The sequence below is a fragment of the Streptomyces sp. NPDC026575 genome, assembly GCF_055567415.1.
Window position 1 is genome coordinate 1 of sequence record NZ_JBVHQM010000035.1, and the last position, 84,907, is coordinate 84,907.

Genomic DNA, 84,907 nt, shown 5'->3' on the forward strand with positions numbered 1-84,907 from the left:
GAAGCCGGAGGACCGTGTACCTCCCCCCACCCCACCCCACCCCACCCCGGAAGGTATGACCGAGTGGAGCCCACCAACGATCCGCCGGCCGCCGGCGACAACGCCCCACCACCGGCCGACCGCGGCGCGTCGCCGGCCACCGCCGACAGCGCCCCGCCGGCCTCCCCTGGCAGCGCCCCGGCCGACTCCGGCGGCGCCTGGCCAGAGTCCGGTCAGGCGTCCGAGTTGGAGCTGCATGTCAACAACCGGGCGCACCCGCTGACCCTGGATCACCGGACGACGCTCCTGGACGCGCTCCGTGAGCACCTCGGTCTCACCGGCGCCAAGAAGGGGTGCGACCACGGGCAGTGCGGCGCCTGCACGGTGCTCGTCGACGGGCGGCGCGCCAACAGCTGCCTGCTGCTGGCGGTGGCACAGGACGGCCGGCGGATCGTCACCGTCGAGGGCCTGGCCGAGGGGGAGCGGCTGCACCCGCTCCAGGAGGCGTTCCTGGAGCGGGACGCCCTGCAGTGCGGCTACTGCACCCCTGGCCAGATCTGCTCGGCCGTAGGGGTGCTGGCGGAGGCGGCCGACGGCTTTCCGTCCCACGTCACCCCGGCCACCGCGGGCCCCGGGGCTCCGGTGGAGCTCGGCGAGGACGAGATCCGCGAGCGGATGAGCGGAAATCTGTGCCGCTGCGGCGCCTACCCCCGGATCGTCGAGGCGGTCGGGGACGTCAGCGCCAAGGACGCCGCGGCCGGTCGGCCGGCCGGTCAGGGGGCGGCCTCGTGAAGCCCTTCGGATACGTCCGCGTGGCCAGCGTCGAGGAGGCCGTACGGGCGGCCGACGGCCGGCCCGGTACCCGCTTCCTCGGCGGGGGCACCAACCTCGTCGACCTGATGAAGCTGGGCGTGGAGACGCCGCGGCTGCTCATCGACGTCACCCGGTTGCCGCTCGACCGTATCGAGGAGCTTCCGGACGGCCGACTGCGCATCGGCGCGATGGTCCGCAACAGCGATCTCGCCGCGGCCGCCCCCGTACGCGACCGCTACCCGGTTCTGTCGCAGGCGCTGCTGGCAGGTGCCTCCGGGCAGTTGCGCAACACCGCGACGACCGGCGGAAATCTGCTGCAGCGCACCCGCTGCCTGTACTTCCAGGACGTCTCCAAGCCCTGCAACAAGCGCGCCCCGGGAAGCGGCTGCCCGGCCCGTGAGGGCGCGCATCGCGACCTCGCCGTACTGGGCCACTCCGAACACTGCGTCGCCACCCAGCCGTCGGACATGGCGGTCGCGCTGGCCGCCCTCGACGCGACCGTGCACCTGCACGGCCCCGACGGCGAACGCAGTGTGCCGGCCACCGACTTCCACCGGCTGCCCGGCGAACAGCCGGAGCAGGACACCGTGATCCGGCCCGGCGAGCTGATCACCGCCGTCGAGCTCCCCCCGGCGGGCCCCGGCGCGCGCTCGCGCTACCGCAAGGCCCGCGACCGTGCCTCGTTCGCCTTCGCGCTGGTCTCCGTCGGCGCCGTACTGGAGGTGCGCGACGGCGTCGTACGGCACGCGGCGCTGGCGTTCGGCGGGCTCGCGCACCGGCCGTGGCGCGCCCGGGCGGCCGAGGAGGTGCTGCGGGGCGCGCCGGCCACCGAGGTGACCTTCCAGCGCGCCGCCGACGCCGAACTCGGCGCTGCCCGGCCGCTGCGCGACAACGGCTTCAAGGTCCCCCTGGCCCGCCGTCTCGCCGTCGGAGTGCTGTCGGACCTGGCGGAGTCGGCAGACCCGGCGGACCCGCCGAACCCGCCCGCGGCCGGTTGACGGCACCGGCGGACCGGACGGCACCGTCACCCCCGAGGCCCTCCACCGCACTCCTCACCGCCCCCACCCCCCAAGGACGCCGCCATGACCCCCCAGTTCCCGTCAGGTCCTCCCCCCTACCCCCTGGGCGCGCCGCTCGTCCGTCGGGAGGGCCGGCTGAAGGTCACCGGCGCCGCCCGTTACGCGGCCGAACACACCCCGCCGGGCTGCGCCTACGCCTGGCCGGTGCCGGCGACCGTCGCCCGTGGCCGGGTCACCGCGGTGGACACCGCGCGGGCGCTCGCGCTACCGGGGGTGTGCGCGGTGCTGACGCATGAGAACGCGCCCCGTCTCGCGGCCGCCGACGATCCGACGCTGTCGGTGCTCCAGGAGGACCGGGTGCCGCACCGCGGCTGGTATGTCGCGCTGGCCGTCGCGGACAGCCTCGAAGCCGCCCGCGCCGCCGCCGAGGCGGTACGCGTCACCTACGAGTCCGACGCGCACGACGTGCAGCTGAGCGCCGGGCATCCGGGCCTGTACGCGGCGGAGACGGCCAACGGCGGCTATCCGGGGACCCGGGAGCGCGGCGACTTCGACGCGGCGTTCGCGGCCGCTCCGGTCACCGTCGACGCCACCTACACCGTGCCCCCGCTGCACAACCACCCCATGGAACCGCACGCCTCTACCGCCCACTGGAACGACGGCCGTCTGACGGTCCATGACTCCAGCCAGGGCTCCACCAGGGTGTGCGAGGACCTGGCCGCGCTGTTCGCACTGGACACGAGCGATGTCACCGTCGTCTCCGAGCACGTCGGCGGCGGCTTCGGCTCCAAGGGCACACCGCGCCCGCAGGTCGTACTCGCCGCGATGGCCGCCCGGCACACGGGGCGGCCGGTCAAACTGTCCCTGCCGCGCCGCCAGATGCCGGCCGTCGTCGGGCATCGCGCACCGACCGTCCAGCGGGTGCGCATCGGGGCCGGCGAGGACGGAGTCATCACCGCCCTCGCGCACGAGATCGCCACCCACACCTCCACCGTCAAGGAGTTCGTGGAGCAGGCCGCGGTCCCGGGGCGCGTCATGTACACCTCGCCCAACAGCCGCACCGTGCACCGTGTCGTCCCGCTCGACGTGCCGACTCCCTCGTGGATGCGCGCACCGGGCGAGGCCCCCGGCATGTACGCCCTGGAGTCGGCCGTCGACGAACTCGCCGTCCTCTTGGACATCGACCCCGTCGAACTGCGGATGCGCAACGAGCCGGACACCGAGCCGGACAGCGACCGCGCCTTCAGCAGCCGGCACCTCGTGGGCTGCCTTCGGGAGGGCGCCCGGCGCTTCGGTTGGCAGCCGCGCGATCCGCGGCCGGCCGTACGGCCGGAAGGCCGCCTGCTGCTGGGCACCGGCGTCGCCTCGGCCACCTACCCCGTCTTCCAGGCGGCCTCCGAGGCCGAGGCGCACGCGGCCGCCGACGGCGGTTTCCGCATCCGCGTGAACGCCACCGATATCGGCACCGGCGCCCGCACCGTCCTGGCGCAGGTCGCCGCCGCCGCGCTGGGCGTACCGGAGGACCGGGTCGGTATCGAGATCGGCAGCAGCGATCTGCCGCCCGCGCTGCTGGCCGGCGGCTCGGCGGGCACCGGATCGTGGGGCTGGGCCGTGCACAAGGCGTGTACGGGGCTGCGGGCCCGGCTGCGCGACCATGTCGGGCCGCTCCCGTCCGACGGGTTCACGGTCACCGCGGACACCCGTCAGGAGACGGCCGAGCGGTCCCCGTACGCCCGGCACTCCTTCGGCGCCACCTTCGCGGAGGTCCAGGTCGACACCGTCACCGGGGAGATCCGGGTGCGCCGGCTGCTGGGCGTGTTCGCGGCCGGGCGGATCCTCAACTCCCGTACGGCGCGCTCGCAGTTCATCGGCGGTATGACCATGGGGCTGGGGATGGCCCTCATGGAGGGCAGCGGTCTGGACCCCGCCTTCGGCGACTTCGCGGAGTGCGATCTGGCCTCGTACCACGTGCCGGCCTGCGCCGATGTCCCGCGGATCGAGGCGCACTGGCTGGACGAGGAGGATCCGCATCTCAACCCCATGGGCAGCAAGGGCATCGGGGAGATCGGCATCGTCGGCACCGCCGCGGCCGTCGCCAACGCCGTACGGCACGCCATCGGCGTCCGCTTGCGCGATCTGCCGCTCACGCCCGACAAGCTCCTGCCGCATCTGTGAGGCGGCGGGGGCGGACGAGGGCGGTGCGGGACTCCGGTGGCCCAAGATCTGTTGCGGAAGCCTCGCCGTCGGGACACCATGACAAATGACCCATACGTGATAAATGCTCACTCTTCGTGTTCGGGGTTCGTTGGTCCAACGAGGTGAGGGCGTGAGCCTCGCGGTGAGGAGCCACGACATGACACTTCCCAGCGACCGGCACTACACGGTCGAACTGCATGCCTCGGCGGAGCGTGTGCCGCAGATCCAGCGGATTCTGGCCGCGCACCTGCGGTACTGGAATCTTGAGCTGCATATTCCGCCCGTATGCCGGGGAGTGGCGGAACTCCTGACCAACGTCCATCGCCATATCGGCCCGGACGCCCGCTGCGTCGTCGAACTCCGCTGGTCCGGACGCCATCTGACGGCCTCCGTCGCGGACGAGGGCCCACGGTTGCCCAAGCTGCGCAGCGCCGGCGGTGGCGGACTGTCGACGGTGGCGGCGCTGAGCGACAGCTGGGGCACCTGTGGGACCGCGGACGGCAAGGTCATCTGGTTCACCCGACGGGTCGAGGAGACCCGCAAGGTCCGTCTGACGAGCCAGGCCCCGCTGCGCAGTGTGCCCGACGCGAAGGGGCAGCCGGCCGTCCCGGTGGAGCCGCTGGGCGAGCCGGCCGCCGGGGCCACGGCCGACGGGGCGGCACCGGCGGCCTCGCCCGCGGTGTCGTTCGCCTGATGCGCCCTCATCGGGGAGAGGGGCGTGTCCGCAGGGGCAGTGGGGCCGATGTGCCCCCGGCGAGACCGGTGAGCCCTCGGTGAGATGAGGTGGCGAGGCGTGGGCGGTCATCGCCGGCGCGCCTCGCCGGCAGGCCGATAACCGTCTGGCGGGCACCGGCCTACCGCCGGCGGCCGCCCGCCCCGGTTACGATCGTGGCATGGCAACGGCCCGTTGGTTCAACGGCAGGGTGCGGAACCGCGGTTCGGCGGTTCCGTTTCGTCTGCTGTGGCTGGCCGCGTTGCTGATCAGCGTGCTGGTCGCGCACGGTGCGCGGGCGGAGAGCGCCGAAGGGCATCTGGTGAGCGCGGTGCCGATCGCGGCCGCCCCGGCCGCCGCCGTGGAATCCGGCGGCTGGCTCGCATCCGAGGACGGCGGCCGCTCCGAGCACCCGGGCCACCCCGGAGACCCGGGTCAGCACTCCCACGAGCTGTGTGTGTCGGCGCCGCCGCAGCAGGGCACTTCGGTGGCGCCTCCCTGCGCCAAGCCCCTGGCGGGCTCCTCCTGGCACGCGCCGCCCCAGGGCCGCTCCGGTCCGCCCCCGCGTCCCGCCGCCGCGCCTCCACCCTTGAGCGGTGCCGCGGGCTCCGTCGTTCAGCAGGTCTAGAGCAGCAGGCCCGGTTTCCGGCCAATTCCGGTTCACGCCCTGCTGACTTCGCCTGCCCGCGTGCGCGTTCGCCTGCTCTGCTGCGACGCGGCGGCGGCAGCCTCTCGGAGGACCCGTGCCCGCCCCCACCCCGTATCGCGTTCGCCTGACGTCGACGTTCCGCCCCGCGCCCCGATCACCGGTTCGTTCCGCGCTGCGCCGCACCGTCCGGCCGACGTTCCCTCTCCTCCTCGCCGTCGGGCTGCTGTCCGTGCTGCTGCCGTGTGCCGACGGTGCGGACGGGCACCACCATGTGGCCGTACCGGCGGCCGTGGCGTCGGCGTGGTCCGAGCCCGCGGCCGCGGTGCCGGCCGCGACGGACGACGGGCACTCCGCCGCCGAGTGCGGACCCGGCGCGCCGGGCCATGTCACGCAGGGCCGGACGGCCCCGGAGCCGCAGGGCGCCGCCCCTGCGGTCCTGGGGGTGCCCGCATCCGCCATCGCCGTGCGGCGGCCGGCGCCCCGGAGCGCCGTCGGGTCCCGCAGACCGGTGTGCGACGGCCGGTCCACCCTCGCCGCCCTGTGCCGGTGCCGGATATAGGAGCCGCGGCCGCGTCCCGCCGCGCGGTGGCGCCGTCGGGCCCACCGCGGGCGACGCCAGACGAGCGTCCCTGTCACTCCCCACACCGTAGCGAGAGCGAATCATGCACTCTGTTTCCACGGCAGCCGGCTCCGGCCCCTTCGGGATCCCGGACCTCCCGCCCCTCGGCGTCACCACCGACCCGGGCGCCCCGGGTCCCGCCGCCGGCATCCCCGGCCTGGTCGGCAACACCCCCGTCCTGCACATCTCCGAGCCGCTCACCCCGCCCGGCCGCGGCTTCTGGGCGAAGCTGGAGGGCCGCAACCCGGGCGGCATCAAGGACCGGCCGGGCCTCCACATGGTCGAACGCGCCCGCGCCCGCGGTGAGCTGCGGCCCGGCGCCCGGATCATCGAATCCACCAGCGGCACCCTCGGGCTCGGCCTGGCGCTGGCCGGAATGGTCCACGGCCATCCGGTCAGCCTGGTCACCGACCCCGGCCTGGAGCCCTCGATGACCCGTCTGCTGACCGCCTACGGCGCCCAGGTCGAGCTGGTCCCCGAACCGCATCCCTCCGGCGGCTGGCAGCAGGCCCGCCGCGACCGGGTGAGCGAACTGCTCGCCGCGCACCCCGGGTCGTGGTGCCCCGACCAGTACAACAACCCCGACAACACCACCGCCTATCTGCCGCTGGCCCTCGAACTCGCCTCCCAGCTGGGCCATATCGACGTCCTGGTGTGCAGCGTGGGCACCGGCGGGCACTCCGCAGGGGTGTCGCGGGTGCTGCGCCAGCTCTACCCGGAGCTGCGGCTCGTCGGGGTCGACACCATCGGCTCGACGATCTTCGGCCAGCCCGCCCGCCCCCGGCTCATGCGCGGGCTGGGGTCGAGCATCTATCCGCGCAATGTCGCCTACGACCAGTTCAGCGAGGTGCACTGGGTCGCCCCGGGCGAAGCGGTGTGGACCTGCCGCCGGTTGGCCTCCTCGCACTACGCCACCGGCGGCTGGAGCGTCGGCGCGGTCGCGCTGGTCGCCGCCTGGCAAAGCCGCGTCCAGCCGGCCGGCACCCGTATCGCGGCGATCTTCCCGGACGGGCCGCAGCGCTATCTGAGCACGGTGTACGACGACGAGTACTGCGCCGCCAACGGCCTGCTGGACACCCCGCCGGCGGACGCGCCGCAGACGCTGGGGCGCGCGGACGAGCGTGAGGTCACCGTCTGGAGCCGGTGCGCCGACGTGGTGGATCCGCTCGCCCCGCCCGGACCGCCGGTGCCGGGGCGCACCGACGCCGCCGGTCGCCCGCCCGCCGACGCGCCGCGGGAGGTGGTCCGGTGACCGGCACGCTCGCGCAGGTGCGTTCCTACGACCGCAGCGTCCAGTTGCTGATGGTCAATCAGTTCACCATCAATCTCGGCTTCTACATGCTGATGCCGTATCTGGCCGGGCATCTGTCCGGCACCCTGGGCCTGGCCGGCTGGCTGGTCGGCCTGGTGCTGGGCGTACGCAACTTCAGCCAGCAGGGCATGTTCCTGGTCGGCGGCACCCTGGCCGACCGGTTCGGCTACAAGCCGCTGATCGTGGCCGGCTGTGTGCTGCGCACGGTCGGCTTCGCCACGCTCGGGCTGGTGGACTCGCTGACCGCGCTGCTGGCGGCGTCCGCGGCCACCGGCCTTGCCGGGGCGCTGTTCAACCCGGCGGTACGGGCGTATCTGGCCGCCGCGGCGGGGGAGCGCAGACTGGAGGCGTTCGCGCTGTTCAACGTCTTCTACCAGGCGGGGATCCTGCTCGGCCCGCTGGTGGGCATGGTGCTGACCGGCGTCGACTTCCGGGTCACCTGCCTGGTGTCGGCGGGGATCTTCGCGGTGCTGAGCGCGGTGCAGATCCGCGCGCTGCCGTCCTGGGACGGCGGGTCCGCGCAAACGGACGGCGCCGGCCGGCGCAGGGGCGTGCTGTCCCAGTGGCGCGGGGTGCTGGCCAACCGGCCGTTCCTGCTGTTCTCGGGAGCCATGATCGGCTCGTATGTGCTGTCGTTCCAGGTCTATCTGGCGCTTCCGCTGGAGGTGCGGCGGCTGGCCGGCGAGGGGGAGTCGGGGACGGCGGCGGTGGCCGTGCTGTTCGCGGTGTCGGGGCTGAGCACGATCCTGGGCCAGACCCGGGTGACCCGGTGGTGCAAGGCCCGGATGCCGGCCGGACGCGCCCTCGCCTGGGGGCTGCTGACCATGGGTCTGGCCTTCCTGCCGCTGCTGGCGGCCACCGCACTGCCGGTGCCGGCACCGGGTCCGGCCCGCTGGGCGCTGGCGGCCGTTCCGCCGGCGCTCTGCGCGCTGCTGCTCGCCCTCGGCACGATGATCACCTACCCGTTCGAGATGGACACCATCGTCCGGCTCTGCGGTGACCGCCTGGTCGCCACCCACTACGGGCTCTACAACACCATCTGCGGGATCGGCATCACCCTGGGCAATCTGCTCACCGGCGCCGCGTTGGACGCCTCCAGGTCGGCCGGGCTGCCCGCCCTGCCCTGGCTCGTCCTGCCCGCACTCGGGGCGGCCTGCGGCGCCGCGCTGTACGGACTGCACCGCACGGGCCGGCTGACCCGGGCCGTCGGGCTGGAGGTGGCGCCGGCCCGATGAGTGCGGGCGGTGGTGGCCCCGGTGCGCGACGGCACGGGGCCACCACCGCCGTACGGACCGTCGCGGCACGCTCGCGAGTTCGGCGCGCGTACCGCCGTCTGTCACATGTGCGACACCCCCCCTTCCCTGACACTCGGTCCTCTTGGAACACTCTGCTGGCCGTGGTTTCGCCACAGCCCCTCACAAGACGGCACAGCAGCGCCCCCAATATCGCCAGCTTCCCCACACACCCGAAGAGGTCCTCGGACTCATGCCTGAACTCAATCGGCGGCGTTTCCTCCAGATCGCCGGCGCCACCGCGGGTGCCTCCGCACTGTCGAGCAGCATCGCCCGCGCCGCCGCCATCCCCGCCAAGCGACTCTCCGGCTCCATCAACGACATCGAGCATGTCGTGGTGCTGATGCAGGAGAACCGTTCTTTCGACCACTACTTCGGCACCATGAAGGGCGTCCGCGGCTTCGGTGACCCGCGCCCGGTGACGCTGCCCAGCGGCAAGCCCGTCTGGAACCAGCCGGACGGCGGCAAGGAGGTGCTGCCCTTCCACCCGGACGCCGAGGACCTCGGCATGCAGTTCATCGCCGGCCTCGACCACGACTGGGCGGGCGGCCACAAGGCGTTCCACAACGGCGCCTACGACCAGTGGGTGCCGGCCAAGAGCGACCGCACCATGGCCTACCTCAAGCGGCAGGACATCCCGTTCCACTACGCGCTCGCCGACGCCTTCACGATCTGCGACGCCTACCACTGCTCGTTCATGGGCGCCACCGACCCCAACCGCTACTACATGCTCTCGGGGCACGTGGGCAACGACGGCAAGGGCGGCGGGCCGGTCCTGGGAAACCAGGAGCTGGGCTACGACTGGACGACCTACGCCGAGCGCCTGGAAGCGGCCGGGATCTCCTGGAAGGTCTACCAGGACATCGGTGACGGCCTGGACGCGGCCGGCAAGTGGGGCTGGATCGACGACGCCTACCGCGGCAACTACGGCGACAACTCGCTGCTGTTCTTCAACAAGTACCGCAACGCCAAGCCCGGCGAGCCGCTCTTCGACAAGGCGCGCACCGGAACCAACGCCAAGGCCGGCGACGGCTACTTCGACGTGCTCAAGGCCGATGTGAAGGCCGGGAAGCTGCCGCAGGTCTCCTACATAGCCGCCCCCGAGGCATTCTCGGAGCACCCCAACTGGCCGGTGAACTACGGCGCCTGGTACATCTCGCAGGTCCTGGACGCGCTGACGTCCAACCCCGAGGTGTGGAGCAAGACCGCCCTGTTCATCACCTACGACGAGAACGACGGCTACTTCGACCACATCGTTCCGCCGTACGTGCCGTCCTCCGCGGCGCAGGGCCTGTCCACCGTGGACACCGCCCTGGACTACTTCCCGGGCAACGCGTCGTACTCCGCCGGGCACTACGGCCTGGGCCAGCGCGTGCCGATGATCGTCGTCTCGCCGTGGAGCACCGGCGGCTTCGTGAACTCCGAGGTCTTCGACCACACGTCGATCATCCGGTTCATGGAGCGGCGGTTCGGCGTGCAGGAGCCGAACATCTCGCCGTGGCGGCGGGCCATCTGCGGCGACCTCACCTCCGCCTTCGACTTCGCCGGCAAGGACACCGACCCCAAGCGGCTCCCGGACACCGACGGCTACCAGCCGCCGGACCACGAGCGGCACCCCGACTACCTCCCCAAGCCGCCCGCCAACCCCGCCCTGCCCAAGCAGGAGGCCGGCTCGCGCCCCACCCGGCCGCTGCCCTACGCCCCGCTGGTGGACGGCGCCGCGGACCCGGCCGCCGGGAAGTTCACCCTCACCTTCAGCGCGGGTGACGCGGCCGGCGCGTGCTTCCACGTCCGGTCCGGCAACCGCACCGACGGACCCTGGACGTACACCACGGAGAAGGGCAAGAAGCTCTCCGACACCTGGAACACCAAGTACTCCAAGGGCGCCTACGACCTGTCGGTGTTCGGCCCGAACGGCTTCCTGCGGACCTTCCAGGGCCCCGGCAAGACCGCCGGCCCCGAGGTGACGGCGCGCCACGACAAGGCGAGCGGCAACCTCAAGCTGACCCTGAAGAACGCCGGCAGCGCCGACTGCAACCTCACCCTCACCCACGCGTACGGCGGCGCCAAGGAGACGTTCAAGGTGCGCGCCGGCGCCACCGTCGAGCACACCGTGGACCTGCGCGCGAGCAAGCGCTGGTACGACCTGACCGTGGTGTCCGACACCGACCGCACGTACCTGCGGCGCCTCGCGGGGCACGTGGAGACCGGCGCGGTCGGCGTGAGCGACCCGGCGATCATCACCGGCTGACGCACCGGAAGCTCCGGGCCCCGGGCCCGCTCCCCGAAGGAACGCCGCGCGCACGGCGTTCCCAGGGGTGCGGGGCCGGGGCCCGCCTGCTGCCCCGGCTCGCCCGCACTCGTGAACGGGCCCCCGCGGTCGCGCGCGACTTGCGTTCAAGCGCGCTCCAGCTCCTAGCGTGAAGCCACACGTCGAGCGAGGAGACGAGGGGAAAACCGTGCGCTACACACTGTTCGGCAGGACCGGTCTGCGGGTGAGCGAGCTGTGCCTGGGGACCATGACCTTCGGCGAGGAGGGGTGGGGCGCCGCCAAGGAGACCAGTCGCCGCATCCTGGACGCCTACGCGGACGCCGGCGGCAACTTCGTCGACACCGCCAACAACTACGCCGGCGGCTCGGCCGAGCGGATCGTGGGGGAGCTGCTCGAAGGCCGCCGGGACAGCTTCGTGCTGGCGTCCAAGTACACCTGCGCGACCCGCAAGGGCGAGGTCAACTCCGCGGGCAACCACCGCAAGAGCCTGGTCCGTTCGGTGGAGGAGAGCCTCGCCCGGCTGCGCACCGACCACCTCGACGTGCTGTGGGTGCACGCACGGGACAACTTCACCCCGGTCGAGGAGGTCATGCGGGCGCTCGACGACCTGGTGCGCGCCGGCAAGGTGAGCTACGTCGGCGTCTCCGACTGGCCGGCCTGGGAGATCGCGCAGGCCAACACCCTGGCCGAACTGCGCGGTTGGACCGCGTTCGCGGGCTCGCAGCTGCACTACAACCTGCTGGAGCGCACGCCGGAGCGGGAACTGCTGCCGCAGGCCCGCGCCTTCGACCTGGCCGTGCTGGCCTGGGCGCCGCTCGCGGCCGGCCGGCTCACCGGCAAGTACCGCAGCGGCCAGACGGGCCGGCTGGACACCGTCGAGAGCGCCGCGCCGGACCACCGCGCGGAGGAGACCGTCACCGCGGTGCTGGAGGTTGCCGAGCAGGGCGGCTGGAGCCCGGCGCAGGTGGCGCTGGCGTGGCTGCTCAGCCGTCCCGGCAACGTCGTCCCCCTCATCGGCGCCACCAAGGAGAGCCAGCTCGCCGACAACCTCGCGAGCGTCGACGTCGAGCTGGACGCCGACGCGCTGGCGCGGCTGGACGCGGTGAGCGCGGTGCCGCTGGGCTTCCCGCACGACTTCCTGCGGGCACCGGGCATCGTCGAGAACGTCTACGGCGACCGCTGGGCCGACATCGAGGACCGGCGCTCGACGTACCGCCGGACGACGACCGAGGTCCGCTGACCGCGGGCCGCGTCCCGTGTAGCGGGGGCCGCTCACGGCACACGCCGCCGCCCGGCGGTCCGGGCGGCGGCGTGTGCGGGGAGGGAGGCGGGGGCTACTTCAGCGCGCTGCGCTGCTGCCACTGCTGCCAGGTCTCCTGCCAGACCTCCAGGCCGTTGCCGACATCGGTCTTGTTGGGGTTGCTGGTGCCCTTCACCTCGACGGTGGAGCCGATCGACAGGAAGTCGTAGACCTTCTTGGCGTCCTCGGTGGTCATGCCGAAGCAGCCGTGGCTGTTGTTGACCACACCGATCTGCTTGTTCCACGGGGCGGAGTGCAGGAAGGTCCCGGAGGCGGTGAGGTGGGTGACCCACTTGGAGTCCAGCATCCACTCGTCGCCGTGGCCGATGGTGGAGGAGTCCATGGTCTCGGCCGCGTTCTTGCTGCGTACGGTGTGCACCCCGCCGCGGGTCGGGTCCTGCGGGGAGCCCGCGGAGCCGGAGATGGTGCCGACGTTCTTGCCGTTCTCGTACATCGTCAGGGTGTGCGAGGGAACGTCGATGACGGCCTTGTGGTCGGCGCCGATGGTGAATCCGAAGTCGTAGTCCCGGGCGAACCAGCCGCCGGCGCCGGAGTCGATACCGCCCAGCGCGCCCTTGACGGAGACCTTGGTGCCGGTCGGCCAGTAGTCCTTCGGGCGCCAGTCGATGCGGTTCTTGCCGCTCCAGTCCTTGACCCAGCCCCAGGAGCCCTCGACCTTCGGCTGGGTGGTGACCTTCAGCGCCTTCTCGATGTCGGCGCGCTTGTCCTCGGCCACCGGGTTGTCGAAGAGGATCGATATCGGCATTCCGGTGCCGACGGTCTGCCCGCCGCCCGGGGTGTTGGTGAGCTTGTTGACCTTGTCGGCCTGCTCGGTGGTGAAGACCGAGGTGGCGGCGGACTCCTTGCCCTCCGCCGACTTCGCCTTGGTCTTGACGGTGTAGGTGGTCTGCGGCCTGACCTTGCCGTCCGACGTCCATGACGCGCCGTCACCGGCCAGCCGCCCGGTGACCTCGCCGCCCTTGTCGTCCTTGACCTCGACCGAGGTGAGCTTTCCGCGGTCGGCCCGCACGGATATCGGCGAGCCGAGCTTGGCCGACTTGGTGCCCGCGGCCGGGGTGACGGTCACCTTGGCCTCCGGCGCGGACGCCTTCGACGAGTCGGCACCCGCCCCACACGCGGTCAGCAGGCCGGCCGCCGCTATCAGGGCGGGTATCAACCGAGCGGGGTGGCGACGGGGTGCGGCGTGCACGGGGGTCCCTCCAAAGCAGACGACGGGCGTCGGCGGGGCCCGGCCCTGTGAGGGCGTGACCGTCGAAGGCCGCCGATGCACCCGCCGCAAATGCAGAGGGTCTGTCCGCTGTGGTGGTTGTCCGGTGCACCGAATATTCAGGACACGGTTCGGTATCGAAGGTGTGCGGCGCGGGCGCCGGGCGGGGCGTCAGCTCGCCGGCGCCGTGCCCTCGGAGTGCGGAAGACTGCCGGGGGACCCGCTGCTGCCGGGAGTCCCGCCACCCGGTGGTTGCTCGACGCCGGGCGAGGAGTCCCCGGTGGTCCCGCCGGTGGGCGGCTCGGGCGTCCCGCCGGTGGTGCCGGGCCCGCCGGTGGTCCCGGGGGCGGTGCCGGTGTCCGACGTGCCGGGCCCCGATGTCGTGGTGCCGGTCTCCCCGGTGGGGCTCTCGCCGGTCGGGGGTGACGACCCCGTCGGCGGGGACTCGGTGGTGGGACCGCTGGGGGTCTCGGTGGGCGGGGCGGTCGGGCGGTCCTCGTTGGGGCCCTCGGCGCCCTTGGGGCGCTTGAACCAGTTGCCCGTCTTCGGGTCGCACAGGGTGAACGCGTGGACCGCCTTCTTCGAGGGCTTCACGACGACCGCGTTGGTGGGCCGGTAGCCGGGCCACGGGTGGCCGACCGTCTTCGCCCCGCTCAGCGCCCGGGGCTTGGTCAGCGGGTTCCCGCACTTGCAGCGCACCCGCGGTACCCCGTACGCGTCGACCAGGACCGCGGTGCCGGCCTGGAGCACCGACTGGAAGGGGTATGCCTTGCCGTCCTTGTAGCCGTAGTTGGTGACCCGGGTGTCGTAGCGCAGCTGTACGGGCGTCAGCGACCGCAGATAGGCCGGGACGTTCTCCGGGGCCTGGCCCACGACGGTGGCGAACGCCCGGTTCTTCGCGGGGACGCTGCCCAGGAATCGGATCTGCTTCTCGATGTCGCAGCTCGCGCTGTTCTGTGTACCGCCGTAGAGGCCGGGCATCGCACCGGAGATATTGCTGTTGGTGCCCTTCACCGGCTTTCGGGGGGTCGCGGACGGGGCGGGGGCGGACTCGGTCGCGGTGGAATCCGTCAGGGGGTCCCGACCGGTCGAGCCGGCCGGTTCGGCGAAGATCTCGGCCGCGCCGGCGCCGTTCGGACGGGTGAGGACGAAGGTGAGGATGACGGCCGCGACCACGGCGGCCGCGATGATCGCGACCCGTGGTGCGGACCGCCACCAGGGGCCGCCGCCCCCGGGCTCGCCACCGCCGCCACCGCCGCCGCCCCCCTTGCCGGGACCGCGGGGCGGGGGAGTCGGGCCCCCGGCCTCGGTCCGCGGCTGCGGTGTGTCGACCCGTGTCGGCTCGTGCGGGGTGCCGGACGGCTTGAGCGGGCCGGCCGGCGGCCCGGTCGGGCGACTGTCGGGCGACGGTGGCGATGTCACGGGTCCCTCTTCCGGCGCGTAAGGGCCACCGGGCCAAGCGGCCAAGTGAATTGCCCTGGTTTGTTGGTGTCTAGGACATTGTGTGCTCGGGTCCGGCACTCTCCGCAAGCGGGGCGGTACACGGCGTGCTTACGGTGGTGGGTGGCTGCGCCACACGCCGTGGCCGCGGCATCCGCAGCGAAAGGTCAGGAGACAGCGTGAGCCAGCCGAAAGGCCCCGCGTCCACCGTTCCCCCCGGCCCGGTGCACACCCCCGGCGTACCGCCCGCCGTACGCGTCTGGGGCGAGGCGCTCGGCGCGGCCGTCGCGGGCATCGCCGCCATGCTCCTGGTCGCCGCGCTCGGCCTGTGGGCGGCCGGCGCGGCGGACCTGCCCGGCGGGGCGTTCCCGTCGGTGGTCGCGGCCGCGGTCCTGAGCGCCGCCGGCGGCTCGGTCACCCTGGCCGGCGACGCCGGGATCATCGGCGAGGCGCAGGCCACCCTCGACGTCGTACCGCTGTCGGTCACCCTGGCCGGTGCGCTGGTGACCGGGGCCGTCTTCCTGCTGCCGCTGCGCCACCGAGCGGTCGCCGGCACCCGGGAGCTGCTCGGCCGGATCGCCCGCACGGCGGTGTGCTGGCTGGTGCTCCTGCTGCTGCTCGGCCTCGCCGCCCGGCACGACTTCCAGATCTCGGTGGGCAGCGACCTCGTCGACCAGATCGGTGCCGAGCTGGGCAGCACCCCCACCGTCGGCTTCTCCGCCGATGTGCCGGCGACGCTCGGCTTCGGGCTGCTGTGGGTGCTGGCGGTGCTGGCGGTGACCTTCCTCGTCTCGCGCCGGGCGCCGCTCTCCTCCCGGCTGCTGCACTTCCAGGACTCCGTACGGCCGCCGGCCTTCGCGATGCTGCTGACGCTGCTGATCTACGTGGCGATCGGGCTGGTCATCGGCATCGTCGAGCTGATCACCAAGGACCGTCCGGCCGAGACCCTCGCGGTGCTCCTCCTCGGGCTGCCGAACCTGACCTGGATGGCGCTGGGCCTGGGGACCGGCGGCGGCTGGGTGGGGCATGTCGACAAGGCCATCGGCCTGCCGGTGCCGCACGCCGTGGACCAGGTGCTGCGCGCCCGGGGGCAGCGCACCCTCGACGTCGGCACGCTCGCCCAGTACGACGGACGCGCCTGGCTGCTGGTGGCGCTGGCGGCCGTGGTGCTGCTGGCCGCCGCCTTCTCCGCGGCCGTCCGCTCCCCGGCCCGGCTGCCGGCCTGGCGGCACGCCGTCGAGCTGGCCGTGGCGCTGGCCCTGACCCTGCTCGTCGTCGGACTGCTCACCCGGATCGACGCCCACTACGGGCTCTCCCTGATCGGCGTCGGCGACCTCGGCGGCAACCTGGGCGGCGAGGTCACCGTGTATCCGCAACTCTGGCGGCTGATGGGGGTGGGCATCGCCTGGGGGCTGGTCACCGGCTTCCTCGGCAGCCTGCTGGCGCGGGGCGTACGGCACCCGGGCGAGGTGGGGCGGCGCTGAGGAACCGCCGACGGGCGGCTACGGCCTGCCGCCGCGGAACACCGGTGCCGCCCAGGCCGGAGGGCGCGGCGGGCCGGTCACCCGGGCGGCCTCCCGCAGCGCCGACACAAAGCCCCGGCAGGTCTCGTAGCGGTCCTCCGGAGCCTTGGCCAGGGACTTGGCGAACACCGCGTCGCAGGCCGGCGGCAGATCGGGGCGCCGGTCGGTCAGGGCCGGCGGCTGGCGGTTCTGATGCGCCCACAGCAGCGCCAGGATGTCGTCGCACCGGAACGGCGGCGACCCGGTCAGCATCTCGAACTGCACACAGGCCAGGCTGTAGATGTCGCAGCGGCCGTCCACCGGGCCGCCCGAGACCTGCTCGGGCGCCACATACTCCGGCGTGCCGACGACCTGCCCGATGGTGGTGACCCCGGACAGCGACATCGCCCGCTTCGTCAGCCCGAAGTCGGTCAGATAGGCGTGCTCGGGACTGTCGTAGTCGGTGCCCTGGGCGATCAGGATGTTGCCCGGCTTGACGTCGCGGTGGACCAGGCCGTGCGCATGGGCGGCGTCCAGCGCCGAGGCCACCTGGAGGGCGATCCGGCACGCGGTCTCCATGGACAGCGAGCCGTCGCGATCGAGCAGCGCCGCCAGATCCAGCCCCTCGACGTACCGCATCGCGATGAAGAGCAGCCCCTCGGCCTCCCCGGCGTCGAAGACCGGCACGATGTGCGGGTGCTCCAGGGAGGCGGCGACCTGCGACTCGCGCTCGAAGCGCTTGCGGAAGGTGTCGTCCCGGGCCCGCTCCGGCGCCAGCAGCTTGATCGCGACGATGCGCCCGAGCCGCAGGTCCTGCGCCCGGTAGACCACGCCCATCCCGCCCCGGCCGATCTCGTCCTGCAGCTGGTATCCGGCGATCTTGTGCCCGCGCAGCCCGGAGGAGTCCGGGGCGGTGGAGCGCTCCCGGTTGCGGTCGGCCGGCTCGCCGTTCACCGCGACTCCGGGTACTCCTGGGCGGATGCGGGCCCCGGCCGCTGACCGGAGTCCCTCGACGACGGTCGCGCACTCACCGCGCACGTCTGCATCGACACCCCGTCGCAGTAGCACCACCGCTCGTGCCGGGCGTCGTAGAGCCAGACCGCGTCGCCGTCCACGACCACGCCCAGCCGGGTGCCGCGGGTCCGCTCGGCGAAGGACTCGCGGTCGAGCTGCCCGGCGGCCAGCTCCTCGATCAGCCGCCGGTACCTGACCAGTTCGTCCTCGGCCGCGCCCAGCAGCGAGCGGGGGTCCGTGGTCCGGGCGGCGGGCTGTGCGGCGGTCGGCGGCTCGCGCGGCACGGTCAGCAGCAGCCGGCCGTCGACCCAGGCCGACCAGCCGTTGGAGCACAGCGCCAGCGCCCAGTCGCCGCGCCGGTCGACGACCTGGACGGGCAGCAGCGGGTCGAGCGGCGAGCTGGGCAGGGTCGAGTCCGGGGCGGACCAGGTCGCCATGCCCTCCGGCGGGACGACATGGCTGGGGAGGAACTCCGGTGAGGTCACAGGCCGCTCCTCGGCGCTATCTGCGCATGATCTCGGGCTCGTGCCGCCGCAGCAGCTTGGTCACCACGAAGCCGAGGACCAGCGAGAGCACGAGCATCATGCCCATGTTGAGCAGCCAGACCCCCGGCGTGTGTCGGAACAGCGGGTCCGAGGTCCCCTGCGGCATCAGGTGGTGCAGATCGATGGTGCCCGCCATGGCGCCGAGCGCCCACCGGGACGGCACCAGCCATGCCAGCTGCTCCAGCACCGGTACGCCGTTCAGCTCCAACAGCGCACCGCAGAACACGACCTGGATGATCGCGAGGAGGACCAGCAGCGGCATGGTGACCTCCTCCTTGCGCACCAGCGCGGACACGAACAGGCCGAGCATCATGGCGGTGAACGCCAACAGCGCCACCGCGAGGGTGATTTCGATCAGTGGCGGCAGCAACACGCCCTTGCCTCCGGGCGCGTTCAGCTTGACGCCGATCAGCGCCACCAAGGTCAGCACCACGGCCTGGACGACCGTGATCAGGCCCAGGACCAGCACCTTGGACATCAGATACGCCGAGCGGGACAGGCCGACGGCTCTCTCCCGCTGATAGATCGTCCGCTCCTTGACCAGCTCCCGCACCGCGTTGGCGGCGCCGGTCAGCACCGCTCCGACGCACAGGATCAGCAGGGCGTTGATCGCCGAATCGGCGGTGAGCGCGGACCCGGCCAGGGCGTGCGCCATCGCACCCATCACGAACGGCAGCGCGACCATGATGATCAGGAACGTCCGGTCGGCGGTCAGCGCCGCCGCGTACCTGCGGACCAGGGTGCTCAGCTGCGCGCCCCAGCTCTGCGCCTTGTGCGCCTCCACCGGGCCCTTCGGCGCTTCGGGGGCGCGCGGGGGCTGGTGGGAGTCCATGGCGATATAGCGCCGGTGCTGCGGCGAGGCGCGGTACTCGTCCGCCCAGGCCCGGCCCCGGTCGTTCTCGAAGGCTTCGAACGCCTCCGGCCACTGCGCGTAGCCGAAGTAGGGCAGCGCCTCTTCGGGGGGCCCGTAGTAGGCGATCGTCCCGCCCGGCGCCAGCACCAGCAGCCGGTCGCAGACGTCCAGGCTCAGCACGCTGTGGGTGACGACGATGACGGTGCGGCCGTCGTCCGCCAGGCCGCGCAGCATATGCATCACCGAGCGGTCCATACCGGGATCGAGGCCGGAGGTCGGTTCGTCGAGGAAGAGCAGCGAGGGCTTCGTCAGCAGTTCCAGCGCCACGCTCACCCGCTTGCGCTGGCCGCCGGAGAGGCTGTGGATGGGCTGGTCGACCCGCTGGTCGAGGCCCAGTTCGTGGATCACCTCGTCGACCCGCGCCTGCCGCTCGGCCTTCGCGGTGTCCTCCGGGAAGCGCAGCTGCGCGGCGTAGCCGAGGGCGCGCCGCACGGTGAGCTGCAGATGCAGGATGTCGTCCTGCGGTACGAGCCCGATGCGCTGGCGCAGCTCGGCGTAGTCGCGGTAGAGGTCGCGGCCGTCGTAGAGCACCGTGCCCTCGTCCGCGGGGCGCAGTCCGGTCAGCGCGTTGAGCAGCGTCGACTTGCCCGCGCCGCTGGGGCCGACCACGGCGAGCAGCGACTTCTCACCCACCGGGAAGGACACCCGGTTCAGCAGGGTCTTGTTGCCCTTGTCCACCCGGACGCTCAGGTCCTGCACGTCCAGTGACACCTCACCGGTGTCGATGAACTCCTGCAGCTCGTCGCCGACCAGGGCGAACGCGGAGTGGCCGATGCCGACGATGTCGCCGGGGGCCATCGGGGCCCGCTCCACCGGCTGGCCGTTGAGGTAGGTGCCGTTGTGGCTGCCCAGGTCGACGATCTCGAAGCCCTCGGGGCCCGCCCGAAGTTCGGCGTGCCGGCGGGAGACCGAGAGGTCGTCGATGACCAGGTCGTTGTCGGGCGAGCGGCCGATCCGGGTGGTCCGGGCGGCCGGGATCGGGCGGATGGAGGTGGGGTGGCGGAAGGTGTGGGTGCCGGCGGGGTGGGAGACGGCGGACGGCCGGTCGACCCGGCTCGGCCGCGGCACCCTGGAGAGCACCGCGCACGGCCCGTCGGCGGGGTTGCCGAAGCGGATCACGCTGCCCGGTCCGACCCCGGTCTCCTGGATGCGCCGCCCGTCGGCGAAGGTGCCGTTCGTGCTGCCTTCGTCCTGCACCATCCAGTGGCCGGCGTCGGCCCGCAGGACCGCGTGGTGCCAGGAGACCCTGGCGTCGTCCAGTACGACCTCGCTCCGCGGGTCCCGCCCCACGTGATAGACGCGCCCGGGGCTCATCACCTGGGTGCCGCCGTCGGACTCGACGACGAGTTCAGGCGCGGTGGACGCGTCCGGCCGCTCAGCCATACCAGGATTTTACGGCGGCCGGCCCCGCCTCGCCTGTTCGCGCACCCGCACCACCGGCCGCAAATTCCCTGCCCAAAACGGCATTTCAGGGTATGACCGCCCCTTATGCGAGCGAATACGACCGGTTACTCGCGAGAAAGGGCGCAGGTCAACTAAGGTGAGCAATTCGATTAGCCCAACCTGTAAATTCCATGGAAATGCCGGAATTTGCCGTGCTGATCGAAGGAAGTCCTGGCGAACCAGGACGCAGAGTGCAGAACAGGGCTACGTGGTGTCGGCGACACCGCCGAACGTCGGCTTTGTTAGGACCCAGCCGGCCCGTCCGTCACCCCGGACACGACGGTGCCGGTCCCTTCTTATTCACCTACCTCTAGAAGGCAAGGCAGAGATGGCACGAGTCTCCCGACAAGACCCCCCGCAGTTCCCCGGCCAGCGGGCGCACCCCGTCGACGAGGTGCTTCCCGTCGGCAAGCTCACGCTCTACGGCTTCCAGCACGTCCTCGCCTTCTACGCGGGTGCGGTGATCGTCCCGATCGTCCTCGGGAACGCCCTGGGCCTCTCCCGTGAGGAGCTCGTCTATCTGATCAATGCCGACCTGCTGACCTGCGGTATCGCCTCGATCATCCAGGCCCTCGGCGTCTGGAAGATCGGCGCCAGGCTGCCCCTGGTCCAGGGCGTGACCTTCACCGCGGTCTCGCCGATGATCGCCATCGGCCTGGGGGCGGGCGGCGGCACCGCCGGACTGCTCGTCGTCTACGGCGCGGTGATCACCGCGGGCATAGCGACCTTCCTCTTCGCGCCGTTCTTCAGCAAGCTGGTCAAGTACTTCCCGCCGATCGTCATCGGTACGATCCTCACCGTCATCGGCCTCACCCTCATTCCGCAGGGCCTGCAAGACGCGGCCGGCGGCGCGCAGTTGAAGGGCCACCCCGAGTACGGCGACACCAAGAACCTCCTGTACGCGCTGGGCACCCTGCTGTTCATCCTGCTCGTCGTCCGGCTCGGGAAGTCGTACCTGAGCAGCCTCGCCGTCCTGCTCGGCCTGGTCGTCGGCACCGGGGTCGCCTGGCTCCTCGGCGACGCGGACTTCAGCGGGGTGGGCAGCGCCGACTGGTTCGGCGTCAGCACGCCGTTCCACTACGGAATGCCCAAGTTCGAGGTGTTCCCGATCATCGCCATGGTCGTCGTCATGCTGATCACGATGGTGGAGACCACCGGAGACGTCTACGCCATCGGGGAGATCACGGGCAAGAAGGTCGACAACGCCACCGTCGCCAACGCGCTGCGCGCCGACGGTGTCGCCACCGTCCTCGGCGGTGTCTTCAACTCCTTCCCCTACGTGGCCTTCGCCGAGAACATCGGCCTGGTGCGGATGTCGAAGGTGATGAGCCGCTTCGTGGTGGTCGCGGCCGGCGGCTTCATGATCGTCATGGGGCTGCTGCCCAAGGCGGGCAGCGTGGTGGCCGCGATTCCGCATCCGGTGCTCGGCGGTGCCGCGATCGCGATGTTCGGCATGGTCGCCGCGGTCGGCATCCAGATCCTGGGCAAGGTGGACCTGCGCGAGGAGCGCAACGCCCTGATCCTGGCGGTCAGCCTCGCCGCCGCGCTGCTGCCGGGCGCGGTCGCGCCGTTCTTCGAGCGGATGCCGGAGGACGTCCGTGCGGTGCTCAACAGCGGGATCACGCTGGGCAGCCTGACCGCCGTCCTGCTGAACCTCTTCTTCAACGTCTTCACCGGCCGCAAGTCGATGGAGATCGACTGGGACGAGATCGAGGCCGACGAGCCGGCGGACGCGCACCAGGCGGCCGCCGCCCACGAGCCGGCGGACGCGTACGGCCGGCCGGGCCCGCAGCACCCGCAGGGCGCCTACAGCCCGCCGGCGCCGCAGCACCCGCAGGGCGGCGGCTACCACCCGCAGCACCCGCAGGGCATGCAGCCCCCGCACGACCCGCAGGGGCCGCCCTGGGGGACCCCCGCCCACTGAGTCCGCCAACGGCCGCGGGCGGGGAGGAAACCGGATTCCGGTCCCTCCCCGCCCGCCTGCCCGCCGCCGTCCCCGCGGGCGCGGTCAGTGCGTGGTCACGGTGTTGAACGGCGGCGCCTCGCCCGCCTCGCCGATCAGCTCCCAGAAGTGGTCGGCCAGCCTGCGCAGATACGCCGAGCGCTCGGCCGCGACCTCCTTGAGCCGGGAGTCGTCGTTGCGCGCCACCACGTGCCCCATGTAGCGCTCGGAGAACTCCGCGAACTCGGCGTGCATCGTGCGCAGCGCATCGCTCACCCGGGTCTTGTTCAGCGTGGTGATCTCGGTGACCGGCCCGACATGCGCCTTCCAGCGCCCGTCGATGGCCGACCGGATGTGCCCGGCCAGTTCGTCGTCCCGGCCCATCACCCCGATCAGCTTGCGCAGCGACAGCCCCAGAGCCTCCACCAGCGCCTTGGTCTGCCGGTAGTCACCGCTCCACTGCTGTGCCGACTCGGCGGCCCAGTACCGGGCCGGGTCCATGCCGATCAGCTGCGCCAGCCGCTCCACGCTCAGCTGGCGGGCCATCCGGTGCTCGGCGAGCGTCCGCGGCTCGACGCCCATCAGCGCGGTCGGCGGGCACCACAGGACGTCGGCGAGCACGAACAGCTGCGGCTCGGTCGGAATCTGGGAGCCGTACTCCCATGCCTCGATCAGCTCAGGACGGACCGGTGCGCCGCACGCCGTCATGGCCTGGGCGACCTGAGCCGTACTCAGGCCCACCCGGGCCCGCGCGGATCTGGCCTCGGCGGGAGAGAAGGGAGTGCTGTACACGTACGGGACACCTCGCTGCACCCTTCGATCGAGGGGCGCTTGGGGGGCGGGGGGGCTGGAGGAACCTCCAGGGGCGGGCAGATTAACAGATGGTCCATACGTACGAAGCTCCAGTTCCCTTGGAGTCGAAGGTTCCGGTGCCGACGGACGGACGGGCGCGAGAGATGTGCACTATCTGTCCGATTTCGCTCATCAACTCGCTTACTGGGTATAGCCGATGCCTCGGTGCTTACCGGGCGGTAGCCCGGCACGGGATCGACCGGACGGCGGTCTGTAATCAGAGCGTTACGTGGATGAGGGAGTGGTGTCACAGTGATCCCCGAGGCTGACGTTGCCGACCGACACCGTCCGCGGAGCCGGCCGGCAGCGCACCCGACATCCGGTCCTCCCCCCACAATCCGATCAGGATGGGACCCCCTCATATGCGATCAGTGCTGGAACGCACCTGCGCGTTCCCCTGCTCGGAGCCTGCCTCAGCGGCCCCGCGTCCCTGCTTCCCCGTCCGTCCCGCGGAGAGACGGACGCCGAGAGCGACCGGGGCGTCCCGCCCGCCACGCAGCTGACGGCCACGCGGCCGACGGCCGGCGGACGGCCGAAGGTCCGGAAAACGCCCCATACCCGGCGACCGGATCCGCTTTCGCATGTCTCCTTGCACGAAAGGACAATCCCAGGTGCTCACTTCGCACCACGGCAACTCCCAGGGCCCACCCCTGGCCCTGCTCGACGACGGGGACCGCGCCCCGCACGACACCGCCGACCACGCCCGCGACGGCGGGCACGTCCTGGTCGTCGGCGCTCCGGGACCGCGCCTGGAGCGGCTCACCCGGACCCTGCGCGCCACCGGCCACGAAGTCAGCCAGGCCCCGCCCGGCGAGGTCGACCGGCAGATGGGGCGGGCCCACCCGGACGCCGTCGTCGCCCTCGACGAGGACGGCGCACCCCACAACAGCGGGCTGGCGGTGATCCGTGAGGTCCGTACCGCGTCCGCGGGCCGGGCGCTGCCGCTGCTCATGGTCACCACCACCCCCGAGCCGTCCGGCGTGGCGGACCTGCTGCGCCACGGCGCCGACGACTGCATACCCGAGGCATTCGATCCGGGGGAGCTGTCCGCCCGTATCGAGGCCAAACTCCGCCGGGTGCCCGTACCGGTCGAGAGCCTGCCGCGCGATCCGCGGACCGGGCTCTACTCCCCTCCGCACTTCCTGGACGAGCTCGACCGCGAGCTGCGGCGCCCCGAAGCCGCCCGGCACGGCGGTGTGCTCGCCGTCGTCTCGGTGGCCGAGACGGCCGCGCTGGAGGCCCGGTTCGGGCAGCGGGTGCGCCGGGAGCTCGCCGAGCGGCTGGCCGGGGTGGCCAATGGGGTGCCCCCTGCTCACGAGGAGTCGAGAGCCGGGGGAGGGCTCGGCGGCTTCTGCGACCGGCTCGGCCGGGACGACGACGGCCGCCTTCTGATGCTGCTGCCCGGCGTCGACGAGGAGACCGCCCGCCGGGGCCTGGAGCGGTTCGCCGCCACCGTGGCCGGCACCCGCTTCATCGTCGCCGACGAGCACGTCCGCCTCACCCCGGCCGTCGGCTGGCTGCCGCTGACCGGATGCGCCGACGGCGCCGAGGCCGTCGAGCAGGCCCGGGACGCCGTACAGGAGGCGCTGCGCCACCGGGATCTGCGGCCGGTGCGCTACGCGCCCTGGATGCGCGGCGCACCGCACCGCCACCGCCGGCGGCCGCCCAGCGCGCTGCTGCGTCCCGCCCTCTCGGCGCTCTCCCCGGTCCTGGCGCTGCTGATCGGGGTCGCCGTGCCGTTCCTGCTCTACCGGCAGACCTACGCGCTGGGCTGGGACCTGGGCTCGGCCATGTACTGGGTGGTGGTGGCCGGGCTGGTGCTGTCCGCGCTGCTGATCGTGCTGGAGTGCCTCTTCTCGCTCGACGCCCGGGGCCGCCCCGAGCGCCCAGGGGCGCCGTACCCGCCGGCCAGCGCCGTCATCGCCGCCTATCTGCCCAATGAGGCGGCGACCATCGTCGACACCGTCGAGTCGTTCCTGCGGCTGGAGTACCCCGACGAGTTGGAGATCGTGCTGGCCTACAACACGCCGCATCCGCTGCCCGTCGAGGACACCCTGCGCGAGATCGCCGCCCGCGACCCGCGGCTGGTGCTGCTGCCGGTCGCCGGCTCCACCTCCAAGGCGCAGAACATCAACGCCGCGGTCACCCGCGTCCGCGGCGAGTTCGTCGGCATCTTCGACGCCGACCACCACCCCGCCCCGACCGCCTTCAAGGACGCCTGGCACTGGCTGTCCAACGGCTACGACGTCGTCCAGGGCCACTGCGTGATACGCAACGGCGAGAGCTCCCGGGTCGCCGAACTGGTCGCGGTGGAGTTCGAGGCGATCTACGCCGTCAGCCACCCGGGCCGCACCCGGCTCTACGGTTTCGGGGTCTTCGGCGGCTCGAACGGCTTCTGGCGCACCGACCTGCTCGCCCGCACCCGGATGCACGGCTCGATGCTGACCGAGGACATCGACTCCACGCTGCGCGCGCTGGGCGAGGGCGCCCGCTTCGCCGTCGACCGCACCCTGATCTCCCGCGAACTCGCGCCCACCACCCTGAAGGCCCTGTGGAACCAGCGCTCCCGCTGGGCACAGGGGTGGCTCCAGGTCTCCCTCAAGCACCTGTGGCGCGGTCTGCGCTCACCGGTGTTCACGGTGCGTCAGAAGCTCGGCCTGTTCGTCCTGCTGGGCTGGCGCGAGGTGCAGCCCTGGCTGACGCTGCAGATCCTGCCGATCCTGCTGTACTCGGCCTGGCGGGCCGGCGGTCTGCACCGGCTCGACTGGGCCGTGCCGGTGTGCGTACTGGCCGTGCTGTTCACCATGGCGGCCGGTCCCGTGCAGGCGCTCTTCGCCTGGCGGCTCGCGGTCCCCGAACTGCGCGCCCGCCGCCGGTGGTTCTGGTCGTACCTCCTCGTCTCGACGTTCTTCTACAGCCACTTCAAGAACATGGTGGCCCGGCAGGCCCATCTGAAGGAGGCGTTGGGCGACCGGCAGTGGCGGGTCACGCCCCGGGCCGCCACCAAGGCGGTGGCCCGCCGATGAGCGCCGAGGCCGCCCCCGCCCGCAACCGGGCGAGCGCCATCGACGGCTTCCGCGGGCTCGCCGCGCTGAGCACCGTCGTCTTCCATGTATGGCAGCAGTACTTCCGCTACGACGCCGAGGGCGCCCACCCGCCGGTCGACGACCCGGCGCTCGGCGCGGTGCTGTCCCTCGAAGTGATCGACCTGTTCTTCGTGCTGTCCGCGTATCTGCTGACGCTGTCGTACGCGCGGGCCGCGATCGACGGGCGCTCGACGAAGCCCGCCCGGCTGTTCCTCTTCCGGCGCACGATCCGGATCCTGCCGCTGTACGTCCTGGCGGTGCTGGTCGTCTGGGCGATGCGCAACCCGACCCTGCCGGGCGACTGGCGGGACCTGGTCGAGCACCTCACCTTCACCCATGTCTTCGACGGGCAGCGGATCTTCTACACCCTGGGCCCGACCTGGTCGCTCTCGCTGGAGGTGCTGTTCTACCTGCTGCTGGTGGCGCTGGGGCCGCTGGCGGTCCGGGCCTGCCGGCCGCTGCGGCGGCGCGGCAGCCGGGTCGCGGTGTGCGCGGCGGGGTGCGGGGTGCTGTTCGCCGCGCCGCTCGCCTGGATCGCCGTCGCCCACTACGCGTTCGGTGTGCCGCACACCGACTGGGTGGTGTACTTCGGCCCGCAGGCCCGGTTCGGCGGCTTCGCGGCGGGGATGGGGCTGGCCGTGGCGGTGGTCGCCCTCGGCGACCGGGGCCGGCTCGGCCCGCGCACCGCGCTGCCGTTGGCCGGGGTGGGGCTGGCCGGGCTGTTCGCCCTCTCCCTGGACTCCGGACCGGAGAACTTCACCTTCACCTTCTACCACCCGCTCGCCTCGCTGCTGTGGGCCGCACTGGTCTTCGGCACCGTCCACGTACGGCAACCGGCCTTCTGGCAGCGGATGCTGACGGCCCGTTGGCTCACCGCCGTCGGGCTGATCAGCTACTCCCTGTTCATCTGGCACGAGCCGGTGATGCTCCAGCTCCACAAGGCCGGGCTGCTGCCGGTCGGCCAACCGGGCTTCCCGTCGGCCCTGCTGATCGTCTTCGCGGCGGCGCTGCCCGTGGCGGCGGCGAGCTACTGGCTCATCGAATACCCGGCGAGCCTGCTCGGCCGCCTCAAGGACCACCGCGGCCGCCCGCGCGAGTTCTACCCGGAGGCCGCCACCCGCTGACCGTCCTCGCCCGCCCCTTCGCCGGGGACCCGCGCGGTGTCCGCCGGGTCCCCGGCGAAGATCTTGTCGAGGTGGTAGTCGAGGGTGCGGCGTACGTCGTCCAGTGTGCGGCGGTGGTGCAGCACATCGCCGCCCAGCCCGATCGCTCCGGAGACCAGCAGATCGGCCTCGTGCCAGGCGTCGAGGCCGGGCGCGGTCCGCCCGGCGGCCTGCGCCGCCCCGATGAGGTCCGCCACCAGCCGCTCCAGGGGCGCCTCGGCGGCGAGGAACACCTCGGCCAGCGCGGGATCGGTCAGGCTCCGGGCGTAGTAGGCGGCGAACACCCGTAGCGCGGTGGTGCGTTGGGCGTCCACGGGAAGGAACTCCTCCAGCACCGCGCGCAGCAGGGCGCGCGGGTCGGCGGGGTCGTGGGGGACCCGGGTGCGGGCGATGCGCTCGTTCTCCTCGTGGAGCATATGCAGCGCGGTGACCAGGAGTTGGTGCTTGCTCTCGAAGTGGTACTGCACCGCGCGCAGCGACACCCCGGCCTCGGCCGCCACCTCCCGCAGGCTCGCGGCGTGCAGGCCCCGCTCGGCGGCGATCCGCCACAGCGCCTCGGCCACCTGCCGGCGCCGGCGGGCCTGGGCGCCGGTCGTCGCCGGGCGCTCGGCGGCCGGAGCCGGCGTCTGCCTGCGCCGCCGGTATGCCTTCGCCTGGCAGCTGCGCGAGCAGTAGAGCGCCGGCCGGCCGCGCCGGGGAGGGGTGAGCACCGCACGGCACATGCGGCACACCGGCCCGGCCGCCGGCTCCTTTTCGTCACGCATATTTCCCCTTTCCGGCACCTGAAATTGTGTGACGAAAAGCGAATTCACCAGTGAATCGGCCGTAGGTCGTCACTTTCTCAATGATACGTTCGTAACGTCTCAAGGGTGCGTAATAACCGGCGCGCCAGGCGACAGGAAATCCGGCGCGCATCGCGGCGCGGAACTCTACGAGGGGACTTCGGGGACACCGATGAAGTACGACATCCTGCAGGGCATCGGCGCCGTGGTGATGGTGCTCTTCGCACAGGGCGCCATCCGGCTGCTCGTCGACCACGGCAACGCCGGCCTCCTCGGCTGGCTCGGCGGCGGCTTCGGCGTCGCGCTCACCGCCCATCTGGCGCTGGTCGCCGTGGGTGTGCTGCTGACCGGCTGGTCGCACGGCAGGGCCAAGGCGCTCGGCCGACGCGGCTGAACCCGCCCGGCGGGCCGGCCGGGCGGGTTCAGCGGGGGGTTCGGCCGTCAGCCGACGTGCACGCGCGGGCGCCGGGCCGGGTCGGGCTCGGCGCGGCGCAGGACCTCGCGGGTGACCGGCGCGACCTCGCCGTCGCCGAAGACCAGGAACCGCAGCAGATGGCTGAACGGGTGGCCCTCGGTCCAGTTGAAGTAGGCGTGCGGGACCTGACCGGTGTGCTCGCGCAGCTGCATCAGCACCGCGGCGATGGTGTTGGCCACACCGGCACCCTCCACGCGGAGGATCTGCGCCCCGTACCGCTCCTCGCCCTGGACGTGCAGATCGCTGGTGAAGTCCGAGGAATCCCGGACGGTCACTTCCAGGAACAGCACCGGGCGGCCGTCGGGGATATGGGTCTCCTCGCGCTGGCTGTACTCCTTCTCCCGGTACTCCGCCGCGTCCCGCTCGTCGGGCTCGTTGGCGATCACCCGCAGCGGTCCGGCCGCGGTCGCGGCGTCGATCAGCCGCACCGCCGTCTCGTCGAAGTCGACCTGGATGGCGCGCAGTTCGAAGGCGCGATGGACGCGGGAGGCGAAGGAGGTCAGCAGGATGCCGAGGATGAACAGCAGCGCGATCTTCAGACCGTCGGGCCGTTCGATGACATTGGTGATCAGGGTGTAGCCGAACACCAGGGTGATGGCGCCGAATCCGACGGTGGCCGCACGCAGCCGGCGGTGGCGGGCGGCGACGGTGGAGGCGAACGACGCCGAGAGCATCAGCACCAGCACACCGGTCGCATACGCCCCGCTCTGCTCGTCGACGCTGGCGTCGAAGACGAAGGTGACGCCGAAGGCGATGGCCAGGAAGATCAGCACCAGCGGGCGCACCGCCTGGGTCCACTCCGGAGCCATGCCGTAGCGCGGCAGATAGCGCGGTACGAGGTTCAGCAGGCCCGCCATCGCCGAGGCGCCGGCGAACCAGAGGATGGCGATGGTGGAGATGTCGTAGACGGTGCCGAACGCCTCGCCGAGGTGCTCGTGCGCCAGATAGGCCAACGCGCGGCCGTTGGCCGAGCCGCCGGTCTCGAACTCCTTCTGCGGTATCAGCAGGGTGGTGGCCAGGCTCGACAGCAGCAGGAAGCAGCTCATGATCAGGGCCGCGGTGGTCAGCAGCCGCCGTGTGCCGCGGATCCGGCCCGCCGGCCGCGCGTCGGTGTCGGTGGCCTCGCCGCGGACCTGCGGCATCACGGCGACACCGGTCTCGAAGCCGGACATGCCCAGCGCCAGCTTGGGGAAGACCAGCAGCGCCACCCCGACGATCGCCAGCGGCGAGGAGTGCTGGGCGCTCATCGCGCTCCACCAGTCGCCGACCACCACGGGGTGCGAGAGCACCTGCCAGGCCGAGGTGGCCAGCACCACGACGTTGAGCACCAGGTAGGTCCCGACGAGACCGACGGCGATGCCGATCGCCTCCCGGAAGCCCTTGAGGAAGACCGCGCCCAGGGCCGCCAGCAGCACCAGCGTGATCCACAGGTTCGCGCCGTGCAGCGCCTGCGGGGCGAACGGGTTCTCCACCACGTGCGCCGAGGCATCCGCGGCCGACAGCGTCATGGTGATCACGAAGTCCGTGGCGGCGAACCCGAGCAGCACCAGGACCAGCAGCTTCCCCGCCCACCAGGGCAGCAGCCGCTCCAGCATGGCGATCGAGCCCTCACCGTTGGGGCTCTCCTTGGCGACCCTGCGGTAGACGGGCAGGGCGCCGAGCAGGGTCAGCGCGATCAGTACCAGGGTGGCGAACGGCGAGAGCAGTCCGGCCGCCAGCGCCGCGATGCCCGGCTGGTAGCCCAGGGTCGAGAAGTAGTCGACGCCCGTGAGGCACATGACGCGCCACCACGAGTGCCCCTTGTGCTCGGCCGGCGGGGTGCCGTGCGGCCCGGGGTGACGGGCGGTGCGGCTGCTCAGCCCGTCCAGCAGCCAGCCGCGCCACCGCTGGGCTGCGGGGGCGGCGGGCGCGGGGTCCGCCTGTGTGGGGGTGGTCATGCGGATACGTCCTGCCGTTCGTCGGTCGAGGGTTCGGGCTGCTTTCGGCAACGAGGAGCGAGTATGCAACACCGTGCGCCCGGCGATCCGGCCCGCCCCGCGCCCGGCGACATCGGCCGCGCCGGGCCCCGGCGTCAAGGCAGTGTCAGAAACCGGCCGTAGTCCGTACGTACCGCGTCAACAGACGCCACCGCGGTGCCCGGGCACCGCTGGGGCGCGCAGACTGACGGCATGGGCCGAGGGCCCATGGCAGGAGGTGCTTCCCATGGCTGCGCTTCACCCCCCGACGCCGCTCCGGCGCCCGCGCATGGTGCATATCGCCCGTTTTCCGCGCGCCGTGCCGCGCCCGCCGCGTGTCGCCCACCGGGCGCCGCCCACCCGCACCCTTGCCGGCGACCTCGCCGTGCCGCTCGGCGGCGTCGGCGCGGCGCTGCTGGCGACCGCCCTGCTGCTGACCGGCCGGACTCCGCACACCGCCGTCGCGCTCACCGTCTTCACCGCGCTGACCGTGGCCGTCTCCGCGCTGGCCAGACCGCTGCTGGTGCCCGCCGTCGGCCTGGTGTGCTGGCTGTTCTACGACGGGTTCGTGCTCAACCAGCGCTCGGACCTGGCGTTTCGGCAGCCCGACCGGACGAGCCTGCTGGTGCTGCTGCTCGCCGGCCTCGCGGGCGCGGGCTGCGCGGCCGCCGTTCGCGCGCTCCGCCGGGCCGGCCCCGGCCGCAGCCGCTGAAGGAAGGAGGTCAGTGGCAGTGGCACCGGCACCGGTGGTGGTGCCGATGCCCGGCGGCGCAGCGCCGGCGGCGGGCCGCTCGGCGCGCTCTGCCCGGTGCGCTCAGGAACCCCAGCCCGATCCCCAGCATCCAGGTGTCCTTGGCCATCGGAACGCCGTCCGGGGTCGGTCGCAGACTGCCCGGCTCCCGCATCCCGGGGACCCGCAGATACAGGCCGACCAGCCCGCCGGCGAACCCGGTCAGCGCCAGCCCGGCCAGCCGGGTCGGCACGAACGGCGCGAGCAGCGCGCTCCCGACCGCGACCTCGGTGCACGCCAGCAGCCGGGTGAACCGCTCGGCCGGAATCCTCTCCAGGAACGGATACGCCGTACGGGCCATCGTGTGCAGGCCCTCGGCGGTGGCCTGGTCCGCCCGCAGCTTCATCAGCCCGGTGTTCAGGATGAACGCGCCGGTGGCCAGTCGCGGGGCCACATCACGGGCTTGGGGCAGCGGCACCATCGAGCCTCCAGATCTGCTTGTCGGCCCCTTCACCGAGGCTAGAGCCACCGCGCTGGATCCGCCCGGCCTGCTCCGCCGCGAGCGGCCCGGCCGCCGGCCCCGGTCCACCTCATATCGTGGGCACGTCGTCCCACTGGTCGAGGATGTCGTCCACCGACTCCGGGCCGGGTTCCGGCCCGCCGCCGTCCAGGGACTGCTCGGTCCAGATGACCTTGCCGCCCGGGGCGTAGCGGGTGCCCCAGCGCTGGGCGAACTGGGCGACGAGGAACAGGCCGCGGCCGCCCTCGTCGGTGGTCGCGGCCCGGCGCAGATGCGGCGAGGCGCTGGTGCCGTCGGAGACCTCGCAGATCAGGGCGCGGTCGTGCAGCAGCCGGACCCGGATGGGCTGGGCGCCGTAGCGGATGGCGTTGGTGATCAGCTCGCTGAGGATCAGCTCGGTGGTGAACGCGATCGCCTCCAGCCCCCAGGACTCCAGCTTTTCCAGGCAGGCGGACCGGATGGGGGCGACGGCCGCCGGGTCCGAGGGCACCTCCCATTCGGCGACCCGCGCGGGGTCCAGCAGCCGGGTGCGGGCCACCAGCAGGGCGATGTCGTCGCTGGGGTGCTCGGGCAGCATCGCGTCGAGGACCGCCGTACAGGTCTGCTCAGGGGTGCGCTCCGCGTCGGACGCCAGGGCGGTGCGCAGCAGCTCCAGACCGGTGTCGATATCGCGTTCGCGATCCTCGACCAGCCCGTTCGTGTACAGCACCAGCCGGGAGCCCTCGGCCAGGGTGAGTTCCGCGGTCTCCACCGGCACGCTGCCGCCCAGGCCCAGGGGCGGCGAGACCGGCACCTCGGGGAAGGTGACGGTCCCGTCGGGGCCGATCAGGGCCGGTCCCGGATGGCCCGCACGGGCCACGGTGGCCCGGCCCCCGACCGGGTCGTAGATGGCGTACAGGCAGGTCGCGCCGGTGATGCCGGTACGGCCGCCCTCCGGGCGGACGCCGTCGGCCTCGCTGCTGACGCCCGGCCAGACGGTCTCCTCGTCCGCCGGGCTGCCCTCGCCCGCGGCCCCGCCGGCCGCCCGCGCCTCGTCGGTGTCGATATGGCCGACCAGTTCGTCGAGGTGGTTGACCAGTTCGTCGGGCGGCAGGTCGAGCGCGGAGAAGTTGTGCACCGCGGTACGCAGACGGCCCATGGTGGCGGCGGCGTGCAGACCGTGTCCGACGACATCGCCGACGACCAGCGCGACCCGGGCACCGGGCAGCGGGATGACGTCGAACCAGTCGCCGCCGACGCCGGCCTGCGCCGGCAGATAGCGGTGCGCCACCTCCAGGGCGGACTGCGCGGGCAGGGTCTGCGGCAGCAGGCTGCGCTGGAGGGTGACGGCGAGGGTGTGCTCGCGGGTGTAGCGGCGGGCGTTGTCGATCGAGACCGCGGCCCGCGCGGCCAGTTCCTCGGCGAAGGACAGATCCTCCTGCGTGAAGCCACCGGAGGCCGCGGACCGCCAGAAGTTGGCCAGTCCCAGCACCACACCCCGCGCCTGCAGGGGGACGGCGATCACCGAGCGGATGCCGACGTCCAGGATCTGCCGGGTGGCCGTCGGGTCCTGCCCCCGCCACTCGTCCGAGCTGCTCATATCGTCCACGAGGACCGGGTAGCCGCTCTCCAGACTCGACGCCATCGGCGTGCCGGGCGGGAACCGCAGCACCTCGCCGACCTGGTAGACGGGCGAGTCCTCGGTGACGCCGCGGACCGCCATCCGCCGCAGATCGGTGCCCGCCCCGCTCTCCGGCTCGTCCCCGCGCAGCACCGGCTCCAGCAGCTCGACGGTGACGACGTCGGCGAACCGGGGGACCGCGACATCGGCCAGTTCCTGGGAGGTCTGCGACACGTCCAGCGTGGTGCCGATGCCCAGCCCCGCGTCGTAGATCAGTTTCAGCCGCTCCTGGGCCACCTCCGCCGCGCCGGAGACCGCCCGCAGTTCGGTGGTGTCCCGCAGCGTCACCGCGCACCCGGTCGGGCCGCCATGGGGGGCGGTCGGACGGACGTTGACGGCGAGCAGCCGGTCGCCCGCCAGATGCACCTCGTCGGTCACCTCCCCGCCGGCGGTCAGCAGCGCGGCCAGCCGCGGCTCCAGGCCGAGGTCGGCGACCGGGAGCCGGTCCGCCACCGCGCTGTCGGGCAGGTCGAGCAGCCGCCGCGCCTCGTCGTTGGCCAGCAGCAGCCGCCCGTCACTGCCGACGATCAGCACGCCCTCGCGCACCGCGTGCAGCACCGCGTCGTGGTGGTCGTACATCCGCCGCATCTCCGCCGGATACAGCCCGTGCGTCTGCCGCCGCAGCCGACGGTTGATCAGCACCGCGCCGACGGTGACCAGCAGCAGCGCCGCGACCGCGAAGCCGAGCAGCAGCGGCAGCTGGTCGACCACCCGCTCGTCGGTGCTCTGGATGCGGATGCCGACGGACACCAGCCCGGCGATCGAGTGGTCGCGGTCGACGACCGGGACGACGGTGTTCACCGCGGGGCCGAGGGCCGAGGGGAGGGTGGAGGTGTACGCCCTGCCGCGCAGGGCCGGCCCATAGGAGCCGCCGACGACACGCTTGCCGATCAGGTGCGGGTCCGGGTGGGTCCAGCGGATGCCGTCGGGACGGAACACGACGATGTAGTCCACGCCGGAGCCCTTCCGGGCCGCCTCGGCCTGGGGCTGCAGCACCGCGCTGGGGTCGGCGGACTTCATGGCGGCGAGGATGCCCGGCGCGTGCGCGAAGATCTCGGCCCCGACGACCGAGCGCTGACGGGCCTCCTGCGTGAGCGCGCCCCGCGCCTGGAAGACCAGGGCCAGCATGGCCGCGACGACCAGCAGCACCACCAGGGCGAGCTGCAGCACGAACACCTGGCCGGCGACGCTGTGCCCCTTCAGCAGCGAGCGGAGGGGTTGCCGGGGGGAGGGCGACGACCCCTTCGGGGCGTCACCCTCTCGCCGGAATTTTTCCGTCATGCCCCATATTTAGCATTCTGATCCACTGTGGGGTGATCAGCTGCCGCGGCGTTGTGCCGCCGCTCGGGGACGGCCGCCGGTCGATCGCCCGTGACTCCGGCCGGATTCCACCCCTTGTCCGGCATCCGGAGCTCTGGGCGGCGCAGGCCCTATTGAGCGATGCTTAGCGGCTCCCTATGCTCGGCAGCCCTCGATGCACCGTCCGTCGATGCACCGCGTGATACGAGCCGCAGCCCGCCAGGAGCCCGGATGAGCTTCAATCTCGCGACCGCACTGTGTGAATCCCGCCGATCCCACCCGGACAAGCCCCTGTGCCACATCGGGGAGCTGACCGTCACCTACGCCCAGGCCGACCGGGCGTCCGGCCGTATCGCGGCCACGCTGCGGGCCCTGGGCCTCGGGCCCGGCGCCAGGGTCGCCGTCCAGCTGCCCAATGTGCCGCAGTTCCTGTTCGCCTACTTCGGCATCCTCAAGGCCGGCTTGGTCATGGTCCCGCTCAACCCGCTGCTCAAGGCCCCCGAGATCGCCTACCAGCTCCACGACTCCGGCGCCCGACTCCTCGTCACCTTCGAGGAGTTCGCCGACCAGGCCGTCAAGGCAGCCGAGCTGGCCGACGGCGTCGCCACCTACGTCGTCCCGCTGCCCGGCAGCGACCGGACGTTCCCCGGCACCCGCCCCTACGAGGAGCTGTACGCCGCGGCCGACACCGGCGAGATCGCGCCGACCGGCTCCGACGACACCGCCGTCCTGCTCTACACCAGCGGGACCACCGGCCACCCCAAGGGCGCGGAGCTGACCCACTTCCAGCTCTATATGAACTGCACCCTCACCGGCGAGGTGTTCGGCTACCGCCCCGACGACGTCGCCCTCGCCGTCCTGCCGCTCTTCCATGTCTTCGGCCTCTCCGGCGTCCTCAACATGGCCGTACGCCACGGGGGGACCCTCGCCCTCGTACCGCGCTTCGAGACCGCCGCGGTCCTCGACGCCCTCGAACGGCACCGCTGCACGATCTTCGCCGGCGTCCCCACCATGTACACCGCCCTGCTCCAGGCCGATATCGCCGGCCGGGACCTCGGCGCCCTGCGGGTCGGCGTCTGCGGCGGTGCGCCGCTGCCCGGCGAGATCCTCCGCGCCTTCGAGGAGAAGTTCGCCGGCGTGGCCATCCTGGAGGGCTACGGCCTGTCGGAGACGGCCAGCACCACGACCTTCAACATCAGCACCGAACAGCGCAGGGTGCTCTCCATCGGCAAGCCGATCTGGGGCGTGGAGGTCCGCATCGTCGACGAAACCGGCGCCGTACTGCCGCCGGGCCCCGACCAGGTCGGCGAGATCCTCGTCCGCGGCCACAACGTCATGAAGGGCTACCACCGGCGGCCCGAGGAGACCGCCGAGGCGCTGCGCGGCGGCTGGCTGCACACCGGAGACCTCGGCCACCAGGACCACGACGGCTACTTCTTCGTCGTCGACCGCAAGAAGGACCTGGTCATCCGCGGCGGCTACAACGTCTACCCGCGCGAGGTCGAGGAGGTCCTGCACACCCACCCGGCCGTCGCCGAGGCAGCGGTCGTCGGCCGCCCCGACGACCGGCTCGGCGAGGAGGTCGTCGCCGTCGTCAGCCTCGCACCCGGCGCGCACACCACCCCCGAGGACCTCACCGCGCACTGCCGGCAGCAGCTGGCCGCCTACAAGTACCCGCGCGAGATCCGGATCGTCGACGAGCTGCCCAAGGGGCCCACGGGAAAGATCCTCAAGAAGGAGCTGCGCGCCGGGCTGTCGGGCCCCTGAGGGAGCGATCCGCGTCAGGCCGTCTGCGCCGGGCCGAGCTGGCGGTCGATACGGCCGATCAGTTCGGCCCGGCGGAGCCGCAGTTCGGCCGGGGCGCAGGTGACGGCGATGCGGTGCGCCTCGACCAGCGGGCCGAGCTCCGGGGGCGGCTCGACCACACCGGTGAAGAGCGGGGCCATCCAGGCCGCCGTCGGCGCCTGCACCGGCTCGTCGCCCGGGAGGGCCGGGGTCGGCGGCATCGGACCGGCCTGGCCGTGGAGCATACGGGCGGTGAGGATGGCCGCCTCCCAGACGCGCATGCTCTCCAACCGGACATGGGAGGCCAACTCGTCCCGCAGCGCGCACAGGTCGCTCCAGGCATGCTCGTGCTCCCGTAGAGCCCGGCCGGCCCGCCCCACCAGCCAGGCGTAGGTCATCCGGGCGCGCAGCAGACCGCGGCGGGCCTCGCGGGCGCTGTCCGCGTACGGGTTGTGCGCGACGACCTTCATGGCCACGGCGGTGATCGCGAGCACCAGCATCAGCACCGCGACCCAGCCGGGCGCGTACCGGGCGCCCTCGACCGCGCCCTCCTCCACCGCGGTGTCGCGGGCCCGCAGCACCGCCCACACGGTGACGGTGAAGAGCACGGCGGCCAGGTAGAGGGCGGGCAGCGCGAGCGAGCCGAGCAGTGCGAGGGCGGGGCGGCGTTCGCGGAGCGTGTGCAGCCCTTCGCGTATCCGGTGCAGCGGGGCCGCGATGGCGTGCCCGGACAGCATCAGGGCCAGGGCCAGCACGACACCCGGCAGGAAGGAGACCGTCTGCTCGATCAGCGAGACCGACTCCTCGCTGACGGTGAGGTACTGGAAGACCCGCATGAAGTACCACGCGTCGAACACGGCCATCGCGCCGATGACCGGCCAGCGCAGCACCCGGATCCACATCTCGCGGCGGCGCCGGTCGTGGGCCCCGTCCTCGACATGGCGGGCCGCGACCGCCTCCTGGGCCGTCCGGGCCGTCCGCAGGGAGTCGGCGGCCTCGAAGCGGGCCAGGGACTGGAGCGTCTCCTCGGTTCTGGCGTGGGTGGTGAGGGTGCGGGCGCGTGCGGCGGCGAGTTGGTCGCGGTTCTGGCCGACGAGTTCGGCGACCTCGCGGGCCGCGCGCAGCAGCATCCGCATCTCACCGTTGTCCAGGTGCTCGGGCTCCCGTTCGGGGCCCTGCTCGGCGCCCTTCACCAGGTGCCGGATGTCGCATCCGCACCCGTGGTGACAGGGGCTGCCTCGATGCTTGTGGGACATGGCGTGAGTCCTTTGCTTCAGAGCTGTGTGCGGAGGGGGGGTCGGGCGGCGGACCGGAGCCGGTCAGCGGCGCACCGTCACGGCGACCTCCACCCGGCGGTTGCAGGCCATGGCCGCGTAGTCCGGTGCGCCGTCGTGGTATTCGGGGGTGCAGCTGGGCCGGTCGTCGGAGTAGCCGCGCACCGTGGCGACGGCGATCCCGCGCTGGACGAGAGCGGACCGGACGGCCTTGGCGCGGGCCAGGGAGAGCCGTCGGCCGTGCTGTTCGCTGCCGCGCGAGTCGGTGTGACCGGAGACGGCGACGGAGAGGGGGTGCAGCTCGCCGACCCGGCGTGCGACGTCGTCGAGCGTGCCGCGGGCCGTCGCGGACAGCTCCGCGCTGTCGGTCGCGAACAGCACCGAGCCGGGGAGGGCCAGGGTGGTGATCCGGCCGGCCGGCCGCTCCGAGACGGCGGGGAAGGCCACCTCGGGTTCGGTCTTCCCGGCCTTCTTCCCGGACCCGGTGTGCTTGCCGGCCGCGTGGGACCGGGCGGTGGCGGCCACCTTGCAGCGCGCGGCCCCCGAGACCTCGCACAGCCGGGTCCACAGCGTGGTGAGCCAGGCGGTCTGCGGGGAGGAGGGGGCCCGGCCCCGGGCGGTGCGGCCGATGCCGACCAGGCTCACCTCGGCGCCCTTGAGATCGGGGAGTTCGCCCGCGGTGCGGCAGCGCCGCACGATGGCCTCGATCTCCGGTACGCCGTCGAATCCGGCGGAGCGCAGATCGGCGCAGCCGGTGTTCGCCAGTCCGTCGGTCGCCACGACGATCCGGCGGCGGCCCCTGCCCGGGGCGAGCTGTTCGGCCGCCGCGGCGAGGGCGCCGAGCACGTCCGTGCGGTCGGTGCTCGGCTCCGCGGCGGACAGCTGCCGCAGCCGCTTCTCCAGGCAGCCGCGCCGGGCCTCGCGCCGGTCCTGCCGGAGCGTCTCGTTGCCCTTCGCCGGTGTGACGGGTACCCGGTCCACCTGCCAGTCCACGGTGGACCGGGTGCCGTCGAATCCGGCGACGGAGAGCAGCCCGCCCTCCAGCTCCGGCAGTGCGAGCCCCGGGGCGGCCAGCAGGGTGGCCGGCCAGTCCGGTACCCGGGCCGTCGGCGCGGTGGCCTTGTCCGGCCGGGTGGAGGAACTGCGGTCCACGAGTACGACGGTCCGGTTGCGGGCGCCGCCCGCGCCGTCGGAGGCACCCGTCAGCCAGGTGCAGGGCCGGGCCGTGGGCATGTCGAAGGCGCCGCAGCCGCTGCCCGCCATGACGGCGGTCAGGGTCAGGGCCAGGGCGACGAGGCGGCGGGGGGATATGTGTGTCAGGGGCATCGCTGGGCTCTCCAAAGTGAGCGGAATCCGCATTTATGACTGTTGTCGGGCAACGCCAGGGGCGTTACTGGGAGCCGTCGACCACCCGGCGCCAGGAGGTTCTCCGTGTCCAGCTCCGTTCACCCAGCTCCCCGCAGCGCCGGAGGCTCCGGCGAGGGCGGGGGAGGCGCCGTCGGCCTCCGGTCGGGGCTGGCCGTCTACACCTCGCTCCAGGCGTCGGCCCAGTTCGCCGACACGAAGGTCGGCATCCTCGGGGCCGTCCAGGTGGCGCTCGCGGCCACCGCCGTCCCGCAGGGCGGCGTGGTACGCGAGGCATGGGGGCGCGGCGGCCTCGGGGCCGGGGTCGCCGTCGCCCTGCTCGTGCTGCACGTGGCCGCGTTCCTGCCGGCCGTGTACTGCGTCGTCCAGGCGCTCCGCCCCCGGCTGGGGCCGCCGCCCGCCCCGAACAGGTTCAGCCTGCCGCTGCTGGCCGCCGCCGACGGCAGCCCCCCGCCGCCGGACGAGGACCGCGAGCGGGCGGAGATCTGGCAGCTGATACCGGTACTGGCCCGGGTGGTGATGGCCAAGCACCGGTACATCGCCCGGGGGGTGGTCTGGACGGGGCTGATGGCCGTGGCCGCGGGGCTCTCCTTCCTCGCCGGCCCGCTGCTGGCCTGAGCCGCCCGGCGGCCGCTCAGGTCCGGGCCGGCCGCGGCAGCGGCTCGGCCGGCCCGTCGCCGGAGCCGTCCCCGCCCGGCAGGGACAGCCCGAAGAGCCGCATGGCATGGCCGAGTTGCTGCTCGTTCTTCGCGACGAACTCGAACAGATCGCGCGCCTCGTACTCCTTGTGCTGCCGCCCCAGGAGCTTGACGTACCGGTCGAACTGCTCCTGGCGCAGCCGGAACATGCTGCCGACCTCGGTGGCCGCCTTGTCCGGCTGCTCCGCCAGCAGCACCGCCCAGGGCGTGAGCCAGGAACTCGTCTCGTCGTCGTGCCGCACCCCGGCCAGACCGCCGGCCAGGAACTCCCGCCACTGCTCGGCGACCTCGCTCAGCAGCCGCACCTGAAGCGCGGACTTGGCGTAGCGGTGCTCGATCTCCTGCATCTCCAGCGCCGCCCTGCGCTGCTGCTCCAGCACCTCGGGCGCGGGCCGGAGAAACGCCGTGGTGCGGCACCTGACCAGCCCGTTCTCGAAGCACTCGCCCTCGCGCAGGGCGTCGTTGACGGCGCGCTCCGCCTCCTCCACGCGGAACGGCGCGTACCGGCCGGCGATCTCGCGGACCCGCTCGGTGAGCAGCTGCGGCATGGACGCGCGGTAGCCGTCGATGGCGCGCCTCAGCGAGCCCTGGTCCAGCCGCCCCTCGGCGCACCAGTCGCAGCGGATCTCGACCTGGAAGTCGAACCCCCCGCCGCGGGCCGGGGTTTCGAACGCCACGGTGGACTCCTGGTGCGCCGCCTGCAGCTCCGGAACGTTCACCTCCGGGGACTCGAAGAGCGGGGCGGCGGCCTGTGGCCCGCGCCCGAGGAGGGCGCGCAGCCAGGTGAGCGGGCCGCGATGTGTGGTGCCGGTCATTTCGACCACCTTTCGGTCACAAGAGAAGCGATCTGCGCGGCCGCGTCGACACCGACGCCCTGGTGCTCCCACAGCCGCAGATAGAACAGGAAGCGTTCGCGCAGGCGGTCCGACAACTCGCCCGCGTCGGGCGGCAGCTCGGCCATGAACTCCGCCAGCGCGGTGTCCAGCCCCGGCTCGTCCGCGGCCCGCTCCACCCACAGCCGCAGGGTGTCCCAGCCCCGCCGCCAGATGGCGAGGTCGCGGCTGAGCAGCACGTTCCGGGTCAGCCGCAGCAGATGCCCGCGCGGGACCGGCTCCTTGAGGAAGCCGGTGATCGCCGGCTCGCCGCGGAACCGGCTGAGCTGCTGAAGGCACATGGCGGCGTCCTCGCGCAGCCGGTAGTGCGGTGAGAGCGACCAGTCCGCCAGCCGCTCCAGGGTCTGGGTCCGCGACCCCGCGGCGTAGATCTCGTGGATGGCGGCCCGCACGCTCTTCTGCTGGGTCTGCGCGATCTTCTCCAGATTGCCCAGCGCCTCGGCGGGGAACAGCACACCGATCCGGGTGCCGTACGCCGCCTCGGCGCACGCCTGGTAGTCGCGCCTGCGGGACCAGTTCCGCAGCAGCCGCCGCACCCTGGGCGCGAGCATGTCGTCGTGCGCCGCCCGTTCCAGCGCCCAGGCCGCGGCGAACCGCCGCCGGGCGGCGTGCTCCCCCCTGTCGGTCGCCCAGCGGACCAGCGGCTCCTCCTGGATGTAGGTCCAGTCGAAGGTGGCCAGCAGGCCGACGGCCTGGGCCGCCGCGACCCGGATGTCCTCCTCGCCCCGGACCACCAGCCCGTCCAGCCACTCCAGCAGCGGCCCGCGCGCCCCGCTGTGGTCGTGCCACAGCACCTCCAGCACGGCCTCGCCGAGCCCGCGCTGACTGACCCGCACCCGGCACTCCGGGTGTCGGGCCCCGACGGGGTTGCCCTCACGGTCGGTGAACTCCACGTCGGAGTCGTCCAGCCAGTCCTTCAGGCTCTCCTGGAAGAGCGGCATCTCCGGTACGGAGGACGGCGAGCGCACACCGTGCAGCAGTTCCGCCAGCCGGTGGGACTCCCGGCTGACCCGGCTCAGGGGCGTCCCGTCGAGCACCACACAGGCCAGCAGGAACGCCCGGGACCACAAGGAGACCGGTACCCTCTCCGCCCCGCCGTCCCCCGCCGGAGCCGGCGGCCGCAGCAGCCGCTCCGCCCTGGCCCGCAGCCGGGCCTTCAGCCCCTGGACGATCCGGTCGGTGTCGTGGCCCTCCCGCTCGCCCTGCGCCAACTGGCGGGCCAGGCGCGCGATCTCCGCCATGGACGTGCGTCCGCGCAGCTCCTCGCCCAGGGCCTCGTGCTCCAGCAGCTTCCGGCAGCCCTCCGGCCGGTCGTCGAGCAGGACCGTCAGATGCCGGGCCAACACCTCGAACCGCAGGTCCTCGGTGTTCGGGTGCTCGACGACATGGTCGTCCAGCCCGTCGACCGGCACCTGGTCGTCGACGATGATCACCAGCGGGGAGCGCCGATAGGTCTCCGCACGCAGGCGGTTCAGCAGCTGCCCGCGCAGCGCGGACGCCCAGGGCCGGCCGTCGCCCTCGACGACATGCCCCCGGCCCGGCTGGAGGCCGCCGGGCCGGGCGTCCTTGTTCAGCAGCCGCTTGAGGTCGGCCTCCGGGTCCAGGTAGACGACGTCGGCGTCCATCACCTCCTGCGCGGTGAGCAGCGCCGTGGTGCAGCGCCCGGAACCGGGCGCCCCGCGCAGCACCGCGACACCGTGGAGCGTGAGCAGTTTGCGCAGCTCGCCGTGGGAGCGGGGCTCCACGTACAGCTCCCGCAGCCGGTCGAGGTCGGCTCCCGGGACCCGTCCGTCGATCGGGACGGCCTCCGGTGCGGTGCCGTAGTAGTGCTTGTTGATCGTGCCGGCGGCGTCCCCGGCGCCGAAGCCGGCGACGCCGCCCGACATGAACGGCGCGCGCAGGCCCTGCCGGCGCAGCCGGCGGATGTGGTCGGCCTGCTCGGCGAGTTCCTCCTCGGTCTGGTCCTGCGGCTGCCGGGCCTCCTCGTCGTCGAGGTCGCCGGGCGGCTCCGCGGCCCCGTCGTCCACCAGCTCGTCCATGGGCTCGTCGGCGGAGCCAGTAGTGTCGTCGTCCACCGCCTGACGCTCCCTCACCCGTAGTACTTCTTGTGGATGGTGTTGGCCGCGTCACCGCTCCCGAAGTGGACGACGCCGCCGTCGATCCGCTCCACGGTGTTGGTGACCGCGGGTGCGGCCGCGGGCCCGTTGCCGCCCGCCGCACCCTCCGGTTCCGGGTCGTCGACCAGCGGCCGCACCTCCTCCGGGCCGTGCTCCGGTACGTGGATCCAGCCGTAGCCGTTGAACTCCTTCTGCCGGATGTGCGCCCTGACGTACCGCTGCGGGTCCAGGCCCTGGCCCCGCAGCCGCACGACGTCCTGGTAGAGCCGGTCGGAGACGATGACCACGAGGTCGGTCGAGTCCATGACCTCCAGCACCCGCTTCAGCTGGGGCGCGTTCAGATAGCGGGCCACGGCTATCGGGGCGGGGCCGGAGTACCCGAGTGCGGCGGTGCGGGCCACGCCGATGTCGATCGCCAGCCGGAGCCGCATCCGGTCCCCTTCGGCGCGGTTGGCGTTGCGCTCGCCCAGCCGGACGGCCAGGTGCCGGACGAAGTCGCCCAGCACCACCGCCTCCGGGGTGTCCGGAGGCAGTACGGCGAACTCCTGGTCCCCCTGAGGCTGGCGGGACCAGGTCGTACGGTCGAGGCCGCTGAGCACGGCCGCCTCCTCCAGCACCTGGACCAGATCGGCCTGGATGACCTCCTGGCTCAAAGTGTCGAGGCGGCTGTACTTCTCCACATCGGCCGCCATGCACAGATGGCGGGTGATGATCTCCTGTGCGTGCGGCTGCGGTTGGGACTGGGCCGGGGGCTGCGCTGTCATGGGCATTCGCCACCTGTCTGCCGTAGTTGACCGGGGTCGGGCGTCAACTGTGCGGCCGGAGGCGGGAAACACCGAGTGGGTCGTAGAAATACGGTTTTCGGCCGTAGTGGCGGGCGTTACGGGACGGCGGGGCCCATCCGGGCGACCTCCCGCAGCCGGCTCAGGTCGAGCACGGTGGTGCGCCGGTACCCCGTGGTGATCAGGCCGTCCTTGCGCAGTTCGGCGAGCGCCTTGTGGATCGTGACCTCCGCGGAACCGCTGAGCGCGGCCAGCTCCGGCTGGGTGAGGTCGACGCCGATGACCAGTCCGCGCGGCACCGGATGGCCGTAGGAGCCCGCCAGTTCCGCGAGGACCCGGGCGAGCCGGACCTTGACCGGATAGCCGCCGAACTCGATGCGCCGGCGGTTCGCCCAGCGCAGCCGCTGGGCGACGATCCCGGCGATGGTCAGTGCCGCCCCGGGATGAGTGCTGAGGAAGAACCGCAGGTCGGACTCCCGGACGATGCTGGCGCCCACCTCGCCGCAGGCGGTGACCGTGGCCGACCTCGGAGCGTCGTCCATGGCCGCCATCTCGCCGACGATGTCGCCGCCCACGCGGATGGCGAGCAGCGCCTCATGGCCGTTGTCCAAGCGCGCGGTGACCTTCACGAAACCGGAGCGCAGCAGCACGACATGGCGGGAGCGGTCGCCCTCGCGTATCAGGATCTCCTGCGGCAGATAGCGGCAGCGCGTACCGAGCCGGAGCAGCTCGGTGCGCACGGCCTCCGACATTCCGCCGAGGAAGCTGCGGACGGGCCAGCCCTCCCGGCCCTGGATTTCGGACTGTGTGGTCACGGGCGTTCCTCTTCTCCTCAGCTGTCGCCGCGATTCGTCCGATCCGTACGAATCATCTGACACAGAAGAGCAGTTGGCGGCCCACCAGGGCAGAGAGTGCGCAGGTCCGACTTGATGCGCTGGGCGCACGCCGGGGCGCACTGTGGATCACCGAAGCGCCGGTCGGGGGGGGGACCTCGGGGCGCGGCCATCGGACGCCCGCCCTCGGCCGGTCGCAGCCTGCCGAGGGTGCTCGTCGAAAAAGGGTTGGCGGTGCCGCCCGGTGCTGTTCTAGGGTCGGAGACGTTCTCGACGGTGGCCCGGAACCGGCGCTGCCGTTGTTCGGCCGTTGAGGAATCCCGGAGGTGAGTACTGGTGACTGTCATTGCGGTGGGCGCTGCCCGCATCCAGAAGACCATCACTCTCCTCCCCGCGGTCTCCGGCTGACTTCACCTCACTTCACCGCATTTCTCTGCGCGTGGCGCGATACACGTGCGTTGCGCGCGTAGCCGGGGCCGCTTCTTCCCGAAGGGTCATCCCGTTGTTCGAGTTCAACCTTTCCGCTGCGCACCCGCTGTCCGGCTACGGCTGGGACGAGGGGTTCGCGGAGAGTTTCACCCCCTTTGCCGGGCAGGGGTTCGTGCCCGGCCGGATCGTCCGTGTGGACCGCGGGCGGGTGGACGCCGTCGTGGCCGAGGGCGTCGGTGTGCGGACCGTGCTCGCCGACACCGCTCTGGTGGCGACCAGCGATCCGCTGCGGGTGCCGTGCACCGGCGACTGGGCCGTCATCGACCTGGAGAACGGCCGGGTGGGCGACCATATCGACGGTGTGGTGCGGGCGTTGCTGCCGCGGCGCACGTCGTTTGTGCGGTCCGCCTCGTCCAAGCGCTCCGAGGGGCAGATCCTGGCCGCGAACGTCGATCACGCGGTGGTCGCGGTGTCGCTGGCCGATGCGCTGGATCTCGGGCGTATCGAGCGGTTCGTCTCGCTGGCCTGGGAGAGCGGTGCCGAGCCGCTCGTGGCGCTGACCAAGGCCGATCTGGCCGGGGAGCCGGACACACTGGCGCACCTCGTGGCGGATGCCGAGTCGGTGGCGCCCGGTGTGCGGGTGCTGGCGGTCAGTTCGGCGACCGGGGAGGGGCTGGACGTGCTGTCCGCCGTGCTCGCCGGTGCGACGTCGGTGCTGCTGGGGCAGTCCGGCGCGGGCAAGTCCACGCTGGCCAACGCCCTGGTCGGCGCGGACGTACAGGTCGTCCAGGAGATCCGCGACCGGGACGGCAAGGGCCGGCACACCACGACCACACGGGATCTGCACGTGCTGCCCGGTGGCGGGGTGCTGATCGATACGCCCGGCCTGCGCGGTGTCGGGATGTGGGACGCGGAGGGCGGGCTCGCCCGGACCTTCGCGGATGTCGAGGGGCTGGCCGCGGAGTGCCGCTTCCAGGACTGCGCGCATGAGGCCGAGCCCGGTTGTGCCGTGCTGGAGGCGGTGGAGCACGGGGAGTTGCCCGTGCGACGGCTGGAGAGCTACCGCAAGCTGCTGCGCGAGAATCAGCGCATCGTGGCGAAGACGGACGCCCGGCTGCGTGCCGAGATCCGGCGGGACTGGAAGCAGAAGCAGGCGCTGGGGCGGCACATGGGCGAGCGGAAGCGGGGGACGCGGAGGTGAGGTGAGAGGCCGCCGCCTGCGCCTGCGCCGTTGCTTTGGCCGTCGCATTCGCCTTCGGGGACCGGCCGGCCGACACCGACCGGCCCCCGAACGCCATGTCCGAATCCCGCCAGTCACGGCGCCGGGCGCGGCGGACACTGGGGGTGTGATGGACGACGAGGCCAGGTACGAGGCGGTGTCGAGCCGGGACGGGCGGTTCGACGGGGAGTTCTTCTTCGCGGTGGTGACGACCGGTATCTACTGCCGGCCGAGTTGCCCGGCGGTCACGCCCAAGCGGGTGAACGTGCGGTTCTTCCCGTCGGCCGCCGCCGCGCAGTCGGCCGGGTTCCGCGCCTGCCGCCGGTGCCGGCCGGACGCCGTGCCCGGTTCGGCGGAGTGGAATGTGCGGGCCGACCTGGTGGGCCGGGCCATGCGGTTCATCGGGGACGGTGTGGTCGACCGGGAGGGCGTCGGCGGGCTGGCCCGGCGGCTGGGCTACAGCCCCCGCCAGGTGCAGCGGCAGCTGACGGCCGAGCTGGGCGCCGGACCGGTGGCGCTGGCCCGGGCCCGCCGGGCGTACACCGCGCGGGTGCTGCTGCAGACCACGAGGCTGCCGGTCACCGAGCTGGCGTTCGCGGCCGGATTCGCCAGCATCCGCCAGTTCAACGACACGATGCGGGAGATCTACGCGGGGACGCCGAGCGAGCTGCGGGCCGCGGGCGGGCGCGGGCGCGGCGGCAGGGCCGGAGCCGGAGCCGGGGCCGGTGCCAGGGCCGGTACCGGTACCGGGGAGAAGCCCGGGAGTTCGGCGGCGCTCGGCGGTATTCCGCTGCGGCTCGCCCACCGCGGGCCGTACGCGGCGGCCGAGGTCTTCGACTTCCTGCAGCTGCGGGCGGTGCCGGGGGTCGAGGAGATGCGTGGCGAACGCGGCGCGCGGACGTACCGCCGCACGCTGCGGCTCGACCACGGCAGCGGGATCGCCGAGGTCGACGAGCCCGCCGGGACGCCCGGACGGCGTCGGCCGCCGGCCGGCCTGGTGTGCCCGGCCGCGCGGGGGACCGACGGCGGGTGGCTGGAGTGTCGGCTGCGGCTGACCGATCTGCGGGATCTGCCGACGGCCGTCCAGCGGCTGCGCCGGCTGTTCGACCTGGACGCCGATCCGTACGCCGTCGCCGAGCGGCTCGGCACGGATCCGCTGCTCGGGCCGCTGGTGACCGCGCGCCCGGGGCTGCGCGCGCCCGGCGCCGCGGACCCCGAGGAGCTGGCCGTACGCATCGTGCTCGGCGGGCCGCCGACGCGCGCCGCCGCCCTGGTGCGGGCGTACGGAAAGCCGCTGGACGCGGCGGACGGCGGGCTCACCCACCTCTTCCCGGCGCCCGCGGAGCTGACGGGCGGGGAGGTCGCGGAGCCGGTGCGGACGCTGTGCGCGGCGCTCGCCGACGGGGCGGTCGTGCTGGACGCGGGCGCCGACCGGGAGGCGGCCGAGCGGGCGCTGGCCGCACTGCCCGGGGTCGGCCCGCGGGCGGCCGCGTACATCAGGATGCGGGCACTGGGGGACCCGGACGTGGCGACCGGCGCGGCGCGGGAACGGATGGGGGCGGGGGCGGCCGCGGCGTGGCGGCCCTGGGGTGCGTACGCCCTGCACCATCTGTGGAGCGCCGGGCTGCTCCCGGTGGGTGAGCTGCCCGGCGGCGGGACACCAGGGGGCGCGGGGCCGGAGGAGGTGCCGGTCGCGGTGCCCGAGCCGGCCGGGTACGCCGCCGCCGTCCGGGCCGGGTGACCCCAAGGGCCTGTCCCTAGGGCCTGTCCGATGGGTCATGGCCAGGCGTCGCGAGCCCGGCCATGACCCATCGGACAGGCCCTAGCCACCGCCTTCCGGGCAGCGGCCCCAGGCGCCCCCTCCCTCAGCCCGCGATCACCGCCCCGGTCCACGCCCCGACCACCAGCAGACAGGCGAACAGCTCGATCAGCACGCTCAGCCCGATGGCGCGCAGGGCCGTACGCGTCGAGGCCCAGGCGTCGCCGTGGCTGCCGAGCCGGACCCGTTCCAGCAGGTAGAGGCAGCCGATCGCGCCCAGCGGACCGCCGATGACCGGGATCACGAAGAAGCCCACGATGCCGGCCGTGCCCGCCAGGAACAGCGTGCGGTACGGCGTGCCCGCGGCCCGCAGATTGCGGGTCGGCAGCAGCCATTTCACCGCCTGGTTGAGGAGCAGGGCGGCGGTGGCGCCGAACAGCACCGCCCAGGCCGCGGCGGTCGTCTCGGTCAGCGCCCACCACAGCACACCGGCCCAGACGATCAGCGGCCCCGGGATACCGGGCACCAGCACGCCGAAGAGTCCGAGCAGCATGACCGCCCCCACCGCGACCAGCTGCCACGTACTCATGCGCCGCCCGCACCCCCCGTGACGGCCCGTACGGTGCGCTCTCTCATGGCCCAAGCCTGCCGGAAGCGGCCCCGCCGCGCTTGCCGGAGGGGCACGCACGCCCATGCGCGCCCTGTTTCGCCGCCCACCGCGCAGGAACAATACGGCCCATGAATCAGCAGGGGGCACGACGCGGCCAGGAGGACGACTGGTGGCGGCAGTTGTACGGGGAGGGTGGCGGAGAGGCCGCGACCGGCGCTGCTCCGGAGCGCGACGCCGTAAGCGATGCCGGTCCGGCCGACGCCTCGGACACCCTCGACGACCGGGTGGAGTCGGCGCTCCGGGCGGTCGGCGCACCGGGGCGGGCGGCCCCGCCCGCGCACTCCGAACCGCCCGCGAGGAAGCTCCCGCCGCCGCCCGAGCCCGCCGCGCCGATCCCGCTCCGGGCCACCGGCCCGGGAACGCGCCCACCCGCCCCCGCCTGGGGCATGCCGTCCTCGCCCGCCGCCGAGCCGGTCGCGCTGCCCGCGGCCGACCCCGACGCGCTCGACGAGTTGGTGCCCGACACGGTGCTGGACGGCGCCCAATACGGCTCGCTGACCCTGCGCGCCGCCTCGCAGCGCGGCGCCTCCGCCCGCTACCGCGGTGAGGCACGCCGGGACGCACTGCTCACCGCCCGCTTCGGCACCGGACGGCACACCCTGATCCTGGTGGCCGTCGCCACCGGGCTGCCGGCCGTCGAGGGCGCCCACCGCGCCGCGCAGGACGCCTGCGCCTGGATCGGCGGCGCGGTCGGCCGCAGTTGCACCCGACTGGCCCAGGACATCCGTGCGGACCATCGCAGTGCCCTCGTCTCCGGTCTGCAGCGGCTCACCGACCGCACCTACGGCAGGCTGCGCGCCCGCGCGCTGGACCGGGGGGCCGCGCCGGAGAACCACACGGCGGCCCTGCGGTGCCTCCTGCTGCCCGCCGACCCGGACTGCCGTACCAGGGTGTTCTTCGGTGTCGGCGCGGGCGGACTGTTCCGGCTGCGCGACGGCGCCTGGCAGGACCTGGAGCCGGCCGTGAGCCCTCAGCCGGAGCCCTTCCGCTTCCGTGCGGAGTTCGGCCGTCCGGGGGACACCCTGCTGCTGTGCAGCGCCGGGCTCGCGGAACCCCTCCAGCAGGAGCCCGACTTCGCCGCCCGCCTGGCCGCCCAGTGGTCCGCTCCCGAACCCCCGGGCCTGGTCCCCTTCCTCACCACCACCGCACAGCTTCGCGCCGGTGGCCATACCAAGGACCGGACGGCGGTCGGGGTCTGGGAGTCGTAGCGCCGGGCCGTCGACCCGGACCGCCCCGGAGGCGCACCCCGGCCCCGCGTGGGTTCATGGGAGGGGTCCGGGAGCCGAGCCCCGACCCCGCCCGACACCGCACCCCGCCGTAAGGAGCGAGCGCGACATGGCGAAGCAGACCGTGGCCGAGCAGTTCGTGGACATCCTGTCGCGGGCGGGGGTACGACGGCTCTACGGGGTCGTCGGCGACAGCCTGAACCCGGTGGTGGACGCCGTCCGCCGGCACGGTGCGATCGACTGGATCCAGGTCCGGCACGAGGAGGTCGCGGCCTTCGCCGCCGGTGCGGAGGCGCAGCTCACCGGCCGTCTCGCGGCCTGCGCCGGCTCCTGCGGCCCGGGCAATCTCCACCTCATCAACGGCCTCTTCGACGCGCACCGCTCCATGGCCCCGGTCCTCGCCCTGGCCTCGCACATCCCCTCCAGCGAGATCGGCACGAGCTTCTTCCAGGAGACCCACCCCGACCGGCTGTTCACCGAGTGCAGCCACTACAGCGAACTGATCTCCCACCCCCGGCAGATGCCCCGGGTGCTGCAGACCGCGATCCAGCACGCCATCGGGCGAAGCGGCGTCGCGGTGGTCTCCCTCCCCGGCGACATCGCCGCCGAGCAGGCCCCCGCGCGCGCCATCGAGCACGCCCTGGTCACCGCGCGCCCCTCGGTACGCCCCGGAGACGCCGAGATCGACAAGCTGGCCCGCATGATCGACGAGGCGGGCAGGGTCACGCTGTTCTGCGGCAGCGGCACGGCGGGTGCGCACTCCGAGGTGATGGAGTTCGCCGAGCGGGTGAAGTCCCCGGTCGGCCACGCGCTGCGGGGCAAGGAGTGGATCCAGTACGACAACCCCTACGACGTCGGCATGAGCGGGCTGCTGGGCTACGGCGCGGCCTACGAGGCCACCCACGAATGCGATCTGCTGATCCTGCTCGGCACGGACTTCCCCTACAACGCGTTCCTGCCCGACGACGTCAAGATCGTCCAGGTCGACGTCCGGCCCGAACACCTGGGCCGCCGCTCCCAGCTCGACCTCGCCGTGTGGGGCGACGTCCGCGAGACGCTGCGCTGTCTGATCCCCAGGGTCCGGCTGAAGACCGACCGCAGATTCCTGGACCGGATGCTGAAGAAGCACGCGGACGCGCTGGAGGGCGTGGTCAGGGCCTACACCCGCAAGGTGGAGAAGCGCACCCCGATCCACCCGGAGTTCGTCGCCGCCGTCCTGGACGAGGAGGCCGCCGACGACGCGGTCTTCACCGTCGACACGGGCATGTGCAACGTCTGGGCGGCCCGCTATCTCACCCCCAACGGACGCCGCCGGGTGATCGGCTCCTTCAGCCACGGCTCGATGGCCAACGCCCTGCCGCAGGCGATCGGCGCCCAGTTCCTCGACCGCGGACGGCAGGTCGTCTCGATGTCCGGCGACGGCGGATTCGCCATGCTGATGGGCGACTTCCTCACCCTCGCCCAGTACGACCTGCCGGTGAAGGTGGTGCTGTTCAACAACTCCTCGCTGGCCATGGTGGAGTTGGAGATGCTGGTCTCCGGCCTGCCGTCGTACGGCACGAGCAACCGCAACCCCGACTTCGCGGCCATCGCCCGCGCGGCCGGCGCGCACGGTGTACGGGTGGAGAAGCCCAAGCAGCTGCGCGGTGCGCTGCGCGAGGTCTTCGCGCACAAGGGGCCGGCGCTGGTCGACGTCGTCACCGATCCGCATGCGCTGTCCATCCCCCCGAAGATCAGCGCGGAGATGGTGTCCGGCTTCGCGCTGTCGGCCGGGAAGATGGTGCTGGACGGCGGGGTCGGCCGGATGCTGCAGATGGCCCGTTCCAACCTGCGCAACATCCCCCGGTTGTAGGTCATGCGCGGGCCGGGCGCTGGGGGCGCAGCCGCAGCGTCAGGATCTGGAAGGGGCGCAGGGCGAGCGTCACCTCCGAGGTCGGTCCCTCCTCCTCGTCGTGCAGGGGGCGCTCCAACAGGTCGGTCACGGTGGCGCGTTCGAGGGGGAAGCCGGGGGAGAGCGTGCCGGTGGCGCGGCCGCCACGGGACTCGTACAGCCGCACCACGACATCCCCGCTGCGGTCCTCGGCGAGCTTGACCGACTCGACGGTGAGGGCCGGGTGGTCGACGCGGATCAGCGGCGCCACGGGCGGTGCGGTGGTGGCGGTCCGGAGGGGGAGGTTGAGGGCCAGGCCCTCGGCGACCGCCTCGCCGGCCCCGGCGCCCGGCAGCAGCGCGTAGGTGAAGCGGTGGGCGCCCTGGTCGGTCTCGGGGTCGGGGCTGCGCGGTGCGCGCAGCAGGGTCAGCCGGACGGTGGTGCCCAGGCCGTCGGGGTGCGGGGTGCGGGTGACGTCATGGCCGTACGTCGAGTCGTTGAGCAGCGCGACGCCGTAGCCGGGCTCGGCGACGGCCAGCCAGCGGTGGGCGCAGATCTCGAAACGGGCGGCGTCCCAGCTGGTGTTGGCGTGGGTGGGGCGGTGCACATGCCCGAACTGGATCTCGGCGGTGGACCGTTCGGCGTGCACATCGAGGGGGAACGCGGCCTTGAGGACCTTCTCCGACTCGTGCCAGTCGATGTCGGTGCGGATGTCCAGGCGGCGCGAGCCGGCCCGCAGGGTCAGCTCCTGGGTGCTGCGGGACGCCCCGAACGCCCTGGTCACCCGGACCGTGGCGGTCAGCGGCCCGGATTCCAGCAGCTCGACGGACTCGGCGTCGGTCAGATCGGTGTGCCGGTTGCGGTAGTGCCGGTCGAGGTCCCAGGCGTCGTACTGGTTGGGGTGGTCGGGGTGCAGCTGCAGCAGATTGCCGCGCGCGCCGGGCGCCAGGACCTCCCGACCGGCGTGCAGATCGCGTACGGAGACCAGCAGGCCGTCGGTGTCGATGCGGACCCGGAGGAGGGCGTTGTCGAGGGTGATGATGCCGGCGGTGTCGGTGCTCGCCCGGACGGGAGGGGGCGCCGGGGCGGGGGAGCCGGCGCCGGGCGGGTGGAGCTGCGCGGAGCCGAGGGCGGGTACGTGGACCGCGACGGCGGCGGGCCCGCCCGGCTCCGTGCCATCCGGCCGGGCGGGCAGCGCGACGATCTCGTCCCGGTCGTAGGGCGAGGCGTTGAACACCGTCGGCGGCCGGACCGCCTCCTCGGCCCCGCCCGGCCCCAGCGCCGCGATCGCGGCCTCGGTGATCCCGGTCAGCTCCGCCTCGACCGCCGCGTAGGTGTCGCGGGCCTCGCGGTGCACCCAGGCGATGGACGAGCCCGGCAGGATGTCGTGGAACTGGTGCAGCAGGACGGTCTTCCACAGCCGGTCGAGGGCGTCGTACGGGTACGGGTGGCCGGTACGCACCGCCGCCGTCGCCGCCCACAACTCGGCCTCCCGCAGCAGGTGTTCGCACCGCCGGTTGCCCTGCTTGGTCTTCGCCTGGGAGGTGTACGTACCGCGGTGGAACTGCAGGTACAGCTCGCCCGACCAGACCGGCGCCGCCGCCCCGTACTCCTCGTGGGCGGACGCGAAGAACCGGGCCGGTGCTTCGATCTCGACGCGGGGTGAGCCCTCCAGGGAGCGGAGCCGGCGGGCCCGCTCCAGCATCTCGCGGGTCGGTCCGCCGCCGCCGTCGCCCCAGCCGAACGGGACCAGGGACCGGGTGGCACGGCCCTTGTCGGCGAAGTTCCGCTCGGCGTGGGCGAGTTCACTGGCATGGAACTGGGCGTTGTAGGTGTCGACCGGCGGGAAGTGGGTGAAGACGCGGGTGCCGTCGATGCCCTCCCACCAGAAGGTGTGGTGCGGCATCCGGTCGGTCTGGTTCCACGACAGCTTCTGGGTGAGGAACCACTTCGCGCCGGCCAGCCGGGCCAGCTGGGGGAAGGCCGCGGTGTAGCCGAAGGAGTCCGGCAGCCAGATCTCCTCGGTCTCCACCCCCAGCTCCTCCAGGAAGAAGCGCTTGCCGTGGACGAGCTGGCGGGCCAGCGCCTCGCCGCCGGGCATGTTGGCGTCGGACTCCACCCACATCGAGCCGACCGGCGCCCAGTTGCCCGCGGCCACGGCCTCCTTGATGCGCTCCCAGATGTGCGGCTGGTGGTCCCTGACCCAGGCGTACTGCTGCGCCTGGGAGCAGGAGAACAGCAACTCCGGGTACTCCTTGGCGAGTTGGGTGACGTTGGCGAAGGTGCGCGCGGCCTTGCGCACGGTCTCGCGCAGCGGCCAGAGCCAGGCGGAGTCGATATGGGCGTGTCCGGTGGCCGACACCCGGTGGGCGCTGGCGGCGGCCGGCCGGCTCAGTACGTCGCCGAGCGCGGCCCGGCCGGCGGCCGCGGTGCCGCCGACGTCGTGCAGGTCCAGCGCGTCCAGCAGGTCCTCCAGCGCCCGCAGGATCTCGTGCCGGCGCGGACGGTCGGCGGGCAGCTCGTGCATCAGCTCCGACAGCACCTCGATGTCGAGCAGCAGATGCCAGACCTCTTCGTCGAGTACCGCGAGATCCGCCGAGGCGAAGCGGTACAGCGGGCGGTCGGGGGCGGTGTGCAGATCGCCGAGGTCGGTGGGGCGGAAGTCGCGCAGCACCGCCGGGTTCGCGGCGGCCTCCAGCAGCAGCCGCACCTCCTCGCCGCCGCGGGCCGGGGAGCCTACGGGGACATGGCGGTTGCGCGGATGGATGCCCTTGAGGGGAACCCCGTCGGCGTCGTACACCAGGCCCTCCGCCTGGAAGCCCGGCCCGTCGCCGCTGAAGCCGGGGTCGATGACGGCCTCCACCCGGCGCCCCGCCCAGTCCTTCGGCACCTCGCCCGCCAGCCGGAACCAGCTCGTCGACCACGGCGGGCCCCATGCTTCGCCGACCGCGAACGGCTGGTACCCGGCCCGCAACGCCTCCTGCACCGGCACGGGTTCTCCGGGCGCATGCCATACGGAGACCTGCAGCGGCGTCCGCGCGGCGTACTGGGCGGGCCGGATGAACTGCCCCAGCGCCCGCTCCAGGCGCCCCTCCACCAGCAGGCGGTCGTCGTGCACAGCGGCTCCTCACGCGCGTCGCGGACGCATCCGGGCCCGGCCGGGCCGACGGCAGGCTCACCTCAGGCATACCCACCGGAACCCGGCCCGGCGCACCCGGCGCGCGAGCTACGGCGAGCGGGGGCGAGAGCGGAAGCATGGCGTCTGATCCGATGGGCATGCTGACCGTGAGGCTGTTCGAGACCGGGCGCCGATGTTCGTTGGGGGCGGGGGAGAGAATGCGTCAGCCTGTGCGGCGCGAGGAACGCGACAGACGGCAGGGGACGACCGAGGGGGGCCGGAGCGGGGCGGTCGCCGCGCGAGCGCCGGGTGTGCTGGAGCGCAAGGTGCGGCATGCGGACCTGCGCGCGGTCGGCGAGGTGCGCCGGGAGCTGCGGCAGTTATTGAGCCGCTGGGCCGGCGGCGGCGAACTCGCGGACGTCGCGACGCTGCTCACCAGCGAACTGGTCACCAACGCCCTGGTGCACGCGGAGGGCGGCGCGGTCGTCACGGCCAGGATCGGCGACCGGCTGCGGGTGGAGGTGCGGGACTGCGCGTCCGGGCGCCCCGAGGTGCGCGCGGCGACGGTGGACGGGACGTCCGGCCGTGGGCTGCAGCTGGTGCGCTCCCTGGCGGACGCCTGGGGGATACGCACCGAGGGTCTGGGCAAGTGCGTGTGGTTCGAGCTGGGCGGCGGACCGGCCTGACCCGAATGCGGGGGTGTCGGTCGGCGCGGTCCGCCACCGGTCAGCCGAACTGCCGTTCGATCTCGGCGAGTTTCTCCTCAAGGGAGTCCAGACGGGGCAGCGTCTGGGTGTCGTCCTCGGCGGTGAGGTCCACGGCGCGCGGGCCGGCCGAGCCGTCGACGGCATCGGCGTCAGCGCCCGATACCGCCTTGAGGGCCGGGCGGGAGCGCACGGGCAGTTCTACGGTGGGTGGTGGCGGCGGATCGCCGGCTATGGCGGAGTCCGGGCCGGCGACCTCCGCGGGGGCCGCCGACGCGGACGTCACTGCCAGTTGGCGGCCGCCGCCCCGGCCGATGCTCCAGGAGCGGTGCCGGTGCTGCCGGTTGATGGCCTTGATGCGGGCCCGGTCGATCTTTCCCTGCTCGCGTCTGCGCAGCCGGCTGAGGTGCTTCTCGCGTCGCTCCTCGCGGACCTCCTCGACCGCCTCGTCCAGCGTCCGCACGCCTTCCAGCAGCATCAGCGACCAGGCGGCGAAGGTCTCGCGGGGCGCGCGCAGCCAGCGCACGACGCGGATCTGCGGCAGTGGGCGGGGCACCAGCCCCTGCTCGCGCAGCGCCGCCCGCCGGGTCTGCTTGAGCGCCCGGTCGAAGAGGACCGCGGCGGACAGCGACATACCGGCGAAGAACTGCGGGGCGCCGGCGTGGTCCAGGCCGCGCGGCGCGTGCACCCAGTTGAACCAGGCCGCGGCGCCGGCGAACGTCCACACCAAGAGGCGCGAGCCGAGTGCGGCGTCGCCGTGACTGGCCTCCCGTACGGCCAGGACGGAGCAGAACATCGCCGCCCCGTCGAGCCCGAAGGGCACCAGATACTCCCAGCCCCCGGTGAGGTTGAGGTTTTGCACACCGAAGCCGACGAGCCCGTGGAAGGACAGCGCGGCGGCGACCGCGGCACAGCAGAAGAGCAGCAGATAGGAGGCGGAGGCGAAGACGGCCTCCTTGCGGCGGCGGCGCTCCTCGCTGCGTTCCCAGGAGTCGTCGCCGCCGGCCAGGGCGGCGGCGCGTCGGCCGCGTACGACCAGGGCCGCGGCGGCCATGACGGCACCGAGCGCCAACGCGCCGGGAACCATCCAGTCCAGCGATATGTCCGTGTTTCTCATTGTGGGGATCCCTTGCCTCGGGGTAGGCGATTTCGCGCGACATCCTGGCGGAGTCGGCCCCTCGTACAGGGGGTTTCGGAGCAAGAGAACGCCAAGGAGGTCCGAGGACCGGAGGATCGTGCGTGTCTCGTCGAACTCCCTTGCGGGAGTGGCGAGTCGAGTTCGAATTTGGTGCCCCGAAAGGGGGGTGTGGGGGTCAGCTGGTTGCCGTGAGGCGGGTGATGCGGTCCGCGTCGCAGGTGCGCGGACAGGTGACGCAGGTGTCCTCGGGGCGCAGCGTGTAGAACATGCAGCAGCTGGCGCGGTCCCGGGTCGGCAGCACCTCGCCGTTCGGGCCGGTCAGCGTGCGGAATCCGGCGCCGCGCACGTACGGGGCGGTGGTGCCCGGCAGCAGCAGCTCCAGTTCGGCCATGGCGCGCGGCTCCTCGCCCAGCAGGTGCCCCACGTACCAGAGCCCCTCGACGATCTCGTCGGTCACCATGCCCCACAGCGCCCGCGGCCCGCGCCGCATCCGGGTGCGGAAGCCCTCCAGCACGGGTGCGAGGTGCCCGGCCACCGCGGCCCGCACCTCCGCGCGCAGCGCCTCCTCGTCCGCCACGACCCGGGCGCCGGGCAGCGCCGCCGCGGGATCGTCCGGAAGGCACCCGAAGGAGTCGATGCGCACCGCCATCCGGCCCAGCGCGCGCTGGAAGGAGACGTGCTGCGCGGGCAGTACCGGGACCCGGCGGTGCAGGAACCAGGGGATGGTGATCAGCAGGCAGGCCGGCCAGGCGTAGCGGTGCAGCGCGAAGCTCGCGATCACGTCGGTCCGGGCGCGCTGTCCGTAGTCCCGCTGTACCTGTGCGTCGTCCCAGGCGAGGAAAGTGTCGAGGATCTCACCGCCGGCCGCGAGCCCGGCCGCGCCGACCCAGCCGTCACCGGTGGGCGGGGCGGAGTCCCAGGTGGTCACCTGCATACCGGGGAAGACCTCGGAGAGCCGGGCGTAGGCGTCGGCGACGGGATGGGCGGCGGGCGGCGCGGCGAGGGCAGGAGTCATGCGGGAGACCACCGAATCGCGATCGTTAGCAGGTAAGGCTTACCTTATCCGAAGACTTTACCCGCGCCTGCGGAGAGCCAGTCCTGCCCGGTAGCCGTCGCCCGGGGACCCGCGCCCGGATTTGAACTGCGGCCGAGGCCGCCTATGGTGCTGGGAACGTCAGGAGGGACCGTCATGGAGCAGGGCACAGCGGAACAGCAGCCGCGCGCACGGGCCTGGGTGCCCGCCCAGCCCGGCTCCGCCGCGCCCCGGCGGCACTCCGTCCGCGGCCAGGTGCTGGCCGCGCTGCGCCAGGCGCTGGCCGCCGGGGAGCTGCTCCCCGGCGAGGTCCACTCCGCGCCCGCGCTCGCCGAGCGCTACGGCGTCTCCGCGACCCCGGTCCGCGAGGCGATGCAGCAGCTGGCCGGTGAGGGCGCCGTCGAGGTGGTGCCCAACCGCGGCTTCCGGGTCGCCGAGCGCAGCCCCCGCGACCTCGCCGAGCTGGCCGAGGTCCGCGCCATGCTGGAGGTGCCCGCGATCGTCCGGCTGGCCCGGGCGCTGCCCCCGGAGCGCTGGGAGGAGCTGCGCCCGCTCGCCGCCGCGGGGGTCGCGGCCGCCGCCCGTGGGGACCGGGCGGGCTACGCCGAGGCCGACCACTCCTTCCACCACGCGATGATCTCGCTCACCGGCAACCGGCGGCTCACCGAGGTCACCGGCGACCTGCTGCGGCGCACCCACTGGGCGGGCCCCGGAGGGCTCCGGCGGCGTACGGCCGAGCTGCTGGCTGACGCCTCCGAGCACACGGCGCTGCTCGACGCCCTGATCGCGCAGGAGTACGCGGTGGCCGAGCGGATCGCCCGCGAGCATGTCTCGGCGGCGCGCCACCCGCACTGACGCCGCCCCGAAGGCCGCCCGCGCCCGACCCGGCGGCGCGCTCCGCCCCGCAACGCACGGAAGCCACCCGTACGGCGCGACGCGTACGGGTGGCCACGAGGCCCGGCGGCTCAGTCCGGCAGCAGCTCCGCCAGGGGGACCGCCGCCACCTCGGCAGCGGGCCGGGACAGGTACAGATCGGCGTGGTAGTAGCCGTCGGCTTCCTTGCCCGCGATGGACAGGCCGCGCCCGGCGAGCGCCTCGAACGCCGCCCGGCGCTCATCGCCGTCCGCGAACCGCCGCTGGCGGAACGTACGCGTGGTGAGCTGCTCCGTCACCAGGCCGGCGCGGGCCAGCAGCGCGGAGACCGGCCGGTAGGACACCTCGCGCAGGACGAACGCGGCGACCCAGGGCGGCGAGCTCATGCAGTCGAAGAGCCGCCCGAAGGTGCGGGCGGTGATGTATCCGACGCCGCCGGTGACGGTGATCAGATCGGTGCCGGCCAGGGCACGCCGCAGGGCCGGGCTCGGCTCGTCGATTTCGAGGTTCTCCGCGAAGCCGTGGTCGAGCAGGCCGACCGCCTTGGCGTAGTCGACCGCGTTCCCGGCCGCGTCGAGGCCGGTCACCCGCACTGCTGCGTCGCGCCGCCGAGTGGCGAAGAACGTACGGTCCGCTTCGATGAGTTGGCGGGTCGTCGGGACGTCGGGGCGGTACCGCGTGTAGCGGCCGTAGAGGTCGGCGAGGGACAGCCGGTGGTTGAGCAGGGCCGCGTTGACCCCGTATGAGCAGCACAGGTCGACCACGTCCAGTGGGGGGCGGTCGCTGCGGTGGCGTTGCAGGATCTCGGTCACGGCGCGGAACACCGCCTGGCCGTGGTGCGGAATCTGGTAGTCCAGGGGTTGCAGTGTGCTGAAGTACCGACGGGGATCAGGGCAGTTGTAGATCGCCTCGAAATCCGCCTTGCCCCAGTCGGTTCCGGCGGTCGTCTTGGTCACTCCTGCGGTCATGGATCGCCTCCATACAGGATCTGTGAAGGGGGAGGTCCCGCTGGTCCCGGCCCAGCATCCAGTGCCCACCGTCGCGTCACAGTGCGACTTGCGGCCATTCTCGGGGCCTGTGGGGCGTAATGGGGCGGCACTGCCCCCGGGCCTCCGCTCATCGTCCCACCTCCCGGTTCGCTCGGCGCGTCGAACCCGGGGCGGCGGCGGGACCGTCGTGCCCCGGCCGATCCGCTGCGTGGACCGTCGGTTTCCGGCCAATCGATGTATGGCGTGGCATGGCCGACGACGGGGGGTTGACGACGAGCAGGCGAGGGCGGCATGAGAAGAGCGCACAGATGCGGCCAACCACCCCCGGGGCGGGAGCGGTTGGCCGTGTGGGTGCGCGACCGCCGGCGGTGCGTCAGGTCGCAGCCGCCGCCGTGGACAGATGGTCGGCGAGCCAGGTGGGGACGCCGCCCATGAGGCGGAAGAGCCGGGCGGCCTCGGCGCGCAACCGGACCGCGTCGCCCTCCGGCGCCGCGTCGGCCAGCGCGGCCAGGGCCGGCGCCGTGCCGACGAGGAACCCCAGCTCCTCGCGGATCCGCAGCGACTCGGCGAAGCCGTGCCGGGCCTCCGTCAGCTCGCCGTCACGCAGCGCGAGTCCCGCCAAGTGGCGCCAGGTGAACGAGAGCAGCAGGGTGTCGCCCTGCGCGGTGGCGCCGGCGTGTGCGCGGCGGTAGGCGGCGCGGGCCGCGTCCGGGCTGTCGGCGACGTGCTCGGCCATCAGCCCGCGGCGGAAGTCCAGCAGCGGGCGGCCGGCCGCGGTGGGGGCGAGCAGCGCGGCGGCCCGGCCCAGCGCCGAACGGGCCTCGTCGGCCCGGTCCCGTACGCCCAGGACCGTGGCCGCGTACGCGAGGTGCCCGCGCTCGCAGGCCGCCCCGCCCCGCTCGTCGTCGTCGCCGGCCAGCGCCTCGGCGGTGCGCAGCGCGTCCTCGGCCTCGGCCCAGCCGGTGGCCGTGAACATGCAGCGCTCCACCAGGAGCGCGGCGCGCCGCAGTGCGGAGGGGGCGTGCCGGACGGAGTGCGGTTCCAGGAGCGCGGCCGCGTCGCACCAGCAGCCGCGGGAGCGCAGCCGCCAAACGGCGCGGTCGAGGGGGTCGTCCCCCTCGACCGATCTGGCTGCCGTTACTTCCGGTGCGGGTGCCGGTCCCGGTACCACCGTCGGCACCGGATCCGCAGAACTGACCGGATCCGTGGATTCCGCGGATCCTGGCATGGCGGTATCCGCCACGTTGCCCTCCCCGAGCGCGCCATTGAGCTGGAAATTGGAAGCCGTGCGCGAATCTCAGCACGGATCCCGCAGCGGGGCCAAGGGGGTGGGTGAATGTTTTCACAATCACTCATGGGGCCGTCGCGGCCGCCCGCGCAGCGCTGATCGGCCGAACCGCACCGCGGCGCGCCGGGTACCCCCGCACGCGCCGTTGACGTGATGCCGCCCGATCGGATGAACACGAATGGCGGATCTGCGCCGTTCGGCGACGGAATCCGCATCGCGCCGCCCGTGCGCAGGACGCCGGGCCGGCGCCCTCCGGGGCGTCAGCTCATCCGCAGCGCGAGGAAGAAGTCGAGCTTGTCCTCCAGCCGGGACAGATCGCGGCCGGTCAGCTGCTCGATCCGGCCCACCCGGTAGCGGAGCGTGTTGACGTGGAGGTGGAGACGGGTGGCGCAGCGGGTCCAGGAGCCGTCGCAGTCCAAGAACGCCTCCAGCGTGGGGATCAGCTCGGCGCGGTGCCTGCGGTCGTAGTCGCGCAGCGGGTCCAGGAGGCGGGCGGTGAAGGCCCGGCGGACGTCGTCCGGCACGAACGGCAGCAGCAGGACGTGGGAGGCCAGCTCCTCGTGCCCGGCGGCGCAGACCCGGCCCGGACGGGCGGCGGCGACCCGGCGGGCGTGCCGGGCCTCCTCCAGGGCGCCGCGCAGCCCCTCCGCCGAGTGCACCGAGGCGCTCACCCCGACCGTCAGCCGCCCGTCGTCCGCCAGACCGCGGCCGAGGGGTTCCTGGACGGCGGAGAGCAGCTCCTCGGCGTGCAGACCGGCCGCCGAGGAGTCCCCGGACTCGTCGGGGACGGGCAGCGGCACCAGCGCCACCGCCTCGTCGCCGGTGTGCGCCACGGCGATCCGGTCGGACGGCTCCGGACCGAAGGTGCCCGGGTCGACCAGCATCTCCTCCAGCAGCGTCTGCGCCACCGGTCCGCCGGGGACGTCGCCGCCCTCCCACTCGACCCGGGCCACCACGATCTGCCAGTGCGGGGCAGTACCCAGACCGGGCAGCAGCACCGGGGCCGCCACCCGCAGCCGGGCCGCGATCTCGGCGGGCGGCGCGCCCGTCTGGACCAGCTCCAGCACCTCCTGGGCGAGCCGCCGCCGGACCGTACGGGCGGCGTCGCGCCGGTCGCGTTCCACGGCGATCAGCTGGGTGACGCCGTGCAGCAGGTCCAACCGCTCCGCGGGCCAGTCCCCGGCGTCCGCCTCGACGGCCAGCAGCCAGTCGCTCAGCAGCGTCTGGCGCAGGTCGCGGCCCTCGTGGCGGATCGGGAAGAGCGAGTAGGTGGCGCCGGCGAGGGTGATCCGGTGGGGGCCGCGGCGGCCGGTGCGGGCGGCGGCCAGATGCTCGCCGGCCAGCCGGGCGGCCAGCTCACCGGACAGCTCGGGCCCGGAGTCCGCCAGCGTGGAACCGGCGATCTGCCGGCCCGTGGGGGAGAGCACCCAGGCCCGCAGGTCCAGGTCGGAGCCGAGCAGGTCCAGCACCACCTCCGGGCCGCCGCCCGTGGGGCCCGAGGTCATCAGGCGGCGGTGGCGGTCCACCACGGCGGCCAGGTCACCGGCCCGCTCGCTGGAGACCTGGCGGACGACGTGCTCGGTGATCGAGGCGAACGAGACCGCCTCCTCGACCGAGAACAGCGGCAGCCGGTGCCGGGCGCAGGCCAGCACGAGGTCGTCCGGGATCGCGCCCAGCTCGGCCTCGCCGGCCGCGAGCCCCGCGACGTTGGCCGCGGCCAGGATGCGGACGAACCGCTCGGAGTCCTCCGGCTCGCGGCGCCAGGCCAGGCCGGTCAGCACCAGCTCCCCGCCGGAGAGGTAGCGACTGGGATCGCGCAGGTCCGTGGTCATCACGCCGCGCACAGTGCGGTCCAGTTCGTCCTCGCCGCCGAGCAGCCGAAGGCCGAGAATGTGGGTGTCCAGGAGTGCGCGGAGCCGCATGACCTCGCCCGCCGTTCTTTGCTGTCTGGTGTTGCCGGTGGAATGCCGCGAGGTTTCAGAGCCTCGTCTTTCGTTCGAATCTACAAGACAGGTGGCTTGGCCAGCCAACCGCTTCATGGTTTCGGTGACTGCACCGGGTGGGGCCGCTGAGCGTTCACTAAGCCCAACGGCGTTAACAAGACATGAACAGCTTGACGGAGGACAGGGCCGGAGCCCGCTCCCCGAGCAACGAATGACCGATTTCGCAGAAGAGGCCAACCATGGACTTCCTTCGCCCCGCCAGCTGGGAGGAGGCGCTCGCCGCTAAGGCCGAGCACCCCACCGCTGTGCCCATCGCGGGCGGCACGGACGTGATGGTCGAGATCAACTTCGACCACCGCCGCCCCGAGTACCTGCTCGACCTGAACCGTATCGGTGATCTGAGCGAGTGGGAGGTCGGAGAGAAGACCGTACGCCTGGGCGCCTCCGTTCCCTACACGCAGATCATGGAGAACCTGCGGGCCGAGTTGCCGGGCCTGGCCCTGGCGTCGCACACGGTGGCCTCCCCGCAGATCCGCAACCGCGGCGGCGTCGGCGGCAACCTCGGCACCGCCTCCCCGGCCGGCGACGCGCACCCCGCGCTGCTCGCCGCCGGCTGCGAGGTCGAGGTCGAGTCCGTACGCGGGCGCCGCATGATCCCGATCGACGACTTCTACCTCGGCGTCAAGCGCAACGCGCTGGAGCCCGACGAGCTGATCCGCGCGGTGCATCTGCCCAAGGCCGACGGACCGCAGCAGTTCTCCAAGGTCGGCACCCGCAACGCCATGGTCATCGCGGTCTGCGCGTTCGGCATCGCGCTGCACCCCGAGACCCGTACGGTGCGCACCGGCATCGGCTCGGCCGCGCCCACCCCCGTACGGGCCCGCGAGGCGGAGGACTTCCTCGCCGCGGCGCTGGAGGAGGGCGGCTTCTGGGAGTCCGGCGCCCCGATCCCGCCGTCCGTCGCCAAGCAGTTCGCGCAGCTCGCCTCCGGTGCCTGCAACCCGATCGACGATGTGCGCGGCAGCGCCAAGTACCGCCGGCACGCGGTCGGCATCATGGCGCGCCGCACCCTCGGCTGGACCTGGGAGTCCTTCCGCGGAAACGAGAGGAGCGCACAGTGCGCGTGACATTCACCGTCAACGGCCGCCGCCAGGAGGCCGACGACGTCTGGGAAGGCGAGAGCCTGCTGTACGTCCTCCGCGAGCGGATGGGCCTGCCGGGTTCGAAGAACGCCTGTGAGCAGGGCGAGTGCGGTTCTTGTACGGTCCGCCTGGACGGTGTGCCGGTGTGCTCCTGCCTCGTCGCCGCCGGTCAGGTCGAGGGTCGCGAGGTGGTGACCGTCGAGGGTCTGGCGGACTTCGCCAAGCAGCGTGCTGAGCACGGGGGCTGCGGCACCGGTGCGTGCGGCACCACGCTCCAGGACGCCCAGCAGTGGCAGGCCAAGCCCGCCGACTCCCAGACCGGCGAGGGCGCCGAACTCTCCCCGATCCAGCAGGCGTTCATCGACGCGGGTGCCGTCCAGTGCGGTTTCTGCACCCCGGGTCTGCTGGTCGCGGCCGACGAGATGCTGGAGCGCAACCCGCAGCCGACCGACGCGGACATCCGCGAGGCGCTGTCCGGCAACCTCTGCCGCTGCACCGGTTACGAGAAGATCCTGGACGCCGTCCGTCTCGCGGCCGCGCGCCAGGACCGTCACGAAGAGGCGGTCTGACCATGGCTGTGAATCCACGGGTCGCCACCGCTCCGGCGACCGGTACCCCCACCAAGATCACCCAGGGCTCCCAGACCAAGGGCGGCATCGGCGAGTCGACGCTGCGCCCCGACGGCACCCTGAAGGTCACCGGCGAGTTCGCGTACTCCTCGGACATGTGGCACGAGGACATGCTGTGGGGCTTCACGCTCCGCTCCACCGTCGCGCACGCCGAGATCGTCTCCATCGACACCTCCGAGGCGCTCGCCCAGTCCGGCGTCTACGCGGTCCTGACGTACGACGACCTGCCGACCTCGATCAAGAACTACGGCCTGGAGATCCAGGACACCCCGGTGCTCGCGCACGGCAGGGTCCGCCACCACGGTGAGCCGGTGGCCCTCGTCGCGGCCGACCACCCGGAGACGGCGCGCCGCGCGGCCGCCAAGATCAAGATCGAGTACAGGGAGCTGCCCGTCGTCACCGACGAGGCATCCGCGACCGCCGAGGGCGCGCCGCTGCTCCACGAGGGCCGCGACGACCACCACGCCGGGCACGTCCCGCACCCCAACATCGTCCACCGTCAGCCGATCATCCGCGGCAGCGCCGACGAGGCCGCCAAGAAGGCCGATGTCATCGTCTCCGGCGAGTATGTCTTCGGCATGCAGGACCAGGCATTCCTCGGCCCGGAGTCCGGCCTCGCGGTGCCCGCCGAGGACGGCGGGGTGGACCTCTACGTCGCCACCCAGTGGCTGCACTCCGATCTGCGCCAGATCGCCCCGGTCCTCGGCCTGCCCGAGGACAAGGTGCGGATGACGCTCTCCGGCGTCGGCGGCGCGTTCGGCGGCCGCGAGGACCTGTCGATGCAGATCCACGCCTGCCTGCTCGCACTGCGCACGAACAAGCCGGTCAAGATCGTCTACAACCGCTTCGAGTCCTTCTTCGGGCACGTCCACCGGCACCCGGCGAAGCTCTGGTACGAGCACGGCGCCACCAAGGACGGCAAGATCACGCACATGAAGTGCCGGATCGTGCTGGACGGCGGTGCCTACGCCTCCGCGTCCCCGGCCGTGGTCGGCAACGCCGCCTCGCTGGCGGTCGGCCCGTACGTGATCGACGACGTCGACATCGAGGCCGTCGCGCTCTACACCAACAACCCGCCCTGCGGCGCGATGCGCGGCTTCGGCGCGGTCCAGGCGTGCTTCGCCTACGAGGCGCAGATGGACAAGCTCGCCGCCAAGCTGGACATGGACCCGGTCGAGCTGCGCCAGCTCAACGCCATGGAGCAGGGCACGATCATGCCCACCGGGCAGCCGGTCGACTCGCCGGCCCCGGTCGCCGAGATCCTGCGCCGCGTCAAGGCCCGCCCGCTGCCGCCCGAGCGCCAGTGGGAGTCCAGCGAGGGCGCCGACGTCCGCCAGCTGCCCGGCGGCCTGTCCAACACCACCCACGGCGAGGGCGTCGTACGCGGCGTCGGCTACGCGGTCGGCATCAAGAACGTCGGCTTCTCCGAGGGCTTCGACGACTACTCCACCGCCAAGGTGCGCATGGAGGTCATCGGCGGTGAGCCGGTCGCCACCGTGCACACCGCGATGGCGGAGGTCGGCCAGGGCGGTGTCACCGTCCACGCGCAGATCGCCCGCACGGAGCTGGGCGTCACGCAGGTGACGATCCACCCCGCCGACACCCAGGTGGGCAGCGCCGGTTCGACGTCCGCGTCGCGTCAGACCTACGTCACCGGCGGTGCCGTCAAGCACTCCTGCGAGCTGGTCCGCGAGAAGGTCCTGGAGATCGGCCGCCGCAAGATGGGCACCTACCACCCGGCGTGGGCCACCGCCGAACTCCTCCTGGAGGGCGGCAAGGTCGTCACCGACGGCGGCGAGGTCCTGGCCGACCTGGTGGACGTGCTCGAAGGCGAGAGCGTCGAGATCGAGGCCGAGTGGCGCCACCGGCCCACCGAGGCATTCGACCTGGTCACCGGCCAGGGCAACGGCCACGTCCAGTACTCCTTCGCGGCCCACCGCGCGGTCGTGGAGGTGGACACCGAGCTCGGCCTGGTCAAGGTCATCGAGCTGGCCGTCGCCCAGGACGTCGGCAAGGCGCTCAACCCGCTGTCCGTCGTCGGCCAGATCCAGGGTGGTACCACCCAGGGCCTGGGCGTGGCGGTCATGGAGGAGATCATCGTCGACCCCAAGACCGCGAAGGTGCGCAACCCCTCCTTCACGGACTACCTGATCCCCACGATTCTCGACACCCCGACCATCCCGGTCGATGTGCTCGAACTCGCCGACGAGCACGCCCCCTACGGGCTGCGCGGCATCGGCGAGGCCCCGACCCTGTCGTCCACCCCGGCCGTCCTCGCGGCGATCCGGAACGCGACCGGGCTGGAGCTCAACAAGACGCCGGTGCGTCCCGAACACCTCACCGGCACATAAGAGCTGTCCGGGGGGCGATCCCCCCGGACCCCGGCCTCCGGGCGGTGCACGTCAGGGGTGTCCCTGTCCGTCCTCCTCCGCGTACCGCCCGGAGCCCCACCCCGCACCACGCAGTCGCTGCTGTCCCCACCAGCCAGCACCCGTTCGTCTCGGGCCGTCCCCCGGGTCGTGCAGCCTCAGATCCATCCCAAATCTCGCATCCCCCCTCGCGAGTGCCCCTGTGAACCTTGGGAGTTAGGCACCATGACCCAGCAGTCCACTGAGCCGAGGACCACGGCGGAAGACGCGGGCGAAGGCTCGCGTCAGCCCGCCGGCCGGTCCTGGCTCGACCGGTACTTCCACATCTCCGACAGAGGATCCACCGTCGGCCGCGAGGTGCGTGGCGGAGTCACCACCTTCATGGCGATGGCGTACATCGTCCTCCTCAACCCGGTCATCCTGACCACGACCAAGGACATCACCGGCGCCACGCTCAACGCCGACCAGGTGACCACGGCGACCGCGCTGGCCGCCGCCGTCACCACGATCGTCATGGGCATCCTGGGCAATGTGCCCCTGGCGCTCGCCGCCGGCCTCAGCGTCTCCGCGGTGATGTCGTTCCAGGTCGCCCCGCAGATGACCTGGGACAACGCCTGGGCGATGTGCATCATCTACGGCGGCGTGATCGTACTGCTGGTCGTCACCGGCCTGCGTGAACTGATCATGAACGCCATCCCCTTGCCGCTCAAGCACGCGATCACGATGGGCATCGGCCTGTTCGTCTGCCTGATCGGCCTGGTCCAGGCGGGCTTCGTCACCTCCATGCCCGGCCCGGGCGGCCTCGCCGGTGCCAAGCCGATCCAGCTCGGCACCGCCGACATGCTCACCGGCTGGCCCGTGCTGTGCTTCGCCTTCACCGTCCTGCTGATCTTCCTGCTGCAGGTCCGCAAGGTCCCCGGCGCGATCCTCATCGGCATCGTCGGCGGTACGGTCTTCGCCGCGCTCGTCCACCAGTTCGCCGGGCTGAGCGTCAAGGACTGGGGCGGCCGCAACGCCCCGGTGATCTCCGGTTCCGTCGTCTCCACCCCCGACTTCGGACTGCTGGGCCATGTCTCCTTCAGCGGCCTGGGCAACGTCGGCGGGATCACCATCGGCGTCATCGTCTTTACGCTGGTGCTGGCCGGCTTCTTCGACGCCATGGGCACGATCATCGGCATCGGCCAGCAGGCCAACCTCGCCGACAAGGACGGCAAGATGCCGGGCCTGAACAAGGCCCTGGCCATCGACGGCGCCGGCGGTATGGTCGGCGGTCTGACCGGCGCCTCGGGCCAGACCGTGTTCGTCGAGTCCACCGCGGGCGTCGGCGACGGCGCGCGCACCGGCTTCGCCAGCGTCATCACCGGTCTGGGCTTCGCGCTCTGCCTGTTCTTCACCCCATTGGCGCAGGTCATCCCCACTCAGGTGGCGGCCGCCGCTCTGGTGGTGATCGGCTCGATGATGCTGACCAACGCCAAGCACATCAACTGGGACGACCCGGCGACCTCCATCCCGGTGTTCCTGACGACGGTCCTGATGCCGTTCACGTACTCCATCACCGCGGGCATCGCGGCCGGCGTCATCGCGCATGTCGCGATCAAGGCCGTCCAGGGCAAGTGGCGCGAGCCCGGCTGGCTGATGTGGGTGCTCTCCCTGGTGTTCCTGGCCTACTTCTCGCTCAACCCGATCGAGAGCTGGCTGGGAGTGCACCACTGACCCGCCCCTCCACCCATCCGTAATCCGTAAGGAGACCGACATGCTGGACATCGCCGAAGAGCTGCACCGGTGGGTCGAGCAGGGCCGCGAGTTCGCGGTGGCCACCGTGGTGGCCACCAACGGCAGCGCACCCCGCCAGCCCGGAGCCGCCCTCGCCGTCGACGCCGACGGTACGGCGATCGGGTCGGTCTCCGGAGGATGCGTGGAGGGCGCGGTCTACGAACTGTGCCAGGAAGCGCTGCGGACCGGTGAGCCGGTTCTGGAGCGCTTCGGGTACAGCGACGAGGATGCCTTCGCCGTCGGCCTGACCTGCGGCGGCATCATCGACATCCTCGTCCAGCCGGTACGCGCGAGCGTCCCGCGCCCCGCAGGCGACAGCGGCGGCGCGGGCAAGCCGGTGGACGGCACCGCCGACCCGCTCGCCGCCGCGCTGGCCGCCGCCGCGTCGGGGGAGGCGGCCGCGCTCGCCCGGGTCGTCCAGGGCCCCGCCGAGCTGCTCGGCCGAGCCCTGCTCGTCCGCCCCGACGGCGGCCACACCGGCACCCTGGGCGGCCACCCGGGGCTCGACCACACCGTGGTCGAGGAGACCCGCGCCCTGCTCGACGCCGGGCGCACCACCACCCTGGAGATCGGCGCCGAGGGATCGCGCTGCGGCAGCCCCGTCGTCCTCCTCGTCGAATCCTCCGTGCCCGCGCCCCGGATGATCGTCTTCGGCGCCATCGACTTCGCCTCCGCCCTGGTCAAGGTCGGCAAGTTCCTCAACTACCACGTCACGGTCTGCGACGCCCGGCCCGTCTTCGCCACCCGGACCCGCTTCCCGGACGCCGACGAGATCGTCGTCGACTGGCCGCACCGCTATCTGGACTCGCAGGAACTCGACGCCCGTACGGTGCTGTGCGTGCTCACCCACGACGCCAAGTTCGACGTCCCCCTGCTGGAGCGCGCCCTCAGACTTCCGGTCGCCTACGTCGGCGCCATGGGCTCGCGCCGCACCCACCTCGACCGTCAGCAGCGGCTGCGCGACGTCGGCCTGAGCGAGCTGGAGGTCAACCGCCTGCGCTCGCCCATAGGACTCGACCTCGGCGCGCGCACCCCCGAGGAGACCGCCCTGTCCATCGCCGCCGAGATCGTCGCCAACCGCCGCGGCGGCACCGGCGCTCCGCTGACCGGCGCCCACACTCCCATCCACCACGACACGGCCCGGCCGGTGGGGCGGATCGGGTCGGTGGCCTGAGGGCCTCAGGGGGTGTCTCTGCGCTCTCCGTGGGCCTGCGACGCTCCCCCAGCCAACGCCCCCTTGCGGACGGTACCTGTCCGCAAGGGCCGTTACCTTCGTCGTCATGACGCAGCGTCGCACCTCCCCCCTGCTCACCGCCCGCGCCCTCGGCCGGGCCACCCTGGACCGCCAACTCCTGCTCCGCCGCAGCGAGATGGGGGTGCTCGACGCCGTGGAGCGGCTGCTCGGACTCCAGGCTCAGGCGCCGCGCCCGCCGTACCACGCACTGGCCGCCCGGCTGGCCGGCTTCCGGCCGCAGCAGCTGTCCGACCTCCTCCAGACCCGGCAGGCCGTCCGCATCTCCGCGATGCGCTCCACCATCCACCTGCTCAGCGCCCGCGACGCCCGGCTGCTGCGCCCGCTCCACCAGCCCGTGCACGACCGGGTCCTGCGCGGCAACTTCGCCCGGCAGCTGGCCGGCGTCGACCTGGACCGGCTGGCGGGCCTCGCCCGCACGCTCGTCGAGCGGCAGCCGCTGACGTTCCAGGAGCTGGGGGAGCGGCTCCGGGAGGAGTGGCCGGGGCACGAGGGCCGGTCGCTGGCCACCGCCGCCCGCCAACTGCTCCCCCTGGTCCAGGTCACCCCGCGCGGTCTGTGGGGGCAGGCCGGCCGGGCGGCGCACACCACCCTCGACCACTGGCTGGCCACCGCGCCGGGACCGGCGCCCGCCGACCCCGATCCGCAACGGGACCTGCCCGCCGTCCTCCTGCGCTACCTCGCCGCATTCGGCCCGGCCTCCGTCAAGGACATCCAGACCTGGTGCGGACTGACCCGGCTCCGCGAGGTGATCGAACCGCTGCGGCCGCGTCTGCGCACCTTCCGCGACGAGCACGGCGTCGAACTCCTCGACCTGCCCGACGCACCGCTGCCGGACCCGGACACCGAGGCGCCGGTCCGCTTCCTGCCGGAGTTCGACAACGTCGCGCTCTCGCACGCCGACCGCACCCGCATCCTCGCCCCCGAGTACCAGGGCCGCACCTGGGACCGCAATGTGGCCTACCGCGTCCTCCTCGTCGACGGCACCATCCGCGGGCTGTGGCGGATCGACACGGCGGGCGACACCGCATGGCTGACCGTCGAGCCCTTCGACACGCTCACCCGCCCCGAGCGGGCCGCGGTGGAGGACGAGGCGGCCGGCGTACTGCGGATGACCTCCCCGGAAGCCACCCACGACCTCCGCTACGGCCAGGTCGCCCGGGGCGGGGGAGGGACGTGAAAAAACCGGATGAACCTCCCGGCGCACCGGGTTAGCGTCCCCCGGTGACCAGTGACGACCACCCCCACGCCGCCACGGACATCCGGGACATCCCCGAGTCCGACCTCGACCAGGCCCTGGACCTGGCCTACCTCGCCTTCCACTTGAAGCCGGCCGACAAGACCCGCCGGCACCACCACGACCTGCTGCGGGAGTGCGCCCGGGTCGGGGCGTACGACGGCGGGTCGCTGGCGGGCATGGCCGGTGCGCACCGCCTGACCCTCTCCGTCCCCGGCGGTCGACTCCCCTGCGCAGCGGTCGACTTCGTCTCCGTCGCGCCCACGCACCGCCGCCGCGGCGTGCTCACCTCGATGCTGGCCGGGCTCTGGCGCCGCTGCGCCGACGAGGGCCGGCCGATCGCCTGCCTCTGGGCGTCCGAGAGCGCCATCTACGGCCGCTTCGGCTTCGGCGCCGCGACCGAGGCGTACTCCGTCGAGATCGACTCGTCCCGGCCTCTGGCGCTGCGCCTCGCGCCCGACGCCCGCCCGCTGCGGCTGATCGACCCGGCCGAGGCGGCCGAGGTGCTCGCGCCGCGCTATGACGCGACCCTGCCCCACCGCGCCGGCCGGTTCACCCGCGACCGCACGTGGTGGCGCAACGAGGTGCTGGACCTCGACGGCGCCCGCGGCGCCGAGGACCTGGACGGCTTCGGCGCCCTGCGGGTGGTCGTGCTGGGCGCGCCCGGAGAGGTGCCCGGCGGCTACGCGGTCTACCGCACCCGCGGGCCGGGGGACAACCGTCCCGGGGCGGTCCGTGTCGACGAGCTGGAAGCGGAGAGCGCACCGGCCGCCGCGGCCCTGTGGTCCTACCTGTGCTCCATCGACCTCACCACGAAGGTGCAGATCGACGCCCGCCCCGCCGACGACCCGCTGCTCCACCTCGTCGCCGACCGCGACCAGGTACGCGTCACCGGCCAGGAACCGTCCCTGTGGGTCCGGCTGGTGGACGTCCGCGCCGCCCTGACCGCCCGCTCCTGGGCGTCCCCCGTCGACCTGGTCATCGACCTCGCCGACGCCGAGCTGCCCGCCAACGCCGGCCGCTTCCGGCTGACCGCGGGACCGGGCCGCGCCACGACCTGGACCGCCACCGCCGACGCCCCCGATCTCGCCCTGGACGTCAGGGAGTTGGCCGCCTGCTACCTGGGCGGCAGCCCGCTGCGGCGGTTCGTGCACGCCGGTCTGGCCACCGAGCACACCCCGGACGCGGTCCGCCGGCTGGACGCGGCGCTGGAGACCGAGTGGCTGCCGTTCACGGGGGAGAACCGCTGATCCGCCGACGGCGCGCCGCAGGAGGCTCGCGCCGCACGAGGACCAGGGCCCGTGCGGCCGCCCGCCGGGAAACCGGTTGCCCGGCGAGCGGCCGCCCGGCGAGGACAGCCCTTAGGGCCGCGGCGCCAGTGCCGCCATCACCAGCACGTCGTGCCATTCGCCGTCCCAGTGGAGCGCCTCGCGCATCCGGCCCTCCACCGCGAAGCCGCACTTCTCGTACGCCTGCTGGGCCCGCGTGTTGAAGGCGAAGACCTCCAGCTGGACGCGGTGCAGGCCGACGCGCTCGAAGGCGTAGTCCAGGAGCAGACGGGTCGCCTCGCTGCCGAGGCCGCGGCCGGTGGCCTCCGCGGCGAGGGCGATACGGAAGCTGCCGAGCGCGTTGTCCCGGTCGATCTGGCTCAGCGCGAGGTCGCCCAGGTACGCACCGGTCTCCCGGTCCTCGATGGCCAGATCGAGGCGGTCCGCGCGCTCCGCGGCCCCGGCGCACCAGTCCTGAAGCTCAGCCAGCGTCCAGTCGCGGTGCGTGCCGGTCAGCCGGCGGGTCTCGGCGTCCAGGAAGGTGGCGTGGAAGGCGTCCGCATGCCGGGGGGCGAGCGGCGCGAGCCGGATCCGGTCACCTATGAGGACCGGCTTCTCGGAGAGTGCGCGGGCATCGATCATGGGGGCATGATGGCGAGGCCGCGGGACCTGCGGCAACCGAATTGACCAGCTGGAAGAGCCGGCCGGGAAGGGGAGGGCGTGGAGCTGCGGCAGGTGCGGTACTTCGTCACGGTCGCACAGGAACTGCACTTCGGGCGGGCGGCGGAGCGGCTGCACATCGTGCAGTCGGCGGTGAGTCAGCAGATCCGCCGGCTGGAGCGCGAGTTGCAGACCGAGCTGTTCGACCGCTCCTCGCGCCAGGTGCGGCTGACGCCCGTCGGCGAGCGGTTCCTGCCCGAGGCGCGGGCGCTGCTGGCCGCCGAGGAGCGGGCCCGTGCCGTCGTGGTGGAACTGACCGCCGGCCGCGCCCGCACCCTGCGCCTGGGGACGAGCACGGGCCTGGGCGCCCATCTGGACCGGGTGCTCGACACCCTTGCCGGTCTCGCCCCGGAGGTCGGGGTGGAGCTGGTGTCCGCACGGGCCCGGCAGCGGCTCGACCAGGTGGCCGCCCGCGAGTTGGACGCGGCGTTCCTGCGCGGCGATCCGGACGGCGCCGGCCGCGAGGGCCTGAGCTTCGTCCCGCTGTGGCAGGACCCGCTGGTCGCGGTCGTCCCGGCCCGCCACCCGCTCGCCGCCCGGCCCGGCACGATCGCGCTCACCGACTTGGCGGCCGTCCCGCTGGTGCTGACCGAGCGGCGCAACAACCGTGCCCTGGTCGACCTGGTCGTCAACGCCTGCCACGAGGCCGGCTTCGTCCCCGTACCGGGCCCCCGGTACGGGTCCCTGGACGACACCCTCACCGCGATCGGCGCGCCCGGCGGCCCGGAGCACGGCCTGTGGACCGTCGTCTACGCCTCGCACGCCGCCCGGCTGAGCATCCCCAGGGTCGCCTTCCTCCCGTTCCGCAACCCGGGCATGGAGCTCACGACCTACCTGGCGGTGCGCCGCAGCGATCCGCCCTCCGGGCTGGACCTGCTGCTGCGGGCCTGCGCGGGGACGGACCGCGCCCAGGGCGCCCGCTGAAGGCCGGATCAGCCGGGGCCGGGCCTGTTCGCAAGGCCGCGGGACCGCGGGACCGCGGGACCGCGGGGCCGTGGGATCACAGCCCCGCAGGACCCGCCCCCCGACCGCTCGACCGCTCGATCGCGATCGGTGATCGCTGTGTGCGCGATCCGCTTCTTGGTCCCGCGCCGGGTTCGCGATGGACTGATGGACATGCCGGTCAAGCACCGGAAGTCCTTGTCCGAAAAGGGAGTTCAGCCATGCCGATCGTCACCGTCCAGCAGGGTCCGCGCAGCGTCGAGCTGAAGCGGGAGCTGGTCAAGCAGATCACCGACGCGTTCGTGGACGCGTACAAGATTCCCGCCGAGACCGTGCAGGTCTGGATCCAGGAGGTGCCCACCGACAGCTGGGGCGCGGCGGGCACGCTGACCGCCGACAAGTAGGACGTCGCGGCGGGGCCGGCCTGGAGGAGGGCCGGCCCACCGCACGCGGGGGCAAAGACACCCCCGAGGGGCGCCGAACGCCCCGGCGGACCGCTGGCCGGCCGAAGCCGGGACAGCGCCGCGCACACCTGCACCGCATCGTCCGGCGAACCCTCCGCCACCGACCCGAGCCGCCCGCAGAAACCTCCGCTTCCGCCCATTCGGGGACCGTCTGACCTCTGACCGACGCGGAAGCCGACGTTTCACCTGCTGGCGGCTGCGGCAACTGACAGACTCCCCATTCCAGACTCCACCTTCCACCTTCCAGACGTGGTTGTTCCGGATACAGGAGAGAACGCATGCGGACACCGATGACGATCGCGGACTTCCTCGACCGCGCCGAACTGGGCTTCCGCGACAGCCCAGGAGTGATCGACGAGCCGTATCAGCCCGCGCGACCGGTCCCCGTGTCGACGTACGGGCGGTTCGGGGAACGGGTACGTGCGTGGCAGGCCGGTCTGGATGCGCTCGGGATCGGTGAGGGCGAGCGCGTGGCGGTGGTCGGCCACAACTCCGCGCGCCTGCTGGAGTTGCTGTTCGCGGTGCCCATGAGCGGCCGCATCTGCGTGCCGGTGAACTTCCGCCTCAAGCCCGACGAAGTCGACTACGTGGTCCGGCAGAGCGGCGCCTCGGTCCTCCTCGTCGACTCCGAACTGGACGACGCCCTCTCCGGCGTCAAGGCGCGCCACCGCTTCGTCCTCGGCGAGCAGACCGACACCGAGCTGATGCGGTTCGGCGTCGAGCCGCGTCCTTGGTCCCACCCGGACGAGGACGCCACCGCGACCATCAACTACACCTCGGGCACGACCGCCCGGCCCAAGGGCGTGCAGCTGACCCACCGCAACATCTGGGTCAACGGCCTGACCTTCGGCCTGCACACGCGGGCGTGGGAGCGCGATGTGTACCTGCACACGCTGCCGATGTTCCACTGCAACGGCTGGGGCATGCCGTACGTGATGGCGGGCCTGGGCGCGAAGCAGGTGGTGCTGCGCAAGGTCGACGGTACGGAGATCCTGCGGCGGGTCGACGAGCACGGCGTCACGCTCATGTGCGGCGCGCCGGCCGTGTGGAACATGGTGCTCGACGCGGCGGCGTCGTGGGCGGGCGAGATCCCGGGCCGCGACCGTGTGCGCATCGTCTGCGCGGGAGCTCCGCCTCCGACCAGGACCATCCAACGCGTGGAGGAGGAACTCGGCTGGGAGTTCACCCAGCTCTACGGCCTCACCGAGACCTCCCCCTTCCTCACCTTCAACCGCACCCGACCGGCCGACGCGGACCTTCCCGCCGAGGAACGGGCGCGCAAGCTGTCCCGCGCCGGACTGCCCGGACTCGGGGTGAAGCTGCGGGTCTCCGAGTCCGGTGAGGTCCTGGCCCGCTCGAACACGGTGCTCGACGGGTACTGGGAAAAGCCGGAGGAGACCCAGGAGGCCCTTGAGGACGGCTGGTTCCACACCGGCGACGGCGGCACCCTGGACGACGCCGACGGCCACCTCACGATCTCGGACCGCAAGAAGGACGTGATCATCACCGGCGGTGAGAACGTGTCGTCCATCGAGGTGGAAGACACCATCTTCAGCCACCCGGCGGTCGCCGAGGTCGCCGTCATCGGCGTGCCGCACGAGAAATGGGGCGAGACCATCAAGGCCCTCGTGGTCCTCGCCGAGGGCGCGACGGCGCAGGAGCCCGACATCATCGCCCACTGCAAGCAGCGCCTGGCCGGTTACAAGGCACCCACGTCGGTCGAGTTCCGCGACACGATCCCCCGCACCGCCACCGGCAAAATCCAGAAGTTCAAGCTCCGCCAGCCGTACTGGGCCGGCCGTGACCGGGGAGTCAACTGAGCATCCGTGAAGTCCTGGCCCCCCAACAAGCGCATCCGGCGGCTGGAGTTCGCCGACCTGCCGAAGACCGTCCCGGACAGATCCGCCGTATCGAACCGCGCGAGCGCACCGCGCAGGGCGACGGCAGTGCCGAGTACTTGGAGGAGAAGCACCGATGAGCCCGTCGCACCAGGAGCTGTCGTACGCCAGCGGGGCCGCCGAGCGGCCGCTGCTGGGGCACACCATCGGCGCCGACCTGGCCCGCACCATCGCCCGGTTCGGCGAGCGCGAGGCGCTGGTGGAGGTGGCGAGCGGCCGCCGCTGGACCTATACCGAACTGGGCCGCGCCGTCGACGAGGTGGCCCTCGGCCTGCTCGCCAAGGGGGTCGGCAAGGGCGACCGGGTCGGTATCTGGGCGCCCAACTGCGCCGAATGGGTCCTCGTCCAGTACGCCGCCGCCAAGATCGGCGCGATCCTCGTCAACGTCAACCCGGCATACCGGGTGCACGAGTTGGCCTACGTCCTCCAGCAGGCCGGTATCACCGTCCTGGTCTCCGCGATCCACCACAAGACCAGCGACTACCGCCGGATGATCGAGCAGGTGCGCGCCGAGAGCCCGGCCCTGCGCGATGTGGTCTACATCGGCGACCCGACCTGGGGCGGGCTGCTGGCCGCCGGCGCGGCCGTCCCGCACACCCGGCTCGCCGAGTGCGAACGGACCCTGACCGCCGACGACCCGGTCAACATCCAGTACACCTCGGGCACCACCGGCTTCCCCAAGGGCGCCACCCTCTCGCACCACAACATCCTCAACAACGGCTACTGGGTCGCCGAGACCCTCGCCTACACCGAGCACGACCGGGTGTGCCTGCCGGTGCCCTTCTACCACTGCTTCGGCATGGTGATGGGCAACCTCGGCATCACCTCGCACGGCGCCTGCATCGTCATCCCGGCCCCGGCCTTCGACGCCGCCACCACCCTGCGGACCGTCCAGGACGAGCGCTGCACCTCCCTCTACGGCGTCCCCACCATGTTCATCGCCGAGCTCAACCACCCCGACTTCGGCTCCTACGACCTCTCCTCGCTCCGCACGGGCATCATGGCGGGCTCGCCGTGCCCGGAGGAGGTGATGAAGCGGGTGGTCGGCGAGATGCACATGGCCGAGGTGTCCATCTGCTACGGCATGACCGAGACCTCGCCGGTGTCCACCCAGACCCGCCGCGACGACGACCTGGAGCACCGCACCGCCACGGTCGGACGGGTGCTGCCGCACATCGAGGTCAAGGTGGTCGACCCGGCGAGCGGGGTGACCGTGCCCCGCGGCACGCCCGGCGAGCTGTGCACCCGCGGCTACAGCGTGATGCTCGGCTACTGGGAGGAGGCCGAGCGCACCGCCGAGGTCATCGACGCCGCGCGCTGGATGCACACCGGCGACCTCGCGGTGATGAACGACGACGGCTACGTCCGGATTGTCGGCCGCATCAAGGACATGATCATCAGGGGCGGCGAGAACGTCTACCCGCGCGAGATCGAGGAGTTCCTCTACTCCCATCCCAAGATCGCCGACGTCCAGGTCGTCGGCGTCCCCGACGGCAAATACGGCGAGGAGATCGCCGCCTGTGTGATCCTCCGCGACCCCGAGGACTCCCTCACCCGCGACGAGTTGGCCCGCTACTGCCGCTCCCGGCTCGCCCACTACAAGGTGCCGCGGTACCTGGAGATCCTCGACGCGTTCCCGATGACCGTCAGCGGCAAGGTGCGCAAGGTCGAGCTGCGCGAGCGGCTCGCCGAGGAGCTGGGGAGGGTACCGCGATGAGGCGCGGGCGGTGCGGTGCGCCGGTTCACCGCACCGCCGGTTTCGGCACGTAGCCCAGATCGACCGGCCCGGGGCCCGCGGCCCGGCCGCGCCACGGGGCCAGCAGACCGGGCAGCCGCGGAGGCCACAGGGCGTCCGCGGTCCCGGCCGGCTCGGCCGGGCTCCACCACCGCCACGCCAGGATCCGGTCGTCCGCATGCGCCGCGGCCACCCCGCGGCCACCCCCGCGGCCGGTTCTCTGCGCGGCCCGTGGGCGCGGACGGCCGGACGGCAGGCCGCCGCGATCGATTGTCAGACCCACCCGGCAAGATGAAGGGGTGCACGGACAGCGGGAAAGCGCCGCTGGGCACGAACCACGGGGAAGCGGGGACGAGACGATGACCGAGAGCGTGGCGGAGCTGGCGCGGCGGCTCAGGGGCGCGGACACCGGCGACTGGACACCGCAGGGGGCACGGGCGCTGGTCGCCGGGCTCGGCTGGACCTGGCAGGACTCCGGCGCGGGGCCGGTCATCGGCACGGGGCGCGCGGAGGGCGACGCCCGGCTGCGCCCGGTCGGCTCGATCGAGGAGCGCTACGCCGGCAGCAGGACGTATCTCGAACTCGCCGTGCCGGTAAGGCCCGCCGAGCCGGACGCGGTCAGTCAGGCCGCCGCCTTCCGCGCGGTGCGCGAGGAGCTGACCGCGGCGCTCGGCCAGCCGTCGATCATGGGCGGCTACGGCGAAATGGGGCCGTTCTACGACTCCGGGCCGCTGTGGGGCACCCCGTTCGTGCGCTGGCGCGACCGGCCCGACACCCTGGAACTCCGCGCCACGAGGACCGGCCCCGAGCTGATCCTCCAGCCCACCGACCCGGTGGAGAACTGCTTCTGGCGCCAGGGCGTCGGCGAGGAGCACTCCGTCACCGGCTTCTTCGGCAGCCGCAACGACCCGTCCAACGCGGGGCTGGGCTTCCCCGGCGGCTGGTACGCCCAGAGCTGGGAGACGGTGACCAGGGCGCTCGCCGACTTCCTGGACACCCTGCCGGCCGAGACGACCGCGCTCGGCACGTCCCTGGCCATGCCGGTCTACGGGCGGCTGGCCGAGGGCGGCGCCCCGATCCTCTTCGACATCACCTGCCAGGACCGGCTCTCGCTGGGCTGCTTCGCGCCGGACGCCGCGGACCCGGCGGCCCTGGGATGGGGCACGGTCGCAGAGCATCCCGGTACCGGGGAGCTGTGGCCGGACGGCGATGACCCGCGTTGGCGTATCGACGCCGGCGGCCCCGGCGAGCCCAAGGGCCGGGCGCTGGCCGAGACGCTGGTGGCCACGGCACAGGCCGTGGGGGTGCGCACGCCCGCCGACCTGATAGTCGGCGGCGAGGCCACCTACATGGGCGGTTACCACGTCACGTTCTACGGCCTGGGGCTGAAGACCGGGTAAGGGCCGGTCAGGGCCGGCTGGGGTCCGCCCGCAGGGCCCTCCGCCCCAGCACGCCCGCGGCCGCTCGCTCCAGTCCGCCGCACAGCGCTGCCGCTCAGCGCTGCCGCCGCCCACCCGCCGCTCAGCGCTGCCGCTCTCCCGGCCAGTCGAGCAGCAGCCGCTGGGCGCGGGGCAGCGAGGCCACCACGAGGTCGTAGGAGTCCTCGATCATGTCGAGGACCAACCGGTCGGTAAGGGAGCCGTCCAGGGACACCGTGTTCCAGTGCCGCTTGTTGAGGTGATAGCCCGGCACCACCTCAGGGTGCGCCGCGCGCAGCCGTTCGGCCAGCTCGGGCTCGCACTTGAGGCTCACGGTCAGCGGCAGATCCGTCAGCGTGGAGAGCGCGAAGATCTTGCCGCCGACCTTGAAGGTCGACACGTCCGGATGCCGCGGGAAGGGGAACTCCTCGGTCGCTCCGTTGAAGTCCAGACAGGCGGCACGGAGCGCACTCGCGTTGATCATCCCGCCAATATAGGCGGCACCCCCGGCGACCTGATCAGCCGTCACCTCGTCCCGTCCTCCGGCACCGGCCGGTCGGCCGCGCGCCGCATACACACCCGTGGCCAGCGATCCAGGCCGAGGGCCGCCTCCTGGGCGCGAACGGCCCGCAGGCCGGGCGTGAGTTCGGCGTCGGCCAGCCTTCGAAAGCCGATCCGCTCGTAGTACGGCGCGTTCCACGGCACCTCGGTGAACGTGGTCAGCGTCAACGCGAACGGACCGCCGGCCCGCTCCGCCCGGTCGATGAGCCGGCGGCCGATGCCGCGGCGGGCGTGGTCCGGATGCACCGAGACCTGCTCGATATGGGTGGCCCCGTCGACCGGTTCCCACAGCAGATAGCCGACCGGCAGACCGCCGTCGTATGCGGCCAGCAGCCGCCCGGCGCGCCGGTACTCGGCCAGCTGGGCCAACGGGGGCGGCTCGTCGTCCGCGACGGGGGCCATGTCCAGCGCCCGGAACGCCTCCCCGGCGGCCCGTTCGACGTCGCGCAGCACGGGAAGTTCGGCGGCGGCGGGTATGTCGATGATCACCGGGCCAGTGTCGCCGGTTCCGCCCGGCGCGGCGACCGGATTTCCGGAGGCCCGGCGAGGGCGCAACGGGGCTCCGCGGACCGGCGGCGGTGCGACGCGGGACCGCGGGCGGGCTTCACCGTCCTGTCGCGCCGTACTTGATCAGTTCGTCGGCCGGGTCGTTGACCGGCTGCGGAGTGCCCGTGAGGTCCATGACGAACAGCGGGATATGCAGATCGTCGGCGCGGGCCCGGGCATCGCGGGCGTAGCCGGCGAGGGAGAAGAAGACCGCGATGGCCGAGTCGTTGAGGCCGTTGAGCCAGACGCATTCGATCTCGCGGAGCTTGGTGGAGCGGGTCGAGGGGTCGACCTGGGCGACGACGCCGGTGCCGCGCAGATCCACGCCGGAGGCGGTGCGCTCCTGGGTCCGGGCGACATCGGCGTAGCCCAGCCACTTCAGATACTGCTCGGCGGCGGTGACGCAGTCGCGGGCCGTCCGGATCGTGACCGGGCGGAAGGCGGGCCGCAGGACGGCGCACGGGGTGTCGGTGTCCGTGGCCGAGGCCGGTGCGGACGTGGGCACGGGCCTGCCGGGCGAGGGGAAGTTCGGCGGCGGCGGGGTCGGCGCCGGGACCACCGGGACCCGGACGACCGTCCCGCAGGCGCAGCCGTACTCCGGCGCCGGCCACTCGTCCTGCCGGCCGCAGACCTCGCAGCGCACCTCGACCCAGGAGGACTGCCAGGTGCGGTGGAGTATCTCGACGGGCACACCGCCGCGGAGCACGGGCATGGTCAGCGGGGCACCGCAGGCACACGGGAAGGTGGGCGGGGTGAAGGCGTTCTCGCGGCGGCACGTGGGGCACCGCACCGGCACGCTGTCGGCCATGGTCGGCTCCTGGCGGGTTGGGACGGCAGACGGGTCGATTCTGCTGCGGACCCATCGTCTCTCCAAAGTCGGCCGCCGGGGGACGAATTCCGGTGACAGTGCCAGGTCGCAGAGAGAAAGGTGAGGGGAGCCAAGGGCGCACGCGGGGCGCACGGCGGGCGCACACCGCCGGCATCCGGCGCTCCGGGCACGCCGGGACCGCGCCGCGTCCTACCGCATCCCCGACGACGCACAGGACCGACGACACACAGGACCGACGACGCACCGGCCCCACGACGCACAGGGCCCGGAATCCGTGACCGTACGGATTCCAGGCCCTGTGCAGTGGTTCCCGTCCGACAGCGCGAGGGTTGGGCGCGACAGGACATCGCACCGCCGGACGGAGTCTGTGGGGGAGGAGGCGGGCTCCGCGGTGGGGGAGATGGCTCGCCCTCCCTATTGGGCGAGCACGGCCACCGCACTGGGATCTCCCCGCATACCGCGGAGCTCGCGCTACCTCTCCGTGCCGGCCGACCACCCCTCAACGGGCCGGCCGGCACGGATGCGCAAGGGAACTGACCTCCCGTCAGCCCTGGCGCAGCTCGTGGCGCGCGGATCAGTCCTCGCGCAGCTCGCGGACCTTGGCCTCGACGCGCTTGCCGTAGTCAGGGTCGGCGGCGTGGAAGTGCGCGAGGTTCTTCTCGATCACATCGTCCCGGCCGACCTGGGAGAGACCGCCGGCGATGTTGTCCACCAGGCGCTTCTTCTCGTCCTCCGACATCAGGCGGTAGAGCTCACCGGCCTGGAAGAAGTCGTCGTCCTTGGTGTGCGCCGGGGCCTCGTGGGTGCCGGTGTAGCCGGAGACGGCGAGCGGGGCGGAGAGCGCCTCGTTCGTCTGGACCGGGCCGCCGTAGGAGTTCGGCTCGTAGTTCTTGGCGTGCCGGTCGTAGCCGTTGGCCGCCATGAGGCCGTCCCGGCCGTAGTTGTTGGCCGTGGTCGCCTTGGGGGCGTTCACCGGCAGCTGGGTGTGGTTGACGCCCAGCCGGTAGCGGTGCGCGTCGGCGTAGGCGAACAGCCGGCCCTGGAGCATCTTGTCCGGGGACGGGCCGATGCCGGGCACGAAGTTGTTCGGCGAGAACGCCGACTGCTCGACCTCGGCGAAGACGTTGTCGGGGTTGCGGTCCAGGACCAGGCGGCCGACCCGCTGCAGCGGGTAGTCGGCGTGCGGCCACACCTTCGTCAGGTCGAACGGGTTGAAGCGGTAGTTCGCCGCCTCGGCCGCCGGCATGATCTGCACGTACAGGGTCCAGGAGGGGTACACGCCCCGCTCGATGGACTGCAGCAGGTCGGTCTGGTGGCTGTTGGGGTCCTTGCCCGCCAGCTCGGCGCCCTGCTCGCTGCTCAGGCTGCGGATGCCCTGGTTCGTCTTGAAGTGGTACTTGACGAAGAATGCCTCGCCCTTGGCGTTCGTCCACTGGTAGGTGTGCGAGCCGTAGCCGTTCATGTGGCGGTAGGACGCCGGGATGCCGCGGTCGCCCATGAGCCAGGTGATCTGGTGGGTGGCCTCCGGGGCGTGCGCCCAGAAGTCCCAGACGTTGTCCGGCTCCTGCTTGCCCGTGAAGGGGTCGCGCTTCTGCGAGTGGATGAAGTCGGGGAACTTGATCGGGTCCTTGATGAAGAACACCGGGGTGTTGTTGCCGACGAGGTCGTAGTTGCCCTCTTCGGTGTAGAACTTCAGGGCGAAGCCGCGCGGGTCGCGGGCCGCGTCCGGGCCGCCGAGGTTGTCGGCGACGGTCGAGAAGCGGATGAACGTCTCGGTCCGCTTGCCGACGGTGCTCAGGAAGTCGGCCCGGGTGAAGCCGGTGACGTCGTCGGTCACCTCGAAGTAGCCGTACGCGCCGGAGCCACGGGCGTGCACGACACGCTCCGGGATGCGCTCGCGGTTGAAGCGCGCGAGCTTCTCCAGCAGATGCTGGTCCTGGAGGATGATCGGGCCGCCGACGCCGGCGGTGGCGGAGTTCTGGTTGTCGGCGACGGGGGCGCCAGCCTCCGTAGTGAGAAAGCGCGCCGTCAGCGTGGGCTTCGACATGGTGACCTTCCGTACGAGAGCGCGGAAGTTGGCTTCCGCATGTCGGAGCGTAAGAACAGCTCCGACCAAACGTCAACAGTTTGTTGAAACAAACCTGGGTGGGTGTGCGGGTGGGTATTCCGGGCGGCGGCCGCGCCTGGGCGCGACAGGACAGGTGTCGGCGCGGCCACCGCCCGGAAGCGGGTGGGAAGCCCTACGCGGCCCGGACCTCGATGAGGACCGGCCGCCGCGTGGAGACGGCTTCCTTGCGGGCCCACTCGGCCGCCGAGCGCAGCTCCGCCGGATCGAGGACGTCGCGGCCCGCACAGCCGTACGCCTCGGCGAGCTTCACGTGGTCGGTGAAGTCGGCCTCGCGGTCGAGTGGGGTGAGCATGATCAGTACGAACGGCACCTCGTACCGGACCGCGGCCGCCAGCTCCTCGGCCATGTACGGCAGGCTCTGGCCGTCGACGACCGCCACGACCTCGGCATCCGGCTCGCCCCGGGAGTCCAGCGCCTTGCGGGCGCCGATCGCGGCGGGCACCTCCCAGCCGGGAGGACCGCTGCGGGCGTAGCCGCCGGCCGAGCCGCTGATGACGTACGGGTCCGGTCCGAAGAGTCCGGCGATCTCCGCCAGGGCCCCGGACACCGGGGCACGCGGGCCGCCGAGGTCCGCCGGGGCGGGCAGGCGCGACGTCGTACCGCGTACGGATCCGGCCCCCGAGGGCCGCGGGCCGGTCCCGGCGCCGCGCTCGGCGTCATACGCGATCTCCGTCCCGGCCAGATCGGCCGGGACATCGATCAGGACCGGTCCGGGGCGGCCCTCCCGTGCGATGCGGAAGGCCTCGCGAAAGGCCCCCGGGATCCGCTCGGGATCCACGATCCGCTCGGCGCGCTTGGTGACCGGACCGGCCAGCCGGAGCAGATCCGGCGGCCGGAACGCCGTGTGGCGCAGCGGGCCGGTCTCCGTCCGGCCGGTGATGCAGACCAGGGGGACGGCGTCCTGCTGGGCCGCGTACAGGCCGGTGACCAGCCGCGCCGCCCCCGGGCCCGCGGGTACCGCGGCGACACCGGCCCGCTCGTTGGTACGGGTCCAGCCGTACGCCATGTGTGCGGCCGCCTCTTCGCGGCGCACCGGCAGATGCCCGATACCGCCGACCTCCTCCATCGCTGCGTACAGCGGGTGGAGGGCGGCGCCGGGGCAGCCGAAGGCGATGTCGACGCCCTCGTCCTTCATGATCTGGACTGCCGCCCGTATGGCGGGGATCCGCTGCGCCGCCATGACTCAGCTTTCGGTGGTGTGTCCGGAGAGGCGTTCGACGCCGCGCAGGAGGGCGGAGTGGTCCAGGCCGCCGTCGCCTTGTGCGCGCAGGGAGGCGA

The 84,907-nt window shown here is 72.8% G+C and carries 66 protein-coding genes and 1 pseudogene; 36 read left to right on the forward strand and 31 right to left on the reverse strand.

The features are described 5' to 3' along the window. The first annotated feature begins 63 nt into the window (after positions 1 to 63). From ACZ4NB_RS33860 to ACZ4NB_RS33905, 10 genes are all read left to right on the forward strand, one after another. Positions 64 to 771 carry a (2Fe-2S)-binding protein gene (locus ACZ4NB_RS33860; protein ID WP_467666864.1) on the forward strand — a complete coding sequence of 236 codons (708 nt, stop codon included), beginning with the start codon at positions 64 to 66 and terminating at the stop codon, positions 769 to 771. Next, on the forward strand, positions 768 to 1,790 hold the full coding sequence (locus ACZ4NB_RS33865; protein ID WP_467666865.1) for an FAD binding domain-containing protein: 1,023 nt from the start codon (positions 768 to 770) through the stop codon (positions 1,788 to 1,790). Before ACZ4NB_RS33860 ends, ACZ4NB_RS33865 begins: the two co-directional genes overlap by 4 nt. Before the next feature lie 84 nt (positions 1,791 to 1,874). Beyond that, positions 1,875 to 3,986, forward strand: a complete 2,112-nt coding sequence (locus ACZ4NB_RS33870) for a xanthine dehydrogenase family protein molybdopterin-binding subunit (RefSeq protein WP_467666866.1) — start codon at positions 1,875 to 1,877, stop codon at positions 3,984 to 3,986. Positions 3,987 to 4,164: 178 nt separating this feature from the next. Continuing rightward, positions 4,165 to 4,701, forward strand: a complete 537-nt coding sequence (locus tag ACZ4NB_RS33875) for an ATP-binding protein (protein WP_467666867.1) — start codon at positions 4,165 to 4,167, stop codon at positions 4,699 to 4,701. 199 nt (positions 4,702 to 4,900) lie between these two features. Next, on the forward strand, positions 4,901 to 5,347 hold the full coding sequence (locus tag ACZ4NB_RS33880; RefSeq protein WP_467666868.1) for a hypothetical protein: 447 nt from the start codon (positions 4,901 to 4,903) through the stop codon (positions 5,345 to 5,347). Between the two features lie 115 nt (positions 5,348 to 5,462). Next, positions 5,463 to 5,927: a hypothetical protein gene (locus ACZ4NB_RS33885; protein ID WP_467666869.1), complete on the forward strand. Its 465-nt coding sequence runs from the start codon at positions 5,463 to 5,465 to the stop codon at positions 5,925 to 5,927. Between the two features lie 103 nt (positions 5,928 to 6,030). Further along, positions 6,031 to 7,239, forward strand: coding sequence for a PLP-dependent cysteine synthase family protein (locus tag ACZ4NB_RS33890; RefSeq protein WP_467666870.1), 1,209 nt, complete (start codon positions 6,031 to 6,033; stop codon positions 7,237 to 7,239). Next, complete coding sequence (locus tag ACZ4NB_RS33895) at positions 7,236 to 8,534, forward strand: MFS transporter (RefSeq protein ID WP_467666871.1); 1,299 nt, start codon at positions 7,236 to 7,238, stop codon at positions 8,532 to 8,534. Before ACZ4NB_RS33890 ends, ACZ4NB_RS33895 begins: the two co-directional genes overlap by 4 nt. A 250-nt stretch (positions 8,535 to 8,784) precedes the next feature. Then, complete coding sequence (locus tag ACZ4NB_RS33900) at positions 8,785 to 10,842, forward strand: phosphocholine-specific phospholipase C (protein ID WP_467666872.1); 2,058 nt, start codon at positions 8,785 to 8,787, stop codon at positions 10,840 to 10,842. 208 nt (positions 10,843 to 11,050) lie between these two features. Further along, positions 11,051 to 12,103, forward strand: coding sequence for an aldo/keto reductase (locus ACZ4NB_RS33905; RefSeq protein ID WP_467666873.1), 1,053 nt, complete (start codon positions 11,051 to 11,053; stop codon positions 12,101 to 12,103). A gap of 94 nt (positions 12,104 to 12,197) precedes the next feature. Here the strand turns inward: ACZ4NB_RS33905 and ACZ4NB_RS33910 are convergent, their stop codons facing one another. Then, positions 12,198 to 13,373 (reverse strand): L,D-transpeptidase, encoded by a 1,176-nt coding sequence (locus ACZ4NB_RS33910; RefSeq protein WP_467666874.1) that lies wholly within the window; start codon positions 13,371 to 13,373, stop codon positions 12,198 to 12,200. Positions 13,374 to 13,562: 189 nt separating this feature from the next. Further along, the gene (locus ACZ4NB_RS33915) at positions 13,563 to 14,813 is read right to left on the reverse strand and encodes a DUF6777 domain-containing protein (protein WP_467666875.1); all 1,251 of its coding nucleotides are present in this window, start codon (positions 14,811 to 14,813) and stop codon (positions 13,563 to 13,565) included. Between the two features lie 197 nt (positions 14,814 to 15,010). Here ACZ4NB_RS33915 and ACZ4NB_RS33920 point away from each other — a divergent pair, with 197 nt between their 5' ends. Next, positions 15,011 to 16,315, forward strand: a complete 1,305-nt coding sequence (locus ACZ4NB_RS33920) for a streptophobe family protein (RefSeq protein ID WP_467666876.1) — start codon at positions 15,011 to 15,013, stop codon at positions 16,313 to 16,315. Between the two features lie 18 nt (positions 16,316 to 16,333). On the opposite strand, the gene ACZ4NB_RS33925 is transcribed toward ACZ4NB_RS33920, so the two are convergent. The 3 genes from ACZ4NB_RS33925 to ACZ4NB_RS33935 are packed head-to-tail and all read right to left on the reverse strand — an operon-like array spanning position 16,334 to position 20,188. Then, positions 16,334 to 17,287 carry a serine/threonine-protein kinase gene (locus ACZ4NB_RS33925; RefSeq protein WP_467666877.1) on the reverse strand — a complete coding sequence of 318 codons (954 nt, stop codon included), beginning with the start codon at positions 17,285 to 17,287 and terminating at the stop codon, positions 16,334 to 16,336. Next, positions 17,284 to 17,832, reverse strand: a complete 549-nt coding sequence (locus ACZ4NB_RS33930) for a hypothetical protein (RefSeq protein ID WP_467666878.1) — start codon at positions 17,830 to 17,832, stop codon at positions 17,284 to 17,286. Before ACZ4NB_RS33930 ends, ACZ4NB_RS33925 begins: the two co-directional genes overlap by 4 nt. A 16-nt stretch (positions 17,833 to 17,848) precedes the next feature. Then, on the reverse strand, positions 17,849 to 20,188 hold the full coding sequence (locus tag ACZ4NB_RS33935) for an ABC transporter ATP-binding protein/permease (protein WP_467666879.1): 2,340 nt from the start codon (positions 20,186 to 20,188) through the stop codon (positions 17,849 to 17,851). Between the two features lie 388 nt (positions 20,189 to 20,576). Here ACZ4NB_RS33935 and ACZ4NB_RS33940 point away from each other — a divergent pair, with 388 nt between their 5' ends. Continuing rightward, positions 20,577 to 22,172 (forward strand): solute carrier family 23 protein, encoded by a 1,596-nt coding sequence (locus tag ACZ4NB_RS33940; RefSeq protein ID WP_467666880.1) that lies wholly within the window; start codon positions 20,577 to 20,579, stop codon positions 22,170 to 22,172. Positions 22,173 to 22,256: 84 nt separating this feature from the next. Here the strand turns inward: ACZ4NB_RS33940 and ACZ4NB_RS33945 are convergent, their stop codons facing one another. Next, a complete protein-coding gene (locus tag ACZ4NB_RS33945; protein ID WP_467666881.1) occupies positions 22,257 to 22,982 on the reverse strand; it encodes a transcriptional regulator in 726 nt (241 codons plus the stop codon). Positions 22,983 to 23,653: 671 nt separating this feature from the next. Between ACZ4NB_RS33945 and ACZ4NB_RS33950 the strand changes: the two genes are divergently transcribed. Next, complete coding sequence (locus ACZ4NB_RS33950) at positions 23,654 to 26,068, forward strand: glycosyltransferase (RefSeq protein WP_467666882.1); 2,415 nt, start codon at positions 23,654 to 23,656, stop codon at positions 26,066 to 26,068. Next, complete coding sequence (locus tag ACZ4NB_RS33955; RefSeq protein WP_467666883.1) at positions 26,065 to 27,252, forward strand: acyltransferase family protein; 1,188 nt, start codon at positions 26,065 to 26,067, stop codon at positions 27,250 to 27,252. Before ACZ4NB_RS33950 ends, ACZ4NB_RS33955 begins: the two co-directional genes overlap by 4 nt. Here the strand turns inward: ACZ4NB_RS33955 and ACZ4NB_RS33960 are convergent. Then, the gene (locus tag ACZ4NB_RS33960; RefSeq protein WP_467666884.1) at positions 27,228 to 28,055 is read right to left on the reverse strand and encodes a TetR/AcrR family transcriptional regulator; all 828 of its coding nucleotides are present in this window, start codon (positions 28,053 to 28,055) and stop codon (positions 27,228 to 27,230) included. The two genes, ACZ4NB_RS33955 and ACZ4NB_RS33960, sit on opposite strands and share 25 nt — an antisense overlap. 190 nt (positions 28,056 to 28,245) lie before the next feature. On the opposite strand from ACZ4NB_RS33960, the gene ACZ4NB_RS33965 reads away from it, so the two are divergent. Then, positions 28,246 to 28,467 carry a hypothetical protein gene (locus ACZ4NB_RS33965; RefSeq protein ID WP_467666885.1) on the forward strand — a complete coding sequence of 74 codons (222 nt, stop codon included), beginning with the start codon at positions 28,246 to 28,248 and terminating at the stop codon, positions 28,465 to 28,467. Between the two features lie 47 nt (positions 28,468 to 28,514). On the opposite strand, the gene ACZ4NB_RS33970 is transcribed toward ACZ4NB_RS33965, so the two are convergent. Beyond that, positions 28,515 to 30,485: an APC family permease gene (locus tag ACZ4NB_RS33970; RefSeq protein ID WP_467666886.1), complete on the reverse strand. Its 1,971-nt coding sequence runs from the start codon at positions 30,483 to 30,485 to the stop codon at positions 28,515 to 28,517. Positions 30,486 to 30,750: 265 nt separating this feature from the next. Between ACZ4NB_RS33970 and ACZ4NB_RS33975 the strand changes: the two genes are divergently transcribed. Beyond that, positions 30,751 to 31,215 carry a DUF4118 domain-containing protein gene (locus ACZ4NB_RS33975; RefSeq protein ID WP_467666887.1) on the forward strand — a complete coding sequence of 155 codons (465 nt, stop codon included), beginning with the start codon at positions 30,751 to 30,753 and terminating at the stop codon, positions 31,213 to 31,215. A 10-nt stretch (positions 31,216 to 31,225) separates the two neighbouring features. On the opposite strand, the gene ACZ4NB_RS33980 is transcribed toward ACZ4NB_RS33975, so the two are convergent. Further along, entirely contained in the window at positions 31,226 to 31,714 is a 489-nt protein-coding gene (locus tag ACZ4NB_RS33980; RefSeq protein ID WP_467666888.1) for a hypothetical protein, read from the reverse strand. A 109-nt stretch (positions 31,715 to 31,823) separates the two neighbouring features. Continuing rightward, positions 31,824 to 34,694 carry a SpoIIE family protein phosphatase gene (locus tag ACZ4NB_RS33985; RefSeq protein WP_467666889.1) on the reverse strand — a complete coding sequence of 957 codons (2,871 nt, stop codon included), beginning with the start codon at positions 34,692 to 34,694 and terminating at the stop codon, positions 31,824 to 31,826. A 249-nt stretch (positions 34,695 to 34,943) separates the two neighbouring features. On the opposite strand from ACZ4NB_RS33985, the gene ACZ4NB_RS33990 reads away from it, so the two are divergent. Further along, positions 34,944 to 36,479 carry a long-chain-fatty-acid--CoA ligase gene (locus tag ACZ4NB_RS33990; protein WP_467666890.1) on the forward strand — a complete coding sequence of 512 codons (1,536 nt, stop codon included), beginning with the start codon at positions 34,944 to 34,946 and terminating at the stop codon, positions 36,477 to 36,479. A gap of 14 nt (positions 36,480 to 36,493) precedes the next feature. Here the strand turns inward: ACZ4NB_RS33990 and ACZ4NB_RS33995 are convergent, their stop codons facing one another. Then, a complete protein-coding gene (locus ACZ4NB_RS33995) occupies positions 36,494 to 37,753 on the reverse strand; it encodes a hypothetical protein (protein WP_467666891.1) in 1,260 nt (419 codons plus the stop codon). 63 nt (positions 37,754 to 37,816) lie between these two features. After that, a complete protein-coding gene (locus ACZ4NB_RS34000) occupies positions 37,817 to 39,097 on the reverse strand; it encodes an OmpA family protein (RefSeq protein ID WP_467666892.1) in 1,281 nt (426 codons plus the stop codon). 105 nt (positions 39,098 to 39,202) lie between these two features. Here ACZ4NB_RS34000 and ACZ4NB_RS34005 point away from each other — a divergent pair, with 105 nt between their 5' ends. Further along, positions 39,203 to 39,754 (forward strand): Pycsar system effector family protein, encoded by a 552-nt coding sequence (locus tag ACZ4NB_RS34005; RefSeq protein WP_467666893.1) that lies wholly within the window; start codon positions 39,203 to 39,205, stop codon positions 39,752 to 39,754. 16 nt (positions 39,755 to 39,770) lie between these two features. On the opposite strand, the gene ACZ4NB_RS34010 is transcribed toward ACZ4NB_RS34005, so the two are convergent. The 4 genes from ACZ4NB_RS34010 to ACZ4NB_RS34025 form a co-directional block, all read right to left on the reverse strand. Then, positions 39,771 to 40,649: a hypothetical protein gene (locus ACZ4NB_RS34010; protein WP_467666894.1), complete on the reverse strand. Its 879-nt coding sequence runs from the start codon at positions 40,647 to 40,649 to the stop codon at positions 39,771 to 39,773. After that, complete coding sequence (locus ACZ4NB_RS34015; protein ID WP_467666895.1) at positions 40,646 to 42,820, reverse strand: hypothetical protein; 2,175 nt, start codon at positions 42,818 to 42,820, stop codon at positions 40,646 to 40,648. The genes ACZ4NB_RS34010 and ACZ4NB_RS34015 overlap by 4 nt, the downstream gene beginning before the upstream one ends. After that, positions 42,817 to 43,608: a hypothetical protein gene (locus ACZ4NB_RS34020; protein WP_467666896.1), complete on the reverse strand. Its 792-nt coding sequence runs from the start codon at positions 43,606 to 43,608 to the stop codon at positions 42,817 to 42,819. Before ACZ4NB_RS34020 ends, ACZ4NB_RS34015 begins: the two co-directional genes overlap by 4 nt. A 116-nt stretch (positions 43,609 to 43,724) precedes the next feature. Continuing rightward, positions 43,725 to 44,441 carry a Crp/Fnr family transcriptional regulator gene (locus tag ACZ4NB_RS34025; RefSeq protein WP_467666897.1) on the reverse strand — a complete coding sequence of 239 codons (717 nt, stop codon included), beginning with the start codon at positions 44,439 to 44,441 and terminating at the stop codon, positions 43,725 to 43,727. 520 nt (positions 44,442 to 44,961) lie between these two features. Between ACZ4NB_RS34025 and rsgA the strand changes: the two genes are divergently transcribed. Together rsgA and ACZ4NB_RS34035 are read left to right on the forward strand one after the other, a co-directional pair. Next, complete coding sequence (rsgA, locus tag ACZ4NB_RS34030) at positions 44,962 to 46,089, forward strand: ribosome small subunit-dependent GTPase A (RefSeq protein ID WP_467666898.1); 1,128 nt, start codon at positions 44,962 to 44,964, stop codon at positions 46,087 to 46,089. Positions 46,090 to 46,237: 148 nt separating this feature from the next. Further along, complete coding sequence (locus ACZ4NB_RS34035; protein WP_467666926.1) at positions 46,238 to 47,848, forward strand: bifunctional transcriptional activator/DNA repair enzyme AdaA; 1,611 nt, start codon at positions 46,238 to 46,240, stop codon at positions 47,846 to 47,848. Positions 47,849 to 47,972: 124 nt separating this feature from the next. On the opposite strand, the gene ACZ4NB_RS34040 is transcribed toward ACZ4NB_RS34035, so the two are convergent. Next, positions 47,973 to 48,455 carry a DUF456 domain-containing protein gene (locus ACZ4NB_RS34040; protein ID WP_467666899.1) on the reverse strand — a complete coding sequence of 161 codons (483 nt, stop codon included), beginning with the start codon at positions 48,453 to 48,455 and terminating at the stop codon, positions 47,973 to 47,975. A 149-nt stretch (positions 48,456 to 48,604) separates the two neighbouring features. On the opposite strand from ACZ4NB_RS34040, the gene ACZ4NB_RS34045 reads away from it, so the two are divergent. Next, positions 48,605 to 49,744, forward strand: coding sequence for a protein phosphatase 2C domain-containing protein (locus ACZ4NB_RS34045; protein WP_467666900.1), 1,140 nt, complete (start codon positions 48,605 to 48,607; stop codon positions 49,742 to 49,744). Positions 49,745 to 49,871: 127 nt separating this feature from the next. Next, the gene (locus tag ACZ4NB_RS34050; protein WP_467666901.1) at positions 49,872 to 51,614 is read left to right on the forward strand and encodes a pyruvate dehydrogenase; all 1,743 of its coding nucleotides are present in this window, start codon (positions 49,872 to 49,874) and stop codon (positions 51,612 to 51,614) included. 1 nt (position 51,615) lies between these two features. Here ACZ4NB_RS34050 and ACZ4NB_RS34055 read toward each other — a convergent pair whose 3' ends face one another. After that, positions 51,616 to 54,750 carry an alpha-mannosidase gene (locus ACZ4NB_RS34055; RefSeq protein WP_467666902.1) on the reverse strand — a complete coding sequence of 1,045 codons (3,135 nt, stop codon included), beginning with the start codon at positions 54,748 to 54,750 and terminating at the stop codon, positions 51,616 to 51,618. A 314-nt stretch (positions 54,751 to 55,064) separates the two neighbouring features. Between ACZ4NB_RS34055 and ACZ4NB_RS34060 the strand changes: the two genes are divergently transcribed. Further along, on the forward strand, positions 55,065 to 55,436 hold the full coding sequence (locus ACZ4NB_RS34060; RefSeq protein ID WP_467666927.1) for an ATP-binding protein: 372 nt from the start codon (positions 55,065 to 55,067) through the stop codon (positions 55,434 to 55,436). A gap of 40 nt (positions 55,437 to 55,476) precedes the next feature. On the opposite strand, the gene ACZ4NB_RS34065 is transcribed toward ACZ4NB_RS34060, so the two are convergent. Both ACZ4NB_RS34065 and ACZ4NB_RS34070 read right to left on the reverse strand, forming a co-directional pair. Next, positions 55,477 to 56,571, reverse strand: a complete 1,095-nt coding sequence (locus tag ACZ4NB_RS34065; RefSeq protein WP_467666903.1) for a DUF2637 domain-containing protein — start codon at positions 56,569 to 56,571, stop codon at positions 55,477 to 55,479. Between the two features lie 196 nt (positions 56,572 to 56,767). Further along, positions 56,768 to 57,607 (reverse strand): (2Fe-2S)-binding protein, encoded by an 840-nt coding sequence (locus ACZ4NB_RS34070; RefSeq protein ID WP_467666904.1) that lies wholly within the window; start codon positions 57,605 to 57,607, stop codon positions 56,768 to 56,770. A 174-nt stretch (positions 57,608 to 57,781) separates the two neighbouring features. On the opposite strand from ACZ4NB_RS34070, the gene ACZ4NB_RS34075 reads away from it, so the two are divergent. Beyond that, positions 57,782 to 58,480, forward strand: a complete 699-nt coding sequence (locus ACZ4NB_RS34075) for a GntR family transcriptional regulator (RefSeq protein ID WP_467666905.1) — start codon at positions 57,782 to 57,784, stop codon at positions 58,478 to 58,480. Between the two features lie 110 nt (positions 58,481 to 58,590). Here the strand turns inward: ACZ4NB_RS34075 and ACZ4NB_RS34080 are convergent, their stop codons facing one another. From ACZ4NB_RS34080 to ACZ4NB_RS34090, 3 genes are all read right to left on the reverse strand, one after another. Then, the gene (locus ACZ4NB_RS34080; RefSeq protein WP_467666906.1) at positions 58,591 to 59,466 is read right to left on the reverse strand and encodes a hypothetical protein; all 876 of its coding nucleotides are present in this window, start codon (positions 59,464 to 59,466) and stop codon (positions 58,591 to 58,593) included. Between the two features lie 394 nt (positions 59,467 to 59,860). Further along, entirely contained in the window at positions 59,861 to 60,715 is an 855-nt protein-coding gene (locus ACZ4NB_RS34085; RefSeq protein ID WP_467666907.1) for a hypothetical protein, read from the reverse strand. Between the two features lie 320 nt (positions 60,716 to 61,035). Then, positions 61,036 to 62,697 carry a PucR family transcriptional regulator gene (locus ACZ4NB_RS34090; RefSeq protein ID WP_467666908.1) on the reverse strand — a complete coding sequence of 554 codons (1,662 nt, stop codon included), beginning with the start codon at positions 62,695 to 62,697 and terminating at the stop codon, positions 61,036 to 61,038. A 260-nt stretch (positions 62,698 to 62,957) separates the two neighbouring features. Between ACZ4NB_RS34090 and ACZ4NB_RS34095 the strand changes: the two genes are divergently transcribed. The 7 genes from ACZ4NB_RS34095 (at position 62,958) to ACZ4NB_RS34125 (ending at position 72,370) form a co-directional block, all read left to right on the forward strand. Beyond that, the gene (locus tag ACZ4NB_RS34095; protein ID WP_467666909.1) at positions 62,958 to 63,845 is read left to right on the forward strand and encodes an FAD binding domain-containing protein; all 888 of its coding nucleotides are present in this window, start codon (positions 62,958 to 62,960) and stop codon (positions 63,843 to 63,845) included. After that, positions 63,836 to 64,429 (forward strand): (2Fe-2S)-binding protein, encoded by a 594-nt coding sequence (locus tag ACZ4NB_RS34100; RefSeq protein ID WP_467666910.1) that lies wholly within the window; start codon positions 63,836 to 63,838, stop codon positions 64,427 to 64,429. The genes ACZ4NB_RS34095 and ACZ4NB_RS34100 overlap by 10 nt, the downstream gene beginning before the upstream one ends. A gap of 2 nt (positions 64,430 to 64,431) precedes the next feature. After that, complete coding sequence (locus ACZ4NB_RS34105) at positions 64,432 to 66,840, forward strand: xanthine dehydrogenase family protein molybdopterin-binding subunit (RefSeq protein ID WP_467666911.1); 2,409 nt, start codon at positions 64,432 to 64,434, stop codon at positions 66,838 to 66,840. Positions 66,841 to 67,083: 243 nt separating this feature from the next. Next, positions 67,084 to 68,571, forward strand: a complete 1,488-nt coding sequence (locus ACZ4NB_RS34110) for an NCS2 family permease (RefSeq protein ID WP_467666912.1) — start codon at positions 67,084 to 67,086, stop codon at positions 68,569 to 68,571. A 40-nt stretch (positions 68,572 to 68,611) separates the two neighbouring features. Next, the gene (locus ACZ4NB_RS34115) at positions 68,612 to 69,805 is read left to right on the forward strand and encodes an XdhC family protein (RefSeq protein ID WP_467666913.1); all 1,194 of its coding nucleotides are present in this window, start codon (positions 68,612 to 68,614) and stop codon (positions 69,803 to 69,805) included. A 106-nt stretch (positions 69,806 to 69,911) separates the two neighbouring features. Continuing rightward, positions 69,912 to 71,063 carry a winged helix DNA-binding domain-containing protein gene (locus ACZ4NB_RS34120; protein ID WP_467666914.1) on the forward strand — a complete coding sequence of 384 codons (1,152 nt, stop codon included), beginning with the start codon at positions 69,912 to 69,914 and terminating at the stop codon, positions 71,061 to 71,063. A gap of 44 nt (positions 71,064 to 71,107) precedes the next feature. Continuing rightward, positions 71,108 to 72,370 (forward strand): GNAT family N-acetyltransferase, encoded by a 1,263-nt coding sequence (locus tag ACZ4NB_RS34125; RefSeq protein ID WP_467666915.1) that lies wholly within the window; start codon positions 71,108 to 71,110, stop codon positions 72,368 to 72,370. Between the two features lie 111 nt (positions 72,371 to 72,481). On the opposite strand, the gene ACZ4NB_RS34130 is transcribed toward ACZ4NB_RS34125, so the two are convergent. After that, entirely contained in the window at positions 72,482 to 73,030 is a 549-nt protein-coding gene (locus tag ACZ4NB_RS34130; protein ID WP_467666916.1) for a GNAT family N-acetyltransferase, read from the reverse strand. A 78-nt stretch (positions 73,031 to 73,108) separates the two neighbouring features. On the opposite strand from ACZ4NB_RS34130, the gene ACZ4NB_RS34135 reads away from it, so the two are divergent. The 4 genes from ACZ4NB_RS34135 (at position 73,109) to ACZ4NB_RS34150 (ending at position 78,129) form a co-directional block, all read left to right on the forward strand. Beyond that, complete coding sequence (locus ACZ4NB_RS34135; RefSeq protein WP_467666917.1) at positions 73,109 to 74,032, forward strand: LysR family transcriptional regulator; 924 nt, start codon at positions 73,109 to 73,111, stop codon at positions 74,030 to 74,032. A gap of 239 nt (positions 74,033 to 74,271) precedes the next feature. Further along, positions 74,272 to 74,454 (forward strand): 4-oxalocrotonate tautomerase DmpI, encoded by a 183-nt coding sequence (dmpI, locus tag ACZ4NB_RS34140; protein ID WP_393500510.1) that lies wholly within the window; start codon positions 74,272 to 74,274, stop codon positions 74,452 to 74,454. Positions 74,455 to 74,792: 338 nt separating this feature from the next. Continuing rightward, on the forward strand, positions 74,793 to 76,334 hold the full coding sequence (locus tag ACZ4NB_RS34145; RefSeq protein ID WP_467666918.1) for an AMP-binding protein: 1,542 nt from the start codon (positions 74,793 to 74,795) through the stop codon (positions 76,332 to 76,334). Between the two features lie 154 nt (positions 76,335 to 76,488). After that, positions 76,489 to 78,129, forward strand: a complete 1,641-nt coding sequence (locus ACZ4NB_RS34150) for an AMP-binding protein (RefSeq protein ID WP_467666919.1) — start codon at positions 76,489 to 76,491, stop codon at positions 78,127 to 78,129. A gap of 25 nt (positions 78,130 to 78,154) precedes the next feature. Here the strand turns inward: ACZ4NB_RS34150 and ACZ4NB_RS34155 are convergent, their stop codons facing one another. Next, positions 78,155 to 78,340, reverse strand: a complete 186-nt coding sequence (locus tag ACZ4NB_RS34155) for a hypothetical protein (protein ID WP_467666920.1) — start codon at positions 78,338 to 78,340, stop codon at positions 78,155 to 78,157. Positions 78,341 to 78,506: 166 nt separating this feature from the next. Here ACZ4NB_RS34155 and ACZ4NB_RS34160 point away from each other — a divergent pair, with 166 nt between their 5' ends. Then, positions 78,507 to 79,547, forward strand: a complete 1,041-nt coding sequence (locus ACZ4NB_RS34160; RefSeq protein WP_467666921.1) for a hypothetical protein — start codon at positions 78,507 to 78,509, stop codon at positions 79,545 to 79,547. A 121-nt stretch (positions 79,548 to 79,668) separates the two neighbouring features. On the opposite strand, the gene ACZ4NB_RS34165 is transcribed toward ACZ4NB_RS34160, so the two are convergent. The 6 genes and pseudogenes from ACZ4NB_RS34165 to ACZ4NB_RS34190 form a co-directional block, all read right to left on the reverse strand. After that, complete coding sequence (locus ACZ4NB_RS34165; RefSeq protein ID WP_467666922.1) at positions 79,669 to 80,049, reverse strand: MmcQ/YjbR family DNA-binding protein; 381 nt, start codon at positions 80,047 to 80,049, stop codon at positions 79,669 to 79,671. Between the two features lie 41 nt (positions 80,050 to 80,090). Then, entirely contained in the window at positions 80,091 to 80,615 is a 525-nt protein-coding gene (locus ACZ4NB_RS34170) for a GNAT family N-acetyltransferase (RefSeq protein ID WP_467666923.1), read from the reverse strand. Positions 80,616 to 80,730: 115 nt separating this feature from the next. After that, positions 80,731 to 81,480 (reverse strand): hypothetical protein, encoded by a 750-nt coding sequence (locus tag ACZ4NB_RS34175; protein WP_467666924.1) that lies wholly within the window; start codon positions 81,478 to 81,480, stop codon positions 80,731 to 80,733. Positions 81,481 to 82,075: 595 nt separating this feature from the next. Beyond that, a complete protein-coding gene (locus ACZ4NB_RS34180) occupies positions 82,076 to 83,533 on the reverse strand; it encodes a catalase (RefSeq protein WP_467666928.1) in 1,458 nt (485 codons plus the stop codon). Positions 83,534 to 83,741: 208 nt separating this feature from the next. Further along, positions 83,742 to 84,809, reverse strand: coding sequence for a thiamine pyrophosphate-binding protein (locus ACZ4NB_RS34185; RefSeq protein ID WP_467666925.1), 1,068 nt, complete (start codon positions 84,807 to 84,809; stop codon positions 83,742 to 83,744). Positions 84,810 to 84,812: 3 nt separating this feature from the next. Then, a pseudogene (locus ACZ4NB_RS34190) lies at positions 84,813 to 84,907 on the reverse strand (2-hydroxy-3-oxopropionate reductase); the annotation flags it as partial.

What these genes read in the sequence shown, in the direction of transcription:
- ACZ4NB_RS34150 (WP_467666919.1), top strand. Translation starts at nt 76,489, where the DNA reads ATGAGCCCGTCGCACCAGGAGCTGTCGTACGCCAGCGGGGCCGCCGAG.
- ACZ4NB_RS33875 (WP_467666867.1), top strand. Translation starts at nt 4,165, where the DNA reads ATGACACTTCCCAGCGACCGGCACTACACGGTCGAACTGCATGCCTCG.
- ACZ4NB_RS33940 (WP_467666880.1), top strand. Translation starts at nt 20,577, where the DNA reads ATGGCACGAGTCTCCCGACAAGACCCCCCGCAGTTCCCCGGCCAGCGG.
- dmpI (WP_393500510.1), top strand. Translation starts at nt 74,272, where the DNA reads ATGCCGATCGTCACCGTCCAGCAGGGTCCGCGCAGCGTCGAGCTGAAG.
- ACZ4NB_RS34020 (WP_467666896.1), bottom strand. Translation starts at nt 43,608, where the DNA reads ATGACAGCGCAGCCCCCGGCCCAGTCCCAACCGCAGCCGCACGCACAG.
- ACZ4NB_RS34145 (WP_467666918.1), top strand. Translation starts at nt 74,793, where the DNA reads ATGCGGACACCGATGACGATCGCGGACTTCCTCGACCGCGCCGAACTG.
- ACZ4NB_RS34175 (WP_467666924.1), bottom strand. Translation starts at nt 81,480, where the DNA reads ATGGCCGACAGCGTGCCGGTGCGGTGCCCCACGTGCCGCCGCGAGAAC.
- ACZ4NB_RS34105 (WP_467666911.1), top strand. Translation starts at nt 64,432, where the DNA reads ATGGCTGTGAATCCACGGGTCGCCACCGCTCCGGCGACCGGTACCCCC.
- ACZ4NB_RS33985 (WP_467666889.1), bottom strand. Translation starts at nt 34,694, where the DNA reads ATGACGGAAAAATTCCGGCGAGAGGGTGACGCCCCGAAGGGGTCGTCG.
- ACZ4NB_RS33935 (WP_467666879.1), bottom strand. Translation starts at nt 20,188, where the DNA reads ATGGCTGAGCGGCCGGACGCGTCCACCGCGCCTGAACTCGTCGTCGAG.
- ACZ4NB_RS34160 (WP_467666921.1), top strand. Translation starts at nt 78,507, where the DNA reads ATGACCGAGAGCGTGGCGGAGCTGGCGCGGCGGCTCAGGGGCGCGGAC.
- ACZ4NB_RS34040 (WP_467666899.1), bottom strand. Translation starts at nt 48,455, where the DNA reads ATGAGTACGTGGCAGCTGGTCGCGGTGGGGGCGGTCATGCTGCTCGGA.
- ACZ4NB_RS33870 (WP_467666866.1), top strand. Translation starts at nt 1,875, where the DNA reads ATGACCCCCCAGTTCCCGTCAGGTCCTCCCCCCTACCCCCTGGGCGCG.
- ACZ4NB_RS34070 (WP_467666904.1), bottom strand. Translation starts at nt 57,607, where the DNA reads ATGACTCCTGCCCTCGCCGCGCCGCCCGCCGCCCATCCCGTCGCCGAC.
- ACZ4NB_RS33980 (WP_467666888.1), bottom strand. Translation starts at nt 31,714, where the DNA reads ATGGTGCCGCTGCCCCAAGCCCGTGATGTGGCCCCGCGACTGGCCACC.
- ACZ4NB_RS33965 (WP_467666885.1), top strand. Translation starts at nt 28,246, where the DNA reads ATGAAGTACGACATCCTGCAGGGCATCGGCGCCGTGGTGATGGTGCTC.
- ACZ4NB_RS33975 (WP_467666887.1), top strand. Translation starts at nt 30,751, where the DNA reads ATGGCTGCGCTTCACCCCCCGACGCCGCTCCGGCGCCCGCGCATGGTG.
- ACZ4NB_RS34065 (WP_467666903.1), bottom strand. Translation starts at nt 56,571, where the DNA reads ATGAGAAACACGGACATATCGCTGGACTGGATGGTTCCCGGCGCGTTG.
- ACZ4NB_RS34185 (WP_467666925.1), bottom strand. Translation starts at nt 84,809, where the DNA reads ATGGCGGCGCAGCGGATCCCCGCCATACGGGCGGCAGTCCAGATCATG.
- ACZ4NB_RS33890 (WP_467666870.1), top strand. Translation starts at nt 6,031, where the DNA reads ATGCACTCTGTTTCCACGGCAGCCGGCTCCGGCCCCTTCGGGATCCCG.
- ACZ4NB_RS34085 (WP_467666907.1), bottom strand. Translation starts at nt 60,715, where the DNA reads ATGCCAGGATCCGCGGAATCCACGGATCCGGTCAGTTCTGCGGATCCG.
- ACZ4NB_RS34115 (WP_467666913.1), top strand. Translation starts at nt 68,612, where the DNA reads ATGCTGGACATCGCCGAAGAGCTGCACCGGTGGGTCGAGCAGGGCCGC.
- ACZ4NB_RS33990 (WP_467666890.1), top strand. Translation starts at nt 34,944, where the DNA reads ATGAGCTTCAATCTCGCGACCGCACTGTGTGAATCCCGCCGATCCCAC.
- ACZ4NB_RS33960 (WP_467666884.1), bottom strand. Translation starts at nt 28,055, where the DNA reads ATGCGTGACGAAAAGGAGCCGGCGGCCGGGCCGGTGTGCCGCATGTGC.
- ACZ4NB_RS33900 (WP_467666872.1), top strand. Translation starts at nt 8,785, where the DNA reads ATGCCTGAACTCAATCGGCGGCGTTTCCTCCAGATCGCCGGCGCCACC.
- ACZ4NB_RS33880 (WP_467666868.1), top strand. Translation starts at nt 4,901, where the DNA reads ATGGCAACGGCCCGTTGGTTCAACGGCAGGGTGCGGAACCGCGGTTCG.
- ACZ4NB_RS33970 (WP_467666886.1), bottom strand. Translation starts at nt 30,485, where the DNA reads ATGACCACCCCCACACAGGCGGACCCCGCGCCCGCCGCCCCCGCAGCC.
- ACZ4NB_RS34075 (WP_467666905.1), top strand. Translation starts at nt 57,782, where the DNA reads ATGGAGCAGGGCACAGCGGAACAGCAGCCGCGCGCACGGGCCTGGGTG.
- ACZ4NB_RS34110 (WP_467666912.1), top strand. Translation starts at nt 67,084, where the DNA reads ATGACCCAGCAGTCCACTGAGCCGAGGACCACGGCGGAAGACGCGGGC.
- ACZ4NB_RS34095 (WP_467666909.1), top strand. Translation starts at nt 62,958, where the DNA reads ATGGACTTCCTTCGCCCCGCCAGCTGGGAGGAGGCGCTCGCCGCTAAG.
- ACZ4NB_RS34090 (WP_467666908.1), bottom strand. Translation starts at nt 62,697, where the DNA reads ATGCGGCTCCGCGCACTCCTGGACACCCACATTCTCGGCCTTCGGCTG.
- ACZ4NB_RS34035 (WP_467666926.1), top strand. Translation starts at nt 46,238, where the DNA reads ATGGACGACGAGGCCAGGTACGAGGCGGTGTCGAGCCGGGACGGGCGG.
- ACZ4NB_RS33955 (WP_467666883.1), top strand. Translation starts at nt 26,065, where the DNA reads ATGAGCGCCGAGGCCGCCCCCGCCCGCAACCGGGCGAGCGCCATCGAC.
- ACZ4NB_RS34050 (WP_467666901.1), top strand. Translation starts at nt 49,872, where the DNA reads ATGGCGAAGCAGACCGTGGCCGAGCAGTTCGTGGACATCCTGTCGCGG.
- ACZ4NB_RS34130 (WP_467666916.1), bottom strand. Translation starts at nt 73,030, where the DNA reads ATGATCGATGCCCGCGCACTCTCCGAGAAGCCGGTCCTCATAGGTGAC.
- ACZ4NB_RS34045 (WP_467666900.1), top strand. Translation starts at nt 48,605, where the DNA reads ATGAATCAGCAGGGGGCACGACGCGGCCAGGAGGACGACTGGTGGCGG.
- ACZ4NB_RS34165 (WP_467666922.1), bottom strand. Translation starts at nt 80,049, where the DNA reads ATGATCAACGCGAGTGCGCTCCGTGCCGCCTGTCTGGACTTCAACGGA.
- ACZ4NB_RS34000 (WP_467666892.1), bottom strand. Translation starts at nt 39,097, where the DNA reads ATGCCCCTGACACACATATCCCCCCGCCGCCTCGTCGCCCTGGCCCTG.
- ACZ4NB_RS34120 (WP_467666914.1), top strand. Translation starts at nt 69,912, where the DNA reads ATGACGCAGCGTCGCACCTCCCCCCTGCTCACCGCCCGCGCCCTCGGC.
- ACZ4NB_RS33995 (WP_467666891.1), bottom strand. Translation starts at nt 37,753, where the DNA reads ATGTCCCACAAGCATCGAGGCAGCCCCTGTCACCACGGGTGCGGATGC.
- ACZ4NB_RS34010 (WP_467666894.1), bottom strand. Translation starts at nt 40,649, where the DNA reads ATGACCGGCACCACACATCGCGGCCCGCTCACCTGGCTGCGCGCCCTC.
- ACZ4NB_RS34080 (WP_467666906.1), bottom strand. Translation starts at nt 59,466, where the DNA reads ATGACCGCAGGAGTGACCAAGACGACCGCCGGAACCGACTGGGGCAAG.